The sequence below is a fragment of the Agrobacterium sp. 719_389 genome, assembly GCF_900188475.1.
GTDB classification, from domain to species: Bacteria; Pseudomonadota; Alphaproteobacteria; order Rhizobiales; family Rhizobiaceae; genus Agrobacterium; species Agrobacterium radiobacter.
On the sequence record NZ_FYEM01000004.1, the window covers coordinates 287,122 to 381,406 of the forward strand.

Here is a 94,285-nt window from a genome sequence, read left to right on the forward strand (position 1 = left end):
TCATCAGTCCGAGAGACACAGAAGCCGCCCTGGCGGCGTCCACAACAATCCGATCCAGCAGGCGATCACCACAGACCGCCTTTATCATCGAATGGTCCAGATCGCGGCCACGGGCAAGCGGTCCCTTGCCGGCCAGAAAGGCGAGCAGCAACACGACGATGTCCGCCGCCGCGCCGGTCTCGACCAGTCCCGCATTCAGCGCCCTGCTTTCCGGCCCGCCAACGAGCAATCGCCAGAAAGTCCGACCATCAAGCGACATTGCCTTCAGGCGGATATCGGCCAGTAAATCTCCCATGGCGAGGCGCCCGCCGCCATCAATGATCACAGACATTTTAGCGGCAAGCTTCTCATGGAGAACGAGCCTGTCAGCCTCTTTTCGAATCTCCGCCGCGAGAGGGCGGCCATCGGCAATTTCCGCGTCGTCCCGACCGGCGAGAGGCGAGGTCTCAACTGCCAGCCCCTCACGCAGCGGCAAATCCAGCGCCAGAACATCTTTTTCCAGGGCGCGGGCACTTTCCGGCGTCAGGCCGCGAAATTGCAGGCTGCCGCGTGCGGTAATGTCGATCAATCCGTTGCCATGCAGCTCGGCAAAATGGCAAAGCGCCGCCATGTCATGCGGGGCAATATCCGCCTCGATAGCGATCCGCGACAAAAAACCGTCGCCGGTGCGCATGGGAGCGGAGAGGGCCGGGCAGAGACCACGACGGCCAAAGGGCTGAACGGGATCGGCAGCGGCCATCATCACGCCTCCACCCTTTGGGCGCGCGGCAGGATCAGCATTTCAAGTTCCGCGTCCACCGCGTTGCGGCGGCTGTGCCACAGCCCGCGACGGCGGGCGGATAAAAAGCGTTCGGCCATCACCTGCGCCGCTTTCGGATTTTCCCGCAGGATGAAATCGCGCACGTCCTCATTGCCGAAATATGCGTCGTAGAGCGCCTCGATCAAGGAGGAGGACACCGCATGGGTGGTTTCGGCAAAGCCGACCAGCCGGTCCACGGTCTCGGCGAACTCCGCCGCCCCGCGCGGACCATGCCGCATCTGGCCGGCAATGAAGCGTGGGTTGACGGCGCGCGCGCGCACTACCCGCGTCAGCGCCTGCGTCATCGACCTAGCACGCGGGCGCGCCGGATCGGTCGTATCCAGCGCAACAATGTCAGCGACCCCGCCCAGTACAGCCTTAGCAGCGGAGAAGCCGCCGATAAAGGCGACATCGGAAGAACCATCGAGGAGGTCGCGGCCCGGATCGTCACCGGTATGGACCAGAAGGTCGGCCCGCCTGACGAGTTCCACAAAACCGGTATCTTCGAAAATCTCCAACCCGTCCGCACCGCCGAAAGCGTGGCTCGCCGCCTCGAGATAGGCCTGCCCCAACTCCTCGCGTTCGTCCCATTTCCCGCTCGCAAGCTTTTCTTCGATGCCCGCACCATAGGTGCCGGGCGCGGAGCCGAAAATGCGCGCCGGAATATGCCCAAGCGCGGCGGCCTCTTCCGCGAGAGGATTGTCGCCCGGCGCTTCCTCCCGCCGCGCAACGGCTTTGGCGGCAGCGTCGAGAAGCGCGATCAGCGCCGGAAACATATCGCGGAACAGGCCGGATATGCGAAAGGTAACGTCGACACGTGGCCGCCCCAGGCTCGCCGGCGGCAAAACCTCGATGCCAGTGACCCGGCCGGTGGGGGGATCGTGGATCGGTCTCGCCCCCATCAGGTACAACGCCTGGGCTACATCCTCACCGCCATTGCGCAGGCTGGCGCTGCCCCACAGATCGAAAACCAGATGTTTCGGCCAATCGCCGTGGGACTGCAGATGATGGCGCAGCACCTCTTCGCCCGCCATGCGACCAAGCTCGAACGCCGTCGGCGTCGGCATGGTGCGCGGATCTGCGGCATAGAGATTACGACCCGTGGGCAGCACATCGAGACGTCCGCGCGCAGGTGCGCCGGAAGGGCCGGGGGGGATATGCCGGCCATCAAGTGCAGCCAGCAAAGCAGCTTTTTCCGATTTTGCGCTTTCAAGCCTCAGAAGATCGGTCTCGCCTTCGGCACAGCGGCCAAAAACATGCTGGCCGTCCTTGATGGCGAAATCCTTGAGGTCGCAGAGAAACGCGTCGATGCGCGACAGGGCCGCATCGGCATCATCCTTCACACCCACGCCCGCCTCAGCTGCAAGCCCGGTCTCCAGCGCCTTTTCGACAATCAGTTTCGCCAGCCGGTCACGCCGGCGGCGATCCAGCCCATCCGCCTGTGCATATTCATCAACGAGCTGTTCCAGCGCTGACTGTTCCGGCGAAAGCCCGGCATTGACCAGCACCGGTGGAACATGGCCGATGGTCACGGCCGCGATACGCCGCTTGGCGACCGCCGCTTCCCCTGGATTAGAAACGATGAACGGATAGACTACGGGCAGCGAGCCGGTGACGATTTCGGGAAAACAATCACGGGAAAGCGCGATCGTTTTGCCCGGCAGCCATTCCAGCGTTCCATGCGCGCCCACATGCACGATGGCATGCGCATCTGCGACCCGCTGCATCCACGCACCGAAAGCGACTAACGCATGACGCGGCGGCAGGGCAGGGTCGTGGTAATCCACCCGGCGATCCTCGTTGCGGCCGCGATCGGGCGCTAGTGCTACGAAAACCTCTCCGAAACGGGCGACGCGGAACCGGAACGCACCATCAACCAATGCGTCGTCATCAGTTGCCGCACCCCATGTCACATTTACAGAGGCGGCAGCCACCGGTGGTAAGGCGGAAAAAAAAGCCTCATAGGTAGGAAGTTCAATTATCGCTTCCTGCTGTTCGATGCGGTCGAGCAGCGCCCGCGCGGTGTCGGGAATATCCTCGATCATATAACCGGCACCAGCGAGATCGCGCAGCATTTCGAGAACGCTTTGCGGCACATCGAGACCGACGGCATAACCGGTTCGCCCGGGTGCCGCACCGGGATAATCCGGCATCAGAATGACGATCCGGCGATCCCGTGGAGCGGCATTCCGCAGCTGCAGGAAAGCGGCGATGCGATTTGCCACCTGCTCGACGCGATCAGCCTCGGGCACATTGAACAAGCTCGCGCCACCATCCATTCGCGCCTGTTTGAACGAAATCGCACCGGCAAGAATCCGGCCATCCAGTTCCGGCAGAACGACATGCATGGCAAGATCGGAAGGATTGAGACCGCGCGCATTTTCCGCCCAGCCGTCCCGTCGCGTCGTCGCCATCACCACCTGAAACACCGGCACGCCGAGCCGGTCGAACAGGGTTGTGCCCCCATCATCGATCTGGCTGGCGAAGGCGGTGGCAGCAATGATGGCGGCGGCCTTGAGATCGGGCAGGACGGTTTCGAGGAAGCGGATCGCCTCACCATCCTTCAGGCCGCTGACAAAAATCGGCAGGGGTGCAAAACCGCGCTGCGAAAGCGCCTCGAAAAGCGCATCCACGGGTGCGGCGTCTGCCGCCAGAAGCATGGAACGGTAGAAGAGGATGGGCAAAAGGGGCGCACCGGCTGGAAAACCCGCGCAGGCTTCCGTCCAATCCACGACGCCCCTGCCGGGTCGGTAGAAACCGGCTTTCGGCAGCGGTTCGGCCTCGGTATCCGGCCATGCCTCACCCTTTGCAAGAGCGGTTAGACCAACGGCAAGCCGGCCCATATTTTCCTGCCCACCTTCACGGAAGAAGGAGAGGGCGGAGGCCAAAGTCCGCCGGTCGACGGTTGATGCCGCCTCGAGCTTTTCATCTCGGTCGCTGCATTCTCCCGGCAGGAGCAGCAGCCTTATGCCGCGCCTGCGCGCCAAAACGGAAAGCTGATCGACACCGTAGCGCCATCGTTCCGCACCGCCGAGAATCCGGATAAGAATAACGCTGGCATGTTCCGCCGTCTTTTCGATCCACAGATCGACCGACATGGGGTGCCGAAGCTCGGACAGGTTGGCCGCTGACAGGGAGTGTGGTGCACCCTCCGTCCGCCGCCAGGCCTGTTCCAGCCCGGCCAGATCGCTTGCCGAAAAAGACAGCATCACCACTTCCGACCGGGGCTGGTTAAGATCAACCGGCTCGATCAGGTCGTCCAGAGACGAGGATGTGGTGGCGAGGATGTGCATCGTCAGGCGGCCAGCATCTGTTCGATCTTTTCGCGGTTCAGGCCCTTTTCGCCGATGACGACAAGACGGCTGCGGCGCTCCTCACCTGCGGCCCAGGGCCGATCGTAATAGTGGTTGACGCGGCTACCGACGGCCTGCACCTGCAAGCGCATCGGCTTTGCGGAAACTTCGATGAAGCCCTTGATCCGCAGGACATTTTCCGCAGCAGCCGTCTCGGCGATACGGATCGCCAGCGCTTCCGGGTCGGTGACGGCCGGCAGATCGATGACGAAGCTGTCGAAATCATCGTGCTCGTGATCAAGCTCGCCATCATGGTGGGTGCGGCGGTTTTCGATATCCTCTTCCACCGCAAGGCCAAGACCGATCAGCACGGCGGGATCGATAGCGCCATTGGAGGCCACGACTATCTTTGCCGCCTTTGGCAAATGTTCGAGAATATGCGCCTTGGCTTTGTCCAGGCCGGCATCGTCAAGAAGATCGGCCTTGGTCAGCACGATAAGATCGGCGCAGGCGACCTGATCCTCGAAAACCTCTTCGACCGGGTCATCATGATCGAGCGCCTCGTCATTGGCCCGCTGGGCGGCCAGCGCTTCCATGTCATGCGCCACCTGCCCCTCGGCAAGGGCAGCGCCATCCACCACGGCCACGACGGCATCTACCGTCACACGGCTCTTGATGGCCGGCCACTGGAAGGCCTGCACAAGGGGCTTCGGCAGGGCAAGGCCCGAGGTCTCGATGAGGATATGCTCCACTTTCGGCTGGCGGCTCAGAATCTGTTCGATGGCGGGCTGGAAATCATCCGCCACCGTGCAGCAGATGCAGCCATTGGCCAGTTCGACAATGTTTTCTTCCGGGCAGCTTTCAATACCGCAGCCTTTCAGAATCTCGCCGTCGATGCCGATATCGCCGAATTCATTGACGATGATCGCCAGCCGCTTGCCGTCAAGCTTTTCGAGAAGACCGCGCAGCAGCGTGGTTTTGCCGGCCCCCAGAAAACCGGTAACGATGGTGCAGGGAACGCGGTCCAGAAGGGTGCTCATGATCTCTCCTCGGTAAAATCGAATGGGGGAATGCGCGCCACCATGCCGCGCTTTAATGGTTCGGGGCGGCCGCGCCAGGGCATCAGGCCATCGGGGGCGGCGGCCAGCAGCCGCGCGCCGGTCAGCAAATCTTCGGCATCACCGGTCGTCAGCCCGCCGAATACATAGGACCAGCCATTGGCGCTGCGCAGCACGGCGCTGAGGCCGCGCTTGCAATTGGCAAGGCAATTGACGGAACGAACAGTAACACCCGTTTCCTCCGCTTTTGCCATGACGGCATCGGCAAGACGCGAACCGGGGCGCGGTTCGGCATTAGGATCGGCTTCATCGCGACAGCTTCTGCAAATGAAGACGGTCACGCCGGGCGCCGTTTCGTCCTGCATGTTTCCACTCGTAGAAGAAGATGTCGCTGAAATATCCAAACCGTATCGTTTCCCGCGCCTTGCAAAAAATCTCGGGGTGCGGATGTCGAAAACGGCATGCGGACAGGCGCAAACCGGATGTTCGATCTAATCGACTGACCGGAGCACCCCGCCCGGCAGACGTTTTTCCTGAAACGGCAGGTCTCCTGGCTCGCGGCTTTGCACCCTGACACCGCCTTCCCGAACCATCTTCAAAGGTCCAGTGGCTTTACGGTGCGGGCTTACCGCTTACAGTTGCGGGGGCAGCCACGGAATGACCCGATAATCGGGTTGGAACCGTGTTCCCTCTTAGCTTTTCCCGTTGCCGGGGAAAGACCGTCAGTCCGTTACCTTTAGGCTGAACGGGCGTGAGGGTCAATGCTGCGGGCCCTGCGGCCGGCACATTGCCGGGTGCGGCAAATTGGGTATAGTCGCCGCTCCGAATGGCGGGAGCACCGGATCCCGCACAGCTGGAGGAAAAGGAAAATGCAATGACACGCGACATCAGCGACAGCGAAGCCGAGCGCCACCGGCAGAAAATGGTCAACCGCAAAACGGTGCAGGATGCCGAAGTTGCGGAAAAGACCATCGAAAAAGGTTTGCTGATGATCAATACCGGCCCCGGCAAGGGCAAATCCACGGCCGCTTTCGGCCTTGCCCTGCGCATGCTCGGTACCGGGCGCAGGGTCGGCGTGGTGCAATTCATCAAGGGTGCATGGTCGACGGGCGAACAGCAGGCGCTGACGCTCTTCGGCGACAAGGTCGTGTGGCGCACTATGGGCGAAGGGTTCACCTGGGACACACAGGATCTGAAACGCGATGTCGCAGCGGCGGCAAAGGCCTGGGAAGAAGCCAAGGTCCTGATGGCCGACGACACCATCGGCCTGCTGATCCTCGATGAGCTGAACATCGCGCTCCGTTACGATTACCTGCCGCTGGAGGAGGTGGTCGAAACGCTTTCCAGCCGCAGGCCCGATCTGCATGTCATCGTTACCGGCCGCAACGCCAAGCAACCGCTCATTGACGCCGCCGACATGGTGACGGAAATGACGCTCGTCAAACATCACTTCAAGGCGGGCGTAAAGGCGCAGGCGGGGATAGAATTCTGACATGGCTGCACGCGTGCTGATGTTTCAGGGAACCGGCTCGGATGTCGGCAAATCGCTGATGGTGGCCGGCCTTGCCCGGGCCTTCGTCAGGCGCGGCCTGTCCGTCATGCCGTTCAAGCCGCAGAACATGTCAAACAATGCGGCGGTCACCGCCGATGGCGGCGAGATCGGCCGCGCACAGGCGCTGCAGGCGCGGGCGGCGGGCGTGCCGCTTTCCGTGCACATGAACCCGGTGCTCCTGAAGCCGCAGAGCGAAACCGGCGCACAGGTGGTGGTGCAGGGCAAGATCGCCGGCAATGCCAAAGCGGCCGATTACCAGCACATGAAGGCCGGACTGATGCCGCGCGTGCTGGAAAGTTTCGAGCACCTGAAACAGCAGGCCGATCTGGTGCTGGTGGAAGGGGCAGGCAGTGCCTCCGAAATCAACCTGCGCGCCAATGACATCGCCAATATGGGATTTGCGAGAGCTGCGGACGCGCCTGTGATCCTGATCGGCGATATCGACCGGGGCGGCGTCATCGCAAGCCTCGTCGGCACCAAAGCCGTACTCGAAGCTGAAGACGCGGCGATGATCGAAGGTTTTATCGTCAATCGCTTTCGCGGCGATCCGGCCCTGTTTTCCGACGGCATGCGAATAATTGCGGAAAAAACCGGCTGGGCCTCAATCGGGCTTCTGCCGCATTTTGCCAGCGCCGCAAAATTGCCGGCGGAGGATGCTCTCGGGCTTTCCAGCCCGGCTGAGCGAAAGCCGGGTGCGAAAATCCGCATCGCAATGCCGATCCTGCCGCATATTTCCAATTTCGATGATCTTGATCCCCTGGACATGGAACCGGATGTCGAACTGATCCGAGTGCGTCCGGGCGAAACAATTCCAACCGATTGCCGGCTGGTATTGCTTTGCGGCTCGAAATCCACCATCGCCGACCTCGCCGTTCTGAAGAATGCCGGCCTGGACATTGATATCAAGGCACATGTGAGACGCGGCGGCTATGTTCTGGGTCTCTGCGGCGGATACCAGATGCTTGGAAAAACAGTTGCCGATCCCGACGGTATCGAAGGACCACCAGCGACGGTCAAGGGAATGGGCCTGCTGGATGTCGACACGGTTCTGACAGATGACAAGCGGCTCATTTCCGTTCGCGGCACGAGTTTCGACGGTGTTGATTTATCCGGCTACGAAATGCATGTCGGCGAAACCACAGCCACAACGGACTATCTGCCGTTCTCGACGCTCGATGGGCATAATGATGGCGCCGTCTCGCCCTCTGGCCGCGTCTTTGGCACCTATATTCACGGTCTTTTCGCGGATGATCGCCAACGCGGCGCGTGGCTGGAGCGTCTCGGCGGGCAGGCCGCGGGTCTGAACTATGATGCGCAGGTGGAGACTGTTCTCGATCATCTTGCGGTCCATATGGAGCAGCACCTCGACCTCGACCGTCTGCTGGCTATAGCGCGATAAGGATCGCCAGAAGTCCGAACAGGCCGATCAACAGCAGATCGGCCACCCGCGCCAGTCGCAGCGCCCTGCGAATATCCTCCGCAACAAGCGTCGCCCTCCCGCCTTCACCCATGAAGCGCGCCTCGATCATCTGCCCGCCATAGGAGCGTGGGCCTGCAAGCGCGAAGCCCAGAGCGCCGGCCAGCGCCGCCTCCGGCCAACCGGCGTTGGGGGAACGGTGATGACGGGCATCGCGACGTATCGCGGCAATGGCCCCGCCGGGTGATGCGCCTTTCACGAAGAACGCAGACATTACGAAAAGACCGCCGCTCAGTCTCGACGCCGGCAGATTGACCAGATCGTCCAGCCGGGCCGAGGCCCAGCCGAAGGCCTCATGGCGGGGTGAGCGATGGCCGATCATGCTGTCAGCCGTGTTGATCGCCTTGTAGGCCGCGCCGCCCGGCAGGCCCAATAGCCCAAGCCAGAGGGCAGGAGCGACGATGCCGTCGGAAAAATTCTCGGCCAGGCTTTCAACCGCCGCCCGGCAGATCGCCGCTTCGTCCAGCTTTTGCGGATCGCGTCCGACGATCATCGATACCGCCTTGCGGCCGCCTTCCACACCCTCGCGCTCCAGAGCAATGGCGACAGCCTCCACATGCTGCTCAAGACTTTTCTGCGCCGGAAGCGAGGCGCCCAGCACGGCAACCAGCAAAATGCCGAAGGGCAGAAAAAGCAGGGCGGATTGCGCAAACCACGCAACAAGCAGCGTCAGCCCGACGAAACCGGCCAGAGCCGCCACACCTGCCGCCTTGCGCTGTGAAAATGACGCGTTCTCCCGGTTCCATTTTTTGTCCAGCAGCGCGATAAGCGAACCGATCCAAGTAACGGGATGGCCGATGCGTTTGAACAGCCAGTCCGGATAGCCGGTCAGGCGTTCGATCAAGAGCGACAGGAAAGCGAGAGCAAAGAACATGGGCGAAACAGTACCAGAAAAGGCGCAGGCTGCGATCCGTCACGGCGGCAATCTCGGCAGGGCGCGTCTGATGTTTCCTGAAGCGCCAGAACCGTGGATCGACCTTTCGACCGGGATCAATCCGCACTCCTACCCGCATTCCCCGATCCCCGCCAGCGCATTCGCCCGCCTGCCGGAACCGGATGCCGCCGAAGAATTGAAACAGCTGGCTGCAGCCCATTTCGACGCGCCTTCCGCCCGGCATGTGGTGCTTTCACCCGGCACCCAGATGCTGATGCCATTGCTGGCTCAGATCGCTATCGCCCGTGGGGCCAGGAGCGGCGCCGTGCTTTCACCCGCTTATGCGGAACATGCCCGGACCGCACGCATGGCCGGACTTGCCGTGACCGAGGTGGAAAACACCCGGGAGCTATCGGCTCACGATTATGCCGTGGTGATCAATCCCAATAATCCCGATGGCCGCATCACGGATCGCGCGGCGTTGCTCTCGCTAGCCGAAGCCATGCGCCTCAAGGACGGATTGCTCGTCGTGGACGAAGCCTTCATCGAGACGGGACTTGCCGAAAGCCTCGCGAATGCCACCGGTCAGGAAGCGCTGGTGGTCCTGCGCTCTTTCGGCAAATTTTACGGCATGGCGGGCGTTCGGCTGGGTTTCGCCATTGCACAGCCCGATATCGCCGCTGAACTTGAAGCAAGGCTCGGCCCCTGGGCGGTTTCCGGCCCGGCGCTTCATATCGCGACGCAGGCTCTGGCGGATAAGAAATGGCAATCTTCCATGCGTCTGCGCCTTGCCGAAGACTCCCGGCGCATGAATGACCTGCTGGAAAAAGCAGGACTGGCGATTGCCGGCGGCACGTCCCTTTTTACTCTGGTGCGCACCCCCCGCGCCACCGAACTGTTCAGCCATCTTGGCCAACACGGCATTCTGGTCCGCATTTTTGATGAAAGGCCGAACGACGTGCGTTTCGGCCTTCCCGGGAGCGAAACGGAGTGGCAGCGCCTTAAGGAGGCGCTGTCATCCCCCGGTTATTCCTCGAAGGTGTAGGTCTCAATCGACTCCGGCTTCATTTCGATGGAGAAGCCCGGTAGTTTCGGCGGCATGTAAGCGGCGTTTCTGATATCGCAGGGTTCGATGAAGTGCTCGTGCAGGTGGTCGACATACTCGATCACACGACCTTCCTTCGTGCCTGATACCGCCAGATAGTCGATCATCGACAGATGCTGCACATACTCGCAAAGGCCGACGCCGCCGGCATGAGGCCAGACCGGCAAATTGTATTTGGCGGCAATCAGGAGAACCGCCAGCACCTCGTTCAGGCCGCCCATGCGGCAGCTGTCGATCTGCACCACGTCAATTGCGCCTCCGGCGATGAACTGCTTGAACATGATGCGGTTCTGGCACATTTCGCCCGTCGCCACCTTCACCGAGCCGATGGCAGCGCGGATCTTGCGATGGCCGGCAACATCATCCGGGCTGGTCGGTTCTTCGATGAAGAAGGGCTTGGAAAAGGCGAGCTTATTCACCCACTCGATTGCCTGATCAACTTCCCACACCTGATTGGCATCGATCATCAGGTAACGGTCGGGCCCGATCACCTCACGAGCAATAGTGAGACGACGGATATCGTCCTCCAGATCGCGGCCGACCTTCATCTTCACATGGTTGAAACCGGCATCGATGGCTTCCTGGCAAAGACGGCGTAGCTTGGCGTCGTCATAGCCAAGCCAGCCGGCCGACGTGGTATAGCAGGCGTAACCTTCGTTCTTCAGCGTCTCGATACGTTCCTTCTTGCCGCTTTCGGCTTTTTTGAGGATCGCGAGCGCATCATCACGGGTCAGCACGTCGGTCAGATAGCGGTAATCGACGATATCGGCGATTTCTTCCGGGCTCATATCGGCGACAAGCTGCCACACTGGCTTGCCCGCCTTCTTGGCCAGCAAATCCCAAACCGCGTTGACAACGGCGCCGGTGGCGAGATGCATCGCGCCCTTGTCCGGGCCGATCCAGCGCAGCTGGCTGTCGCTGGTCAGATGCCGCCAATATTTGCCGGGGTTCTCGGTGACGGTGGCAAGATCGGTGCCGACCACCAGATGACGCATCGCTTCGATGGCCATGCAGCAGATGTCATTGCCGCGGCCGATGGTGAAGGTCAGCCCGTGGCCTTTGAGACCCGCCTCATCGGTATCGAGAATAACATAAGCCGCCGAATAATCCGGGTCGGGGTTCATCGCATCCGAACCGTCGAGACTTTGGGACGTCGGAAAACGCAGGTCGAAAACACGCAGATCAGTAATTTTGGTCATGGCCGTTCACTCGCGGTCAGTGTCAAAGGAAATCGTTCAATCGTGGTGGAAGGTCTCTTCCATCATCGCCCACCACTCGCCTTCCTTGCGGCTATCGAGTGGTTGCTGGCAGGGAATCGTGAAGGACCACCATTCCTGGTTCTTGGGGCTTGCAGCCATCTTCGCCATGTCGGCGCTGATATCGGTGCCGTAATATTCCCAATAGCCGAAGAGCAGATTTTCCGGCTCGCGCAGGAAGATCGTATAATTGCGGATATTGCAATCGCTGATGAGCGCCAGAATTTCAGGCCAGACGGCGGCGTGCAGCCTTTTATATTCCGCGATCATGTCAGGTTTGACGCCTATGACCATGCCCATACGCTGCATGAAAAACTCCGTTATTGCTTGATGGTGGCGAGCGCAGCGCGCAGCTTTGTCTGCGGCAGGCCTAGTCCCAGCCGTTCCGCCGCGGCAATGACCGGAGCGAAGCGGCGACGCCTCTTTTCGTCGTGGTTGCCGGCGATATCAGCCAGCCGATGCGCGAGAAAGGGATTGCGCAAACGTTCCCGCAATTGACCGATATAGGTCTGCGCTTCGTCTCCCATGCCTTCGGCTGCAAAAACCGGCAGAACCTCGTCCCGCCATAGCGTCTCCAGATCTGCAACGAGAGCATCGTCGGCCATTGCCTGACGCACCGTCTCATCCTTCCCGCGCGCATCCTGCGTCCAGCGTTCCGCCAGATAGGAATGGCCGAGATTGAGCAGGAAAAGCTTCAGCTTTTCATAGTGATCGAGATCGTCGGTCAGCACCACGGCAGGGTGAGTGCAGGGGAGGACAAGACCATCCTGGCTCTCTATCGCCCAGAGCGCATAGGGTTCCGCCACAGCGCCGACCGGGTCGATGGGCTCGGAGACGATGCGGTCCACCAGACTATTGGCGAAACGGCACTTCTCATTCAGATAAAAGGCAAAACCTGCCGGCAATTGCCATTCGTCGGCAAGCCGGCGAATAACCTCTTTCAGCCTTTCGCCGTTACGCGGTACAAGCTCACAGGGGAAGATGGACACAGGCGCTTCCGGATTGCTCTGAAAACGCTCCAGCAGCAACATGCAGAGTTTCGCCGGAAAGCTTTTCGGTACGATCGTGAAATCGCCAGCAAGCCGGGCATTATCGGCTGAATCCAACTCATAACCGCGATCGCCCGTATTGGACAGAATGACATCGGCCCCGCAGGCAAGACGGCGCACATCGGCCCAGTCGGTCGCAGCGGTCAGCGCCCGCGCGACAGCCCTGCCTTGAATTTCCTCATCCACTTCGTGCCCATCACGGATACCGCGAATACGCACGGGGTAGGGCGCGCCGCTGTTCAGCGCCGCAACACGCTTCAGGCTCTCCGCATTGCCGGTCGTCTGGACAATCGCGATGCGCCCGAGCGCTTCACCCTTGTCCAGCGCCTGCGAAACAAAGAGATCCGCATGCGCCAGGAGAAAGCGGCTGGTGCCGAATTGCAGGATGGGCGTATCGGACGTCATGCGACCTCCACCATGCCTTTGATCACTCCGGCCTTCGGATCGGTCAGGTCGGCGAATCTGGAGGGCACATCGGCAAGCGTCATGCGATGGGTGATCAGTGCCTCCGGCACCTTGCCTTCCCGCAGCGCCCGCAGGACGCGCTCGAAATCCTGAGGCGTGGCATTGCGGCTGCCGAGCAGTGTCGTCTCACGCTTGTGGAACTCCGGATCGTTGAAGCTGATATCGCTGGCGACGATGGAGACCAGCACATAGGAACCACCATGGCCGACAAAGGAAAAGCCGCGCTCCATGGCTTTCGGATTGCCGGTCGCATCAAAGACCACATCGAAGAAATCGCCGTCGGTGATTTCGGAAAGACGATCCTTGTCATCGTCGCCAAGTGTCACCGTATGCGCAACGCCAAGATGCTCCTTGCAGAAATCCAATCGGTCGGTACGTCCATCGATCATCGTCACTTCGCCGCCATCGAGAACGGCGAAAACCGCAACGGCCATGCCGATCGGCCCGGCGCCGACGATCAGGACCTTCTGCCCCTTCTCGACTGCCCCCCGGCGCACCGCATGCGCACCGATAGCCAGAAATTCGGTCATCGCCGCCTGGTCGAGGCTCAGCCCCTCCGCCTTCAGCACGAATTGCTGCGGCACGCTTAGATATTCGACCATGCCGCCATCACGATGAACGCCGAGCACACCGATATCGCGGCAGCAATTGCTCTTGCCCTTCAGGCAGGCGCTGCATTTGCCGCACGAGATATAGGGAATGACGGTGACCACATCGCCCGCCGACAGATGGCTGCCTTGCGGCGTCTCTTCCACTGTGCCGGAAAGCTCATGACCCATGATACGCGGATAGGAAAGATAAGGCTGGTTGCCCGTGAAGATGTGCAGATCTGTGCCGCAAACACCAATGCGGCGAATGCGCACCAGAACTTCACCTTCGCCACGCGCTGGTTTCGGCAGTTCCTTGGGGACGAGTTGACCTGGGGTTTCGCAGAAAATCGCCAGCATGCATCACCTGTGGGAAAGGGAATAAAAACGAATGGCGTTACCGCCAAAGACTGCCGCATGGTCCTCTGCCGGCACGATATCGCGGCAGAAATCCAGCCATGCCTGATAATCGCCGGCCAGCCGCAAGACCGGCCAGTCACTGCCGAAAATCACGCGGTTGCCGCCAAAGAGTTCAAGAATGGTCTCGGCATAAGGCCGCACCGCTTCCGGCCGCTGCTCACCGCGCTCGGTCAGCAGACCGGAGAGCTTGCAATGGACATTGGGAAGAGCCGCCAGAGCGGCCATATCCTTACGCCAGTCGCTGTAGTGACCGGTAGCAATCAGCGGCTTCGCGCCATGGTCGATGACGATGGGCAACTGCGGATGGCGGCGGGCGAAGGACAGCAGATGCGGCAGATTGGGCGGCAAGACCAGCGCATCGAACGCCAGACCGTGCTTTACCAAAGCCGCCACAGCGGGATCGAGCGCCGGGTCATCAATCCAGGCAACATCCTCCATGCCCTGCAACATCGGACGCACAGCTTTGAAGGCCGGATGTTTTGCCCGGCGAGCGATTTCGCTCGCCACGTCGGCGGACTTCATGTCCACCCAGCCGACCACGCCCTTGATGAAATCGGTCTTTTCCGCCAGTTCCAGCATGAAATCCGTGTCGGCCGCCGTCTCCATCGTCTGAATCAGCACGGTGCCCGAAACTCCCGCAGCAGCTAGCAAAGACGACAGATCGGCGGGGAGAAAATCCCGGTAGATGGCGGCGAGCGACGGCGGCGGCCATTGCCCGGCACGATCCTTCATCAGCCAGAAATGCTGGTGGGCGTCGATAATCATACCTCAAGCCTTCCCGACAGGCGTAGGCGCACCTTCGGCAATCAGGCCACGCCTGTGCAGCTCGGACCAGAATTCATCCGGGATCGACTGTTCGAACCATTCAATATTCGAAGCGAGCTGCTGCGCATTGCGCGCACCCGAAACAACAGTGACGGAAGCCGGATGGGCAAGCGGAAACTGCAATGCGGCGGCCTGCAGCGATACGCCGAGTTCCTCGCAAACATCCTGCAGCGCATCGACACGCGTGAGAATATCGGCAGGCGCGTCAGCATAATTGAATTTGCGGTTGCCAGCCAGAATGCCTGAATTGAATGCACCAGCGACAACGATGCCAACGCCGCTTTCAGCGCAGCGGTTCATGAATGCAAGGCTCTGTTGCTCCAGCAGCGTATAACGGCCGGCGAGCATGGCGACGTCGATGTCGAAGACATCCATCGCGTCACTGACAATTTCCCACTCGTTTACGCCAAGGCCGATGGCCCCGGTCGATCCTTCCTCGCGCAACTTTCCAAGCGCCCGGAAGCCGCCGCCCGTGGTCAGCTGCTCCCAATAATGCTGATGCTTTTCGCCATGGGTGTAGGAACCGATATCATGAACATAAAGAATATCCGGCTTCAGAACCCCCAGCCGCTGCTGGCTTGCCTCAAAAGAGCGCAGGATACCGTCATAGGAATAATCATAGACCGGACGGAACGGCAGGGGCGCAATATAGGCATCCGCCTCCGGACCGACGGTCTCGTCAGGAACCATCACACGGCCGACCTTAGTGCTGAGCGTATATTCGCTCCGGTCATGCTCCGTCACCATGGTGCCCAGGCGACGCTCCGACCGCGTATAGCCATAAAACGGCGCGGTATCGAAATAACGCATGCCGCTTTCCCATGCCTTGTCGAACGCACCCTTGGACTCTTCATAGGGCGTGACGCGGTAGAGATTTCCCATCTGGGCGCAACCAAGGCCCATGACCGTGACGTCTACGGCGCGGCGCGGCAATTTACGTGTATCGGAGACTTTCATCGCAGGGACTTCCTGAATTTTTAGCTAGAGCGGCATGTTGAAAACCGCATCTCAAACAGGTGAGGCGCGCCGCTGCTGGGCGGCGCGCCGTCATGCATTAGTAAAGAACGTTCTTGGCTTCCGGCTTTTCGATATTGTCCTTGGTGACAACAACGACGCCGGTATCGACGAACTTCTCAACCTTCTCCTTGTTGATGAGCTTGGAAATGGTCTCTACGCCCTTTTCACCCATCTGATAGGAACCCTGCACCACGATACCGGCCAGCGTGCCATCCTTGACGAAGCTCTGAAGGTCCTGATTGCCGTCGAAGCCGATGGCGACGACCTTGCCGGCCTTGCCGCTCTGGGCGAGAGCGCGGCCAACGCCGATTGCCGTCGGCTCGTTAGCGCCGAAAATACCCTTGAGGTCGGAATTGGCGGCCAGAACGTCGGTCGTCTGGTTCAGCGCGGTGGCCATCTGCGACTGCGAGTATAACGGTCCGACAATCTTCAGATTGGAGTTCATCTGGATATAGTCGGTGAAACCGCCGACACGGCCGATTTCGGAACCGGCGCCGGCGACATAGGACATGACGGCGATCTTGCCTTCTTTGCCCACCTTGTCGATCAAGGCCTGCGCTGCCAGTTCGCCGGCTTTCTTGTTATCGGTCGCCAGGAACGACTGGTAATATTGCTCCGAGCCCTTGGCGAGCTGCGAGTCGATCAGGACGACGGGAATACGGGCTTCCCAGGCCTTCTTGACGGCAGGCACCAGCGCATCCGGATCGGAAGGTGCCAGAACAATGCCCGCAACCTTACGGTTGATAGCGTTTTCCACCATGTTGACCTGGTCGGCAATCGCCGATTCAGCAGCCGGACCCTGGAAGGTCATGGTATTGCCGGAAGAGTTCTTCATCGCCGCGTCGGCGCCCTTCTGGACGTTCTGCCAGAAGGTGGAGTTGACGGTCTTGACGATGACGGCGATTTCACCGGCCTGCACGGTGGAAACGCTCCACAGCGCGATTGCGGATGTCAGAAGGGCAGTCGCAATTTTCTTCATTTCTTCCTCCGTGATGTCGGCATACCGGGCCTCCCCTGCCGATCTTTTTTGCGGAAAGGGTCCGCAGCCCTTTGATCAGCGGCGGTTGCGCAGCTGGTCGATCCAGACGGTGACCAGAATGACGAGGCCGATGATGATCTGTTGCGTGAAGGCGGAAACGCCATTCATATTGAGACCATTGCGCAGGATGCCGATGACGAAGGCGCCGATGGCCGTACCGGAAATCGTGCCCACGCCGCCGATCAGCGATGTGCCGCCGATAACGGCGCTGGCAATCGCATCGAGCTCATACATCACGCCCTCATTCGGCTGGGCGGTGACGAGGCGGGACATCAGCACGCAGCCCGTCAACCCGGCGAGCGTGCCGGACAGAATGTAGGTGAAATTGGTAACGCGGGCGACGTTGACACCGGAAAGGCGTGCAGCATCCGCATTGGAGCCCACGGCATAGATGTGGCGGCCGAGGATCGAGCGGTTGAGCATGAAGGAAACCGCAAGCGCAATCACAACCATCAGGATGACGGGATAAGGAATGCCGGGGAAAACGACATTCGGAAAGCCGTCGTCACCGATATTAACGATGCGGAAGAGGGCGCCGTTGCCAAGTTCGCCGAAGGATTCGCCAAGGCCTGAAACGGCGCGCGCACCGGTGATCTGCAGCGCCACGCCACGGGCGATCAGCATCATGCCGAGGGTGGCGATGAAGGGCGGTAGCTTGAAACGCGTGACCAGCAGCCCGTTGATGAAACCACAGAGCGATCCCGTCAGAATGCCGAGCAGCATGCCGATCGGCACCGGCATGCCGAGTTCCTTCACCGCAAGGGCGGCGACCACACCGGCGAGCGCCAGCACCGAACCGACCGAAAGATCGATGCCACCGGTGATGATGACACAGGTTGCACCAATGCCGAGCAGAGCAATGGAGGTGACCTGCAACGCAATCGTCATGCCGTTATTGACGGTGAAGAAGGCGCTGCTGGTGGCGGAGAAGACCGCGACGAGAGCGAACAGGCTGCCGAGCGCAGCAAACTTCTGGATGATGTCCTTCTGGCGGTCGCTGACAGCAAAGCTCTTCTTGGGTTCTGCAATATTGGCCATGTCGTTCCTCACTGCGCGGCCCGGCCGTAACCGGACGCATACCGCATGATTTCTTCCTGATTGGTCTTGGCGGTTTCGAGTACGCCCGTGATGCGGCCCTGATGGAAGACCGCGATGCGATCCGTCAGCCCCAGAATTTCCGGCAGTTCCGAACTGATGAGAACAACGCCGATGCCCTGTGCGGCCAGCTCGTCCATGATCTTGTAGATCGCGAATTTGGCGCCGACATCGATGCCGCGTGTCGGCTCATCGAAGAACAGCACGCGCGACTGGCGAAACAGCCATTTGCCGATGATGATTTTCTGCTGATTGCCGCCCGAAAGCAGCCGCACCGTCTGCGCGATCGAAGGGGTGCGGATATTCAGAAGGTCGACGTAGCGCCTGGCGACATCGTCGTGCTTCTTGAAGTCGATCAGCCCGAAACGGTTGGAAACCTCGCCGAGATTGGCAAGCGTCGTATTGGCCGCCACCGACATCTTGATGGCAAGCCCATCGCTTTTGCGGTCTTCCGAGAGATAGGCAATACCTTCTTCGATTGCGTCCTGCGGCGAGCTGATCGAAAGCTCGCGCCCATTGAAGGTGATCTTGCCGGCATCAAGCGAATCGGCCCCGAAGATCGCCCGCGCGACTTCCGTTCGTCCCGCGCCCATAAGTCCGGCAAAACCGAGGATTTCACCACGTCGCAGCGAAAAGCTCACATCGCTGAACACGCCATTGCGGGTCAGACCTTCAACGGAGAAGATGATGTCTTCCGTTGGGCGCGAGGTGCGCTCGGGGAATTTATCTTCCAGCGAACGCCCGACCATGCGGGTGACGATGTCATCGACGGTAATCGAGGCGAAATCGTCGGTCGAAATATAACGTCCGTCACGCAGCACCGTCACACGGTCGACGATCTCGGCCATTTCATCGAGACGATGGGAAATGTAAACGATGCCGACGCCGGAGGCCTTCAGGTCCCGGATAACCTTGAAGAGAAGGCGGGTTTCCTGCTCGGTCAGAGAAGAGGTCGGCTCATCCATGATAAGCACTTCCGCATCGAGCGACAGCGCCTTGGCAATCTCCACCATCTGACATTGGGCGACCGAAAGGCCGCGGACGATCTGGTCGGGGTTGATATCAACACCCAGCCGGTCGAGACAGCGCTTGGCATCGAGACGCAGCTTCTTGCGGTCAACGAGGAAACCGCGACGCGGTTCGCGCGCAAGATAGATGTTCTCGGCGACGGAAAGATGCGGAACGAGGTTGAGTTCCTGGTGAATGATGGCGATGCCGGCGGCTTCGGATTCCAGCGGCGATGCATATTGCACCTTCACGCCCTTGTGCAGGATCGTGCCGTCGCTCGGCTGATAAACGCCGCTGATGATTTTCATCAGCGTCGATTTTCCCGCACCATTCTCACCGCAGACGGCATGCACTTCACCGCCGCGCAAATCAAAATGCACGTTGGACAGCGCTTTGACGCCCGGAAATTCCTTGCTGATATTGTCGAGACGCAGAAGGGTCGAACGCTCCGCGCGCGCCATCTCCTCAGGCGAAAAATCGCCCCGAACTGTCGATGCGCCCTGCGACATCTGGAAACCTCCCACCCGTATCCCCGCTCCACCGGGGTTCATGAACAGGTCAAATGGTTAGGCCGGTTTTTCAGAATGGTCAAGCCAATTAGGTCAAAATTTACGAACCCACATTCGAAACGGAAACAGCGTATCGAAACTATATCGATAATAGTCATTTATTTTCATATAATTAAGTAATTCCTTGCGCATTGACACGCTTGGAGTTACGGTAAGGCCAAATACGGATTGAAGAGAGGGCTCGTCGGAAAACACATGAGTGGTCAGGCCAAAATAGCGGAACCGCGCAGGCTTTATCAGCAGATTGCGGACCAGATACGTGAACTCATCGATATGGGTGAATTCCTACCCGGTACGCGGCTTCCCGCCGAACGGGAACTGGCCCAGAAGCTCGGCGTATCAAGGCCTTCGTTGCGCGAGGCGCTGATTGCGCTTGAAATCGACAACACCGTCGAAATTCGCATGGGGTCCGGCGTCTATGTATCGGCGGAAGCTCTGCAGACAACCCATCATACCAAATCCCTTGGCGACAGCCCCTCCGAACTGATGCAGGCGCGGGCCGCGCTGGAGGGCGCGACCATCGTGCTGGCGGCAAGCCGGATGACCGATGAGACGATCGCTACCCTCCGCCAGATACTCAACACCATGCAAAGGGAAATCGAGGCCGGTCGCAAACCTCTGGATCAGGACCGGCTATTTCACGTCACCATAGCCGAACAATCCGGTAACAGCGTTCTGGCCCGAATGGTGGCGAACCTCTTCGATGAACGCCACAGCCCCATTTCGGCCCAGCTTCGCGTGAAATTTGAAGACCGCGATACCTGGACACATGCGCTTCAGGAACATGAAGCCATTCTGGCGGCGCTTGAGCTTAAAGACCCGCTGCTGGCTCAGGCGGCCATGCATACCCATCTGGAAGGTTCGAAGAGGCGCTGGGTGGAAAGCTGATTTTGAAACATAGCAGGCAATATATACCGGGAGGAGGATAACCCGTGAGTGAGAATTCCGAGGCGACCATTTTGCTGAACGCCAATGACAATGTCGCGGTGGCGCGTCGGTCCATTCCGGCCGGCGGCGCGACGGGCAGGGGAGATCTGGCGGCGCTCGAGCTGATCGGGCGCGGGCACAAGGTCGCCCTCAAACTCATCAAATCCGGAGACGAGGTGCTGAAATACGGACAGGTGATCGGTATCGCCACGCAGGATATCGAGCCCGGCCGGCATGTTCACCTGCACAATCTCGCCATGGTGCCTTCCGAACACACGCATCAGTTCAGTGTCGACATTGAAGAAAAGGGCATGCTGCCGGAAGCCGAGCGCCGGACCTTCAAGGGGTTTGACCGCGGCCTCGGCGGCGTCGGAACACGAAACTATATCGGCGTCATCGCTTCGGTGAACTGTTCCGCCACGGTGTCGCGTTACATCGCCGATTATTTTAACAAGCAGGGCGGCCTAGATGGTTTCGACAATGTCGATGGCGTCGTGGCGCTGACCCATGGCGGCGGCTGTGCGCTGAATACGAAATCGGAAGGTTATCGCCTGCTGATCCGCACCATTCAGGGTTATGCTCGCCATCCCAACTTCGGCGGCATTCTGCTGATCGGCCTCGGCTGTGAAACCAACCAGATCGCCCCCATCCTCGAACATTACAAGATGGAAGAGGGTGAGCGACTGCGCACCATGACGATCCAGCAGCATGGCGGCACCCGCAAGACGATCGACGCCGCGATTGCAGAGATCAAGGCCATGCTGCCGATGGTCAACGCCGCCAGCCGCACCGAGCAGCCACTCTCCAAGCTGAAGGTGGCGCTGGAATGCGGTGGTTCGGATGGTTATTCCGGCATTTCCGCCAACCCGGCCCTGGGTTATGCCTCCGACCTCATCGTCCGTAACGGCGGCACCACAGTCCTCTCCGAAACGCCAGAGATTTACGGCGCTGAACACCTGTTAACGAAGCGCGCCGTCACCCCTGCCGTCGCCGAGAAGCTCTTGCAGCGTATCGACTGGTGGCGGGATTATACCGCCCGTAACGGCGATGAACTCAACAACAACCCCTCCCACGGCAACAAGCTCGGCGGCCTGACCACCATTCTCGAAAAATCGCTGGGCGCAGTCGCCAAGGGCGGCTCCATGCCGCTGAAGGCTGTTTATGAATTCGCCGAGACCGTGACGGAGCAGGGTTTCGTCTTCATGGATACGCCAGGCTACGATCCCGTTGCCGTCACCGGCCAGGTTGCCGGCGGCTGCAACGTCATCTGTTTCACCACCGGCCGCGGCTCGGTTTCGGGCTTCAAGCCGGCCCCCTGCATCAAGATCGCCACCAATTCCGAAATGTATGAACACATGAAGGAAGACATGGATATCAATTGCGGCGAGATCGTTACCGGCGCTGAAACCATCGAAGAATCCGGCAAACGAATTTTTGAGCATATTCTGGCGGTGGCTTCCGGCGACAAGACCGTCAGCGAGATCTACGACTACGGCGACAATGAATTTGTGCCGTGGCAGGTTGGGGCCGTGACCTGAAACCTGTGGCGCCAAGATTGTCCCACGTGAAACAAAAGGCCCGGAAATCAGTTTCCGGGCCTTCGTTATTCCTGGTTGTTTCCGCGCTTAGTGGCGGAAGTGGCGCATGCCGGTAAAGACCATCGCCACATTATGCTCATTCGCGGCGTCGATCACTTCCTGATCGCGCATGGAGCCGCCCGGCTGGATGACAGCGGTGGCGCCTGCGGCAATCGCAGCGAGCAAGCCGTCGGCAAAGGGATAAAATGCCTCCGAAGCGACGGCGGAGCCGCGTGTCAACGGTTCGGCAAGGCCAAGAGCCTTGGCGGCATCTTCCGCCTTCTGGGCAGCGATACGGGCGGAATCCACACGGCTCATCTGGCCTGCGCCGATACCCGCGGTCTGCCCGTCCTTGGCGTAAATGACGGCATTAGACTTCACATGCTTGGCGATCTTGAAGGCAAATTTCATATCTTCAAGTTCCTGCGGCGTCGGCGCACGCTTGGTAACGACCTGAAGGTCCAGATCTTCAACCATGCCATTGTCACGGCTCTGCACCAGAAGGCCGCCCGAAACGGTCTTGGCCGTAATCCCGGCTGCGCGCGGATCAGGCAGGCCGCCGGCGGTCAGCAGGCGCAGGTTGGGCTTGCGGGCGACGATGGACTTGGCTTCTTCCGTCACGTCGGGTGCGATGATGACTTCCGTGAAAAGCTTGACGATCTCTTCTGCCGTTTCCGCATCCAGCGTGCGGTTCAAGGCGATGACGCCGCCAAAGGCTGACACGGAATCACATGCCAGCGCGCGCCGATAGGCTTCGGCAAGTGTCGGGCCCGTCGCCACACCACAGGGATTGGCGTGCTTGATGATGGCCACGGCCGGCGCGTTTTCCGGCAGGAATTCCGCCACGAGCTCGTAAGCTGCGTCCGTATCATTGATGTTGTTGTAGGAAAGCTGCTTGCCCTGAAGCAGAGTGGCGGTCGCCACGCCAGGGCGCTTTTCGCCCGTCAGGTAGAAACCGGCGCTCTGATGCGGGTTTTCGCCATAGCGCATCTTTTCCTTCAGCACGCCGCCGATGGCGCGGTAATCCGGCGTCTCGATCGCGAGCGCCTCAGCGAACCAGTTGGAAATCACCGCATCATAGGCAGCAGTGCGGGCATAGGCCTTGGCGGCGAAACGCTGGCGCAGCGCATAGGATGTCTGGCCGTCATCAGCCTGCAAGGCTTCAACCAGGTCAGGGTAGTCGGACGGATCGGTGACAACAGTGACATAGGCATGGTTCTTGGCGGAAGCCCGGATCATCGCCGGACCACCAATATCGATGTTTTCGACCGTCGTCGGATAATCGCCGCCCTTGGCGCGAACTTCCTCGAAGGGATAGAGATTGATGACCGAGAGATCGATCGCCTCTATACCGTGCGCCTTCATCGCTTCAATATGCTCCGCGTCATCGCGAATGGCCAACAGGCCGCCATGGACATTGGGGTGCAGCGTCTTGACGCGGCCATCCATGATCTCAGGAAAATTCGTCACGTCGGAGACATCCGTTACCGGCAGGCCTGCTTCCGCAATGGCTTTCGCCGTACCACCGGTCGACAGGAGCTTGACGCCAAGCTTCGACAGAACCGTCGCCAGCTCGATAATGTCAGTCTTGTCGGACACGGAAAGAAGCGCCGTGCGGATTTTGACCTTATCGGGGGCGGGGATTTTTTTGGACACGACGGCCATCAGGCATACTCCGTTTAACAGGGAGGACAGGCTGGAATGGGATTGATCCAGCAATTGCCGCCGCGTTAACACAGCTTACCGGATTAATAAACAGCGGGGATGCCGAACGGCGTAAACTATGGCGGTTTTTGCCCCGCACCGCTGGAAATTTCCTAGGCCTGGCGTTCGATCAGCCAGCGGATTTCCCGCGTATTCGCAAGATTGAAGGGGAGCTCGATCTGCTGCGACGGCCGCATGCCGGACGCATCGGCCATGAAGACATCCTCGGTGACAAAAAGCTCCAGCCCGGGCGCCGAAAACAGCCAGACGGTTCCATCCGCCGCCTCCAGGTAGACCGCCTCTTCGTCCCGCTGATGCAGCTGAATGTGAGGATGAATGTGGAAACGCGAAACAGCCGAGATCGACTGCAATTGCGTTTTTGCCGCGTTCTCATCAGCCCGAAGCAGATCCCGTCCCTTTATCTTGGTACCGGCCGCATTCAATTCTATTTCCCGCTCGTGATAGCAGCCGAAATTCTGCAAATAACCGTCATGAGACGCCCACAGGATGTCATTGCCATTTGCATCCGTTCCACGCCGGCTGTCGACATGGCTGACGCCAGATACCATGATCGGACCAAGCAGCCGCGAGCGCGACAGTCTGCAGGATGATGTATCCGCAAGCGTGACGGTGGAATGCGCGGCCGTGGAACGGCTGGCCCGCTGATATTCCGGCGCGGCATTTCGCGGAAAGCCTGAATTGACGATGAAGCGGTTCTTGCCGCAGGACATTTCAAAAGACAGGCAACCCGAATGGGCATTACGTGAAAGCTCCGCAGAAGCGGGATACCCCGTATCGACGATGATGACCGTATCGTCCGTCGCAAGCCGGTGGTAGTTCACATCCGGCAGGACTTTGGAAGGCCGGCCGGCGGTTTCATCATAGCGCAGCACGGAAACAAGCTCATTGGCCAGTGTGGCTGTGGCGCCGTTGAACAGCGCGAGATCGCCGCCCTGATGCCGGAAGAACCGGATCGCCGGAAACATGCGGTCTATCGCCGGCACCAGACCTGAGGGCAGATCATGGCCGAGATTGATATAACTTTGTCGCAGCGGCAGGAGATCGAGCAGCAAATCCAGCATGACCCGTGGGTTGCGGGAAACATGCCCGCCATCGGGCAGAATCTGGCGTTCCATTTCCTGAGCCAGCTTCATTCCGTTCCGGGTAATCCGCGACTGGCGCGTAGGCATGGCGATGGAGGCCATGGCAAGCGCGATTCTTATCCTCAACCGCGCTTCACCGTCAGGCGCATGTTTGACGATTCTTTCGAGATACCGCACATGAAAGGCAAGGCTTTTCAGGAAACGGCGATAAAAACCGGCATCGGCCTCGTATAAAACCACCGGAGAGTGCGAGAGCCAGGCTATCAGCCTCTGCGCCGCGATTTCCGGCGACCAGGCGATACCCGCAAGCCGTTTGCCATGAAGCACCATCCATTCGGCGACGATGCGGCGAGCCCGCTTGCACGCCTCGCTCGATTTATCGGAACGAATATGCCGCAGCCAGGTGAATGCATGCAGCCGTTCTTCAAAAACTGCCGAAGGGTAGTCCACTTGAAAAGGCGAAGCGCCGCCGGTTTCGACGACACGCCCGGCCAGCGCGATACGGCCCCGCAACAATTCCTCGGCGAAATAGGGATCGATGGCTCTGAGATCGGTCGGCGCCGCCACCAGACCGTCGGGTACACGATTGGCAAATCGCGACACATGCAGGCGCAAAGGCGTAAGGCCGACACACAGATGACGATACGCCATCCGCGACAGAAGACCGGCGGCATTCATGCTGCCTGCAAAGGACCCTAACAAGCTGTGTTTCCCGTTTCACATGTTTTGTTTTTATCAGTGAACCGCGACGACCGGAACGTTTTCGATAAATATCTAATGATTCGCGAGAGCTTGGCTTTTTTCTACTTCTTACGCAAGACACTGCTAAAAAACCCATCGACGCCGCCGAACATATCAGGCGTCGTGCGAAGATCGCCATCGGCGTTGATAGCCGCTTCCATTCCGGGCCAATCCTCGCGGCGCACGGCAACGCGCTCCACGCCGGGATTTTCCGCCAGAACCTGAGAAATCATCTCCTCCCCTTCGGAAGGATCAAGGGAGCAATTGGAGAAGACCACGAGACCGCCGGGAACAACAAGGGTCAACGCCTGCCGCAGCATCTGGCCCTGAAGAGCGGCCAATTTGGCGATATCGTTCTCATCCTTGGTCCAGCAGACATCAGGATGTTTGCGAAGTGTCCCGGTGGAAGAACAGGGCGCATCAAGGAGAACCGCGTCAAATAGCTGTTCTGGCTGATACTTCAGCATATTCGCCTCCACCGTCTCGGCATTTAAGCCAAGTCGATCGAGATTTTCCCTAAGGCGACGAAGACGGTTGCCGGACTGATCCAGCGCCGTCACCCTGGCGCCCGCCAGCGCAAGCTGGGCAGTCTTGCCGCCCGGGGCCGCGCACAGATCGGCGACACGCTTGCCTGAGATATCGCCCAGCAGCCTGACAGGCATGCTCGCCGCAAGATCCTGAACCCACCATGCACCCTCGGCGAAACCTTCGAGCGATGGGATTTGCCCCTCAAATTCACCCAGTCGCACGCTGCCATTCGGCATCAGCGTACCGCCCAGTTTCTCCGCCCAAAGAGCGGGATCCGCCTTGATCGTGAGATCAATGGAGGAGGGCGTCAGCTGCGCCTGGGAAATCCTTTGAGCTACCTCATTCCCGTAAGCCGAAACCAGCCGCGCGTAGAACCAGTCCGGCAGCACGGGAACATCGGCGACAGCCTTTTCAATCTCCGCTTTTTCACGACCGAGCCTTCTGAGAACGGCATTCACCAGCTTCACGAAACGCCGGTTACGCGGATCGCGGTGAGCTTGCTCCACGGCGAGATCGACAGCGGAATGATCAGGCACGTCGAGGTAAAGTATCTGGGCCGCACCGACGACAAGGACGTGATGCAGCGATCGCGCGCCCTGCGGCAGCGGCCCATCGAGCAATATCGATAATGCCGTTTCAATCCGGGGCAGGTGGCGAAGCGCGCTGTTGACGATGGCCCTTACCAGCGCCCGGTCGGCAAGCGATAGGGCTCGATAGACGGGATTGCCGTTCTCGCTATCAAGCATCCCATCCAGCGAGGTCTTCTTTTCCAGAACGGCCGCCAGAATGCGGGTGGCGGCAATGCGCGCGGCAAGGCCCGGCTTATCCTGGAAAGACGAAGGGCCGTCTTCACGGCCCCTCCCATTTGCCGGTCTCGGTTTTCTGGACCGCGCCGGCTTATTCTGAATATCGGATGTCAAGACCACGGCCCCTTGCGCTCGTTTTCATTGGCTTGTCCCCAGCCTGTTTTGGGAACAGAGCCTGATTTGCGCAGAGGTCTATCACCCGGGGGCGGCGGCGTCGATCCTCGCGGAGAAAACTCCTGCGCCATGGCCTGCAGCGCCGCCACGCGGTTTTCCGTGTTCGGATGCGTGGAAAAGAGATTGTCCATACGCTCGCCGGAAAGCGGATTGATGATGAACATATGCGCCGTTGCCGGGTTACGCTCCGCATCGTCATTGTGAATGCGCTGCGCCATGCCCGAAATCTTCTGCAGGGCGGAGGCAAGCCAGAGCGGGTTACCACAGATTTCCGCGCCGCGTCGGTCTGCGGAATATTCCCGCGTGCGACTGATCGCCATCTGCACCAGCATTGCCGCCAGCGGCGCGACGATCATCGCAACCAGCACACCGATAAATCCCAGTGGATTGTTGTTGTTCTCCCGATTACCGCCAAAGAAGAAGGCAAAATTGCCGAGCATGGAGATCGCGCCAGCCAGCGTGGCGGTGATTGTCATTGTCAGCGTATCCCGGTTCTGCACATGCGCGAGTTCATGCGCCATTACACCGGCCACTTCCTCAGGGGTCAGACGCTCCAGCAACCCGGAGGAAGCCGCAACAGCGGCGTTCTGCGGATTTCGTCCAGTCGCGAAGGCGTTGGGTTGCGGGCTGTCGTAGATATAGACCTTCGGCATTGGCAGGCCGGCATTCTGCGACAGATCGCGGATCATATGAAAAAACTCGGGCGCATTGGCCTCATCAATCTCCCGCGCATGATAGGCGGAGAGGACCATTTTGTCAGAATTCCAGTAGGAGAAAAGATTCATACCGGCCGCAATGAGCAGCGCAATCATCATGCCGCCCTTGCCGCCAATCAGAAAACCGACACCCATGAACAATGCGGTCATGAAGGCCAGAAGCATTGCCGTGCGCATCATGTTCATCCGTTAAACTCTCCTTCTCACTCACCGGGAATATTCCGGGGTTTATAAAGCCAATCAGATTATATAATCTGGTAAGCGGAAAACGTATTTCAATATCCCGTCATAGGGAGGATTTCATGCAAAATGCGGATAATGACAATGCCACGGACGGCAGCCTGGAAAGGGCCAAGCAGCTTTCGCCGGCGGCTCAACGGGCTTTGAAGGAAGCGGAAGAACGCCGCAGACAACAGGCGGATCTCCAGTTGCCGCCGGAAACCGACGGTCGCGGCGGCGCTGAACCCGTACGTTTCGGTGATTACGAAATAAAAGGCCGGGCCATCGATTTTTGAGACCACAAACAAAAATACCCGCCAAAGGCGGGTATTTTATAATTAAAAACAAATAGTTACTAATTTTTCTCAAGAAGACGGCATACCGCTTCAAGCTGTTCCAATGTCCGGTAACCGATACGGATCTGCCCGGATCCACCTTTGTGGCTGATCTTCACATCGAGTCCGAGAGCATCGGACAGGCTGCGTTCAAGCGCGATCGTGTCGGAATCCTTTTCCGCAGCAGGTCGCTTCTCCGCGACATCACCCTGCGACTTGATATCGTTCTGCGCCAGGCGCTCGGCATCACGCACCGAAAGTCCCTTGGACACGATTGTTTTCGCAAGCGTCGCCGGATCGGATGTGGAAACAAGGGCACGCGCGTGACCTGCGGAAAGCGAACCATCCGCCAGCATATCACGTACCGGATCGGGAAGCTTGAGAAGCCGAAGGCTGTTGGCAACGTGGCTTCTGCTCTTGCCGATGATTTCGCCGAGATCATTCTGCGTATAGCCGTGTTCGGCGATCAGCTGTTCATATCCCATCGCTTCTTCGAGCGGATTAAGGTCTGAACGCTGTACGTTTTCGACAATCGCTAGTTCCAGCGCCGTGCGGTCATCCACATCACGAACAATGACGGGAACGTCGGTAAAGCCTGCCAGCTGCGCTGCGCGCCAGCGTCTTTCACCCGCAATAATCTCGTAGCGGTTGACTCCAACCGTTCTCACGACCACAGGCTGAACGATTCCGTGCTGCCGAATCGAAGCTGCAAGGTCCTGCAACTCATTCTCATCGAAATGACGACGGGGGTTTCTTTGGCTGCGAGCGATGAATTCGATCGGAATGGTACGGTCAGCATTAACAGCGCGCTGAGGCTCACCCACCGGCACTGGTTGATCCATTTCTCCGATCAATGCAGCAAGACCGCGCCCTAGCCGACGCTTGGAAAGATCATCACTCATAAGATATTACTCCATACATTCCGGCAAACGTCAGGCGGCTTTACGCAGACGCTCTCTCTGGATCACTTCGGACGCCAGCTGCAAATAGGCCTGGCTACCGGCGCATTTCAGATCGTAAAGAATTGCCGGTTTACCATAAGAAGGCGCCTCAGAAACACGCACGTTGCGTGGAATGAGCGTGTGGTAAACCTTTTCTCCGAGATGCGTACGCACATCGGACACAACCTGTTGTGCAAGATTGTTTCGCGCGTCAAACATCGTCAGAACGATGCCCTGTATATCGAGCTGCGGGTTGACCGACCCGCGAATCTGACTGACCGTGTCCAGCAGCTGGCTAAGGCCTTCCAGCGCGAAGAACTCGCATTGCAACGGCACTAATACAGAATGCGCCGCCGTCATGGCATTCATGGTCAGAAGATTGAAAGAAGGGGGGCAGTCAACGAGAATATAGGAGTAACCTCTCGCTTCCTGTGTTTCCATGGCTGCGCGCAATAGAAAAACGCGGTTGGAAACATTCGCGACCTGCATCTCGAAACCGAGTAGATCCATCGTGGAAGGCACTATATCGAGATTAGGAACCGCCGTGGGAACAGCGACTTCCGCAACGCCATGATCCCCCACCAGAAGATCATAGGACGAAAGCTTGCGCTCCTTGCGGTCGATTCCAAGGCCGGTACTCGCATTCCCCTGCGGGTCCAGATCTACGATCAGCACCCGCTCACCAATAGCCGCCAGCGCGGTAGCCAGATTGATGGCGGTGGTTGTTTTACCAACACCACCTTTCTGGTTAGCAACTGCGATAATCCGGTTTTTTTCAAAAGTCATACCGCACCTGGCCAGTTCGTCAGCGCCTCAAAGTGAGGTTGCTGATTTCAAGAACAACAGAATCTGCCTCAATGGCACTCTGATGTTTTACCAGATCAAACTCCCAGCGACCATGTGCTTTCTGCACTTCGGAATCATAATCCCGGCCTTTATTAAAATAGGCCTTGAGATTTGGATTATTCTGCGCCCAGGGATGAATATAGTCGAAAAGCAGGTCTAGTTCGGCGAGCGCACGCGCTGAAACGGCGTCGCAATTCTTGATGATTTCAGGCGCTGTTTCGATTCGGACTGGATGTACCGCACCTCTTGCGCCGGTTTCCTTCAGTGCAATTCGCAGGAATGCCGCTTTTTTATTGTTGCTTTCAACGAGATCGACCCAGCCATCGCCAAGCTCAGCTAGAAAAATTGCAGTGACGATGCCGGGGAATCCGCCGCCGCTTCCCAGATCGGTCCAGTTTTTCGGGTGAGGAGAGAGCTGAAATATCTGCGCGCTATCGGCGACATGCCGGCTCCAAAGCTCAGTGAGAGTAGAGGGCGCGACCAGATTTGTGGTTCTGTTCCACTTCTTAAAAAGCTCGACAAAATGTTCGAGTCTTTCCTGTGTTTCACGTGAAACACTCTGGCCGTTTATCTTCATAATCCGACTCGCTATTGGTGCATGCGTATTTTTTCATTTCGCGTTGCGGAGTCCTTCCGCAAAAGTGCGAGCAGCAGCGATATCGCAGCCGGTGTCATGCCGTCAACACGAGCGGCCTGCGCAATATTCTCAGGACGGGCTTTTTCCAGCTTTTGTTTAAGCTCATTGGAGAGGCCGGAGAGATCCTTGAAGTCGAAGTCATCGGGTATTTTTCTATCTTCATCCCGTTTTATATCAACGATGTCAGCGCTCTGCCTCTGCATATAGACCGCATAGCTCGCCTCGACATGCAAGACATCGGCAACTTTCCTGTCCAGCTCTCCTAATTCCGGCCAATGTCCGGTGAGGGCCTCCAACGTCATATCGGGATAGGCGAGCAATTCATAAACGGAACGGCGCTGGCCATCCTGATTGAGTTTCAAACCCTGTTTTGCCGCTTGAGAGGGGCTGATGGAGATTGCCTTCATCAACTCCCGACCACGATCCAGATCGGAAATGAACTTCGCGAAGCGTTCCCGCCGCTCAAGACCAATGATACCCGCCATCTGGCCGACCGGTGTAAGTCGCAGATCCGCATTGTCCACGCGCAGCGAAAGGCGATACTCCGCTCTTGATGTAAACATGCGGTAGGGTTCACTGACGCCCTTCGAGGTCAGATCATCGATCATGACACCGATATAGGACTCGGTGCGGCTGAAATAAACCGGATCGGCATCGCCCGCATAAAGCGAAGCATTCAGACCGGCCACAAGACCCTGGGCACCCGCTTCTTCATAACCCGTCGTGCCGTTGATCTGGCCAGCAAGAAACAGCCCCGGAATCTTGCGGCATTCCAGAGACGGCTTCAGCTCGCGCGGATCGACATAATCATATTCGATCGCATAACCCGGCTGGAGAATCGTAACCTGTTCAAGCCCAGGTATCGTCCTGATAAATTGCTTCTGCACGGATGCGGGCAGGGAAGTCGATATGCCGTTAGGATAGATCGTATGATCATCGAGACCTTCCGGCTCAAGAAATATCTGGTGACCGTCCCGCTCGCCGAAACGGGTGATTTTGTCCTCGATTGATGGGCAATAACGTGGACCAACCCCTTCGATCTGTCCGGAATACATCGCCGATAGATGAATATTCTCCTGAATGATCTTGTGACCTGCAGGCGTGGTGCGAGTGACGCCACATTCGATCTGGGGATTGACAATATGATCCGTCATAAAAGAAAACGGGACAGGATCCTCATCAGCCGCCTGACGATCCACCGCATTCCAGTCAATCGTACGCCCGTCCAGTCGGGCAGGGGTCCCTGTTTTCAGACGACCCATAATAAGACCGAGCCGCGAGAGCGTGTCCGAGAGACCTAGAGACGGCATTTCTCCTACGCGGCCCGCCGGAATCTTTTCGGAACCGATATGAATGAGACCACGTAGGAAGGTGCCGCTCGTCAGCACGACGGCGCCGCAGGGAATCCGGCTACCGTTTTTCATGATGACCGCTGCGACCCGATCATCGGCCATTTCAATATCGAAAGCATCGCCCTCAATAACGGTCAGATTTCCAATCGCATCGATCTCACGCTGCATCGCCTCGCGATAAAGCCGTCGATCGGCCTGTGTACGCGGCCCGCGAACAGCGGGACCTTTCTTGCGATTGAGCATGCGGAACTGAATACCTGCCGCGTCGGCAACGCGGCCCATCAAACCATCCAGCGCATCAATCTCACGGACGAGATGCCCCTTGCCGAGGCCGCCGATAGCGGGGTTACAGGACATGACGCCAATCGTCTCGCGCTTGTGGGTCACAAGGGCGGTTTTTGCGCCATGCCTTGCAGCTGCGGCTGCGGCTTCGCTGCCCGCATGACCACCACCAATAACAATGACATCGAATGACTGGTGCATATCCTTGCGCCCTGTTCCGTCAGCATCAACATCACGGTCTCAGCCGCCGATGTTTCACGTGAATCATTTTCCTATGCAGAATTCCGAGAAGATCACGCCCAGCAAATCTTCCACATCAACACGGCCAGTGATCCGTCCGAGCGATGTCGCGGCGAGCCTTAAATATTCCGACCTTATAGCAAGGTCAGGGGTCGCGGAATCGAGCGCATCACTAACATAGTTCAGCGTCTCTTCAAGTCGTTTTTTATGACGGGCACGGGCGGGAACCAAAGTCTGGCCGGCGCCGACGCGTTTTTCTATCTCCTGCTTGAGTACCGAACGCAATTCTGTCAGGCCTATTCCCTCTTTGGCTGAGATAGACAAATCAAATTGATCGTCCAATGTAGTGGGATGAAGTGCAGCTTTTGTTCTAACCCGGAGATAGCTCCGATTTTTGATTGATTCGAGAGGTTGTTTCGGGAGCGAATCATTATCTTGCAGCAGTAGAATAATATCTGCCGTTTCCGCCGTCAGAACCGCACGCCGAACGCCTTCCAGTTCCACGACATCCTGTGTTTCCCGTATTCCTGCCGTATCGAAGATCCGGACCAGATAACCTTCCAGATTGATGTCGATACTCAAGACATCTCTGGTCGTGCCGGCAATGTCGGTGACGATCGCAACGTCTCGGCCGCTGAGGGCATTCAAGAGGGTGGATTTGCCCGCGTTCGGTTCGCCAACAAGCGCAACCTTGAACCCGTCACGAATGATTTCGCCACTTCCGCCTCCCTGGAGATGATTCTGGATTTCCCCGCGCAACTGCGCCACTGCGTCCCAGACCTGTGCAGCCACCGAATCCGGAACATCCTCTTCGTCTGCAAAGTCCAGTTCCGCTTCTATAAGGGCGCGAGCCCGCGTCAGGCGACTGGCCCAGCCATCATAGAGCGCCGATAATTTACCGGTGCTCTGTTCCACCGCCAGCCGCCGCTGCATTTCCGTCTCGGCCTGCAACAGGTCTGCCAGACCTTCGACCTCAAGGAGATCCATCTTCCCGTTATCGAAGGCTCTACGGGAAAATTCGCCAGCGTCGGCAGTTCGAAATCCCTCGAGGTTTTCGAGTTCGGTAAAAATCGAAGCCATAACCGCGCGACTGCCGTGGCTATGAATTTCGACGCAATCCTCGCCGGTAAAAGAATTAGGCGCTGGAAAGGCGATTACCAGCGCCTGGTCGATCACCTCATTATTTCGATTCCGAATCGAGCAGAGTGTGGCCTTTCGTGGTGATGGAAGCTCCCGACCCGTCAGCATTTTCATGGCATCAAAAGCCCCTGACCCGCTGATCCTGAGAACAGCGACGCCAGCCGGCAAGGCACCGCTGGAAAGCGCATAGATCGTATCGGCGGAAGCTGCCATCATTTACCTCTGTCTAAAACAGTCAAGCCGCATCCGAGTGAACGGATACGGCTCTACAGATTTTGTGATGAATCCGGCTAAAAGTTCGGATCAGGTATTCATCGATTCGAAGAAATCGGAATTGGTCTTTGTCTGCTTCAGCTTGTCGATCAGGAATTCGATGGCGTCCATCGTTCCCATCGGCGCGAGAATACGGCGAAGAACGAAAATCTTCTGCAGATCCTGGCGCGGCACCAGCAGGTCTTCCTTACGCGTACCGGATTTGAGAATATCCAGCGCCGGGAAGATACGCTTGTCGGCAACCTTGCGGTCTAGCACGATTTCCGAGTTACCGGTACCCTTGAATTCTTCGAAGATGACTTCGTCCATACGGCTACCGGTATCGATCAGCGCCGTGGCTATAATCGTCAGCGAGCCGCCTTCCTCGATATTACGGGCAGCACCGAAGAAACGCTTCGGGCGCTGCAGGGCATTGGCGTCCACACCACCGGTCAGGACCTTGCCGGAGGAGGGAACGACCGTGTTGTAGGCCCGGCCAAGACGGGTGATGGAATCGAGCAGGATGACAACGTCGCGGCCGTGTTCGACCAGACGCTTCGCCTTTTCGATGACCATCTCAGCGACCTGCACGTGACGGACTGCCGGCTCGTCAAAGGTGGAGGAAACAACCTCGCCCTTCACGGAACGCTGCATGTCGGTCACTTCTTCCGGACGCTCATCGATCAGGAGAACGATCAGGTAGCATTCCGGATGGTTTGCCGTGATGGAATGGGCGATGTTCTGCAGCAGAACAGTCTTACCCGTGCGCGGCGGCGCCACGATCAAGCCGCGCTGGCCCTTGCCGAGCGGCGCGACGAGGTCGATCACACGCGACGACAGGTCCTTGGAGGTCGGAACATCCAGTTCCATCTTGAAGCGCTCATTCGGGTAGAGCGGCGTGAGATTGTCGAAGTGAACCTTGTGGCGGATCTTTTCGGGATCGTCGAAATTGATCGTGTTGACCTTGAGAAGTGCGAAATAACGCTCACCTTCCTTGGGGCCGCGGATCGGGCCTTCGACGGTATCACCGGTCTTCAGCGAGAACCGGCGGATCTGCGAGGGCGAAATATAGATATCGTCCGGACCGGGCAGATAGTTTGCATTTGCGGACCGCAGGAACCCGAAACCGTCCTGCAGGACTTCAACGACGCCTTCGCCGATTATTTCGATGTCCTGGCTCGCGAGAACCTTGAGGATTGCGAACATAAGCTCCTGCTTGCGCATGGTGCTCGCATTTTCAACTTCCAGGGATTCAGCAAAAGTCAGCAAGTCGGTAGGCGATTTGCTCTTAAGTTCCTGAAGCTTCATTTCAGCCATGAAGGAAAGACCGTTTGATAATGTAATTTGGGGGAGGGCGTGTTCGCGAATCAGATTCTGTGGGAGATACCGCAGATGACTGAATAATTCACATGCCACGAAGATGAGTGGTCCGAAAATAGCGATTGAACACGGCCGCTGCAAGAGGAAAGCACGAATTCCGCGAAATTTATCGTCGCATCGTCTTAACCGAAGGGTTTCACAACCACAAGTATGACAATCAGGATCATCAGTACGGTCGGAACTTCGTTCATCAACCGCCAGTGACGGGCAGGTCTTGTATTTTCATCCCGCGCAAAACGCTTCGCGCTGCGGGTGAAATAAACATGCGTCGCGGTCAAAAGCACCACCAGCCCGATTTTCGCATGCAGCCAGCCGCCGGAAAAACCATAAACCGACCATGCGAGATAAAGCCCCAACGTCCAGGATATCATCATTGCCGGGTTCATGATGACCTTGATCAGCCGCCGCTCCATGACCTTGAAGGTTTCGGATTGCTGCGAACCGGCGGGCGCATCGGTGTGGTAGATGAAAAGCCGCGGCAGGTAAAAAATTGCCGCCATCCAGGAAATCACGGCGATGATATGCAGCGCCTTGATCCAGAGATAAAGATCGGCCGGATCGGCATAAAATAACAGCGCGACGAAAGCGGCAAAGACACCAAGCGCGATGCCGGCGCGCAAAGCCGCCCGGTTGCCGGAAGGGGAGGAGGTTTGTTTTTCGTCGCTCATGCCCCTGCTCCGCTGCCGCGCACGCGCTGCACCAGCCGGGTCACGTTTTCCGGGTCGGCCTGGGGTGTAATGCCATGGCCCAAATTGAAGATCAGCGGACCCTGTCCCAGCGCCTGCAGCACGGCATCGATGCCATCCTGCAAGGCCTTGCCGCCCGCCACCATCAGCATGGGGTCCAGATTGCCCTGTACCGGGCCTTCTTTCTGCAAGTCTCTGGCAAAACCGAGCGGCACAGACCAATCCAGCCCGATGGCGTCGGCGCCCGTCTTGCGGCGATAATCTTTGAGAAGATAACCAGCTCCTTTGGCGAAGGCGATGATCTTTGCCGAGGGCCGGCGGGCGCGCACCGATGCTATAATGCGGGCGACCGGCTTTATCGCATAGTCCTCGAATTCCTTCTCACCGAGCACACCGGCCCAGGAATCGAAAATCTGAACCGCATCGGCGCCGGCGTCGATCTGCGCCACCAGATAATCGGCGGAAACATCGGCAAGAAAAGCCAGTAGCTTTTCCATAGCGGCCGGCTCCTGATAACCGAACAGCCGCGCCGGAGCCTGATCCGGTGTTCCATGTCCCGCGATCATGTAGGTCGCAACCGTCCAGGGCGCGCCGCAAAAGCCGAGAAGCGTCGTTTCCTCCGGCAAGGTCTTACGCAAACGGGAGACGGTTTCGAAAACGGGCGAAAGATGCGCCATGACATTTGCGGCATCCAGCTTCTCGATACCACTGACATCGATCGGGTCCATGGCAGGACCTTTGCCTTCGCTGAAAGAGACGTTGCGGTGGAGCGCGTCGGGTATCACCAGAATATCGGAAAAGAGAATTGCGGCATCGAGCCCGAACCGGCGAATGGGCTGGAGAGTAACCTCCGTCGCCAACTCGGGATTATAACAGAGGTCGAGGAAACTTCCGGCACTCTTCCGCGTTTCCCGATACTCGGGAAGATAGCGCCCTGCCTGTCGCATCAGCCAAATGGGCGGCGGTGTGACCGTCTGCCCGTTCAACACTGTCATAACCTTGCGTTCGCTCATCACACCCAGCTTCTAAAAAATAAAATCAAAGAGATTTAAAAGATTTTCTATTTCTTAGAGTCTGTGGGTAGCAAGGATTAAAATCATTCCAGTCGAAATGCCGCAGTCGCAGTGTCTGTCTGACGACTGAGGATATCATCGATGTGATGGTTTGAGAATAATCCGGAAAACGGAAATTTATTGAATTATTTCATTTAGTTATAGCTGAGACAGAAAACCGCATGTCTGTGGATAATCTGGGGAGAGTTTTTAAACAACTCCACATTCTTCAAATAATTCACAGGCGCGCCGGCGATGATTGAAGCCACTTGCGGATTGTGGAAAAACACCACTTTATTCACGGCGCGGTTCGGCCCGCAGGGCAATTCGGGGATTTGTCCCGGTTTATCAACAGCGGGAGAAAAACAGCGTGGAGAACAAAAAAAGCTTCTTCCATCTGCACCTGATTTCGGACTCAACGGGTGAGACTCTGATGTCGGCCGGTCGCGCTGTTTCGGCCCAGTTCCACGCCTCAATGCCGGTGGAACATGTTTATCCGATGATCCGCAACCAGAAACAGCTCGCGCAGGTGGTCGACCTCATCGACAAGGAACCGGGCATCGTTCTCTATACAATCGTCGATCAACAACTGGCGGAGTTTCTGGATCTGCGGTGCCATGCGATCGGTGTGCCGTGCGTCAATGTCCTGGAACCGATCATAGGCATCTTCCAGACCTATCTCGGGGCGCCCTCCAGACGGCGGGTTGGCGCGCAGCACGCGTTGAACGCGGATTATTTTGCCCGGATCGAGGCGCTTAATTTCGCCATGGATCATGACGATGGGCAAATGCCGGAGACCTATGACGAGGCTGATATTGTCATCATCGGCATCAGCCGCACATCGAAAACACCAACCAGTATCTATCTCGCCAACAGGGGAATAAAGACCGCCAATATTCCTGTTGTTCCCAATGTACCGCTGCCCGAAAGCCTCTATGCCGCCACCCGGCCGCTGATTGTGGGCCTGGTCGCGACATCGGATCGCATATCGCAGGTGCGTGAAAATCGGGAGCTGGGCGCGACGGGCGGATTTGACAGCGGGCGTTACACGGATCGCGCCACCATCATGGAAGAGCTGAAATATGCGCGCGCGCTCTGCGCCCGCAATAATTGGCCGCTGATCGATGTCACACGCCGCTCCATCGAGGAAACGGCCGCCGCGATCCTTGCCCTCCGCTCGAGGACGCGATAATCCGGATCGCACCATTCGGAGCAGACAGTCGATGAAACAAGAGTTGATCCTCGCCTCGTCCAGCGCATCCCGTCAGATGCTGATGCGCAATGCGGGGCTGACATTTTCGGCAATTCCGGCCGATATTGACGAGCGTGCGCTCGATGAACAGCTGGAACGAGACGGCGCCAGCCCGGAAGAGGTTGCACTGGAACTTGCCAAGGCCAAGGCTCTTGCGGTCGGCGCGCTCCATCCGGAAGCACTGGTTCTCGGCTGCGACCAGACCATGGCGCTTGGTGCCCGTGTCTATCACAAGCCAAAAACCATGACGGAGGCCAAGGCGCATCTGCTCTCATTATCCGGCAAGGTGCATCGCCTTAACAGCGCTGCCGTTCTCGTCCGACATGGCGAGGTGGTGTGGCAGACGGTTTCCAGCGCCGAGCTAGGCGTTCGAACATTAAGTGCAGAATTTGTCTCCCGTCACCTGCAACGGGTGGGCGAAAAGGCCTTGAGCAGTGTCGGTGCCTACCAGCTTGAGGGAGAGGGAATCCAGCTATTCACCTCAATCGAGGGCGATTATTTCACCATTCTAGGTCTGCCGCTTCTGCCGCTTTTATCGAAACTGCGCGACATGGATGTCATCGATGGCTGATTCACGTGAAACATTAACCATAAATGCCTTCGTTGTCGGTTACCCGATCAAGCATTCGCGGTCGCCTATTATCCATTCTTACTGGTTGAAGAAATTCGGGATTGCCGGTTCGTATAAGGCCGTTGAAGTCTCTCCTGATGATTTCACGAATTTCATTGCAGTGCTGAAGGAAGGCAAGCCGGGCGCACCCATCGGCGGCAATGTCACTATTCCCCATAAGGAAGCGGCCTATCGGCTGGCAGATAAACCCGATGCTCTGGCGGAAGAACTCGGTGCCGCCAACACTGTCTGGATGGAGGAGGGCAGTCTTCGTGCTACCAATACGGATGGTTACGGTTTCGTCGCCAATCTCGACGAGCGTCATCCGGGCTGGGACAAGACCGAGCGGGCGGTGGTTTTGGGTGCCGGCGGCGCAAGCCGGGCAGTCATTCAGTCCCTGCGTGATCGCGGTATTGCCGAGATCCACGTCCTCAATCGTACCGTCGAACGTGCGCGTGAACTGGCCGACCGTTTTGGACCGCGGGTCTTTTCCCATCCCCAGGCAGCGCTTCATGAGGTTATGCAGGGCGCTGGGCTTTTCGTGAACACGACATCGCTCGGCATGGATGGAACAGAAGCGCCGCGTCTTGATTTTTCGCCGCTGGCCGCCCAGGCCGTCGTGACCGATATCGTCTATGTGCCTTTAAAGACCCCGATCCTGAAAATGGCGCAAGAGCAGGGCTTTGCGACAGTCGACGGACTAGGCATGTTGCTTCATCAGGCAAAACCCGGTTTCAGGCGATGGTTCGGCAAAATGCCTGAGGTCGATGAAACCCTGCGTTCTCTCATCATCAAGGACATGGAGAAACATTGATGATCGTCATCGGTCTCACCGGCTCGATTGGAATGGGGAAAACGACGACCGCCAAGCTGTTCGCGGGGGAAGGGGTTCCGGTTCTCGATTCGGATGAGGTCGTGCATGGGCTATACCGGACCGAAGCCGCTCCGCTGATTGAGGCAGCCTTTCCGGGTACCACCGTTTCCGGTGTAGTGGACAGGCAGAAACTCGGCGATGTCTTGCGGGAGAATCCGGCTAATTTTGGTAGACTGGAAGAGATCGTGCATCCGCTGGTGCGCAAGAGGCAGGAAGCCTTTCTGGCGGCGGCAAGGAAAGACGATCGGCAATTCGCCCTCCTCGATATTCCCCTGCTGTTCGAAACCGGTGCGGAAAGCCGCGTCGATAAAGTCGTGGTGGTAAGTTGTGCGCCGGAGATTCAGCGAGAGCGGGTTTTGTCCCGACCCGGCATGACGGAAGAGAAATTCGAAATGATCCTCGCGCGACAGACGCCCGATGCGGAGAAGCGCCGGCGCGCCGATTTTATCGTCGATTCCGGAAGTGGTGTCGAAGCAGCACGGGATCAGGTAAGAGAGATATTGCAGAAACTGGCCGCTGAGTCGCGCCGCGGAGAGATGAATGCGTGAGATCATTTTCGATACGGAAACCACGGGCCTTGAATCGAAGCTGGACCGTGTGATTGAAATCGGCGGTATCGAGCTGATCAACCACTTTCCTACCGGCCGCACGCTGCATCTCTATATCAGCCCGGAAGATCGCAAGGTTCATCCCGACGCGCTTGCCGTTCACGGCATTACCGACGAGTTTCTGAAAGACAAACCGAAATTCGCCGAAGTCGTCGACCAGATTCGCGACTTCTTCGATGGTGCGCGCTGGGTGGCGCACAATGCCACATTCGACATGGGTTTCATCAACGCGGAATTCGCACGCCTCGGCATCGAACCGGTGTCCGCCGAGCTGGTGACGGACACGCTTTCGCTTGCCCGCCGCAAGCACCCCATGGGGCCGAACTCGCTGGATGCGCTTTGCCGGCGTTACGGTATCGATAATTCCCACCGTACCAAGCACGGCGCGCTTCTCGACTCCGAACTGCTGGCCGAAGTCTATATTGAAATGATCGGCGGACGTCAGACGGCGCTCGGTTTCGGTTCCGCCGCCAAGCAGGAAACTATTGTCATCGAGGACGATGTGCCGCTTGAGCCGCTGCAACGGCCGAGCCCCTTGCCCTCAAGACTGGATGCGGAAACGGTCGCGGCCCATGGCAAGCTCGTTCTCGGCATGGGCGACAAGGCAATCTGGAACCGCTACCAGAATTGACGCCTGCTGAGGCGTTGAAATGGTACTCTGGCCAAAGAAAAACCCGGGCGAAGAACCCGGGTTTTGTTTTATCTGCAATGCAGGACGTTGGGCGCCGCTTAGTTCGGTACAGCCTGAACCTGGGCCTTGGCCTGTTCTTCGGCAACGCGCTGCGCAAACATCTGCGCGAAATCGATCGGGTCGATCATCAGCGGCGGGAAGCCGCCATTGCGGGTGACGTCGGCGATGATCTGGCGGGCGAAGGGGAACAGCAGCCGCGGGCACTCGATGAAGAGTACCGGCAGCATATGTTCCTGCGGGAAGCCGGCAATGCGGAACACGCCGCCATAAACCAGCTCGGCCGCAAACAGGACCTTGTCGCCATCCTTGGCTTCCGCATTCAGTGTCAGGACAACGTCGAAATCCGAGCCGGAGATCGGGTTTGCGTTGACATTGACATTGATGTTGATCGAAGGCGCATTCTCACGGGCCTGAAGCGAACGGGGAGCACCCGGATTTTCGAAGGAAAGATCCTTGATGTACTGGGCAAGAATGTTGAGGGAAGGACTTACTGCGCCCTGTGCACCATTTTCAGCGGTCATTACGTTTCCTCACGGCGTGAATTCGTGGAAGGCGGTCTATCATTTCGACCGGGGGCTTACAACCCTTCGTGATCGGGTCATGGTGATCCATTCCGCCCGGGATCAGGGTTTGGGCAGGTCGCGATCATCAGGTTTGCGCGACCATGGGGAACCCTTTGGCTCCTCGCGGTGAAACTCCTCTTCATCAAGATCCACCACCTTCGAATTGCCGGCATGTCCCGGACCATTACGAAAGCCGGAAAAATCACCGGGCTGAGGACCGGCTTGCTGGCCGGGCCGCCTAAACGAACCCGCAACGACGACCCGCGGTCCGAAGGCTTTCCAGAAAAAACGCCGTACGACCGGCGACAGAAGCAGAAGGCCGAGAATGTCGGTAATGAAGCCGGGAATGATAAGCAGGATCCCGGCAACGACGCGCATGGCTCCATTCACCAGCTCATCCGCCGGCTGCGCGCCGGTACGGCCCGCATCCTGAAGGTTTCTCACCATGCCGATGCCGCCGAGACGCAGGATCAGGAGCCCCAGAAACGACGTGAACAGGACAAGCGCCAATGTCAGCCACAAGCCGATCGCTTTACCGACGATAATGAAGCCGGCAATTTCGAGAATGGGCATCATCAGGATGACGATGGGGAGAAAGGAAAAACGCATCTTCTAGCCTTGCGTGTGCATCTCTGGCAGATTGCCGGTTCCCGGGACACCGATGATTGAATCTGCACATTTGAATGATGATAAGATGCAGACTATATGATGGTGAGGTTTTCGAATTTAAATGGCGGTTTTGGTAAAAGATGGGCTTTAGCGACTTTATCACATTGTTTTTTCTCGTTGCAGCGGTGCTGATCTTCTTTCAGTTGCGCAGTGTCCTTGGCCGCCGCACGGGCAATGAGAAGCCGCCATTCGACCCCTATAGCCCGCGAAATGTGGCAAAGGGGCCCGTTGCAGACGATAACAAGGTCGTGACCTTGCCGAAACGCACCGAGGCAGATGATGAGAACCGCTTTGCCGAGGCGGATGCGCTGGCGCCCGTCGATACGCCGCTCAACGCATCGTTGCGTGAGGTGATGACCAGGGACCCGTCCTTCGGTCCCAAGGAATTCCTGAACGGCGCTCGCATGGCTTATGAAATGATCGTCATGGGTTTTGCCGATGGGGATCGCAAGACGCTCAAGAACCTTCTGTCGAAGGAGGTTTTCGATGGTTTCGAAGCGGCGATTTCCGAGCGTGAAGGTCGTGGCGAGGTGGTGAAGTCCACCTTCGTGGGCATCGAGAAAGCAGATATTACCCAGGCCGGTGTGCGCGATTCCGAAGTGCAGATCACGTTGAGGATCATCAGCCAGCTGATTTCGGCGACCTATGACAAGGATGGCAAGCTGGTGGATGGCGATCCGGATGCGGTAGCGGAGGTGGATGATATCTGGACCTTCTCGCGCGATATCCGCTCGCGTGATCCGAACTGGAAGCTGATCGCCACCGAATCCGAGCAATGACCGCACCTTTTTCGATCGAGGAAGTTTCTTTCAGCGACCTGCCCGGATGGCGGCAAGACGATCCGGGCAAGCTTTTTCCGGCGATGGCGACAATCCTGTCGCACCTTAGGAACGCAAAACCCTACAGGACCGGCGCGCTCGGGGTCACGGCAGCGGAACTGGTTTCGCTTCTGGATAGTGCGGAGAAAAACCCAGCAAACAGTCCGGAGCAGGCGCGCCGATTTTTCGAAACCAATTGCGTGCCTTTCAGGATTTCTTCGGCTCCGGGAAAAAGCGGTTTCGTAACCGCCTTTTACGAACCCGAACTGGAAGTGTCATCTGAACCCGACGACATCTGGCGTTATCCGATTTACCGCCGGCCGCCAGAACTGGTGGATATCGACGATACCAATCGGCCTGCCGGTTTCGATCCTTCCTATGCTTTCGGCAGGGCGGGTAAGGACGGTATCTCCTATTATCCCGACCGCCAGGCGATCGATGAAGGGCTTCTGGAGGGCAGGGGCCTTGAGATTGCCTGGGCGAGATCGAAGGTCGACCTGTTTTTCGTCCATGTGCAGGGGGCGGCACGTCTGGTTTTTCCTGACGGCGCGGTAAAGCGCATTACCTATGCGGCCAAGGCCGGGCATGCTTTTTCCCCGATTGGCCGTCTGCTTCTCGATCGCGGAGAACTTGATCCGAAAACCGTGTCAATGCAGACGATCCGCAAATGGCTCGCTGACCATCCCGACAAGGTGGATGGAGTGCTATGGCATAACCGCTCCTATATTTTTTTCCGGGAGGCGGATGTCGTAGATCAGGATATGGGGCCGATCGCCGCCGCAAAGGTGCCGCTTGTCGCCGGGCGCGCGCTTGCAGTGGACAGGCTCATCCACACGTTCGGGCTTCCCTTCTTTATCCATTCACCGTCGCTAACTCATCTCGATGACGGAAAACCTTTTGCGCGGCTTATGCTGGCGCTCGATACGGGTTCAGCCATTGTCGGCCCGGCCCGTGGCGATATCTTCACCGGCTCCGGTTTCGAAGCAGGAGAGCTTGCCGGTACGGTGCGCAATGAGGCCGACTTTTATATACTGATACCGCGGGTTGCTGCGGAGAGGTATCGGTGATGAAGAGCAGTCGCAAGCTCGGCAAGGAAGAACGCATTCTGTGGGGAAAGGTCGCAAAAACCACGCGGCCGATCTCCGGCAGACTGGAAGATTTGCTGGCTTTCGAGGACATGGAGGAGCCTCTGGTTGAACCCGAGGTTTCCCAGACCGGCAAAAGCAGCTTTCCGCGCATGCTTGCAGAGCCGGCCGAGCCGCCATCAGCGGCTCCGGACAAAAAGCCGAAAATTCATCAGCCGATGGAAAAACCGGTCAAGCGCAAGCTCACCCGTGGCCGGCTACCGCTGGAAGGGCGGATCGATCTGCACGGTATGTTCCAGAGCGAAGCCCATGCGGTGCTGCTTGATTTTCTGTTGCGCGCGCATGAACGTGGTCTCAGGCATGTGCTCGTCATAACGGGCAAGGGTCGTTCCATTGGTAGCGATGGCGCGTTGAAAAGGGCGGTGCCCATGTGGTTTTCCAAACCGGAATACCGCCACCTGATTTCATCCTATGAGGATGCATCCGCCAATCACGGCGGCGACGGCGCTCTTTATGTGCGGCTGGCGCGTCGGCGGGGTGAAAAGTCATGACGCCCTTTGCGGAGGCAGTGCGGCAGCTTCGTGAACGCAAGGGCGTGACGCAGAAACAAATGGCCGCCGCTATCGGCGTGTCGCCGGCTTATCTTTCGGCGCTCGAGCATGGCAAGCGTGGAAAGCCGAGCTTCGATCTGCTGCAGCGCATCGCCGGATATTTCAACATCATCTGGGACGAGGCGGAGGAATTGTTCTTTCTGGCCGGCTCGTCCGACCCGAAAGTGGTGATCGACACCGTCGGCCTGCCGCCGCAATATACGGCTTTCGCCAACCGTCTCGCACGGGATATTCGCAAGCTGCCGCCGAGTGTGGTAGAGGAACTGTCAGCCTTGCTGCAAAAAAGCCGTTCTTGCGATTGAAACCCCTCTATCCCCTGCTTTATTCAGCATCCTGAAGCATGCGGCCTTTGGGATTGGGTGTAGAATTTCTATAGTCGCATGTCGGATTTGAGTGATTCGCTGGCTTCAGGCCTTCTCACTGGAAACCTGGCCAGGAAAACTTTGGAAAGAGTACTTATGACCGAAACATCGTCAAGCGAAGTCGGCGCGAATGCGGAATATGGAGCCGATTCGATCAAGGTTCTCAAGGGCCTTGATGCCGTGCGCAAACGGCCCGGCATGTATATCGGCGATACCGATGACGGTTCCGGCCTGCATCACATGGTCTATGAAGTCGTCGACAACGCCATCGATGAGGCTCTCGCCGGTCATGCCGATCTGGTGACGGTGACGCTGAACGCCGATGGCTCCGTGACGGTGACGGATAACGGACGCGGCATTCCGACCGACATCCATTCTTCCGAAGGCGTTTCTGCCGCCGAAGTCATCATGACCCAGCTGCATGCTGGCGGTAAATTCGACCAGAACTCCTATAAGGTTTCGGGCGGCCTGCATGGTGTGGGCGTGTCGGTGGTCAATGCGCTTTCCGTCTGGCTGAAGCTCAGAATCCGCCGCAATGGCAAGCTGCATGAAATCGGCTTCACCCATGGCGTTGCCGATGCGCCGCTTTCCGTCATTGGCGAATATGAAGGCCGCTCGGGCACGGAAGTCACATTCCTCGCGAGCCCGCAAACCTTCACCATGACGGACTATGATTATGGAACGCTGGAGCATCGCCTGCGCGAGCTCGCATTCCTGAATTCCGGCGTGCGCATCCTGCTCACCGACAAGCGCCATTCTGATATCAAGCAGGAAGAGCTTCTGTATGATGGCGGCCTCGAAGCCTTCGTCCGTTATCTCGACCGCGCCAAGAAGCCGCTGGTGGACAAGCCTGTCGCCATCAAGGGCGAAAAGGACGGCATTACGGTTGAGGTCGCGCTCTGGTGGAACGACAGTTACCACGAGAATGTGCTTTGTTTTACCAACAACATTCCCCAGCGCGACGGCGGCACCCATATGGCCGGTTTCCGCGCGGCGTTGACCCGTCAGGTCACCTCCTATGCCGAAACTTCCGGCATCCTGAAAAAGGAAAAGGTAAGCCTGCAGGGTGAGGACTGCCGCGAAGGTCTGACGGCCATTCTTTCTGTCAAGGTTCCCGACCCCAAGTTTTCCTCGCAGACGAAAGACAAGCTCGTTTCGTCTGAAGTGCGCCCGGTCGTGGAAAGCCTCGTCAATGAAGCGCTCTCCACCTGGCTGGAAGAACATCCGTCCGACGCGAGAATCCTCGTCGGCAAGGTGGTGGAAGCGGCGGTCGCCCGCGAAGCCGCCCGCAAGGCGCGCGAACTGACGCGCCGCAAGGGTGCGCTCGATATCGCTTCTCTGCCCGGCAAGCTTGCCGACTGCTCCGAGCGCGATCCGGCGAAATCCGAACTTTTCCTCGTTGAGGGTGACTCCGCTGGCGGTTCGGCCAAGCAGGGCCGCTCACGCGAAACCCAGGCGATCCTGCCGCTGCGAGGCAAGATCCTCAATGTCGAACGCGCCCGTTTCGACAAGATGCTGTCCAGCCAGGAAATCGGCACGCTGATCACGGCACTTGGCACGTCCATCGGCAAGGACGAATTCAACGCCGACAAGCTGCGTTACCACAAGATCATCATCATGACGGATGCTGACGTCGACGGCGCTCACATCCGTACCCTGCTCTTGACTTTCTTCTTCCGGCAGATGCCGGAACTGATCGAGCGCGGCCATCTCTATATCGCCCAGCCGCCGCTTTATAAGGTCACGCGTGGCAAATCCGTGCAGTACCTCAAGGATGAAAAGGCGCTGGAAGAGTACCTCATCTCCATGGGTATCGAGGAAGCATCGCTGACCCTCGGCTCTGGCGAAGTGCGTGTCGGCGCCGATCTTCGCGAAGTCATTCTGGATGCGGTGCGCATGCGCTCCCTGATCGACGGGCTGCATTCGCGTTACAGCCGCTCGATCGTGGAACAGGCCGCCATTGCCGGCGCGCTGAACCCCGAGCTTTCGGCCAATGCCGCCCGGGCTGAAGAAACCGTTGCCGAAGTGGCGCGGCGTCTCGACATGATTGCGGAAGAGACCGAACGCGGCTGGTCCGGCACGGTGCTGGATGATGGCGGCCTGCGCTTCGAGCGTATGGTTCGCGGCGTCAAGGAAGTTTCGACGCTGGATATGGGTCTCATCGGTTCGGCCGATGCCCGTCATATCGATCAGCTCGCAGCCCGCACGCGCGACATCTACGTGACGCCGCCGGTTCTGCAACGCAAGGACGGCACCATGGAACTGCCAGGCCCCCGTGCGCTTCTGGATGCGATTTTCGCCGCCGGCCGCAAGGGTCTTTCCATGCAGCGTTACAAGGGCCTCGGCGAAATGAATGCCGAGCAGCTTTGGGAAACGACGCTTGATGCCAACGTCCGCTCGCTTCTGCAGGTCAAGGTCAACGATGCGACCGATGCCGACGGCCTGTTTGCCCGCCTGATGGGTGACGAAGTGGAGCCGCGCCGCGACTTTATCCAGGAAAATGCGCTGAGCGTTGCAAACCTCGACATTTAACCTTGTGGAGCGTTTCGCGTAACGATTCACGTGAAACGAAACTTTAACAAAAGGCCCGGCGGAAATTGACCGCCGGGCCTTTTGTTCTGTGCGGACAAGCTGAAATCAGTCGGTCTTGCCCGTGAAGCGTCCTTCAAAAGCCACGTCTGAAAGCGGCAGACGCTTGCTCGGTACTTCCCGTTCCGCCAGATCGTCAGGAAGAACGGACTTGTCGGTCAACGTGCCGATGGCGACCCCGGCCTCCACCTTGTAGCCTTCTGGAATATTCAACCTCTCAACGATCTGGTCTTTCAAGATGCCGGCCATGCCGTGAGCGTGGTAACCGAGCAGATGCGCCTGCATGGCAAGCGAAAACCAGGCCGCACCGGCATCGAAGGAATGGGTCGCGGATGGTTTTTTCTCACCGTCGCGCGAGATGTTATGGTCGCGGGAAATGACGAAGAGCAGCACAGAGGCGTTTTTAGCCCAGCGCTGGTTTCCCTCCACCAGCAGTTCCACGAAAAGCGGCCAGTCTTCGCTGTCCTTGTGCGCATAGACAAACCGCCATGGCTGATAGTTGGAGGCGGAAGGCGCCCAGTGCGCCGCATCCAGAATGGTTAGCAGATGCTCATGCGGCATGGCGCCGCCGTCGAAGGCGCGCGGAGACCAGCGATCGAGAAAGAGGGGATCGACGGGATATTCGGATTGCCGGGAATTGCTGTTCGTCACGGGCTATGTCCTTTTGATTGCCGGGAGGGAAAAGGTATTTTTCGAAACTTGGCGTAGTCAAGGGGTGACAAGTATGAATGCATCGTTCATATATGCATCACCTTGTCTGACAACCGGGAGAGAGTTCCATGAAATTGATGCGTGTTGGCCAGCCCGGCCAGGAAAAACCTGCAATCCTCGACGCGGAAGGAAAAGTCCGCGATCTGTCCGCCCATGTGAAAGATATCGGCGGCGACGCCATTTCTCCCGAGGGCCTCAAAAAGATCGCCGCGATCGATCTGAGCACGCTTCCGGTCCTGAATGAAGATCGCATCGGCGCCTGCGTTGCGGGAACCGGAAAATTCATCTGCATCGGCCTCAATTTCTCCGACCATGCCGCCGAAACGGGTGCCACCGTACCGCCGGAACCGGTCATTTTCATGAAGGCGACCTCGGCCATCGTCGGTCCGAATGACAACGTCACTATTCCGCGCGGTTCTGAAAAGACCGACTGGGAAGTCGAGCTCGGCGTTGTTATCGGCAAGACCGCCAAATATGTCTCGGAAGCCGATGCTCTCGACTACGTTGCCGGCTATTGCGTTTCGCACGATGTTTCCGAACGCGCCTTCCAGACGGAGCGTGCCGGCCAGTGGACCAAGGGCAAGTCCTGCGACACCTTTGGCCCCATCGGCCCCTGGCTGGTAACGAAAGAGGAAATTACTGACCCGCAGAACCTCGGCATGTGGCTGAAGGTGAACGGCCAGACCATGCAGAACGGCTCCAGCAAGACCATGGTGTACGGCGTTGCCCACGTTGTCTCCTATCTCAGCCAGTTCATGTCGCTGCATCCCGGCGATGTCATTTCCACCGGCACCCCTCCCGGCGTCGGCATGGGCCTGAAGCCGCCGCGTTACCTGAAGGCTGGTGATGTCGTGGAACTCGGTATCGAGGGTCTCGGTTCCCAGAAGCAGACCTTCGTCGCCGACATCTGATCGCCACAGCGTTCAACGGAAAGTGAGGCGCTGGCGGGAAACCGCCGGCGCCTTCGATTTTGTGCACCTGCGAAAAGCTGCTATGGTTGAAAAAAAGAGCGTGATCGCGAGGGAGGCGTCATCAGTGTTCTACCACCTCTATGAAATGAACCATGCGGCCATGGCGCCGCTGCGTGCCGGTGCCGATATGATGCGCCAGGCCTGCAACAATCCTATGAACCCGCTTTCCAGCACGGCTTTCGGAAGAAGCCTCGATGCCGGCTTCGAGGTTTTCGAACGCCTGACGCGCCGTTATGTCAAGCCGGAATTCGGCCTTGCCACGACTATTGTCGATGGCGAGACCGTCGACGTTGCCGCAGAGACCGTCTGGTCGCGTCCGTTCTGCAATCTCGTTCATTTCAAAAAAGAAATCGATCCTGCCCGCCGGCCCGAGCCGAAGGTGCTGCTGGTTGCGCCGATGTCCGGCCATTATGCCACATTGCTGCGCGGCACCGTGGAGGCCTTGCTGCCTTCGGCAGATATTTACATTACCGATTGGGTCGATGCCCGCATGGTGCCGGTGAGTGATGGGACCTTCGATCTCGACGATTACATCAGTTATGTCACCGAGATGCTGCGCGAGATAGGTCCGGGGGCGCATGTGGTCGCCGTCTGTCAACCGTCCGTGCCTGTTCTGGCCGCCGTTTCGCTTATGGAGGCCGATGGCGATAAATTTGCACCGGCATCCATGACGCTGATGGGCGGTCCGATCGATACGCGCATCAATCCCACAGCCGTCAATGGTCTCGCCACGGCGAAGCCAATCGAATGGTTCCGCGACAATGTCGTCATGCAGGTGCCGTGGCCGCAGCCCGCCTTCGGCCGCAATGTCTATCCCGGCTTTCTGCAACTCTCCGGTTTCATGTCGATGAACGTCGACAAGCACATGACGGCGCATAAGGATTTTTACCTCAACCTCGTCAAGAATGACGGCGATTCCGCCGAAAAGCACCGCGAATTTTACGATGAATATCTTGCTGTCATGGATCTGACGGCGGAGTTCTATCTGCAGACGGTGGAAACGGTCTTCATCGACCATGCGCTCCCGAAAGGAAAGATGCAGCATCGGGGCAGGGCGGTCGATCCCGCCGCCATTCGCAATGTTGCATTGTTCACTGTGGAAGGGGAGAATGACGATATTTCGGGCGTCGGCCAGACAAAGGCCGCCCATGATCTTTGCAGTAACCTCCCCGAAAACAAGCGCGCCCACTACATGCAGCCTGATGTCGGCCACTATGGCGTCTTCAACGGTTCGCGTTTCCGCAAGGAAATCGTGCCGCGCATGCTGGATTTCATCCGCAAGCATCAGACTGCCTAGGGTAAGATGGCGGGTGGTGCCGCGCATTTGCGTGGCCAACGGACGGACGAATCGGCTATGAAGGGTCCATGTTTTCGCTCCTCAGAAAATCCCTGAAGTCACCGGCGCCAAAGAAGGTTGCTCCGAGCCAGCGCACCGTCGCAGTGGCGGGCCGGCAGGTGCCGATCACGGTCAGGGAAAATCCGCGGGCCACGCGCATCACCTTGCGCATCGAACCGGGCGGTCGGGCGCTGAAACTGACGATCCCCATGGGCCTGCATCACCGCCAGGTGGATGATTTTCTCGAGAGGCATCAGGGCTGGCTGGAAGGCAAGCTTTTGAAGTTCAGCCCCGATGACGGTTTGCGTCCAGGCGCTACCATCGATATCAGGGGCATATCCCACCGCATTGACCATACCGGCAGCCTGCGAGGGCTGACACATATCGCGAAAGACATCGATGGTGTCTCCGTTCTGAAAGTCAGCGGCGCGCCGGAACATCTGAGACGACGCATCGCGACATTCCTGAAAAAGGAAGCGAAGGCCGATCTCGAACGGCTTGTCGCCGTTCATGCCAGCGCTGCCGGCCGGCCGGTGCGGTCCATCAGCATGAAGGATACACGCAGCCGCTGGGGCTCCTGTTCCCATGATGGAAATTTGAGCTTTTCCTGGCGTATCGTCATGGCCCCGGAACAGGTCATTGATTATCTCGCCGCCCATGAGGTCGCGCATCTAAGCGAAATGAACCACGGTCCGAAATTCTGGGCCTTGTGTGAAAAACTGTGCCCGCACACCAATGAGGCCAAGGACTGGCTGAAACGCCACGGTTCCAAACTTCACGCCATCGATTTCGATTGAAACCTGCGGCACGGATCGCCATCTGGATTCACGTGAAACATTCCATCGGGAATGGATGCGATTTGGCTCGACTCTTGTCGCATTTCATGTCAGGTCGCGGGTATGAAACCGGATATCAAGATTTGCGGATTGAAGACACCGGAAGCGCTGGACCGTGCCGTCAGGCGCGGTGCGTCCCATGTCGGTTTTATTTTCTTTGAAAAAAGCCCGCGCAACGTCGAGCCCGATATTGCCGGCAGGCTGGCGCAAGCCGCCCGTGGCGCCGCCAAGGTGGTCGCGGTCACCGTTGATGCCGATAATGATTATCTCGATGAAATCGTTGATCTCGTAAGACCGGATATCCTGCAGATGCACGGCAGTGAAAGCCCGGAACGGCTGCTGAACATCAAGGCGCTTTATGGCCTGCCTGTCATGAAAGCGATTTCCATTCGCGATGCCGCTGATCTTGCCAAAATCGACCCTTATATTGGAATAGCCGATCGTTTTCTGCTGGATGCCAAGGCGCCGGCGGGCTCCGACCTGCCGGGCGGTAATGGCGTCTCGTTCGACTGGACCATTCTGCGCTCACTTGACGGAAGTATCGATTACATGCTTTCCGGAGGGTTGAACAAGGACAATGTCACCGAGGCTCTGGCGGAAACCAAGGCAAGCGGACTAGATTTGTCGTCCGGTGTCGAAAGTGCGCCGGGCGTCAAGGATCTGTCCATGATCGACGCATTTTTTGACGTGGTGAATGATTGGTCGAAAGGCCCAAAGGGAGCTTGAAGTGAACGACGCGCCAACACCCAATTCTTTTCGTGCTGGTCCCGATGAGGACGGCCGTTTCGGCATTTACGGAGGTCGCTTCGTTGCCGAAACGCTGATGCCGCTCATTCTGGATTTGCAGGCGGAATGGGACAAGGCCAAGACCGATCCCACGTTTCAGGCGGAACTCAAACATCTCGGCGCGCACTATACCGGTCGCCCGAGCCCGCTTTATTTCGCCGAGCGCCTGACGGCGGAACTCGGTGGCGCGAAGATCTATTTCAAGCGCGAAGAGCTGAACCACACCGGCTCGCACAAGATCAACAATTGTCTCGGCCAGATTCTGCTTGCCAAGCGCATGGGTAAGACCCGCATCATCGCGGAAACCGGCGCCGGCCAGCACGGCGTTGCCTCCGCCACGGTTGCCGCGCGCTTCGGCCTGCCCTGCGTCGTTTACATGGGCGCGACGGATGTTGCCCGTCAGGCCCCAAACGTCTTCCGCATGAAGCTTCTGGGCGCTGAGGTGAAGCCGGTCACGGCCGGTCATGGCACGCTCAAGGACGCCATGAACGAGGCTCTGCGTGACTGGGTCACCAATGTCGAGGATACCTATTATCTGATCGGCACCGCGGCTGGCCCGCATCCCTATCCGGAAATGGTTCGCGATTTCCAGGCGGTCATCGGTGAGGAAGCCAAGGCGCAGATGCTGGAGGCGGAAGGCCGTCTGCCGGATCTGGTCGTGGCGGCCGTGGGCGGTGGATCGAACGCCATCGGCATCTTCCATCCTTTCCTCGATGACAAGAATGTCCGCATCGTCGGTGTCGAAGCCGGCGGCAAGGGTCTTTCGGGTGACGAGCATTGCGCTTCCATCACCGCCGGTTCGCCGGGCGTGCTGCACGGCAACCGCACCTATCTGCTGCAGGATGACGACGGCCAGATCAAGGAAGGCCATTCCATTTCCGCAGGTCTCGACTATCCCGGCATCGGGCCTGAACATTCCTGGCTGAACGATATCGGCCGCGTGGAATATGTGCCGATCATGGACCATGAGGCGCTGGACGCCTTCCAGATGCTCACCCGCCTTGAAGGCATCATTCCGGCTCTGGAGCCGAGCCACGCTTTGGCCGAGGTCATCAAGCGCGCCCCGAGGATGGGCAAGGATGAAATCATCCTGATGAACCTTTCCGGCCGTGGCGACAAGGATGTCCACACCGTCAGCAAGTTCCTTGGAATGGATGTATAAGATCATGACTGCACGTATGGACAAGCGCTTCGCCGATCTGCGCGCTGAAAATCGCCCGGCCCTGATTACCTATTTCATGGGCGGCGACCCGGATTTCCAGACCTCGCTCGGCATCATGAAAGCGCTGCCGGAAGCCGGTGCTGACATCATCGAACTCGGCATACCTTTTTCTGACCCAATGGCGGATGGTCCGGCGATCCAGCTGGCAGGCCAGCGCGCGCTGAAGGGTGGCCAGACCCTGAAGACCACGCTCGATCTCGCCCGCGAGTTCCGCAGGCAAGACGATGCAACGCCGATCGTGATGATGGGCTATTATAATCCGATCTATATCTATGGCGTCGAAAAGTTTCTGGAAGACGCGCTGGCGGCTGGCATTGATGGCCTGATCGTGGTCGATCTTCCGCCGGAAATGGACGATGAACTCTGCATACCGGCGCTTGCGCGCGGCATCAACTTCATCCGTCTGGCGACGCCGACTACGGATGGCAAGCGTCTGCCGACTGTCCTTAAAAATACCTCAGGTTTCGTTTATTACGTCTCGATGAACGGCATTACCGGTTCGGCGCTTCCCGATCCCTCGTTGATCTCCGGCGCTGTCGGTCGTATCAAGGCGCATACGGAACTGCCGGTCTGTGTCGGTTTTGGTGTCAAGACGGCCGATCATGCAAAAGCGATCGGTGCGGTGGCAGATGGCGTCGTGGTCGGTTCGGCCATTGTCAACCAGATTGCGGGCAGCCTGACCAGGGACGGGCAGGCGACCGCCGATACCGTGCCGGCCGTTACGACGCTGGTAAAAGGACTTTCAACGGGCGTGCGTGCGTCGCGCCTTGCCGCTGCGGAATAAGCGCGCGGCCCAGTCAGGAGTAGACAGTTGAACTGGATCACTAATTACGTTCGGCCGCGGATCAATTCCATGCTTGGCCGCCGCCCGGAGGTTCCGGAGAACCTGTGGATCAAGTGCCCGGAAACGGGCGAAATGGTCTTCCACAAGGATCTGGAAGACAACAAGTGGGTCATCCCGGCTTCGGGTTACCATATGAAGATGCCGGCCAAGGCGCGCCTTGCCGATCTTTTCGACGGCGGCGTCTACGAGGCGCTTCCGCAGCCGAAGGTGGCGCAGGACCCTCTGAAATTCCGCGATTCCAAGAAATACACCGACCGTTTGCGTGACAGCCGCACGAAGACCGAGCAGGAAGACACGATCCTTGCAGGTGTCGGCCACTTGAAGGGCCTGAAGATCGTTGCCGTCGTGCATGAATTCCAGTTCATGGGCGGTTCGCTCGGCATTGCTGCCGGCGAAGCCATCGTCAAGGCCTTCGAGCGTGCGATTTCCGAGCGTTGCCCGCTCGTCATGTTCCCGGCCTCCGGCGGCGCGCGCATGCAGGAAGGCATTCTTTCGCTGATGCAGCTGCCGCGCACCACCGTTGCAGTGAACATGCTGAAAGAGGCCGGCATGCCCTACATCGTGGTTCTGACGAACCCGACGACGGGCGGTGTTACGGCGTCCTATGCCATGCTGGGTGACGTGCATATTGCCGAACCGGGCGCCGAAATCTGCTTTGCAGGCAAGCGTGTCATCGAGCAGACCATCCGTGAAAAGCTGCCGGAAGGCTTCCAGACCTCGGAATACCTGCTGGAACACGGCATGGTGGATATGGTCGTCGACCGCCGCGAAATCCCGGACACCTTGGCCAATCTGCTCAAGATCATGACCAAGGCGCCCGCTGATAACGCAAACGCTGTCGTACCGCTGGCCGCTTCGGCCTGAGGAAAAAAATATGTCGCCCGGAGGCATAAACTGCCTTCGGGATGATGCTATACGTTGCATGATTTCATTTTGGTGCGGCGGACAAATGGCAAGCAAAACGCCTGAAAGGCGAACGGAAGACATGACGAAGCCCGCGATCGGTGAGGCCGAAAAGATCATTGAAGAGCTGATGCAGCTCCACCCCAAGGGGTTTGATCTTTCACTCGACAGAATTTCCCGTCTTCTTGAAAAACTCGGCAATCCCCAGAACAGAATGCCGCCGGTGATCCATGTGGCCGGCACCAATGGCAAGGGTTCGGTCACGGCCTTCTGCCGCGCCCTGCTGGAGGCGGCAGGACTTTCCGTCCACGTTCATACCTCGCCGCACCTCGTGAACTGGCATGAGCGGTATCGTATCGGCGTGGCCGGCGATAAAGGTCGTTATGTTGAAGACGAGATCTTTGCGAACGCGCTGCGCCGCATTGAAACTGCCAATGCTGGTCAGATGATAACGGTTTTCGAAATTCTGACTGCGGCGATGTTCGTGCTTTTTGCGGAACAGCCCGCCGATGCCGCCGTCGTGGAGGTTGGCTTAGGCGGTCGATTCGATGCAACCAATGTAATCAACAACCCAGCCGTCTCCGTCATCATGCCGATCTCGCTAGATCATCAGGCCTATCTCGGTGACCGAGTGGAGCTGATCGCCGCCGAAAAGGCCGGCATCATGAAAAAGGGTTCGCACGTCGTCATTGGTCATCAGGAATATGATGCGGCGCTCGAAACGCTGGTCGCCACGGCGGAACGGCTCGGTTGCCCGGTATCCGTCTACGGGCAGGATTTTTCCGCCCATGAAGAATTCGGCCGCATGGTCTATCAGGATGAATTCGGTCTGGCCGATGCGCCGCTGCCGCGGCTTCCCGGCCGTCACCAGCTTGCCAATGCCGCCGCCGCGATCCGCGCCGTCAAGGCCGCCGGTTTCGAGGTGACGGAACGGATGATCGAAAAGGCCATGACCACAGTGGAATGGCCAGGTCGTCTGCAGCGTATCCTGTCCGGAAAAATTGCTGAAATGGCCCCGAAAGATGCGGAAATCTGGGTCGACGGCGGTCATAACCCCGGTGCGGGCGAGGTCATCGCCGAGGCCATGGCTGGCTTTGAGGAAAAGACGGCACGCCCGCTGTTCATCATTGCAGGTATGATCAACACCAAGGATCCGGTAGGTTACTTCAAGGCCTTCGCAGATATTGCCGAATATGTCTTCACCGTGCCGATCGGCGGCACGGATGCGGCGATCGACCCCGTGGTACTTGCCCATGCCGCCTTCGATGCTGGCCTCGTGGCAGCGCCAACATCGTCTCTCACGCATGCCTTGGAGGAGCTGTCGCGCCGCTTCGATCCCGAGGGACCAGCACCGCGCATCCTGATCGGCGGCTCGCTTTACCTTGCGGGCAATGCGCTTGCCCTGAACGGCACGGTTCCCCAATAAAAAAGCCCGGCATCTCTGCCGGGCCTTTTTTCATTCCATTGATATTTTTATGCGGCGCCGGAAATCCAGGCGGAAAGCGCTGTCTTGGGAGCAGCGCCAACCTTGATATCAGCCACTTCGCCGCCCTTGAACATGGCAAGGGTCGGGATTGAGCGCACGCCGAACTGGGCCGCCAGTTCCGGGTTTTCGTCGATGTTCAGCTTTGCGACCTTGACCTTGCCGGCCAGCTCGGACGAAATTTCCTCAAGGCTTGGCGCGATCATCTTGCACGGGCCGCACCATTCGGCCCAGAAATCCACCACGACTGGTTCGGCGGATTCCAGGACTTCGGACTGGAAGTTGGCGGCATCGACTTTTACGGTAGCCATATCTGGCTCTCCTTTCAGCTAATCTTTTCCGCTATCGATGTGATGCGGGCGCGTCGGAATTTCAATGCCCCGGTATCTCACTTTGTCTTTATTGCGGCAAGAGCCTCTCTCATCGCATCGTCACCAACCGCTATAAAGGCAGCATTTTCCGTATAGATCAGCGCGCAGACAAATTCTTTGCCGGGGTAGAGCGGTGCTAGAATTTCGCGATAGATGGCAAGCTGCGCTGTGTGGGAGAAAGGTATTTCACGCGCTTCCCGCGGCGGCACGCGGTTGGTCTTGTAATCGACCAGAATGACGCGATCCCCTTCAACCGCCAGCCGGTCGACGCGGCCGGAGACGGCATATTGCTGCCTGCCAATCGTCATCGTGCCCATGATCGACACTTCCGCGCGGCTGTTAGCCGAGAAGGCCGGTTGCACCGCCGGCTCGGACATGACGCGCAGAACCGCCTTTATCAAATGTTCGCGCTCGGCGGCAGGCCAGAAACGGGCCGCACGCTCCGCATAACGGCGGGCAGCTGCTTCCCGCTCCAACTCTGTAAAATCCGGCAGGGCTTGCAGCATGCGATGCACTAGCCGGCCGCGCTGCAGCGCCAGCGAGGAGGCATCGGTTTTATCGCCGAAAAGCGGCGAACGCACGGCGAGATCATCCGCACCATCATCAATGATGGTGCCCGCACCGGACGGGCTGAGCGGCCTCGGCAAGGAGGGCAGCGCCGGCAAGGGAGCGAGAAGCCCGGCCGGAAGGGCGTAATCTTCCTGCTGCTGCGTTTCCGGTAATTTTTGCGGGACGGATGTCGTGCGAGCCTCGGATTTGCGCCAGACAAGCCCCTGCCATTCCTCGCCATCCGCCATGAAAAGCTGCGGTTTGCAATGGTCTTCATTGTTGGCAAGCGCCGCCTTGACGATGGCATGCCAGCATTCGGGATTTTCCTTCTGGCCGCGATAACCGCAGACGACAAGGTGATCGGCAGCGCGCGTCATCGCCACATAAAGCAGCCGTCGATATTCGTCTTCGGCGGCCGTCTTCAGTCGTTCTTCGTCCGAGCGGATGAGATGATTGGAAAAACCGCTGCCGGGCAGCCACACCGGGAAGGCGTCCGCACCCGCTTCGACGAAGCGCAGTTTCGGCACATGGCTGTGGTTGAAGGCCTTCGAACCGCCATCGACGACAAAAACGACCGGCGCTTCCAGGCCCTTGGAGGCGTGCACGGTCATGATGCGCACTTCGCCGCGATCCTTGTCCTGCTCGCGCTTCACTTCAGGAGAATCGGTTTCCAGAACGGACAAAAAGGCCTGCAGGCCTGGCAGGCCGGTTCTCTCGTGATCCAGCGCGAAGGAGAGGAACTCATCCAGAACGTCGCTCGCCTCGTTGCCAAGCCGGCCGAGGAATTTCTTGCGTCCGTCATGCAGGGTGAGGACCGCTGCAAAGAAATCATGCACCGTGGCCGTTTTCGAAAGCGCGATGAAGCCTTCCAGCTTGGCGGCAACGATGGAAAGATGGCTATTCTCTTCCTTCGAAAGGATTTGCAGCCGTTTCCAGACGCTCTCCGTTTCCGATCGCGTGGCTGCAATTTCGAAAACGTCATCTTCCGTCAGGTTGAAGAGCGGGCTTTTCAAAAGTGCAGCGAGTGAAAGGTCATCTTCGGGCAGGACAACGAAATGGCCGAGCGCCAGAAGGTCCTGCACGGCAATGTGGTCGGTCAGGCGAAGGCGGTCGGCACCGGCAACGGGAATGTTCTTGCGCCGTTTCAACTCCCGGGTCAGCGCATTGACGAAGGCATGGCGTTTTCTGACAAGCACCAGAATATCACCGGGCTCGACGGTGCGCTCGACGCCTTTTTCGATGATGGTCTCGCTTACGATCATGTCGGCGATGCGCGCCGCGATACGGCGGGCAACGATGGTGGCTGGAGCACTTTCCCGCAGCGCATCGAAGGGGGCCGTCCAATCCTCTTCGTCTTCAGTGGTTTCCGGCGCCACCATGTCCCACACCTCCACGGTGCCAGGATGGCCGGCCCGGTTGGATCGGTGTTCCACCGGTTCGTTATCGGCGCTGAGACCGCTGGCGTTATTCGGGTCTGAAAACACCTGGTCGACAGCGGCCAGCACATCCTGCGTGGACCGGAAGGATAGCGGCAGGCGGATGCGGTGAAAGGCCTGCTCCACAGAATCGACGCGCCTTTTGGTCTCTTCGCGCTCCTGCGAAAACCGTTCCGGCCGGGCGCCCTGGAATGAATAGATCGACTGTTTTTCATCCCCCACGGCAAACAGCGTGCGCCGCCCCAGGCGGGCGCTCTCGCCCGTGAAGAAATCCGCCGCCAGCGACTGGATGATCGACCATTGCACCGGGCTCGTATCCTGCGCCTCGTCAACGAGAATGTGGTCGATGCCCTGATCCAGTTTGTAGTGCACCCAGGCGCCCGCCGTATCGCGGTTGAGGAGATTGGCGGCGCGCTCGATCAGGTCTTCAAAATCGAGCTGGCTTCGCTGTTTCTTCAGGTCTTCGAAATCGCCGATCAGCCTTTCGGCCAGAACAAGGGCGCATTTTGTCGCCGCCAGCATCCGCACCAGACGATAGCGGTTGCGGCAGGAAACAGCATGGTCACGCGCCAGCGTCAGCGCATCGAGAAGTTCGGGGGCGGATTTCTGCATGCCCTTGTTGATGACATAGGCATCCGATTTCTTTTCCCCCTTGGCTGTCAGCAGCGCCGCTTCGATGAATTGCATCCGCTGGACGGGGTCCGGGTGGCGTTTTGCCTCCCTGAGCGCATAAGCGACATCGATGACGCGTGATCCGCCTACCTCGTCGGCAAGGGCCAGATAGGTATCGAGCGCGAGGCCGGAGAGGCCGGGCAGAGGCCAGAAGGCGGCCGCCGCGGTTTCTTCGGTTTCCCCATCTGCGATCTGCATCGCGTGCCGCAACCGGGCATCGATGCCGCCAAATTGTTTGGCGTCGAGCAGAAAACCACGAAGGGCGCTGCGATTGGCGATGATGGCGGAGAGCAGCGCCTCCAGCCCGCTTTCATCGGCGAGATCGAGCACATAGGCTAGCGCCTGCGCCAGTTCCGCGTCGCGCTCCGTTGAAACCGCCGTCAGAAGTGAGCGGCGCGCCTCGGCCAGTAGCGTGGTCGCTGCGCGGTCATCGAGAACGGAGAAATGGCCGGCGACATTGGCTTCCAGCGGAAACTGGTGCAGCAATGCCTCGCAGAATGCGTGGATCGTCTGGATTTTCAGCCCGCCCGGTGTTTCCAGCGCCTTGGCAAACAGCCTGCGCGCTTCGGCAAGCTTGATGCGATCCGGCACCCTGCCTTCGATGACGGCGATGCGATCCTTAAGATCGGAATCCGGCAAAGTAGCCCATTCCGCCAGGCGGTCGAAAACACGGCTCGACATTTCAGATGCCGCGGCCTTGGTATAGGTGAGGCACAAAATCGCCGAGGGCCGGCAGCCGGCCAGAAGCAGGCGGATGACGCGCTGGGTCAGGACATGGGTCTTGCCTGAGCCGGCATTGGCCGACACCCATGCGGAACTGGCGGGATCGGAGGCAAGCCGCTGCCGGGCGCTGGTCCAGTCAATCCAGCTTTCAGGCGTGTCGGCGGCGGGGCCGGCATCGAAGGGATCAATCGTCATCGCCGTCTCCCGGTTCTGCCGTCGACCATTCCGAAACGCGGGCGAGGTGGTCATATTCCCCACCATAGGATTGTTGCTCTTCCGGCACGAGGCGGGAGGCGAAGCCGTTTTCGCCTTCGCGCAGAGAATGAACGAATTTGGTGAGCTGTTCGATTGAATCCGTCGCAAGCTCAATCGCCGATTTCGGCGGTCTTTTGCCGCTTCGGCTGGAATGTTCGTTATTGACCTGATCGGCAAAGAAGCGCTCGCCCGGCCGCAGGCGAACATAAATGAGATTGTCAGGCGTGGGCGAACCGGCTTCGCGGAAGGCGCCGCGCATCAGCGCCGCCGCTTCCAGCGCAAGCTGTGGATCAAGCAGCGCGCGCGCCTGATTGACGGACGGCGCAAGCCCTGTCTTGTAATCGATAATATCCGCGTGGCCGTTTGTCTTGATGTCGATGCGGTCTGCGATCCCGGTCAGCCTTATGCCCGCCTCGGCGATTTCCTGCCCGGCGTGTGCCTCGAAAAAGCTGTGGCGGATGGATGGATACCTTTCTTTTTCCCACTCGATAAAGGCGCGCGCCACCGCTGCAAAACGCGGCCGCCAGATGACATCCACATGGGGAGGCAGGTTTTCCGCGTCGAAGCACGCATCCAGAATGCGCTGCATGGCCGCAAGCGAGGCCGGCGTGCCGGGAATATGCCCTTCGCGGGAATAACGCTCGATGATCGCGTGATAGAGCGTGCCGCGATCGGCGGCGTTCGGGTCACGGTTGAAGGGATCAAGCGGGTCCAGTTTCAGGATGCGTCGCGCATAGATCGAATAGGGGTCGCGGCGCAGGCGGCCGACTTCGCTGAAGGAATAGCGCGTCGGCTGCAACTCGGCCGGCGGCTTCGGGGCAGGGCGCTTTGCTGCTTCCTGATCGATGCTTTCATCCATCAATCCCGCCCAATGGCGATAGGTCTCGCCGCGCTTCTTCAGGCTGCCGGCAAATTTCTCGCCGCCCAGCGCCAGTAGACGCTGCAGCCAGCGTGAGGCGACGGCGGGTGTCGAGCCCTGCCTCAGCGCGCGGGTGTAAAAAATCTGCCGGGTGCCATTTGCCATCTCGAAATCATGGGCCAGCTGGCCGATGCGCCGTTCCGGCGGCTCCAGCCCAATCGCGGTCTTCATGGTGCGGGACAGAAACGGATTATTCGCCGTCTGGCCGGGCCAGAGCCCTTCATTGAGGCCGCCGATGACGACGGTGTCGACACTTTGCAGCCGTGCCTCGAGCGCGCCGAAGATGAAAATGCGCGGATGGCGCATCGATCGTGGCTTGATCGATTCACCGGCCACCAGTGCCGCAAAAATATCGATCCATTGCGGCCCGTCAGCATCGAGAATCTCGCCGCTTTCCATCAGTTCGCCGAACAGTTCGGAAAGCTTGTCTCCCGCTTCACCGGACCAGAGCGCGGCAAGATCGTTGTTTTCATCCGCACAGATGGCTTCGACCACGCGGCCCGTCCGCTCCGCCCAGTCGGACAGCGGCAATTTATCGGTGAAGGCGCGGCCGGATCTATCTTTGCGGATAAAGGCAGATCCGAGCGGTTCTGTCGCAATGTCAATCCGACGTGCCAGATCGCGCGCGGCCTCCGCGCTTGCCTCCGGCAGAGCCAGCCGCCAGGCGGGCGGGTGCCGGTTATCGCGTTGCGCCGCAAGCTGCGCATCCAGAACCGCTTCCAGATTGCCGATTTTGGTTTCGACACGGCCGCCGCGCAGCGCGATCAGTTCCAGCGCTTTCGAGGCTTTCGCGAAAGCTTCGTCGGAAAGCCCGAAACGGCTGAGCGGGTGTTTCAGAAGGGAAATAATCGGCACCGGGTCGCCGGGCCTCAGAATGGCTTCTAGCGCCAGCTGCGTCAGCCCGGCTTGCGGGGTGGCGGAAAGCGGTGTGCCGGCCGAATCGTCGGCTTCGATGCCGAAGCGCTGTAGCTCCGTCGCCACGCGTCGCGCCAGTCCGCGGTCCGGTGTAATCAGGGCCGCTTGCGACGGGCGACCAGCCCCCGGCGCTTCAAGGGCCAGCCGCAAAGCCACTGCGATGGCCGTTGCCTCCTCGCGCTCATTGGCGGCTTCAATAAGCGTGGCGGTTGCGAAAGCATCGTCGAAAAAGCCGGGTTGCCTGTCTTCGCGCCAGCGATTCCAGTCGCTGGTGGATTTGGCCGGTGCGAGTGCGGCCGAAAACACCGCTGCGCGCTTTTCCAGATCGCCGTCAATGGCGCCAATCTGATCCACGTCATCGCGCAGGATGCCAAGCTTCTGCAGCAGCATATAAAGCCCGTATTGCGAATGGGTGCGGCTCGAAGGATCGGTCGGGTCCTCGGCAATCGCCTGCCATTGTTCCTCCGGCATGGCGAGGTCGAGGCCCGGAAGCACAACGGTGCCTTGCGGCAGGGCGGCAACGGCGGCGATGAGATCGGCTGCCGCAGGAATGGAGCCGGTTGACCCTGCGACGATGATCGGTCCCGTATCCGGCAGATCGGCAAGCCGGTTCGCTTCCGCCCGCAGAATGGCGTTGCGATGCCGGCCGGCGGAGGAACGGTTGAGTTCGGCAAGCCGCGCTGGCCAGAAGACGCTGGCAATCCGCAGGAAATCCGCGGTCAGCTGCCACCATTGCGCGTGATCGCCGGTATCGAGATGCTGAAGCGCTTCCCAGTCCTTTTCTTCCGTATCCATGGCATCGATCACCTCGCCAAGCGCACGCGCCAGCCATATGGCGTCGGCGGGGCTGGCGGGGGCGACAAGCGGCGAATCGGAATGGATGGCGCGGATAGCGTCCGGCAGGCTGTTGCGCCAGGCGAGAATGAGACGCGCCAGTTCGATGAGCCGGCCGGTGCCGGAAATCGGTGGCGCCAGATCCATGATCTCAGGGTTTTCGATCTCGAAGAAGCCGCTATCGTCATCCGTCTCACCCAGAGGCCGGATCAGCGGTAGAATGGCGGATCGGCCGCCCAGAAGATCGACGAATTCGGAGCGCAGCACGCGGGCGGAGCGCCGTGTCGGCACATAGATCGTCACCTTGGCGAGCGATAGCGGATCGGCCGGATCGTATTTATAGCCTGATGTCAGTGTCCCATCACACAGCGTTTCCGCGAGCGTCTTGAGGAACGGTGTTCCCGCAGCGATCGTCAGGACGCGCTTTGCGTGGTGAGTAAGGGTCATGCAGAGCGTTTTTCCCTGAATTGCCGTATAATGCTTTCGGCGTCTTCTATTGCGTCAGGCGTGCCGACGGTAATCCAGTGGCCATCCAGAGAAAGCCCGAAAAGCCGGTCCTTTTCGATGGCGCGATCGAAATAGATATTGAGATTGAAGGCATCCGTCGGCGCATCGTCCAGCAGGCGCGAATCCATGGCGATGGCGCCGGCATAAACCACCGGGGTCGGATCACCGTCGCGATAACGCGACAGTTTCCCGTCATCCGCCAGGTTGAAATCCCTCTTCCCATTGTGTCCGGTGGTGCGATCCATGTCGACGCAGAGCAGGGCCATATCCATGCGGGCGGGATCGAAGAATTGCGCAAGCTTGCGCAGGTTGCTGACCGCATTCAGCTGCTCGCCGATCCAGAAAAGATCGGCATTCATGACGAAGACCGGCCCAGGTTCCAGAAACTTCAGGCCTTTGGCAAGCCCGCCACCGGAATTCATCAGCTGCGACTGCTCGTCGGAAATCAGCATTTTGGCGTCGGTGCGGTTTTCTAGATGGGCAATCATCTGTTCGGCGTGGTGATGCACATTGACGACGATTGTCTCGACACCGGCTTCGACAAGGGCATCGAGCGCATAGTCGATCATCGGCTTGCCGGCGATTTTCACGAGCGGCTTCGGGATTGTATCCGTGATCGGGCGCATCCGCGTGCCAAGCCCGGCGGCCAGCACCATCGCGTTTTTGATCGTCATCGTGGTCAACCGTCTTTCAGTCGTTAAATTCCATGCCCATGCGCAGGCACCAGTCTCGAAGAAGTCCAAGTTCCGGATGCGAAAGCGCTGCACTGAGATAGCGGAACGTTCTCGGCATATGTTTCATATAACCGGGTTTTCGATCCCGTTCCAACAGCCTCACCCAGATACCGGCAAGCTTGCAGTTGCGCTGTGCCGACATGATGGCGAAAGCCTTGAGGAAAGCGGCCTCATCGAAAGAAGCCGTGTTTCTTCTGCTCTCGATATAGTGCGAAAGCAGGCGCGCTTGCAGCCCGGGTTCTATGGTAACGCGGGCATCCTGCACGATGGAAGCGACATCATAGGCAGTCGGGCCGATCATCGCATCCTGAAAATCGATCAGGCCGACTTGCCGTATGCCGTTGTTCTGCGGCTGCCAAATAAGGTTGGGTGAATGGAAATCGCGCAGCACAAGTCCCGTCTCACAGTCGGCGAGCTGGTCGATCAGCCGGTCCCATAAAGCGTAATAGTCGCTTTTTTCACTATCGGTGAGGGGTTTGCCGCGTTTATGCGGCAGATACCATTCCGCCAGCAGCGAAACCTCGATCTTCATCGCCTGCCGGTCGAAGAGGGGGACCTCATAGGCGCTGCCGTCACCCACTGGCAGCAGGTCGGGCCGCGGGGTCTGGTGAAGCGCCGCGAGACAGGCGACACTTTGCAGATAGCGGTCCTCTATCGGCGTCCCGTCAGGCGCCAGCACGCCCTCCTGCCCGAGGTTTTCCAGCAGGAGAATGCCCTGATCGGTATCCGCCGCCAGAATCTCCGGTGCGCAAAAGCCGCTATTTCTCAGATAATTGCCAATAGCCACGAAGAAACGCGCATCCTGGGCAAGATGGGCGATTTCCGCATAGGTCTTGCCATCAGAGACGATCGCTCCCCGCATGGGGCGTCGCCAGTCCATCAGGATAAGATGCGGGCCACCAGTTGAAACGGTCTCATAGGCGCGTGTAGAGGCGTCACCGCTCAGAAAGCGCCGGGCCGCGTCGCCCCTGCCAGTTTTTGCGAGAAATGCGCGGATGGCGAAAACGCGTTCAAGCCGTGCTTTCAGTTTTGCCGGAGCCTCGATGGAGGCGAGCCGCCCTTCGCCGGAATGTGTCAGCGTAAGTGTTACGGTCTGTTCCGGCGGTAGAATCTCGGCGGCGATATCCGGCCACTCGATCAGGCAGATGCCGTCCTCCAGCATCTCATCGATGCCGAGTTCGTCCAGCTCGGAAACATCCGAAAGCCGGTAAAGATCAAGATGGGCGACCGGAATGCGGGCGTCATAAGTCTGGATGATCGTGAAGGTGGGGCTCGGCACTTCGAGATCGGGCTCATCCGCCATCGCGCGGATGAAGGCTCGGGCGAGCGTCGATTTGCCGGCGCCAAGATCACCGATGAGTGCGAGGCAATCGCCGGGTTTCAAAGCCAGTGCGAGGTCTTCACCGAGCCTGATGGTGTCCTTTTCTCCCTCGAGAGGAATGGTGATCGGCAAGATGTCTTCGCTCATTCTGCGGCGATGGAATGCGGCCGTGTGCCGGAAGGAATGCGGCAGGTGACGATGGTGCCGTTGCCGGGCCGGCTGTCGATGCTGACCGTGCCATGGTGCAGGCTGACGAAGCTTTCCACGATGGAGAGGCCAAGCCCTGCACCGGTTCGCCGCCCGCCATTACCGCGCGTCGCGAAGCGGTCGAACACGCTCTTCAACATGTCTTCAGGAATGCCGGGACCCTTGTCCGCCACCGAGAACACGAAGTCACCTTCGCTGCGCTGGCAGGAGAGCTGAACCGAAGACCCTTCCGGGGCGAAATTGATCGCGTTGGTCAGCAGCTTGATGAGTATCTGCTTCAGGCGCTGGTGATCAGCCACGAGACTGCCGAGATGGGTCGGCGCGATGATCTCGAGCGAAATGCCGCTCTCCTGCAGCCGGTCGGCGATCTGTACAGAAACGTCTTCAAGCAATTCGTTCAGATCATTGTCCGAATAATTGAGCTGCATGATGCCGGCATCCACGGTCGCGAGATCGAGAATGTCGTTGACGATGGTCAGTAGTACGGAGGATGAGGTGGAGATATGATCGAGATACTCCGCCTGCCTGTCCGTCAATTGTCCGATGCCCGGTGTTTTCAGCAGATCGGTAAAGCCGATGATGTTCGTCAGCGGCGAGCGCAGCTCGTAGGAAACATGCTGCACGAAATCGTTCTTCAGCTCGTCGGCCTTCAAAAGCGCGTCGTTCTTTTCCTTGAGCGCCCGCTCGGCCCGTACGCTGTCGGTCATGTTGACGAAGGTCAGCATGGTTTGTGCATCCGGCAGCGGGATGATGGCATAGTCGAGCACAAGGCCTGAAAGCAGTTCCAGCGTCCCCTGCCGCGAGGGCCGCTCATCATCGAAGCTGGTGATGAACTGGCTGAAGGCGCGCCAGCCGTCCGGCCTGTCATAGGATGGCGCGCAGGCGGTTTCGATGGCGCGGATATGGGTGCCGGTCTCGGCCTGTTCCGCGGTCACGCCCCAGAGCGCCCGGAATGCCGGGTTGGAGAGGCGAATGCGTCCATCCGCACCGAATACGGCGACACCTTCGGCCAGATGGTCGATGGTTTCGCCCTGCACCTTCACCAATGTGTTGTAACGCATCTGCAGGTCGACCTGCTCGGTCAGGTTCTCGAAAACCCAGGTCGCGCCGCCCTGCGGATGGGCGGTTGCGATAACCCGCAGGGTCTGGCCGTTCGGCAGGTGCCAGAGATCGGTCTTGGTATCCAGCGAACGATAGACGGAGAGCGCTGTCTCCTTCCAGTTCTTCCAGTTCAGCTGTTCCGGCAATTTGCCGGCGGTGCGCAGCCTGTCCAGAAGCTCGGAATTATCAGGACTGGATTCGAGGAAAACGAGGTCGAAACCCCAGAGAGCCGCGAAAGCCTGATTGTAGAATTGCAGCCGCTGCCGGCCGTCGAAAATGGCGACGGGCGTTGCCAGATGATCGAGCGTTTCAGCGTGGCTTTTGAGAACCCGCTTGAGTTCCTCGCTGATGGTTTCGGCTTCCGTTGCGTCGATAGCGATGCCAGCCGAGCCGCCAGCTGTCTTGATGTCAACGACGTCAAAGAAGGTGCGGTTTCCGGAAACAACCGTCGAAATACGGTCGTGATAGGGTGATTCGGGTGTTGCGGCCGCGCGTATCTTCTGCCGGGTAACCGTGTTCAGCAGCTCGCGTTTTTCATGAACGGCCTGGTCGGCGTCACGTGCATCCACGGCATGCGCATAAGCGTGGTTGACCCAGGTGAGTTCGCCTTCGCCATTGCGCCGCCAGACGGGTTGTTCGATGGAATCCAGAAGCTCCTGAAATGTGGAAACCGAAGCGATCAGGCGCTCGCGCTCCACCTGCAATTCAGCCAGTTCCGCGCGCAGATTGTTGAGCGCGATGAAACGCGCAAAGGCATTGCCGCCGGAAACCCGGCCTTGAACTTCAATGACTTCGCCGCGCTGCGTTTCAATGGTCAGATCGAAGCTCTGCGCGTGGCTGCGGAGTTTTTCGATGGATTTTTCAAGCTGGCTCGCGGATGCCGGTTTCAGCCAGCGGCCAAAGGCCAGAAAATCGTGATCCGCCTGCGGCACACCCGTTTCGGCCGGCAGCTGCCCCAGAAATTCGGGCCGCTTGTCTGCGCCGTCCCAGATGACGATGCGGCGGCTCTTGTCGGAAATCAGCGCCTCGTATTTCGCGATCTTGTGGTGGGACTGGGCAAGCGCCTGACGGTATTCGCTGCTCTCCGCCTCGATATTGCCGCGCTGGCGCACCAGCCAGACAACGGAAAACAGCGTTGCCGAAAGCATGCCGACGAAAAGCGAATAGGTGATGGTTTCTCCGGATGAAAACAGCCGTGCGCCGGTCTTTGCCACAAGCCCGTCCTGCGCCAGCGCCATGCTTGCCGAGCCGGCCAGAAACGTGCCCGACATCAGAACGGGAAGCCTCGCAAAGCCTGTCCGAACCGCACTGAATACCAGCCGGCAACGCGCAAGACCCGCGCTCAATGCCACGCCCGCATGCGTGTTTTCAATGCGTTGAACTGTCTGCTTGCGCAGATCCGAATTGTGAACCGTCATCCCCGGTCTGTCTCCGTCCTATGTGCCGCATCTTCGACAAGACATCCCATTTCGTCCCCGCCGCCCTTTGGCGTGTCCGAATCAAGTCTGATGACAATACCGTCTTCATAAATCTGCGGGAAGGGAGCGCGCAAAAAAGATGCCGTGCGCTTTGTCAAGCGCACGGCATCTAGATATTGTGTAATTTCAGTGGATATTAACTATGGAATTAATATCTGTAGTGTTCCGCCTTGAACGGACCTTCCTTCGAGATGCCGATATAATCTGCCTGAAGGTCGGAAAGTTCGGTCAGGCGCACGCCAAGCTTCTCAAGATGAAGGCGCGCAACCTTCTCGTCGAGGTGCTTCGGCAGCACGTAAACCTCGTTCTTGTATTCGCCCTGCTTGGTGAAGAGCTCGATCTGGCCCAGCACCTGGTTGGTGAAGGAAGCCGACATCACGAAGGAGGGGTGACCGGTGGCGTTACCGAGGTTCAGCAGGCGGCCTTCGGACAGAAGGATGATGCGGTTGCCCTTCGGGAACTCGATCATGTCGACCTGCGGCTTGATATTCGTCCACTTGAGGTTACGCAGCGATGCGACCTGAATTTCATTATCGAAATGGCCGATATTGCCGACGATGGCCATGTCCTTCATCTCGCGCATATGCTCGATGCGGATCACGTCCTTGTTGCCGGTGGTGGTGATGAAGATATCAGCGGAAGAGATGACATCTTCCAGACGAACGACTTCGAAACCGTCCATGGCGGCCTGAAGCGCGCAGATCGGGTCGATTTCGGTGACCTTCACGCGGGCGCCGGCGCCCTGCAGGGAAGCGGCCGAACCCTTGCCCACGTCGCCGTAACCGCAGACCACGGCAACCTTGCCGGCCATCATCACGTCGGTTGCGCGGCGAATGCCGTCCACCAGCGATTCCTTGCAGCCGTATTTGTTGTCGAACTTCGACTTGGTGACGCTGTCGTTGACGTTGATAGCCGGGAAGGGCAGCAGGCCCTTCTTGCTGAGGTCATAAAGGCGGTGAACGCCGGTCGTCGTTTCTTCGGTCACACCCTTCAGCGCGTCGCGCTGCTTGGTGAACCAGCCGGGCGAAGCCTTGAGGCGCTTGTTGATCTGCGCGAAGAGGATTTCCTCTTCTTCCGAACCGGGATTGGACAGAACGTCCTCGCCAGCTTCAGCGCGTGCGCCGAGCAGGATGTACATGGTGGCGTCGCCGCCATCGTCAAGGATCATGTTGGAGAGGCCGCCATCGGCCCACTGGAAGATCCTGTCGGTATATTCCCAATATTCCGTCAGGCTTTCACCCTTGACGGCGAAGACCGGAATGCCGGCTGCTGCAATTGCCGCCGCCGCATGATCCTGGGTCGAGAAGATGTTGCAGGAGGCCCAGCGAACATCCGCGCCCAGTTCCTTCAGCGTCTCGATGAGAACGCCGGTCTGGATCGTCATGTGAAGAGAACCGGTGATACGTGCGCCCTTCAGGGGCTTGCTTTCGCCAAATTCCTTGCGGCAGGACATCAGGCCCGGCATTTCGGTTTCGGCAATGTCCAGCTCCTTGCGGCCGAATGCGGCAAGGTTGATATCGGCGACGATGTAGTCCTTCTCAAGGCTCATGAAGTTCTCCAGATCAGAAACGCCGCGCCTTGCGGCCCGGCTTTTAAACGTAGCAGCGGTTTAGCAGGCCACGAACGATCTGGCAATGATGATATAAAGAAGTCTTTATGTCTTTATATGGTGCCGGCTCAGGCTTCTTCGCCGAAGCGGTCGGCGACCAGCGCCTCGAGCGCCTCGAGCGCTTCTTTCGCCTGATTGCCGCTTGCCTCGACATAGACGCTGCATCCGGGGCTTGCGGCCAGCATCATGAGACCCATGATGGAGGTGCCGCCAACGGTCATACCATCCTTGGAAACCGTGATCGTCGCGTCGAACCCTTCGACCATCTGCACGAATTTGGCGGATGCCCGGGCGTGGAGACCGCGTTTATTGATGATCGGTAGTTCCCGGGTGAATGGCGACATGGGCTGACTTCTCACTTGCCGCTTAAAACGCGGCTGGCGACGTTGATATATTTGCGGCCGGCATCGGATGCATCCTGAAGGGCCTTGTCCATATTATCTTCGCTGCGAACGCCGGCAAGCTTGATCAGCATGGGAAGATTGACCCCTGCGATGACTTCGACATTGCCATTATTCATGACGGAAATCGCGAGATTGGAGGGCGTGCCGCCGAACATATCAGTCAGGATGATGACGCCATTGCCGTCATTGGCGCGCGCAACGGCGTCGATGATATCCTGCCGGCGCTGATCCATGTCGTCTTCGGGACCGATACAGACCGTCTCGATCAATTTCTGGGGACCGACGACATGCTCCAACGCATGGCGAAACTCCTCAGCCAGCTTGCCATGGGTGACAAGCACTAGTCCGATCATGAAATGCTCCCTTGCACACGCACTCTCATTGCCGACTATCGCAACGCGGCAATCCTGTCCATCGGTGGGATTTCATCTTGATGAGGAAAATGCGAATCGCAAGCCTAAAATCGCCTGAATCATGGTCACTTCACATTCGTTTTAAAAAGATTCTGAGCAAGTGCAGCAAATTTTCCATAGGGCGTAAGACTGGAAAGCGGAATACGTAAGAGCGGAAGATGCCCGCCGCAGGGCAGCAACAACACCTCGTCATCTTCTGGAAGTCTTGGGTTTTCGGGTGAAAGAACTGTCGTGACGGCGAAATGTAGTGGCGCGCGCGCAATGCTTTTCAACGAAACAATGCCGCTGCCGCGCAATTCCAGCAGCCCGGCGATTGTTTCCGGCCGCTCGGCGATGATGGTTTCGCCATCGCGATACACGAAAATCTGATCGTCCGCGATCAGAGCCGCCTGCAATCCGCAGCGTTCAGCCTCCGTCAGGAAGCTGAAGGCAAGCTCGCTTTTGCCGCTGCCCGACGGTCCGGTAAAGAGGATGCCGGTGTTTTGAACGACGATGGCGGTCGCATGCAGGTTGAAGCGGTCAGCGTTCATGGGTTTCGGCCGCCGGCAGCGACAGGGTGAAGCGCGCGCCGGAAATCACGCCATATTTATCAACGACATTTTCCGCCCGGAGACTGCCGCCATGGGCTTCGGCGATCTGGCGGCTGATGGAAAGGCCAAGGCCGGAATTCTGGCCGAACCCTTCGCTCGCCGGCCGGTCGGTGTAAAAGCGCTCGAAGATCCGGTCGATATCTTCCGCCTGAATGCCGGGCCCGTTGTCCTCCACCTGCACGATGCAGCGATCCTTGTGACGGGAAAGGCGCACGGTGATGCGGCCACTTTCCTCGGCAACGAAGGAGCGCGCATTCTCGATGAGGTTGGTGACGATCTGGCCGATGCGGAGATCGTGACCGTTCACCACGAACGAGGTCTTTGCGCCCGCTTTCCGGTCGACAGAATAGTCAATCGTCACGCTTTTCTTTTTGGTGCTGATCTGGCGGGATATGTCCACCAGACCCTTCATCAGCACATCGAGATCAAGCGGCGAGGCGTCAGCACGCGCCAGCTCGGCATCGAGCCGCGAGGCATCCGAAATGTCGCTGATCAGGCGGTCGAGACGGCGCACATCGTGGAAGATGATTTCGGTCAGGCGCTGCTTGGACTCTTCGGTCTTGGCGCGCGGCAGGGTTTCAACGGCGCTGCGCAGAGAGGTCAGCGGGTTCTTGAGTTCATGGCTGACATCGGCGGCGAAACTTTCGATGGCATCGATACGGTCGTAGAGCGCCGTCGTCATTTCACGCAGCGCAATCGAGAGATTGCCGATCTCATCCTGGCGCGCCGAGAAATCCGGTATCTCCTCACGGGTCCTTGCCCCACGGCGCACGCGGATCGCGGCGGCCGAAAGGCGCCGCAGGGGCGTGGCGATGGTGGAGGACAGGAGCAGCGACAGCACGATATTGACGAGTGTGGCAATGCCGAAGACGCGCATGATCGCGAGGCGCTCCGCATGCACGATCTTGTCGATATCGCCCGCCTGCGTCGACAGAAGCAGAACGCCGAGCACGGCCCGGAAGCGCTGTACCGGCACAGCCACAGAAACGATCAGCTCGCCCTTTTCGGTCACGCGCACAACGGCACCACGCACGCCGGTCAACGCATTCATCACTTCCGGATAGATCGAGCCGTCACCGCCCGGCGCTTCTTTGTATTGCGGCAGGCTGCTCGGCTGCAGCATGCGGTTGAACATGCTGGTAAACCAGTCGCCCCAGGTCTGGGTTTCCGGCGTCACCGGCGGCAGATCGAAGCGCAGCACCTGGCCGCGCGAATAAAGATGGCGGGAATCGAGCAGCAGGTTGGCATCGGCATCGAACAGCCGTGCGCGGGTGCGTGTCGGTGAAATCAGCCGCCGCAGCACCGGCGCCACCCGTTCCGGATTGATCGGGAAACTTAAGTCCTCGTCATTGGGGGCAGGGGTAATGCTCTGCCCCGCCTGCAATTCGAGCAGCTTTTCCGGATTGATGGTGATCGAGTTGGTGTCAACCGAGGCGGAAGCCGAGACCGCACCGGCGATGATTTCGCCCTGCGTCAACAGGCTCTCCACGCGCGCGTCGATCAGCCCTTCGCGGAACTGGTTGAGATAGAGAATGCCGCCGACCAGAACAACCGTTGCCGCAACGTTGAAGAAAAGAATGCGGCGCGTGAGGCTGGAAAACACCGCATTACCGAAAATGCGCCGGATGATCGTCAGCGGATGGATACGATGGCGGCGCTCGCTGCCGCGTTCTTCGGCATCGTCACTATCCGAGACGGTTTCCGGCGTTTTCTTCAACACGTATTCTAGTCCTCGCCACCACTCTTCGGGTGGTCTCTTCCGATTTGCGCGCCGGTTCAGGCCGCTTCGCGGAAGCGATATCCTACGCCATAAAGCGTTTCAATCATATCGAAGTCGCCATCGACCAGTTTGAACTTCTTGCGAAGGCGCTTGATGTGGCTGTCGATGGTGCGGTCGTCCACATAGACCTGTTCGTCATAGGCGGCATCCATCAGCGCGTCGCGGCTTTTCACCACGCCGGGCCGCTGCGCCAGCGAATGCAGGATGAGGAATTCGGTGACGGTCAGCGTCACCGGCTCACCCTTCCAGGTGCAGGTGTGGCGTTCCTGATCCATGGCGAGCTGCCCGCGCTCCAGCGTGCGTGCCTGCTGGTCGGCGGTCGGCTTCAGCACGCTGCCGGTTGCGGCGGAAGCCTCGCGGCTGCTGGCGCGGCGCAGGATGGCTTTCACGCGTTCCACCAGAAGGCGTTGCGAGAAGGGCTTGGTGATGAAGTCGTCCGCACCCATCTTCAGGCCGAACAGTTCGTCTATCTCTTCATCCTTGGAGGTGAGGAAGATAACCGGCAGATCCGACTTCTGGCGAAGGCGCCGCAAAAGCTCCATACCGTCCATGCGTGGCATCTTTATATCGAAAATGGCGAGCTGCGGCGGACGGGCGATCAACCCGTCGAGCGCGGAAGCGCCGTCGGTATACGTTTCGACCCGGTAGCCTTCGGCTTCGAGCGCGATCGATACCGAAGTCAGAATATTCCGGTCGTCGTCGACAAGCGCGATCGTCTGCATGTAGTTGGTCTCCATCGTCATTTTCTCGTAACTCCCGACATTCACCCAGCCAAGGTTGCGCGCCGCGAGCCACTCTCTTGAGTATAAAGGTGGAACAAATTGTGGCAAAGGAAAACTCGCTGCCAAATCGCCGGGCAGGAGTGAGGGGATTTTGCGGAAAGGCCGCCGTTGGATTTTAATGCGTCTTCAACCGATTTAAAAAGAAATAAAATCTTTTAAATCGATTAATATATTGAAATCACTAAGTTTTTTAAAGTCTGGCTCTTGCGTTTCCAAAAGCCGCCACGTATTTTCCGTGGAAATTTCAACGGCCTTATCGTCATTAACAAGGAACGCGTCATGAACGAGCTTGGGGTTCATAATCCTGCCAATGGAGTTGCAGAACTCGGACTGGGCGAGGCCTCCCGCGTCTTTTATAACCTCAATGAGAGCGAATTATACGAAGAGGCGATCCGCAACGGTGAGGCCGAACTGACCATCGATGGTGCGCTTCGCGCCGTCACCGGCCAGCATACGGGCCGTTCGCCGAAGGACAAGTTCGTGGTCCGCGACGCCTCCACCGAAGACACCATCTGGTGGGATAACAACAAGCCGCTGTCGCCGGAAAACTTCGAGCTGCTGCGCCAGGACATGCTGGCCCATGCCGCTGGAAAGACCCTCTATGTTCAGGACCTGATCGGCGGCGCCGATGAGGAAAACGCTCTGCCGACCCGTGTCGTCACCGAGCTTGCCTGGCATTCGCTGTTCATCCGCAATCTGCTGATCCGTCCGAAGCAGGAAAAGCTTTCGGGCTTCAAACAGAAGCTCACCATCATCAACCTGCCGAGCTTCAAGGCCGATCCGGCCCGTCATGGTGTTCGTTCGGAAACCGTCATCGCCTGCGATCTCACCAACGGTCTCGTCCTCATCGGCGGCACCTCCTATGCCGGTGAAAACAAGAAGTCGGTCTTCACGGTGCTGAACTATCTGCTGCCGGCCAAGGGCGTCATGCCCATGCATTGCTCGGCCAATGTTGGTCCAGAAGGCGATTCTGCCGTGTTCTTCGGCCTGTCCGGCACCGGCAAGACCACGCTGTCGGCCGATCCATCGCGCACGCTGATCGGCGATGACGAGCATGGCTGGGGCGAGCACGGTATCTTCAACTTCGAAGGCGGCTGCTACGCCAAGGCGATCAAACTTTCGGCTGAAGCCGAGCCGGAAATCTACGCCGCGACCCGCCGTTTCGGCACGGTTCTCGAAAACGTAGTGCTGGACGAAAACCGGGTTCCTGATTTCAACGATAACTCGCTGACGGAAAACACCCGCAGCGCCTATCCGCTGCACTTCATTCCGAATGCATCGGAAACGGGCATTGCCGGCCATCCGAAGACGATCATCATGCTGACGGCGGATGCCTTTGGCGTGCTGCCGCCGATTGCCCGGCTGACGCCGGAACAGGCCATGTACCACTTCCTCTCCGGTTACACCGCAAAGGTTGCCGGCACGGAAAAGGGCGTGACGGAGCCGGAAGCGACGTTCTCAACCTGCTTCGGCGCACCCTTCATGCCACGCCACCCGGCGGAATATGGCAACCTGCTGCGCGAGCTGATCGGCAAGCACGGCGTGGATTGCTGGCTGGTCAATACCGGCTGGACCGGCGGTGCCTACGGCATCGGCAAGCGCATGCCCATCAAGGCGACACGCGCGCTTCTGACGGCCGCGCTTACCGGTGAGCTTAAGGATGCCGAATTCCGCACTGATGCGAATTTCGGTTTCGCGGTGCCGCTGTCGCTGGATGGTGTCGACAGCGCGATCCTCGATCCGCGTTCAACCTGGGCCGATGGCGCAGCCTATGACGCGCAGGCGAAGAAGCTGGTGTCGATGTTTGTCACGAACTTCACCAAGTTCGAAGACCACGTCGATAGCAAGGTTCGCGACGCAGCCCCGGGCCTTTTGCTCGCGGCTGAATAATAAAAAAGCCTCATTTGTGAGGAGGAGGGGACCCGGCCTTGTGCCGGGTTCTTTCGTTTGCTCTGCTGTTTTCATTTTTGGCGTTCTGTGGCATCACCGGCGCGGAGAAAGATCATGGCCAGCGACCCGCTTTACATCAGTAACCGTATCACCATTGCCGGCTGGGAGCTGACGGAGCAATTCGTGCTGGCCGGCGGTCCGGGCGGCCAGAACGTCAACAAGGTTTCGACGGCGGTTCAGCTGTTTTTCGACATTGCCAATTCACCGTCTCTCGCGGACCGGGTGAAGGCGAATGCCCTGCGCCTTGGTGGCAGGCGTGTGTCGAAAGAGGGCGTGCTGATGATCGAAGCTAGCCGGTTTCGCAGTCAGGAGCGCAATCGCGAAGACGCGCGAGAGCGGCTGAAGGAACTGATCCTCGAATCTGCCGCCCCGCCGCCACCGGTACGCAAGGCCACCAAACCCACCAAAGGATCGGTCGAGCGCCGCCTCAAAGCGAAGTCTGGCCGCTCCGATATCAAGAAAATGCGCGGCAAGCCCTCGGGCGAATAAGCGACGGCGAGGCGGCGAATGTTTCGCCCTTGTCATAGAGCTTCAAATATCGTCTGGTAAGCCTCCATACAACCAAGGAGGGTGCTATGGGTCTGTTCAATTTCATTAAGGAAGCGGGAAAGAAGCTCGGTATCGGCGGCGATGATGCGCCCGATGTCGAAGCGGTCAAAAAGGAACTCGCTTCCCACGATCTCGGCACGGACAAGGTTCAGGTCGAAGTGGTGGACGACAAGGTCGTTCTGAAGGGCGAAGTGGCCGATCAGTCGGTTTTTGAGAAGGCGGTCATCGCGGTCGGCAATACGCTCGGCATTTCCAAGGTCGAGGCCGGGGAGCTGAAAGTAGCCGAAGCGCCGGCGAAAGAACCCGTCTTCTACACCGTTAAGAAGGGCGACAATCTCTGGAAGATCGCGGAGGCGCAATATGGCAAGGCCAATGGCGCGAAGAACAACATCATCTTCGAAGCCAACAAGCCGATGCTGACCCATCCCGACAAGATTTATCCCGGCCAGGTCCTGCGAATTCCTGACCTTGCGTAATAGCGGCTCTTAACCGCTGCAATGGAGATGCCGCCTTGTGCGGCATCTCTCACAATTTGCGAAGCGCCACCGTGTCGATCAGGTGGTTCTTGCCCTTGCGTAGGATAAGGTCGGCGCGCGGGCGCGTCGGCACGATGTTCTGGCGCAGGTTTTTCAGGTTGATGTTCTGCCAGAGGCCTTCGGCGATGCTGAGCGCCGCTTCTTCACTGATGGACGCATAACGGTTGAAGAACGAATTGGGATCGCGGAAGGCGGTTTTTCGCAGATTCATGAACCGGTTTACATACCAGTTGTGAATGAGATCCTCGTCCGCGTCGATATAGATCGAGAAATCGAAAAAGTCGGAAACGATCGGCACAATCCGCCCGCCCGCCGGCAGGTCGCGCGATTGCAGCACATTGATGCCTTCGAAGATCAGAATATCCGGCTGGTCGATGACAGTGAACTCGTTAGGCAGAACGTCATAGGTCAGGTGCGAATAGCGCGGTGCTTTCACATTCGGCTGGCCCGCCTTGATCGCCGACAGGAAACGCAGGAGCGCGCCGATATCGTAGCTTTCGGGAAAGCCCTTGCGCTCCATCAGGTTTTCGCGCCGCAGAACCTCATTCGGATAAAGAAATCCGTCTGTCGTGATGAGATCGACCTTTGGGCTGGAGGGCCAGCGCGCCAGAAGCTCCTTCAGAATACGCGCCGTCGTCGATTTGCCAACCGCCACAGAGCCGGCGATGCCGATGACAAAGGGCGTCTTGTTGACGTCAGCCATATTGAGAAAGCGGTTGCGCTGTTCGAACAGCAACTGTGACGCCTCGACATGCGAGGATAAAAGGCGCGACAGCGACAGGTAAATGCGCCGCACTTCGTCCAGATCGATAGGGTCGTCCAGCGAACGCAGCCGTTTGACCTCGTCGGCGGAAAGCGTCAGTGGCGTGTCGGCGCGAAACTTCGCCCATTCTTCCGAACTGTAGAAATGGTAGGGTGAATATTCATCCGGCCGGAAATGATCGAGTGTGCTCGGCATGCCTCTCTCCCCGCTGCCTGCCTCGACATTCATGATGTCGGCCTCGTCGCCTTTTCCGCAAGGCCGGTTTGACCCGTCCGGCGCTCCAGCTCGGCAAAAACGTCGTTCAGGGGAATATCGGCGATCTTCAGCACCACCAGCAGATGGTAAAGCAGATCGGCGGCTTCGTTCTTCAGCCCGTCGTGATCTTTCGCGATGGCTGCGATGACGGCTTCCACCGCCTCTTCGCCGAGTTTTTTCGCCGCACGTTCCTGGCCGGCAGCAACCAGCTTGGCCGTCCAGGATTCGTCAGGAGAGGCAGCGGCACGGGTCGCGACGATGCGTTCCAGATCGGAGAGGGAAAATGCGCTCATGAGAAGTTCCTGCAATCAGTCGAGACGCATGGCGATGCCATGCTCGGCCATGTAGCTCTTGGCTTGCCCGATCGAATAGGTGCCGAAATGGAAAATGGAAGCGGCAAGTACCGCGGTCGCATGGCCATCCCGAACGCCTGCCACCAGATCATCAAGCGTTCCGACGCCGCCAGAGGCGATGACGGGGACGCGAACCTGATCGGCAATGCTGCGGGTCAGACCAATATCATACCCGCTTTTGGTGCCGTCACGGTCCATCGAGGTGACGAGCAATTCACCCGCGCCGCGTTCGACCATTTTGATGGCGAATTCCACGGCGTCGATACCGGTCGGCTGGCGCCCGCCATGGGTAAAGATTTCCCAGCGGCCGGTTTCCCCATCCTTCGAAACCCGCTTGGCGTCGATGGAAACGACGATGCACTGGTTGCCGAACTTGTCGGCGGCCTGCGCGACGAAATCAGGATCCTTCACCGCTGCGGAATTGATCGAGACCTTGTCGGCACCGCAGAGAAGCAGCTTGCGGATGTCAGCCACGGCGCGGACACCGCCGCCGACAGTCAGCGGCATGAAGCAATGATCGGCCGTGCGCGATACCACGTCAAAGATCGTGTCGCGATTGTCCGAGGAGGCGGTAATGTCGAGAAAGCAGAGTTCGTCCGCTCCCGCTGCGTCATAGGCTTTCGCCGCTTCGACGGGGTCACCGGCATCGATCAGGTCGACGAAGTTCACGCCCTTGACGACGCGGCCGTCTTTGACATCAAGGCAGGGAATAACACGGGCTTTGAGGGTCATGCGCGTACCTCCTTCGCGGCCTTGATGAGAGCAAGCGCCTCGGCAGGGTCGATGCGCCCATCATAAAGCGCGCGGCCTGAAATCGCACCCTCGAGCTTTGCGGCATCCGGCTGCAACATGCGTTTGATGTCTTCAATGGAGGCAAGGCCGCCAGAGGCGATGACCGGGATGGAGACGGCATCCGCCAGTTCCAGCGTCGAGGCCCAGTTGATGCCGGCCAGAATACCGTCACGATCGATATCGGTGTAGATGATGGCGGCGACGCCGACACCTTCAAAGCGCTTGGCCAGTTCGATAACGCCGAGTTCGGAGGCTTCCGCCCAGCCTTCCACGGCAACCTTACCGCCCTTGGCGTCGATGCCGACGGCGACCTGCCCGGGAAAACGCTTACAGGCTTCCAGAACGAGAACCGGATCACGCACCGCCACGGTGCCGAGAATGACACGGGCAAGCCCACGGCTCAGCCACGCTTCGATATGATCGAGCGTGCGGATGCCGCCGCCGAGCTGCACCGGGTTTTTCGTCGCTTTCAGAATGGCGTCAACCGCCTCGCCATTGACGGTCTCACCGGCAAAAGCGCCGTTGAGATCGACGACATGCAGCCATTCGAAACCCTGATCCTCGAAGGCCTTCGCCTGTGCGCCGGGGTCTTCGTTGTAGACTGTGGCCTGGTCCATGTCGCCGAGTTTCAGGCGAACGCACTGGCCGTCTTTGAGATCGATTGCGGGGAAAAGAATCATGTCAGGGCTTCCAGCGCAGGAAATTAGAAATCAGGGCGAGGCCGAGCGTCTGGCTTTTTTCCGGGTGGAACTGCGCACCTGCCATATTGTCGCGACCGACGAAAGCCGTCATCGCGCCACCATAATTGGTGGTGGCGATGACATCCGTCGAGTGCTTTGCCGACAGATGATAGGAATGCACGAAATAGGCGTGCAACCCATCCGCTCCGGTCTTGATGCCGTCGAAAAGCGGGTGAGCGTGGCGGATTTCCAGCGTGTTCCAGCCGATCTGCGGGATTTTGAGGCTGGGGTCGGACGGCGTCATTTCCACGACGTCACCCTCAATCCAGCCGAGCCCGGTACTGACAGTCTTTTCGAGCCCGCGCGAGGACATGAGCTGCATGCCGACGCAGATGCCGAGGAAAGGATGGGCTTTTTTCTCGACGGCTTCGATGAGCGCCTCATGCATGCCGGGCACGGCATCGAGACCGGCGCGGCAATCGGCATAGGCGCCGACACCCGGCAGGACGATGCGGTCCGCCGAGGCGATGTGATCCGGCTTGTCGGTCAGGTCGATGGTTGCATTGATGCCGGCTTCGCGGGCGGCGCGCTCGAAAGCTTTGGTGGCCGAACGCAGATTGCCCGAACCGTAGTCGATGATCGCGACACGCATGTCAGCGCCTTCCATTCAAGTCGAAAAGAAACGATCCTGCGGGATCGTTGACGAAATTTCTGCCGCCTCTGTTTTGCGGCGAAGGAGACCAGACCGGCTGGGACAGCTGTTCCGCCGTTCCGGCGGTTTCGGAGAGACCGAAGAAATATATGTCTTCGGCGCTCGAAAGATCAGGGGCGGAAACGACTGACGTCAGCTTCCAGCCTTTGCGGATCAGGTGCCGGACGAGAAAATTGCGTCCCTCCAGCGCCGTGATGATCCCGATAGCGAAACCGCAGAGAAGGCCAACTGGTTCGAATCCGGCTAATATCGAGATCTGGCCGGCCAGGATGAGCGCGATGATGACGACGGCCGTCGCCAGCCAGAGCCGGTTGATGGCGAGCCAAAGCCAGGGCGCAATCAGGGCCAGCCAGACGAAACGGTCGGCAATGAAGCGGGTCGTCTTGTGGTCCCTGTCCGGCCCGTTGGGGGCTTCCAGAACGAGATAGCTTGTCATGGGCTTCCTGACAGCTTTGGCGTCAGGCCAGCATGCCCTTTGTCGAGGGAACGCGGCCTGCCTGCCGGGGGTCGATCTCGGTTGCCGTGCGAAGAACGCGGGCAACGGCCTTAAAGCATGTTTCGGCGATATGATGGTTGTTGGCGCCGTAATGGTTCAGGATATGCAGCGTGATGCCGGCATTCTGGGCGAGCGCCTGAAAGAATTCGCGCACCAGCTCGGTATCGAAGGTGCCGATCTTCGGTGCGGAAAAATTGACGTTCCAGACGAGAAAGGGCCGGCCGGAAATATCGACGGCGGCCTTGGTCATCGTCTCGTCCATGGCAAGATCGAGCGAGGCATAACGGGTAATGCCGCGCCGGTCGCCCAGCGCCTTGGCAATCGCCTGGCCGATGGCAATACCGGTATCTTCCACGGTGTGGTGGTCATCGATATGCAGGTCGCCCTTGACCTCGATCTCCATGTCTATCAGGGAATGGCGGCTCAGCTGGTCCAGCATATGGTCGAAAAATCCCACACCGGTGGAAATTGTCGACTTGCCGGTGCCGTCGATATCCACGCGCACCGAAACCGCGGTTTCGTTGGTCTTGCGGATAATCTCGCCTTTACGTTCTGCCATTTTGGCCGCTCCGTGAAAATGTTGCCGTTCCTTATCAGCACGGGACACAAATATCCAGTTGTTCCATCGTCTTGCATGACACGCCGAAAACGGTGCGTCGCCGCGAAGATTGCAATCGTGAAAAGCAAACTTACATAGAAACCGAGAAGGGCCGCATCCGGCCCGTTAACCCCAGGCCCGGCAGAGCAGACAGGTGTTTGATGACAACAATTATTACAGTCAGAAAGGGCGGCAAGGTCGTCATGGCTGGCGATGGCCAGGTGAGCCTTGGCCAGACGGTCATGAAGGGCAATGCCCGTAAGGTTCGCCGTATCGGCAAAGGTGAAGTGATTGCCGGTTTTGCCGGTGCGACGGCGGATGCCTTCACGCTGCTCGACCGTCTTGAGAAGAAACTCGAGCAATATCCGGGCCAGCTCATGCGCGCCGCCGTCGAGCTCGCGAAGGACTGGCGCACGGATAAATATCTGCGCAATCTTGAAGCGATGATGCTGGTGGCCGATAAAACCACCACGCTTGCCATCACCGGTAATGGCGATGTGCTGGAACCGGAACACGGCGCGATCGCCATCGGTTCCGGCGGCAATTACGCCTTTGCGGCGGCCCGCGCCATGATGGACACAGACAAGTCCGCCGAAGAGGTGGCGCGCCAGTCGCTCGATATTGCAGCCGATATCTGCGTTTATACTAACCACAATCTCGTCGTCGAAACCCTCGACGCTGAGTAAGCTCAATTTCTCACCAATGGGTCCTGTGGGCCGGGCCTGGATGGCCGGCCGGAGCAGGAAAGCCGAGAGGATAGAATGACAACTTTTTCTCCCCGGGAAATCGTCTCGGAACTCGACCGCTTCATCATCGGCCAGCATGAAGCCAAGCGTGCGGTCGCGATTGCGCTGCGTAATCGCTGGCGCCGCCAGCAGCTCGATGAGAGCCTGCGCGACGAAGTCATGCCCAAGAATATTCTGATGATCGGACCGACAGGTGTCGGCAAGACGGAGATTTCGCGCCGTCTCGCCAAGCTTGCCGGCGCCCCCTTTATCAAGGTCGAAGCCACGAAGTTCACCGAAGTCGGCTATGTTGGCCGCGATGTCGAACAGATCATCCGCGATCTGGTCGAGATCGGCATTGGCCTCGTGCGTGAAAAGAAACGCGCAGAAGTGCAGGCCAAGGCGCATCAGAGCGCCGAGGAACGGGTGCTCGATGCGCTGGTGGGATCCACGGCATCGCCCGGCACGCGTGAAAGCTTCCGCAAGAAGTTGCGTGATGGCGAGCTGGACGACAAGGAAATCGACATCGAGGTGGCGGATAGCGGCTCGGGCATGCCCGGTTTCGAAATTCCTGGCATGCCGGGCGCCAATATCGGCGTTCTCAACCTGTCGGAAATGTTCGGCAAGGCCATGGGCGGACGCACCAAGAAGGTGCGCACGACGGTATCAAAATCCTATGCCGATCTCATCCGCGACGAATCCGACAAGCTGCTCGACAATGAAATGATCCAGCGCGAAGCGGTGAAATCGGTCGAAAATGACGGCATCGTTTTCCTCGACGAGATCGACAAGATCGCCGCCCGCGATGGCGGCATGGGCGCGGGCGTCTCGCGTGAAGGCGTGCAGCGCGACCTGCTGCCGCTGGTCGAAGGCACCACAGTCTCGACGAAATATGGCCCTGTCAAAACCGACCACGTCCTGTTCATCGCATCGGGCGCGTTCCATGTGGCGAAGCCTTCGGATCTTCTGCCGGAACTTCAGGGTCGCCTGCCGATCCGCGTCGAGCTGAAGCCGCTGACGAAGGAGGATTTCCGCCGTATCCTGACGGAAACGGAAGCAAGCCTTATCCGCCAGTACAAGGCGCTGATGGCGACGGAAGAACTGGATCTCGATTTCACCGATGACGCAATCGATGCTCTGGCCGATGTGGCCGTTCATCTCAATTCGTCGGTCGAGAACATCGGTGCGCGTCGCCTGCAGACGGTGATGGAGCGCGTTCTGGACGAGATTTCCTTCAACGCGCCGGATCGCGGCGGCTCCGCCATCAAGATCGACCAGGAATATGTCAAAAAACATGTGGGCGATCTCGCCGCCGACACGGATTTGTCGCGCTACATTCTCTGAAGACTTCGGGGATCCGAGAAAGAAGAGTGCGGCCATATTTGCCGCACTCTTTTATTTTATCCGCCTTGTCTCGCATTCAGCCCGCATTTTGTTTATGGGAAGGGCTGCATTCCGGTTGGAACCGCTTTAGTGGAATGATCCGGTTTTTCCAGCGTATTTCGCTGGCAGAAGCCGCAGGCTTGAGAAAAGGCATTCGCTCGTGCGCAAAACTCTTCTGGCATTTGCCGCTGCTTTGACGTTTACCGTCGCCGCGTCTTCTTACGTCGAAGCCGCGACGGTCGTTCCGCCGGGCAATCGCAATGCCGAACAGCCGGGCGTGCCCGGTGCTTCCGCAAAAAGAACCAAGGCGTCTAACACCTCTTTCGAGCGCAAATACCAGAAGGTCATCGAGCTTTTGTCCTCCGACAAGGCCCTGATTACCAAGATCAAGTCGACGGCCGGGCGCTATGGCATCGATCCGATCCATATGATCGGCGCGATCGTAGGCGAGCATACCTATAATGTCGACGCTTATGACCGGCTGCAGTCCTATTACGTCAAGGCCGCCTCCTATGCCGGCGGCAGCTTCCGTTTCGGCTACAAGGACGAAACCATCGCGCAGTTTCTGACGCATTCGCAATTTGCCAAATGCCAGTCGAAAAAGGATTCCTACGGCCTCTGGAATTGCCGTGAAGACGTCTGGGACGATAGTTTCCGTGGCAAGACCGTTGATGGCGTTGCCTATCCGAACAACCGTTTCAGCGCCGTATTCTTCCAGCCCTTTTATGCCGGCCAGACCTTTGGCCTCGGCCAGATCAATCCGCTGACGGCGCTGATGTTGTCCGACATGGTGTCGAGAACCTCCGGCTACGAGAAGCTGGATGAAAACGACGCCACAGCGGTCTATACGGCGATCATGGACCCGGACCGGTCACTCGCCTTCATGGCCGCCTCCATCCGCAAGTCTATCGATGATTACCGGTCGATTGCCGATATGGATATTTCGAAAAATCCTGGCGTGACCTCCACGCTTTATAATGTCGGCGGGTCGCAGCAGCGTGCTGCCGCGCTTGCCCAGAAGAACCGCCAGCGCGCCTCAGGCGGGGAGCAGCCCCTGTTGCCAGAGGAAAATTATTACGGCTGGCTGGTGAACGACCGCATCAAGGACCTGCAGGGTCTTTTGTAGAAAAAGGCGACTATCACCCGCATTATTTCCAAAACGGAAATAATATTTGGCTGCCTGCCGCAATTGACGAGCGCCCGTCTCCGCGTCCAATCTGTGCTTCCAGAATAGAGGAGGCGCATGTGAGCCGCACGAATAAATTCGGTCTTTCCATCGATGACAGGCTTTATGCCTTTTTGACTGACGACGTCCTGCCGGGCACGGGTCTGGACAGTGAGGCGTTCTTCGAAGGTTTTTCGACCATTGTTCACGAGCTTTCTCCGAAGAACCGTGAATTGTTGGCAAAACGCGACGCCCTGCAGGAAAAACTGGATGGCTGGTATCGGCAGAATGGTGCTCCGGTAGATTTTGACGCCTATGAGAGCTTTCTGAAGGAAATCGGCTATCTGCTGCCGGAAGGCCCTGACTTCAAGGTGGAAACCAGCAATGTCGACCCTGAAATTGCTGCCGTTGCCGGCCCGCAGCTCGTCGTTCCCGTTATGAATGCACGTTATGCACTGAACGCCGCGAATGCCCGCTGGGGTTCGCTCTACGATGCGCTTTACGGCACGGACGCCATTTCCGATGCTGACGATGCGGAAAAGGGCAGGGGCTATAACCCAAGGCGCGGCGAGAAGGTCATCGCCTGGGCTCGCAACTTCCTCGATGAATCCGCGCCGCTGGAGACGGGAAGCTGGTCCGATGTGACCGGTTTCAAGATCGAGGATGGCCTGCTGCAGCTTGCCACCGGCGACGCCAAGACTGGCCTCACGGATGCAGCCCAGTTCAAGGGTTTCAGCGGCGAGGCGGCAAAGCCTGCAACGATCCTGCTCGGCAAGAACGGTTTGCACACAGAAATCGTCATCGATCCCTCGACCGAAATCGGCAAGGGCGACAAGGCGGGCATCTCCGATGTCATTCTTGAATCGGCGCTGACGACCATCATGGATTGTGAGGATTCGGTTGCTGCCGTCGACGCCGAGGATAAGGTGCTGGTTTATGGCAACTGGCTTGGCCTGATGCGCGGCGACCTGACGGAGGAGGTTTCGAAGGGCGGCAAGACCTTCACCCGCAGCCTCAATCCGGATCGCTATTACACGGCTCCCGATGGCGCGGCGCTGACGCTGCCGGGCCGTTCCCTGATGCTGGTGCGCAATGTCGGTCATCTCATGACCAATCCGGCGATCCTCGACAGGGACGGCCGCGAGGTGCCTGAGGGCATCATGGATGCCGTCGTCACGGCGCTGATCGCTCTTTATGATGTTGGCCTGTCCGGGCGTCGTCAGAATTCCCGTGCCGGTTCGATGTATGTGGTCAAGCCGAAGATGCACGGGCCGGAGGAAGTGGCCTTCGCCAATGAAACCTTCAGTCAGGTCGAAAAGCTTGTAGGCATGACGCCGAACACCATGAAAATGGGCATCATGGATGAGGAGCGCCGTACCACGATCAACCTCAAGGAGAGCATTCGCGCTGCGAAGGATCGCGTCGTTTTCATCAATACTGGCTTCCTCGACCGCACGGGCGACGAAATCCACACCTCGATGGAAGCAGGTCCGATGATCCGCAAGGGCGATATGAAGCAGGCGGCGTGGATCGCCGCTTACGAGAACTGGAACGTTGATATCGGCCTCGAATGTGGGCTTTCCGGTCATGCGCAGATCGGCAAGGGCATGTGGGCCATGCCGGATCTGATGGCGGCGATGCTGGAGCAGAAGATCGCGCACCCCAAGGCTGGCGCCAATACCGCCTGGGTGCCGTCACCGACCGCAGCGACGCTGCATGCCACGCATTATCACAAGGTCGATGTCGCTTCGGTGCAGGAAGGATTGAAGAGCCGCAGCCGTGCAAAGCTTTCTGATATTCTGTCGGTGCCGGTCGCGCCGCGTCCCAACTGGACGCCGGAAGAAATCCAGCGTGAACTCGACAACAATGCGCAGGGTATTCTCGGCTATGTCGTGCGCTGGGTCGATCAGGGCGTCGGCTGCTCCAAGGTGCCCGATATCAACAATATCGGGCTGATGGAGGACCGCGCCACGCTTCGCATCTCCGCGCAGCACATGGCGAACTGGCTGCGCCATGGCGTGGTGACAGAGGGGCAGATCGTCGAGACCATGAAGCGCATGGCCGCCGTGGTCGATACGCAGAATGCGGGTGATCCGGCCTATCTGCCGATGGCATCCGATTTCGACGGATCGGTGGCATTTCAGGCGGCTGTCGAACTGGTGCTGAAGGGCCGCGAACAGCCGAATGGTTACACCGAACCGGTTCTGCACCGTCGTCGTCTGGAACTGAAGGACAAACAGGCGGCCTGAAACCGTCAGCAGTCCTGAGAAACAAAAAAGCCGCCGGGGGATATCCACGGCGGCCTTTTCTTATCCGGTATCTGATCCTTACTGGATCACGACGACTTTCGTGCTGCGGCCAGGGCGGACGCGGCTGTAGAGATCGATGACGTCCTGGTTGATCATGCGTATGCAGCCGGAGGAGGCGGCGGTGCCAATCGAGGCCCATTCGGGCGAACCATGGATGCGGAACAGCGTATCCTGTCCCTTTTCGTTGAAGAGATACATGGCGCGCGCGCCGAGCGGGTTGGAAAGGCCCGGGCCCATGCCGGCCTCGACATACTTGGCCACTTCCGGCTTGCGGTCCGCCATTTCCTTCGGCGGATGCCACATCGGCCATTCCTGCTTCCAGGCGACATAGGCTTCACCGGCCCAGGCGAAGCCCGCCTTGCCGACGCCGATGCCGTAACGAACCGCACGGTTGCCGGAGAGGATGTAATAGAGGTAACGCTCGCGCGTGTTGACGATGATGGTGCCGGCGCGCTCGGATGTCTGGAATTCGACGATCTGACGGCGGTACTTCTCGTTAACGCGGTTGATCGGAATGGCCGGCAGCGCATAGCCCGCATCGGTCACGGGACCGTAAACATCGTTGAAGATCTGGACGGTCTCAACCTTCGCCGGAACGGGGTCAGCAACCGGTACTGACGCTGCGATCTTGCCGGATGTCGGAACGGAGGATTGGGAGGTAGTTTCGGCGCAGCCGGCCAGAGCCAGTGCTGCCGTCAGACCGAGTAAGGTCAATGGAGTGCGGATGCGCATGTCGTTCTCGCGGAAAATTCGCCAAATTGTGCGAAGGAGTAGGCTTAATTGGATAAATCGGTTATTTTCCATTAAGCCGCTCTTGGCAAGCCGTTGCGCCGCCGGGAGGCGGTTGCGCCTTTAAAATTGCCGGTTGATTGCCTTTTTGCAACAATAGGCCAAACGCTTCAGCAGCCTTTATCCATGACTATTCTTTCCGTTACCAACAATAATCCGTTAATCGACGGACGCCAGTCGGACAAGGCGATGCTGGTGCGCCGCGGCGTTCAGGTGCTTCTGCACGAAATGCGCCATTCGGTGTTGCCGGAGTTGCCGCTTGCAAGCGGGCGACGGGCCGATCTCATCAGTCTGTCGGTCAAGGGTGAAATCTGGATCATCGAAATCAAATCCTCCATCGAGGATTTCCGTGTCGATCGCAAATGGCCTGAATATCGCCTGCATTGCGACCGGCTGTTCTTCGCCACCCATTCGGAGGTTCCGACCGATATATTCCCGGAGGAATGCGGGCTGATCCTGTCGGATGGGTATGGTGCCCACATGCTGCGCGATGCGCCGGAACATAAATTGCCGCCGGCGACCCGCAAATCGGTGATGCTGGATTTTTCAAGAACCGCTGCGACCCGGCTGATGCTGGCGGAATGGACAACCGGGCGCAGCTTCGGCGAATAATACCGTTACTTTGGGGCGCGTTTCGCGAGAATGCGCTGCAGGGTGCGCCGGTGCATATTGAGCCGGCGCGCCGTTTCCGAAACGTTGCGCTCGCACATTTCGTAAACGCGCTGAATATGCTCCCACCGAACCCGGTCTGCCGACATGGGGTTTTCGGGAACTTCGGTCTTTTCACCCTTGCGCTGCGTCAGCGCATTGAAGACATCATCCGCATCGGCGGGCTTTGCCAGATAGTCCAGCGCCCCAAGTTTCACGGCGGTAACGGCGGTTGCAATATTGCCATAGCCGGTCAGAACGACGATCTGCGTATCGTCCCGGTTCTGCCTGATCGCCTCGATGACTTCCAGACCATTGCCATCCGCAAGCCTCAGATCGACCACCGCGTACTTCGGCGGCGCAGCCCTGGAGCGGGCAATACCGTCACTCACCGTCTCGGCCGTATCGACGGCAAAGCCCCGTGTTTCCATTGCCCGGGCAAGCCGGCGCAAAAACGGGCCGTCATCATCGACAATCAGCAACGACCTGTCGGGTCCGATCGGATCGCCGTCGTCCGTTGGCGCGCTGATGGAGTTGTTCTCGTCTTCTGTCTTCATGTTTGCGGCCTTCCGGCAACTTCGTCGGCTTTGTTTTCTTCTTCTTATCGCCGCTTCAACGTGGATGGTAAAGTCAACGGTTTCTTTTATCGTCCATAAGTGCTCGAGGCCAGACGATTGTGACCCTTGCTCCCTTTTCGCTTGTGCCACGATTTTCAAAAGTGACACTGGCGCCGGAGCGCTCCAGCAGGGTCTTGGCGATGAAAAGCCCGAGCCCGAGCCCGCCCGCCCGTGTGTCGTTGTGACGTTCGGTCACATAGGGCTCGCCGATGCGGGCAAGCACATCATGGGCATAACCCGGCCCGTCGTCTTCAATGATGACGGCGACGTTCTGCTGATCGTAATCCACCGTTACGGTGACCTTTTCCCGCGCATAATCCACGCCGTTTTCAATGAGGTTGCCAAGACCGTAGATGATACCGGCATTGCGGATACCGACCGGCTCGTCGGCGCGATTGTTCTTGTCAACGAGTTCGAGGCGGATGCCGAATTCCCGGTGCGGCGCCATCACCTCCTCGATCAGCGAGGAGAGCGGCAGGCGGCGCATATGTTCTTCGTTGTCGGTGGAAAGAGAGGTGAGCCGGCGCAGAATATCGCGGCATCTTTCGCTCTGGCTGCGCAGCAGCGCTATATCTTCGCCAAATTTTTCGTCATGCCCAAGTTCCCGCTCCATCTCCTTCGCGACGACGCTGATTGTTGCGAGCGGCGTGCCAAGCTCATGTGCCGCGGCCGCCGCCAACCCATCCAGCTGTGAGAGATGTTTTTCCCGCTCCAGCACCAGTTCGGTTGCAGCCAGCGCATCCGCCAGCTGGTTTGCCTCATGCGAAACGCGATAGGCGTAAAAGGCCGCAAACGAGGTCGTGGCGATGATCGCGACCCAGGTGCCGACATGCAGCAGAAGCTGGATCGGCAAAACCTCGCCGGGATACCACGGAACCGGAAAGGGAGAAAAAGCGATCGCTGTCGAGCAGATGACGGCAAAGGCGAGAAGAATAAGCGAGTGCCGAAGCGGCTGTGAGGCAAACGCTATGATGACCTGCACGCAGATCAGCGGCGCGAACGGATTGGAGAGACCACCCGTGATGTAGATAAGCGCCGTCAATTGCAGCAGGTCGAAGGCCAGCAGCAATGTCGCTTCCCAGGGCTCCAGCCGATAAGTTGAGGGAAAACGGGCGGTGAGAAACAGGTTGGCGAGCGCCAGTGCCGCAATCAATAGGCCGCAGGCCAGAAGCGGCAGGGGGAAATTGAGCCCGAAGGCAACAAGCAGGATTGTCGCCGTCTGTCCGGCAACCGCCAGCCAGCGCAGCCAGACAATGGTCTGCAGCCTTATCCTGCGGCTGGCGCGGCCAAGCCTCGTGGTTTCGATCGAATGGCCAGCCACTTTTGTCTCCTTTACCCTATTCAGCGTCATCACGTCCCGCGCGGTTTTGCACGGCTGGTCGGCAGCGCCGACGCCGGGTCTTCCGGCCATGGATGGCGTGGATAACGCCCGCGCATGTCCGCCCTCACATCCTTCCAGGACCCCGCCCAGAAGCCGGGAAGATCGCGCGTCGTCTGTATCGGCCTGTGTGCCGGCGAGGTCAATTCCAAGAGCAGCGGCAACCGCCCCTGCGCAATGGACGGGTGGGCTCTCAGCCCAAAAAGCTCCTGTACACGGATGGAAAGCGTGGGTTCGCTGGCATCGTAACGGATAGGGTGCCGCTGGCCGGTCGGTGCTTCGAAATGCGTGGGTGCCAGCCTGCCGAGGTCGCGCGCCACCTCACGCGGCACCAGAGACAGGATTCCTTCGGAGAGACTACCGGACCGAATGTCCTGCAGGCTGCGCGCGCCGTTCTGAAAAGGGACGAACCATTCGTCCAGCCGCGAAAGCAAAGCCTCGTCGCTGACATCAGGCCAGGGGTCGCCGATACTGGCGTTCAGAAAGCCGATTCTGTCGCGCAGCTGCAGCGTCTCTTTCGAAAAAGGAAGAATGTCGATGCCGAATTCCCTGATACCATTGGCGAGCGCCTGTGCCGCCTGTTCACCCTCGGGGCGGGGCAGGGGTGTTTCGTCGAGGATGATGGCGCCAAGCCGCGTCACCCTTCGCGCGCGCGCCTGGCCGCTCGCCCTGTCGAAAAGCAGCTGGTCCTGCTGAACGATGAGGTGCGGCATCCGCTCTTCTATATCGACCCTCTCGATGCCCGCCGCCGCAAGGATGCGCGGTTGCGCCGCCCGTCCGGTAATATCGGCCACGACAAGCATCTTGTTCGCCGCCAGACGCTCGGTCTCGGCAAGCTCCCCGCCCCGCCCATTGGCCATCACATAACGTCCGCGCGCGCCACGCTGGAGCGCGATCCTGTCCGGATAGGCATGCAGCAGGAGCGCACCGGCCTCACCCGGCAACTCGGCTGTCGCGGTTTTATCGCCGATCGCATCGAACAGCCTCGATGCCAGCTTGCGCGCCGCCTGCGCCCTTTCGCTTCTGTCGGAAAGAAAGCGTCGCAGCCGTTCATCGAGATCGATGTCGTTTCCGCCGAGCCCCTGTTCCGTCAGCATGACGGCGAGCATCGCCGCCTTTTTCCCTGCACCCTCGCTCGCCGCCGCAATCACCATGGCTGCCAGCCGCGGCGGCAGCGAAAGGCCGCGCATCAGACGACCGCGCTGCGTCAGCGCGCCGCCTTTGTCGAGGGCGCCCAGATTTTTGAGAAGCGCCACCGATTCTTTAAGTGCGGCTTCGGGGGGCGTATCCAGAAAGGCAAGAGAAGACGGGTCCTGAACACCCCAATGGGCGAGATCGAGCGCAAGACCGGCAAGATCGCTCGCCAGAATTTGCGGTGGCGTAAAGGCGTTGAGCGCCGCCGTCTGTCCCTGATGCCACAGGCGGATCGCAACACCGGGTTCCGTTCGCCCGGCGCGGCCCGCCCGCTGGTCGGCGGAAGCGCGCGACACCCGCACCGTTTCGAGCCTCGTGATTCCGGTTGCCGGTTCGAAGACGGACAGTCGCTGCAATCCGCTGTCGATCACGACACGCACGCCATCGATGGTAATGGATGTTTCGGCAATCGAGGTGGCCAGCACGATCTTGCGCCGTCCTGCCGGCGCCGGCTTTATCGCTGCGTCCTGCTCCTTCTGCGAAAGATTGCCGTAAAGCGGGATGATATCCGTATCATTGGGAAAACGCCCCTCCAGCCGTGCGGCCGTTCGGGTAATTTCCGCCTGTCCCGGCAGAAAGGCAAGGATGGAGCCGGTTTCCGATGTATGGGCTTCGGTGATCGCCCTGGTGACTTTCTCTTCAATCGGTGCGCCCTGCCAACGATCCTCATAGCGGACGTCGATCCAAAACGTTCGCCCAAGGCTCTGAATGACCGGGGCGTCTGCCATGAGCGCGCTGATGCGTTCGACATCGAGAGTGGCGGACATGACGAGGATGCGCAGATCGTCTCGCAATCCATCCTGCACGTCGAGTGCAAGCGCCAGCCCGAAATCGCCATCGAGCGAACGTTCATGAAACTCGTCGAAAATCACTGTCGAAACGCCGGCAAGTTCCGGATCGTCCAGAACCATGCGGGCAAACACGCCTTCGGTCACCACCTCTATCCGGGTTTTCGAGGAGATGCGATTGTCGAGCCGCATGCGGTAGCCGACAGTTTGCCCGACTTCTTCGTGAAGCAGCTCGGCCATGCGCCCGGCCGCGGCCCGGGCGGCAAGCCGGCGCGGTTCGAGAAGAATGATCTTGCCGTCACCCCGCCAGTCCTGCTGCAAAAGATGAAGCGGCACCAGCGTCGTTTTACCCGCGCCCGGAGGGGCTGAAAGAACTGCGCGCTTCGCCCCGGCCAGGGCCTCGGCGATATCGCCCAGAACGGCTCTGACGGGAAGTTCGGGCAATTCAGTCTTCATAGGGACGGACGTTCTGGTCATGCAAACAGGCCTGCGGCGATTTGGGGGTAAGTGTCTTATATGCCGTTTCTAATGCACGACCCTGCGCTTTGACAGCCGTATGTAAGGATAAGGCAAATGCTCCGCCGGCAAAATTGCGGTTCCCGGCGCGCTATTTGCAATGAGGCATGGAGGGGAGACATCCGGCCTGTGGTGAAACGTCTGAAGATTCCGCCCCTTTCCCCCATTTCTATTGCGAACCACGAAACTATGTAGTGAAATCAATGACTTGATAAAAATGTCAGTTTTTTGACGGTGTTTGTGTTGACTTGTTTGAGGGTGTGGATTTATAAGTCCGCTCACTGAACGAGGGCGGCGGCGCTGCTGGCGACGACGACTTTCGTTCTAAAGAAATCAGGATGATGAGCTGAATGCTTGTTTGTTTCCAATGGCTTGATGCTTTTGGGGTTTGATTTTGTGACTGTTTGATGCGGTCTGTTTTTTGACAATTGAATATGAGAAGAAAGAGAAACGTGGGCGGCGAAGCTTGCGGGGTCTGGAGAGATTTGGACCCTAGTGAATAGACTTTGACGGTCACGTTTTGAACAAGAGAATACACC

85 protein-coding genes and 1 riboswitch (1 of these 86 cut by a window edge) are annotated in these 94,285 nt (G+C 58.7%); of the genes, 32 read left to right on the top strand and 53 right to left on the bottom strand.

Going from position 1 to position 94,285, the window contains the following annotated elements:
* The 4 genes in view from cobG to CFB10_RS10215 are tightly spaced (at most 2 nt apart) and all read right to left on the bottom strand, a layout consistent with a single transcriptional unit that may run on beyond the window.
* Positions 1 to 742, bottom strand: the 5' portion of a protein-coding gene (gene cobG, locus CFB10_RS10200; protein ID WP_020010733.1) for a precorrin-3B synthase. Its footprint begins 614 nt before the window's first position; only the first 742 of its 1,356 coding nucleotides appear in the window; the start codon lies at positions 740 to 742; its stop codon lies beyond the left edge, outside the window.
* Positions 742 to 4,092, bottom strand: a complete 3,351-nt coding sequence (gene cobN, locus CFB10_RS10205; RefSeq protein ID WP_020010732.1) for a cobaltochelatase subunit CobN — start codon at positions 4,090 to 4,092, stop codon at positions 742 to 744. Before cobN ends, cobG begins: the two co-directional genes overlap by 1 nt.
* A 2-nt stretch (positions 4,093 to 4,094) precedes the next feature.
* Positions 4,095 to 5,132 carry a cobalamin biosynthesis protein CobW gene (gene cobW, locus CFB10_RS10210; RefSeq protein WP_003505281.1) on the bottom strand — a complete coding sequence of 346 codons (1,038 nt, stop codon included), beginning with the start codon at positions 5,130 to 5,132 and terminating at the stop codon, positions 4,095 to 4,097.
* On the bottom strand, positions 5,129 to 5,515 hold the full coding sequence (locus CFB10_RS10215; protein WP_020010731.1) for a DUF1636 family protein: 387 nt from the start codon (positions 5,513 to 5,515) through the stop codon (positions 5,129 to 5,131). The genes cobW and CFB10_RS10215 overlap by 4 nt, the downstream gene beginning before the upstream one ends.
* Before the next feature lie 157 nt (positions 5,516 to 5,672).
* Positions 5,673 to 5,889, bottom strand: a riboswitch (cobalamin riboswitch).
* A gap of 135 nt (positions 5,890 to 6,024) precedes the next feature.
* Between CFB10_RS10215 and cobO the strand changes: the two genes are divergently transcribed.
* Positions 6,025 to 6,642 carry a cob(I)yrinic acid a,c-diamide adenosyltransferase gene (gene cobO, locus CFB10_RS10220; RefSeq protein ID WP_026363728.1) on the top strand — a complete coding sequence of 206 codons (618 nt, stop codon included), beginning with the start codon at positions 6,025 to 6,027 and terminating at the stop codon, positions 6,640 to 6,642.
* 1 nt (position 6,643) lies between these two features.
* Positions 6,644 to 8,101 carry a cobyric acid synthase gene (locus tag CFB10_RS10225; RefSeq protein WP_020010729.1) on the top strand — a complete coding sequence of 486 codons (1,458 nt, stop codon included), beginning with the start codon at positions 6,644 to 6,646 and terminating at the stop codon, positions 8,099 to 8,101.
* Here CFB10_RS10225 and cbiB read toward each other — a convergent pair.
* Positions 8,088 to 9,053 (bottom strand): adenosylcobinamide-phosphate synthase CbiB, encoded by a 966-nt coding sequence (gene cbiB, locus CFB10_RS10230; RefSeq protein ID WP_020010728.1) that lies wholly within the window; start codon positions 9,051 to 9,053, stop codon positions 8,088 to 8,090. The genes CFB10_RS10225 and cbiB overlap by 14 nt on opposite strands.
* Between cbiB and cobD the strand changes: the two genes are divergently transcribed.
* Complete coding sequence (gene cobD / locus CFB10_RS10235) at positions 9,052 to 10,098, top strand: threonine-phosphate decarboxylase CobD (RefSeq protein ID WP_020010727.1); 1,047 nt, start codon at positions 9,052 to 9,054, stop codon at positions 10,096 to 10,098. The genes cbiB and cobD overlap by 2 nt on opposite strands.
* Here cobD and CFB10_RS10240 read toward each other — a convergent pair.
* From CFB10_RS10240 to CFB10_RS10280, 9 genes are all read right to left on the bottom strand, one after another.
* Positions 10,080 to 11,357, bottom strand: coding sequence for an L-fuconate dehydratase (locus tag CFB10_RS10240; protein WP_020010726.1), 1,278 nt, complete (start codon positions 11,355 to 11,357; stop codon positions 10,080 to 10,082). The two genes, cobD and CFB10_RS10240, sit on opposite strands and share 19 nt — an antisense overlap.
* A gap of 36 nt (positions 11,358 to 11,393) precedes the next feature.
* Positions 11,394 to 11,723, bottom strand: a complete 330-nt coding sequence (locus CFB10_RS10245) for an L-rhamnose mutarotase (RefSeq protein ID WP_034501189.1) — start codon at positions 11,721 to 11,723, stop codon at positions 11,394 to 11,396.
* Positions 11,724 to 11,734: 11 nt separating this feature from the next.
* On the bottom strand, positions 11,735 to 12,868 hold the full coding sequence (locus CFB10_RS10250) for a mannitol dehydrogenase family protein (RefSeq protein ID WP_020010724.1): 1,134 nt from the start codon (positions 12,866 to 12,868) through the stop codon (positions 11,735 to 11,737).
* Positions 12,865 to 13,875: a zinc-binding alcohol dehydrogenase family protein gene (locus CFB10_RS10255; RefSeq protein ID WP_020010723.1), complete on the bottom strand. Its 1,011-nt coding sequence runs from the start codon at positions 13,873 to 13,875 to the stop codon at positions 12,865 to 12,867. The genes CFB10_RS10250 and CFB10_RS10255 overlap by 4 nt, the downstream gene beginning before the upstream one ends.
* A gap of 3 nt (positions 13,876 to 13,878) precedes the next feature.
* Positions 13,879 to 14,700 (bottom strand): amidohydrolase, encoded by an 822-nt coding sequence (locus CFB10_RS10260; RefSeq protein WP_020010722.1) that lies wholly within the window; start codon positions 14,698 to 14,700, stop codon positions 13,879 to 13,881.
* Between the two features lie 3 nt (positions 14,701 to 14,703).
* A complete protein-coding gene (locus tag CFB10_RS10265) occupies positions 14,704 to 15,717 on the bottom strand; it encodes an aldo/keto reductase (protein ID WP_020010721.1) in 1,014 nt (337 codons plus the stop codon).
* A 97-nt stretch (positions 15,718 to 15,814) separates the two neighbouring features.
* Positions 15,815 to 16,756 (bottom strand): ABC transporter substrate-binding protein, encoded by a 942-nt coding sequence (locus CFB10_RS10270; RefSeq protein WP_020010720.1) that lies wholly within the window; start codon positions 16,754 to 16,756, stop codon positions 15,815 to 15,817.
* Positions 16,757 to 16,831: 75 nt separating this feature from the next.
* Entirely contained in the window at positions 16,832 to 17,854 is a 1,023-nt protein-coding gene (locus CFB10_RS10275; protein WP_003505311.1) for an ABC transporter permease, read from the bottom strand.
* Positions 17,855 to 17,862: 8 nt separating this feature from the next.
* Complete coding sequence (locus tag CFB10_RS10280; RefSeq protein WP_020010718.1) at positions 17,863 to 19,428, bottom strand: sugar ABC transporter ATP-binding protein; 1,566 nt, start codon at positions 19,426 to 19,428, stop codon at positions 17,863 to 17,865.
* A 255-nt stretch (positions 19,429 to 19,683) separates the two neighbouring features.
* On the opposite strand from CFB10_RS10280, the gene CFB10_RS10285 reads away from it, so the two are divergent.
* Entirely contained in the window at positions 19,684 to 20,376 is a 693-nt protein-coding gene (locus tag CFB10_RS10285) for a FadR/GntR family transcriptional regulator (protein WP_003505313.1), read from the top strand.
* Positions 20,377 to 20,420: 44 nt separating this feature from the next.
* Positions 20,421 to 21,953, top strand: coding sequence for a UxaA family hydrolase (locus tag CFB10_RS10290; protein WP_026363725.1), 1,533 nt, complete (start codon positions 20,421 to 20,423; stop codon positions 21,951 to 21,953).
* Positions 21,954 to 22,040: 87 nt separating this feature from the next.
* Here CFB10_RS10290 and purH read toward each other — a convergent pair whose 3' ends face one another.
* The 4 genes from purH to htpX all read right to left on the bottom strand — a co-directional run bounded on the left by purH (position 22,041) and on the right by htpX (position 27,950).
* Positions 22,041 to 23,657: a bifunctional phosphoribosylaminoimidazolecarboxamide formyltransferase/IMP cyclohydrolase gene (gene purH / locus CFB10_RS10295; RefSeq protein ID WP_020010716.1), complete on the bottom strand. Its 1,617-nt coding sequence runs from the start codon at positions 23,655 to 23,657 to the stop codon at positions 22,041 to 22,043.
* 152 nt (positions 23,658 to 23,809) lie between these two features.
* Entirely contained in the window at positions 23,810 to 25,477 is a 1,668-nt protein-coding gene (locus CFB10_RS10300) for a heparinase II/III family protein (protein WP_020010715.1), read from the bottom strand.
* Positions 25,478 to 25,602: 125 nt separating this feature from the next.
* Positions 25,603 to 26,988 (bottom strand): RsmB/NOP family class I SAM-dependent RNA methyltransferase, encoded by a 1,386-nt coding sequence (locus CFB10_RS10305; protein ID WP_020010714.1) that lies wholly within the window; start codon positions 26,986 to 26,988, stop codon positions 25,603 to 25,605.
* Complete coding sequence (htpX, locus tag CFB10_RS10310) at positions 26,985 to 27,950, bottom strand: zinc metalloprotease HtpX (protein ID WP_020010713.1); 966 nt, start codon at positions 27,948 to 27,950, stop codon at positions 26,985 to 26,987. The genes CFB10_RS10305 and htpX overlap by 4 nt, the downstream gene beginning before the upstream one ends.
* 116 nt (positions 27,951 to 28,066) lie before the next feature.
* Here htpX and CFB10_RS10315 point away from each other — a divergent pair, with 116 nt between their 5' ends.
* Complete coding sequence (locus tag CFB10_RS10315; protein ID WP_020010712.1) at positions 28,067 to 28,279, top strand: DUF1674 domain-containing protein; 213 nt, start codon at positions 28,067 to 28,069, stop codon at positions 28,277 to 28,279.
* A gap of 59 nt (positions 28,280 to 28,338) precedes the next feature.
* Here CFB10_RS10315 and CFB10_RS10320 read toward each other — a convergent pair whose 3' ends face one another.
* The 8 genes from CFB10_RS10320 to hemE all read right to left on the bottom strand — a co-directional run bounded on the left by CFB10_RS10320 (position 28,339) and on the right by hemE (position 37,087).
* The gene (locus tag CFB10_RS10320) at positions 28,339 to 29,220 is read right to left on the bottom strand and encodes a ParB/RepB/Spo0J family partition protein (protein WP_026363724.1); all 882 of its coding nucleotides are present in this window, start codon (positions 29,218 to 29,220) and stop codon (positions 28,339 to 28,341) included.
* A 30-nt stretch (positions 29,221 to 29,250) separates the two neighbouring features.
* Positions 29,251 to 30,045: a ParA family protein gene (locus CFB10_RS10325; protein ID WP_003505322.1), complete on the bottom strand. Its 795-nt coding sequence runs from the start codon at positions 30,043 to 30,045 to the stop codon at positions 29,251 to 29,253.
* 19 nt (positions 30,046 to 30,064) lie between these two features.
* Complete coding sequence (rsmG, locus tag CFB10_RS10330; protein ID WP_020010710.1) at positions 30,065 to 30,682, bottom strand: 16S rRNA (guanine(527)-N(7))-methyltransferase RsmG; 618 nt, start codon at positions 30,680 to 30,682, stop codon at positions 30,065 to 30,067.
* An 11-nt stretch (positions 30,683 to 30,693) separates the two neighbouring features.
* Positions 30,694 to 32,577: a tRNA uridine-5-carboxymethylaminomethyl(34) synthesis enzyme MnmG gene (gene mnmG / locus CFB10_RS10335; protein ID WP_020010709.1), complete on the bottom strand. Its 1,884-nt coding sequence runs from the start codon at positions 32,575 to 32,577 to the stop codon at positions 30,694 to 30,696.
* Positions 32,578 to 32,640: 63 nt separating this feature from the next.
* Positions 32,641 to 33,972 (bottom strand): tRNA uridine-5-carboxymethylaminomethyl(34) synthesis GTPase MnmE, encoded by a 1,332-nt coding sequence (mnmE, locus tag CFB10_RS10340; RefSeq protein WP_020010708.1) that lies wholly within the window; start codon positions 33,970 to 33,972, stop codon positions 32,641 to 32,643.
* Between the two features lie 87 nt (positions 33,973 to 34,059).
* Positions 34,060 to 35,325 carry a transcription termination factor Rho gene (gene rho, locus CFB10_RS10345; RefSeq protein WP_003492784.1) on the bottom strand — a complete coding sequence of 422 codons (1,266 nt, stop codon included), beginning with the start codon at positions 35,323 to 35,325 and terminating at the stop codon, positions 34,060 to 34,062.
* 185 nt (positions 35,326 to 35,510) lie between these two features.
* Positions 35,511 to 36,056, bottom strand: a complete 546-nt coding sequence (gene hemJ / locus CFB10_RS10350; protein ID WP_020010707.1) for a protoporphyrinogen oxidase HemJ — start codon at positions 36,054 to 36,056, stop codon at positions 35,511 to 35,513.
* On the bottom strand, positions 36,053 to 37,087 hold the full coding sequence (gene hemE, locus CFB10_RS10355; protein ID WP_020010706.1) for a uroporphyrinogen decarboxylase: 1,035 nt from the start codon (positions 37,085 to 37,087) through the stop codon (positions 36,053 to 36,055). Before hemE ends, hemJ begins: the two co-directional genes overlap by 4 nt.
* Before the next feature lie 409 nt (positions 37,088 to 37,496).
* Here hemE and CFB10_RS10360 point away from each other — a divergent pair, with 409 nt between their 5' ends.
* The 5 genes from CFB10_RS10360 to dnaQ are packed head-to-tail and all read left to right on the top strand — an operon-like array spanning position 37,497 to position 41,101.
* On the top strand, positions 37,497 to 38,318 hold the full coding sequence (locus CFB10_RS10360; RefSeq protein ID WP_003505331.1) for a pyruvate, water dikinase regulatory protein: 822 nt from the start codon (positions 37,497 to 37,499) through the stop codon (positions 38,316 to 38,318).
* A gap of 31 nt (positions 38,319 to 38,349) precedes the next feature.
* The gene (locus CFB10_RS10365) at positions 38,350 to 38,949 is read left to right on the top strand and encodes a Maf-like protein (RefSeq protein WP_026363723.1); all 600 of its coding nucleotides are present in this window, start codon (positions 38,350 to 38,352) and stop codon (positions 38,947 to 38,949) included.
* Entirely contained in the window at positions 38,942 to 39,802 is an 861-nt protein-coding gene (locus tag CFB10_RS10370; RefSeq protein ID WP_020010704.1) for a shikimate dehydrogenase, read from the top strand. The genes CFB10_RS10365 and CFB10_RS10370 overlap by 8 nt, the downstream gene beginning before the upstream one ends.
* Positions 39,802 to 40,410 (top strand): dephospho-CoA kinase, encoded by a 609-nt coding sequence (gene coaE, locus CFB10_RS10375; protein WP_003505335.1) that lies wholly within the window; start codon positions 39,802 to 39,804, stop codon positions 40,408 to 40,410. The genes CFB10_RS10370 and coaE overlap by 1 nt, the downstream gene beginning before the upstream one ends.
* A complete protein-coding gene (gene dnaQ / locus CFB10_RS10380; protein WP_020010703.1) occupies positions 40,403 to 41,101 on the top strand; it encodes a DNA polymerase III subunit epsilon in 699 nt (232 codons plus the stop codon). Before coaE ends, dnaQ begins: the two co-directional genes overlap by 8 nt.
* Positions 41,102 to 41,199: 98 nt before the next feature.
* Here dnaQ and secB read toward each other — a convergent pair whose 3' ends face one another.
* A complete protein-coding gene (gene secB, locus CFB10_RS10385; RefSeq protein WP_004444254.1) occupies positions 41,200 to 41,682 on the bottom strand; it encodes a protein-export chaperone SecB in 483 nt (160 codons plus the stop codon).
* Between the two features lie 102 nt (positions 41,683 to 41,784).
* Positions 41,785 to 42,333 carry an FxsA family protein gene (locus tag CFB10_RS10390; RefSeq protein ID WP_020010702.1) on the bottom strand — a complete coding sequence of 183 codons (549 nt, stop codon included), beginning with the start codon at positions 42,331 to 42,333 and terminating at the stop codon, positions 41,785 to 41,787.
* 140 nt (positions 42,334 to 42,473) lie between these two features.
* On the opposite strand from CFB10_RS10390, the gene CFB10_RS10395 reads away from it, so the two are divergent.
* The 5 genes from CFB10_RS10395 (at position 42,474) to gyrB (ending at position 47,801) form a co-directional block, all read left to right on the top strand.
* Entirely contained in the window at positions 42,474 to 43,172 is a 699-nt protein-coding gene (locus CFB10_RS10395; RefSeq protein WP_020010701.1) for a Tim44/TimA family putative adaptor protein, read from the top strand.
* Entirely contained in the window at positions 43,169 to 44,278 is a 1,110-nt protein-coding gene (locus CFB10_RS10400) for a murein transglycosylase A (protein WP_020010700.1), read from the top strand. The genes CFB10_RS10395 and CFB10_RS10400 overlap by 4 nt, the downstream gene beginning before the upstream one ends.
* Positions 44,278 to 44,847 (top strand): Smr/MutS family protein, encoded by a 570-nt coding sequence (locus CFB10_RS10405; protein WP_003505344.1) that lies wholly within the window; start codon positions 44,278 to 44,280, stop codon positions 44,845 to 44,847. Before CFB10_RS10400 ends, CFB10_RS10405 begins: the two co-directional genes overlap by 1 nt.
* Positions 44,844 to 45,209: a helix-turn-helix domain-containing protein gene (locus CFB10_RS10410; protein WP_003505345.1), complete on the top strand. Its 366-nt coding sequence runs from the start codon at positions 44,844 to 44,846 to the stop codon at positions 45,207 to 45,209. The genes CFB10_RS10405 and CFB10_RS10410 overlap by 4 nt, the downstream gene beginning before the upstream one ends.
* 156 nt (positions 45,210 to 45,365) lie before the next feature.
* The gene (gene gyrB / locus CFB10_RS10415) at positions 45,366 to 47,801 is read left to right on the top strand and encodes a DNA topoisomerase (ATP-hydrolyzing) subunit B (protein ID WP_020010699.1); all 2,436 of its coding nucleotides are present in this window, start codon (positions 45,366 to 45,368) and stop codon (positions 47,799 to 47,801) included.
* 105 nt (positions 47,802 to 47,906) lie between these two features.
* Here gyrB and CFB10_RS10420 read toward each other — a convergent pair whose 3' ends face one another.
* Entirely contained in the window at positions 47,907 to 48,509 is a 603-nt protein-coding gene (locus CFB10_RS10420; protein WP_020010698.1) for a nitroreductase family protein, read from the bottom strand.
* Positions 48,510 to 48,637: 128 nt separating this feature from the next.
* Here CFB10_RS10420 and CFB10_RS10425 point away from each other — a divergent pair, with 128 nt between their 5' ends.
* From CFB10_RS10425 to CFB10_RS10460, 8 genes are all read left to right on the top strand, one after another.
* Positions 48,638 to 49,480: a fumarylacetoacetate hydrolase family protein gene (locus CFB10_RS10425; RefSeq protein WP_020010697.1), complete on the top strand. Its 843-nt coding sequence runs from the start codon at positions 48,638 to 48,640 to the stop codon at positions 49,478 to 49,480.
* A gap of 124 nt (positions 49,481 to 49,604) precedes the next feature.
* On the top strand, positions 49,605 to 50,837 hold the full coding sequence (locus CFB10_RS10430) for a polyhydroxyalkanoate depolymerase (RefSeq protein ID WP_026363722.1): 1,233 nt from the start codon (positions 49,605 to 49,607) through the stop codon (positions 50,835 to 50,837).
* 68 nt (positions 50,838 to 50,905) lie between these two features.
* Entirely contained in the window at positions 50,906 to 51,673 is a 768-nt protein-coding gene (locus CFB10_RS10435; protein ID WP_020010695.1) for a M48 family metallopeptidase, read from the top strand.
* Between the two features lie 102 nt (positions 51,674 to 51,775).
* Positions 51,776 to 52,438: a phosphoribosylanthranilate isomerase gene (locus CFB10_RS10440; RefSeq protein ID WP_020010694.1), complete on the top strand. Its 663-nt coding sequence runs from the start codon at positions 51,776 to 51,778 to the stop codon at positions 52,436 to 52,438.
* A 1-nt stretch (position 52,439) separates the two neighbouring features.
* Positions 52,440 to 53,660: a tryptophan synthase subunit beta gene (trpB, locus tag CFB10_RS10445; protein WP_026363721.1), complete on the top strand. Its 1,221-nt coding sequence runs from the start codon at positions 52,440 to 52,442 to the stop codon at positions 53,658 to 53,660.
* Between the two features lie 4 nt (positions 53,661 to 53,664).
* A complete protein-coding gene (gene trpA, locus CFB10_RS10450; RefSeq protein ID WP_026363720.1) occupies positions 53,665 to 54,504 on the top strand; it encodes a tryptophan synthase subunit alpha in 840 nt (279 codons plus the stop codon).
* 27 nt (positions 54,505 to 54,531) lie between these two features.
* Positions 54,532 to 55,428, top strand: a complete 897-nt coding sequence (accD, locus tag CFB10_RS10455) for an acetyl-CoA carboxylase, carboxyltransferase subunit beta (RefSeq protein WP_026363719.1) — start codon at positions 54,532 to 54,534, stop codon at positions 55,426 to 55,428.
* 85 nt (positions 55,429 to 55,513) lie between these two features.
* Positions 55,514 to 56,893, top strand: a complete 1,380-nt coding sequence (locus CFB10_RS10460) for a folylpolyglutamate synthase/dihydrofolate synthase family protein (protein WP_020010690.1) — start codon at positions 55,514 to 55,516, stop codon at positions 56,891 to 56,893.
* Positions 56,894 to 56,940: 47 nt separating this feature from the next.
* Here CFB10_RS10460 and trxA read toward each other — a convergent pair whose 3' ends face one another.
* From trxA to chvI, 12 genes are all read right to left on the bottom strand, one after another.
* On the bottom strand, positions 56,941 to 57,261 hold the full coding sequence (trxA, locus tag CFB10_RS10465) for a thioredoxin (RefSeq protein ID WP_003505361.1): 321 nt from the start codon (positions 57,259 to 57,261) through the stop codon (positions 56,941 to 56,943).
* Between the two features lie 77 nt (positions 57,262 to 57,338).
* Positions 57,339 to 60,896 (bottom strand): double-strand break repair helicase AddA, encoded by a 3,558-nt coding sequence (gene addA / locus CFB10_RS10470; RefSeq protein WP_020010689.1) that lies wholly within the window; start codon positions 60,894 to 60,896, stop codon positions 57,339 to 57,341.
* A complete protein-coding gene (gene addB / locus CFB10_RS10475) occupies positions 60,886 to 64,071 on the bottom strand; it encodes a double-strand break repair protein AddB (protein ID WP_020010688.1) in 3,186 nt (1,061 codons plus the stop codon). Before addB ends, addA begins: the two co-directional genes overlap by 11 nt.
* Positions 64,068 to 64,805, bottom strand: coding sequence for a nucleotidyltransferase family protein (locus tag CFB10_RS10480; protein WP_020010687.1), 738 nt, complete (start codon positions 64,803 to 64,805; stop codon positions 64,068 to 64,070). The genes addB and CFB10_RS10480 overlap by 4 nt, the downstream gene beginning before the upstream one ends.
* Before the next feature lie 16 nt (positions 64,806 to 64,821).
* Positions 64,822 to 66,333 carry a bifunctional tRNA (adenosine(37)-N6)-threonylcarbamoyltransferase complex ATPase subunit type 1 TsaE/phosphotransferase gene (locus CFB10_RS10485; protein WP_020010686.1) on the bottom strand — a complete coding sequence of 504 codons (1,512 nt, stop codon included), beginning with the start codon at positions 66,331 to 66,333 and terminating at the stop codon, positions 64,822 to 64,824.
* Positions 66,330 to 68,912 (bottom strand): PAS domain-containing sensor histidine kinase, encoded by a 2,583-nt coding sequence (locus CFB10_RS10490; protein ID WP_020010685.1) that lies wholly within the window; start codon positions 68,910 to 68,912, stop codon positions 66,330 to 66,332. Before CFB10_RS10490 ends, CFB10_RS10485 begins: the two co-directional genes overlap by 4 nt.
* Before the next feature lie 208 nt (positions 68,913 to 69,120).
* Positions 69,121 to 70,521, bottom strand: coding sequence for an adenosylhomocysteinase (gene ahcY / locus CFB10_RS10500; RefSeq protein WP_020010684.1), 1,401 nt, complete (start codon positions 70,519 to 70,521; stop codon positions 69,121 to 69,123).
* 128 nt (positions 70,522 to 70,649) lie between these two features.
* On the bottom strand, positions 70,650 to 70,925 hold the full coding sequence (locus CFB10_RS10505; RefSeq protein WP_020010683.1) for an HPr family phosphocarrier protein: 276 nt from the start codon (positions 70,923 to 70,925) through the stop codon (positions 70,650 to 70,652).
* 11 nt (positions 70,926 to 70,936) lie between these two features.
* A complete protein-coding gene (locus tag CFB10_RS10510; protein ID WP_003505374.1) occupies positions 70,937 to 71,338 on the bottom strand; it encodes a PTS sugar transporter subunit IIA in 402 nt (133 codons plus the stop codon).
* Between the two features lie 125 nt (positions 71,339 to 71,463).
* A complete protein-coding gene (locus CFB10_RS10515; RefSeq protein ID WP_020010682.1) occupies positions 71,464 to 71,928 on the bottom strand; it encodes an HPr kinase/phosphorylase in 465 nt (154 codons plus the stop codon).
* The gene (chvG, locus tag CFB10_RS10520) at positions 71,918 to 73,708 is read right to left on the bottom strand and encodes a two-component system sensor histidine kinase ChvG (RefSeq protein WP_026363717.1); all 1,791 of its coding nucleotides are present in this window, start codon (positions 73,706 to 73,708) and stop codon (positions 71,918 to 71,920) included. The genes CFB10_RS10515 and chvG overlap by 11 nt, the downstream gene beginning before the upstream one ends.
* A 56-nt stretch (positions 73,709 to 73,764) precedes the next feature.
* The gene (gene chvI, locus CFB10_RS10525) at positions 73,765 to 74,490 is read right to left on the bottom strand and encodes a two-component system response regulator ChvI (RefSeq protein WP_003505377.1); all 726 of its coding nucleotides are present in this window, start codon (positions 74,488 to 74,490) and stop codon (positions 73,765 to 73,767) included.
* 339 nt (positions 74,491 to 74,829) lie between these two features.
* Here chvI and CFB10_RS10530 point away from each other — a divergent pair, with 339 nt between their 5' ends.
* The 3 genes from CFB10_RS10530 (at position 74,830) to lysM (ending at position 77,525) form a co-directional block, all read left to right on the top strand.
* The gene (locus CFB10_RS10530; RefSeq protein WP_026363716.1) at positions 74,830 to 76,440 is read left to right on the top strand and encodes a phosphoenolpyruvate carboxykinase; all 1,611 of its coding nucleotides are present in this window, start codon (positions 74,830 to 74,832) and stop codon (positions 76,438 to 76,440) included.
* A 114-nt stretch (positions 76,441 to 76,554) separates the two neighbouring features.
* On the top strand, positions 76,555 to 76,989 hold the full coding sequence (gene arfB, locus CFB10_RS10535; RefSeq protein WP_020010678.1) for an alternative ribosome rescue aminoacyl-tRNA hydrolase ArfB: 435 nt from the start codon (positions 76,555 to 76,557) through the stop codon (positions 76,987 to 76,989).
* Positions 76,990 to 77,075: 86 nt separating this feature from the next.
* On the top strand, positions 77,076 to 77,525 hold the full coding sequence (lysM, locus tag CFB10_RS10540; protein ID WP_020010677.1) for a peptidoglycan-binding protein LysM: 450 nt from the start codon (positions 77,076 to 77,078) through the stop codon (positions 77,523 to 77,525).
* Positions 77,526 to 77,574: 49 nt separating this feature from the next.
* On the opposite strand, the gene coaA is transcribed toward lysM, so the two are convergent.
* The 7 genes from coaA to hisB are packed head-to-tail and all read right to left on the bottom strand — an operon-like array spanning position 77,575 to position 82,195.
* Positions 77,575 to 78,576 (bottom strand): type I pantothenate kinase, encoded by a 1,002-nt coding sequence (gene coaA / locus CFB10_RS10545; RefSeq protein WP_020010676.1) that lies wholly within the window; start codon positions 78,574 to 78,576, stop codon positions 77,575 to 77,577.
* A complete protein-coding gene (locus CFB10_RS10550; RefSeq protein ID WP_026363715.1) occupies positions 78,573 to 78,896 on the bottom strand; it encodes a phosphoribosyl-ATP diphosphatase in 324 nt (107 codons plus the stop codon). Before CFB10_RS10550 ends, coaA begins: the two co-directional genes overlap by 4 nt.
* Before the next feature lie 15 nt (positions 78,897 to 78,911).
* On the bottom strand, positions 78,912 to 79,688 hold the full coding sequence (hisF, locus tag CFB10_RS10555) for an imidazole glycerol phosphate synthase subunit HisF (RefSeq protein ID WP_020010674.1): 777 nt from the start codon (positions 79,686 to 79,688) through the stop codon (positions 78,912 to 78,914).
* Positions 79,685 to 80,428 (bottom strand): 1-(5-phosphoribosyl)-5-[(5-phosphoribosylamino)methylideneamino]imidazole-4-carboxamide isomerase, encoded by a 744-nt coding sequence (gene hisA, locus CFB10_RS10560; protein WP_020010673.1) that lies wholly within the window; start codon positions 80,426 to 80,428, stop codon positions 79,685 to 79,687. Before hisA ends, hisF begins: the two co-directional genes overlap by 4 nt.
* Position 80,429: 1 nt before the next feature.
* Positions 80,430 to 81,080: an imidazole glycerol phosphate synthase subunit HisH gene (hisH, locus tag CFB10_RS10565; protein ID WP_026363714.1), complete on the bottom strand. Its 651-nt coding sequence runs from the start codon at positions 81,078 to 81,080 to the stop codon at positions 80,430 to 80,432.
* Between the two features lies 1 nt (position 81,081).
* Positions 81,082 to 81,576, bottom strand: a complete 495-nt coding sequence (locus CFB10_RS10570) for a DUF2628 domain-containing protein (protein WP_020010671.1) — start codon at positions 81,574 to 81,576, stop codon at positions 81,082 to 81,084.
* 22 nt (positions 81,577 to 81,598) lie between these two features.
* Positions 81,599 to 82,195, bottom strand: coding sequence for an imidazoleglycerol-phosphate dehydratase HisB (gene hisB, locus CFB10_RS10575; protein WP_020010670.1), 597 nt, complete (start codon positions 82,193 to 82,195; stop codon positions 81,599 to 81,601).
* A 200-nt stretch (positions 82,196 to 82,395) separates the two neighbouring features.
* Between hisB and hslV the strand changes: the two genes are divergently transcribed.
* The 4 genes from hslV (at position 82,396) to CFB10_RS10595 (ending at position 87,756) form a co-directional block, all read left to right on the top strand.
* Positions 82,396 to 82,920: an ATP-dependent protease subunit HslV gene (gene hslV / locus CFB10_RS10580; protein ID WP_003505389.1), complete on the top strand. Its 525-nt coding sequence runs from the start codon at positions 82,396 to 82,398 to the stop codon at positions 82,918 to 82,920.
* A 75-nt stretch (positions 82,921 to 82,995) separates the two neighbouring features.
* A complete protein-coding gene (gene hslU / locus CFB10_RS10585; protein ID WP_020010668.1) occupies positions 82,996 to 84,303 on the top strand; it encodes an ATP-dependent protease ATPase subunit HslU in 1,308 nt (435 codons plus the stop codon).
* Positions 84,304 to 84,502: 199 nt separating this feature from the next.
* Entirely contained in the window at positions 84,503 to 85,468 is a 966-nt protein-coding gene (locus CFB10_RS10590; RefSeq protein WP_020010667.1) for a DUF1402 family protein, read from the top strand.
* A 119-nt stretch (positions 85,469 to 85,587) separates the two neighbouring features.
* A complete protein-coding gene (locus CFB10_RS10595) occupies positions 85,588 to 87,756 on the top strand; it encodes a malate synthase G (protein WP_020010666.1) in 2,169 nt (722 codons plus the stop codon).
* 78 nt (positions 87,757 to 87,834) lie between these two features.
* Here the strand turns inward: CFB10_RS10595 and CFB10_RS10600 are convergent, their stop codons facing one another.
* Positions 87,835 to 88,548 (bottom strand): L,D-transpeptidase, encoded by a 714-nt coding sequence (locus CFB10_RS10600; protein WP_020010665.1) that lies wholly within the window; start codon positions 88,546 to 88,548, stop codon positions 87,835 to 87,837.
* Positions 88,549 to 88,731: 183 nt separating this feature from the next.
* Between CFB10_RS10600 and CFB10_RS10605 the strand changes: the two genes are divergently transcribed.
* Entirely contained in the window at positions 88,732 to 89,217 is a 486-nt protein-coding gene (locus CFB10_RS10605) for an MmcB family DNA repair protein (protein WP_020010664.1), read from the top strand.
* Positions 89,218 to 89,222: 5 nt separating this feature from the next.
* On the opposite strand, the gene CFB10_RS10610 is transcribed toward CFB10_RS10605, so the two are convergent.
* From CFB10_RS10610 to CFB10_RS24140, 4 genes are all read right to left on the bottom strand, one after another.
* On the bottom strand, positions 89,223 to 89,810 hold the full coding sequence (locus CFB10_RS10610) for an ActR/PrrA/RegA family redox response regulator transcription factor (protein ID WP_020010663.1): 588 nt from the start codon (positions 89,808 to 89,810) through the stop codon (positions 89,223 to 89,225).
* Between the two features lie 73 nt (positions 89,811 to 89,883).
* On the bottom strand, positions 89,884 to 91,191 hold the full coding sequence (actS, locus tag CFB10_RS10615) for a two-component system sensor histidine kinase ActS (RefSeq protein WP_081629558.1): 1,308 nt from the start codon (positions 91,189 to 91,191) through the stop codon (positions 89,884 to 89,886).
* Between the two features lie 29 nt (positions 91,192 to 91,220).
* Entirely contained in the window at positions 91,221 to 93,686 is a 2,466-nt protein-coding gene (gene hrpB / locus CFB10_RS10620) for an ATP-dependent helicase HrpB (RefSeq protein ID WP_020010661.1), read from the bottom strand.
* Positions 93,687 to 94,024: 338 nt separating this feature from the next.
* On the bottom strand, positions 94,025 to 94,285 hold a 261-nt coding region (locus tag CFB10_RS24140; RefSeq protein WP_210190110.1), incomplete at its 5' end, for a hypothetical protein.

Coding starts and splice junctions, on each gene's coding strand:
- cobN (WP_020010732.1), bottom strand. CDS start 4,092: ATGCACATCCTCGCCACCACATCCTCGTCTCTGGACGACCTGATCGAG.
- cobW (WP_003505281.1), bottom strand. CDS start 5,132: ATGAGCACCCTTCTGGACCGCGTTCCCTGCACCATCGTTACCGGTTTT.
- CFB10_RS10215 (WP_020010731.1), bottom strand. CDS start 5,515: ATGCAGGACGAAACGGCGCCCGGCGTGACCGTCTTCATTTGCAGAAGC.
- cobO (WP_026363728.1), top strand. CDS start 6,025: ATGACACGCGACATCAGCGACAGCGAAGCCGAGCGCCACCGGCAGAAA.
- CFB10_RS10225 (WP_020010729.1), top strand. CDS start 6,644: ATGGCTGCACGCGTGCTGATGTTTCAGGGAACCGGCTCGGATGTCGGC.
- cobD (WP_020010727.1), top strand. CDS start 9,052: ATGGGCGAAACAGTACCAGAAAAGGCGCAGGCTGCGATCCGTCACGGC.
- cbiB (WP_020010728.1), bottom strand. CDS start 9,053: ATGTTCTTTGCTCTCGCTTTCCTGTCGCTCTTGATCGAACGCCTGACC.
- CFB10_RS10240 (WP_020010726.1), bottom strand. CDS start 11,357: ATGACCAAAATTACTGATCTGCGTGTTTTCGACCTGCGTTTTCCGACG.
- CFB10_RS10245 (WP_034501189.1), bottom strand. CDS start 11,723: ATGCAGCGTATGGGCATGGTCATAGGCGTCAAACCTGACATGATCGCG.
- CFB10_RS10250 (WP_020010724.1), bottom strand. CDS start 12,868: ATGACGTCCGATACGCCCATCCTGCAATTCGGCACCAGCCGCTTTCTC.
- CFB10_RS10255 (WP_020010723.1), bottom strand. CDS start 13,875: ATGCTGGCGATTTTCTGCGAAACCCCAGGTCAACTCGTCCCCAAGGAA.
- CFB10_RS10260 (WP_020010722.1), bottom strand. CDS start 14,700: ATGATTATCGACGCCCACCAGCATTTCTGGCTGATGAAGGATCGTGCC.
- CFB10_RS10265 (WP_020010721.1), bottom strand. CDS start 15,717: ATGAAAGTCTCCGATACACGTAAATTGCCGCGCCGCGCCGTAGACGTC.
- CFB10_RS10270 (WP_020010720.1), bottom strand. CDS start 16,756: ATGAAGAAAATTGCGACTGCCCTTCTGACATCCGCAATCGCGCTGTGG.
- CFB10_RS10275 (WP_003505311.1), bottom strand. CDS start 17,854: ATGGCCAATATTGCAGAACCCAAGAAGAGCTTTGCTGTCAGCGACCGC.
- CFB10_RS10280 (WP_020010718.1), bottom strand. CDS start 19,428: ATGTCGCAGGGCGCATCGACAGTTCGGGGCGATTTTTCGCCTGAGGAG.
- CFB10_RS10285 (WP_003505313.1), top strand. CDS start 19,684: ATGAGTGGTCAGGCCAAAATAGCGGAACCGCGCAGGCTTTATCAGCAG.
- purH (WP_020010716.1), bottom strand. CDS start 23,657: ATGGCCGTCGTGTCCAAAAAAATCCCCGCCCCCGATAAGGTCAAAATC.
- CFB10_RS10300 (WP_020010715.1), bottom strand. CDS start 25,477: ATGAATGCCGCCGGTCTTCTGTCGCGGATGGCGTATCGTCATCTGTGT.
- htpX (WP_020010713.1), bottom strand. CDS start 27,950: ATGAACATGATGCGCACGGCAATGCTTCTGGCCTTCATGACCGCATTG.
- CFB10_RS10315 (WP_020010712.1), top strand. CDS start 28,067: ATGCAAAATGCGGATAATGACAATGCCACGGACGGCAGCCTGGAAAGG.
- CFB10_RS10320 (WP_026363724.1), bottom strand. CDS start 29,220: ATGAGTGATGATCTTTCCAAGCGTCGGCTAGGGCGCGGTCTTGCTGCA.
- CFB10_RS10325 (WP_003505322.1), bottom strand. CDS start 30,045: ATGACTTTTGAAAAAAACCGGATTATCGCAGTTGCTAACCAGAAAGGT.
- rsmG (WP_020010710.1), bottom strand. CDS start 30,682: ATGAAGATAAACGGCCAGAGTGTTTCACGTGAAACACAGGAAAGACTC.
- mnmG (WP_020010709.1), bottom strand. CDS start 32,577: ATGCACCAGTCATTCGATGTCATTGTTATTGGTGGTGGTCATGCGGGC.
- mnmE (WP_020010708.1), bottom strand. CDS start 33,972: ATGATGGCAGCTTCCGCCGATACGATCTATGCGCTTTCCAGCGGTGCC.
- rho (WP_003492784.1), bottom strand. CDS start 35,325: ATGGCTGAAATGAAGCTTCAGGAACTTAAGAGCAAATCGCCTACCGAC.
- hemJ (WP_020010707.1), bottom strand. CDS start 36,056: ATGAGCGACGAAAAACAAACCTCCTCCCCTTCCGGCAACCGGGCGGCT.
- hemE (WP_020010706.1), bottom strand. CDS start 37,087: ATGAGCGAACGCAAGGTTATGACAGTGTTGAACGGGCAGACGGTCACA.
- CFB10_RS10365 (WP_026363723.1), top strand. CDS start 38,350: ATGAAACAAGAGTTGATCCTCGCCTCGTCCAGCGCATCCCGTCAGATG.
- CFB10_RS10370 (WP_020010704.1), top strand. CDS start 38,942: ATGGCTGATTCACGTGAAACATTAACCATAAATGCCTTCGTTGTCGGT.
- coaE (WP_003505335.1), top strand. CDS start 39,802: ATGATCGTCATCGGTCTCACCGGCTCGATTGGAATGGGGAAAACGACG.
- dnaQ (WP_020010703.1), top strand. CDS start 40,403: ATGCGTGAGATCATTTTCGATACGGAAACCACGGGCCTTGAATCGAAG.
- secB (WP_004444254.1), bottom strand. CDS start 41,682: ATGACCGCTGAAAATGGTGCACAGGGCGCAGTAAGTCCTTCCCTCAAC.
- CFB10_RS10390 (WP_020010702.1), bottom strand. CDS start 42,333: ATGCGTTTTTCCTTTCTCCCCATCGTCATCCTGATGATGCCCATTCTC.
- CFB10_RS10395 (WP_020010701.1), top strand. CDS start 42,474: ATGGGCTTTAGCGACTTTATCACATTGTTTTTTCTCGTTGCAGCGGTG.
- CFB10_RS10400 (WP_020010700.1), top strand. CDS start 43,169: ATGACCGCACCTTTTTCGATCGAGGAAGTTTCTTTCAGCGACCTGCCC.
- CFB10_RS10405 (WP_003505344.1), top strand. CDS start 44,278: ATGAAGAGCAGTCGCAAGCTCGGCAAGGAAGAACGCATTCTGTGGGGA.
- CFB10_RS10410 (WP_003505345.1), top strand. CDS start 44,844: ATGACGCCCTTTGCGGAGGCAGTGCGGCAGCTTCGTGAACGCAAGGGC.
- gyrB (WP_020010699.1), top strand. CDS start 45,366: ATGACCGAAACATCGTCAAGCGAAGTCGGCGCGAATGCGGAATATGGA.
- CFB10_RS10425 (WP_020010697.1), top strand. CDS start 48,638: ATGAAATTGATGCGTGTTGGCCAGCCCGGCCAGGAAAAACCTGCAATC.
- CFB10_RS10435 (WP_020010695.1), top strand. CDS start 50,906: ATGTTTTCGCTCCTCAGAAAATCCCTGAAGTCACCGGCGCCAAAGAAG.
- CFB10_RS10440 (WP_020010694.1), top strand. CDS start 51,776: ATGAAACCGGATATCAAGATTTGCGGATTGAAGACACCGGAAGCGCTG.
- trpA (WP_026363720.1), top strand. CDS start 53,665: ATGACTGCACGTATGGACAAGCGCTTCGCCGATCTGCGCGCTGAAAAT.
- CFB10_RS10460 (WP_020010690.1), top strand. CDS start 55,514: ATGGCAAGCAAAACGCCTGAAAGGCGAACGGAAGACATGACGAAGCCC.
- trxA (WP_003505361.1), bottom strand. CDS start 57,261: ATGGCTACCGTAAAAGTCGATGCCGCCAACTTCCAGTCCGAAGTCCTG.
- addA (WP_020010689.1), bottom strand. CDS start 60,896: ATGACGATTGATCCCTTCGATGCCGGCCCCGCCGCCGACACGCCTGAA.
- addB (WP_020010688.1), bottom strand. CDS start 64,071: ATGACCCTTACTCACCACGCAAAGCGCGTCCTGACGATCGCTGCGGGA.
- CFB10_RS10480 (WP_020010687.1), bottom strand. CDS start 64,805: ATGACGATCAAAAACGCGATGGTGCTGGCCGCCGGGCTTGGCACGCGG.
- CFB10_RS10485 (WP_020010686.1), bottom strand. CDS start 66,333: ATGAGCGAAGACATCTTGCCGATCACCATTCCTCTCGAGGGAGAAAAG.
- CFB10_RS10490 (WP_020010685.1), bottom strand. CDS start 68,912: ATGACGGTTCACAATTCGGATCTGCGCAAGCAGACAGTTCAACGCATT.
- ahcY (WP_020010684.1), bottom strand. CDS start 70,521: ATGAGCCTTGAGAAGGACTACATCGTCGCCGATATCAACCTTGCCGCA.
- CFB10_RS10505 (WP_020010683.1), bottom strand. CDS start 70,925: ATGTCGCCATTCACCCGGGAACTACCGATCATCAATAAACGCGGTCTC.
- CFB10_RS10510 (WP_003505374.1), bottom strand. CDS start 71,338: ATGATCGGACTAGTGCTTGTCACCCATGGCAAGCTGGCTGAGGAGTTT.
- CFB10_RS10515 (WP_020010682.1), bottom strand. CDS start 71,928: ATGAACGCTGACCGCTTCAACCTGCATGCGACCGCCATCGTCGTTCAA.
- chvI (WP_003505377.1), bottom strand. CDS start 74,490: ATGCAGACGATCGCGCTTGTCGACGACGACCGGAATATTCTGACTTCG.
- CFB10_RS10530 (WP_026363716.1), top strand. CDS start 74,830: ATGAACGAGCTTGGGGTTCATAATCCTGCCAATGGAGTTGCAGAACTC.
- arfB (WP_020010678.1), top strand. CDS start 76,555: ATGGCCAGCGACCCGCTTTACATCAGTAACCGTATCACCATTGCCGGC.
- lysM (WP_020010677.1), top strand. CDS start 77,076: ATGGGTCTGTTCAATTTCATTAAGGAAGCGGGAAAGAAGCTCGGTATC.
- coaA (WP_020010676.1), bottom strand. CDS start 78,576: ATGAATGTCGAGGCAGGCAGCGGGGAGAGAGGCATGCCGAGCACACTC.
- CFB10_RS10550 (WP_026363715.1), bottom strand. CDS start 78,896: ATGAGCGCATTTTCCCTCTCCGATCTGGAACGCATCGTCGCGACCCGT.
- hisF (WP_020010674.1), bottom strand. CDS start 79,688: ATGACCCTCAAAGCCCGTGTTATTCCCTGCCTTGATGTCAAAGACGGC.
- hisA (WP_020010673.1), bottom strand. CDS start 80,428: ATGATTCTTTTCCCCGCAATCGATCTCAAAGACGGCCAGTGCGTTCGC.
- hisH (WP_026363714.1), bottom strand. CDS start 81,080: ATGCGTGTCGCGATCATCGACTACGGTTCGGGCAATCTGCGTTCGGCC.
- CFB10_RS10570 (WP_020010671.1), bottom strand. CDS start 81,576: ATGACAAGCTATCTCGTTCTGGAAGCCCCCAACGGGCCGGACAGGGAC.
- hisB (WP_020010670.1), bottom strand. CDS start 82,195: ATGGCAGAACGTAAAGGCGAGATTATCCGCAAGACCAACGAAACCGCG.
- hslV (WP_003505389.1), top strand. CDS start 82,396: ATGACAACAATTATTACAGTCAGAAAGGGCGGCAAGGTCGTCATGGCT.
- hslU (WP_020010668.1), top strand. CDS start 82,996: ATGACAACTTTTTCTCCCCGGGAAATCGTCTCGGAACTCGACCGCTTC.
- CFB10_RS10600 (WP_020010665.1), bottom strand. CDS start 88,548: ATGCGCATCCGCACTCCATTGACCTTACTCGGTCTGACGGCAGCACTG.
- CFB10_RS10605 (WP_020010664.1), top strand. CDS start 88,732: ATGACTATTCTTTCCGTTACCAACAATAATCCGTTAATCGACGGACGC.
- CFB10_RS10610 (WP_020010663.1), bottom strand. CDS start 89,810: ATGAAGACAGAAGACGAGAACAACTCCATCAGCGCGCCAACGGACGAC.
- hrpB (WP_020010661.1), bottom strand. CDS start 93,686: ATGAAGACTGAATTGCCCGAACTTCCCGTCAGAGCCGTTCTGGGCGAT.